This is a genomic window from Mesorhizobium sp. AR02 (genome assembly GCF_024746835.1).
Lineage (GTDB): Bacteria > Pseudomonadota > Alphaproteobacteria > Rhizobiales > Rhizobiaceae > Mesorhizobium.
On record NZ_CP080531.1, the window covers coordinates 4300019 to 4415361 of the forward strand.

General features: G+C 64.1%; 90 protein-coding genes and 3 pseudogenes (2 of these 93 running past the window's edge). 58 read left to right on the top strand and 35 right to left on the bottom strand.

The genetic code is table 11. From position 1 onward, the window contains the following. A protein-coding gene (locus DBIPINDM_RS25005; protein WP_258589334.1) for a DUF1217 domain-containing protein crosses the window boundary here: on the bottom strand, positions 1-414 show its 5' portion. 708 nt of this gene lie to the left of the window's left edge; the window shows 414 of its 1122 coding nt (coding positions 1-414); its start codon is at positions 412-414; the stop codon falls past the left edge of the window. 161 nt (positions 415-575) lie between these two features. Between DBIPINDM_RS25005 and motA the strand changes: the two genes are divergently transcribed. Genes motA through DBIPINDM_RS25035 form a run of 6 tightly spaced genes read left to right on the top strand, consistent with a single transcriptional unit; the run spans position 576 to position 5409 of the window. Then, a complete protein-coding gene (gene motA / locus DBIPINDM_RS25010) occupies positions 576-1451 on the top strand; it encodes a flagellar motor stator protein MotA (protein ID WP_258581712.1) in 876 nt (291 codons plus the stop codon). Positions 1452-1483: 32 nt separating this feature from the next. Beyond that, positions 1484-2431 (top strand): FliM/FliN family flagellar motor switch protein, encoded by a 948-nt coding sequence (locus tag DBIPINDM_RS25015; protein WP_318036953.1) that lies wholly within the window; start codon positions 1484-1486, stop codon positions 2429-2431. Positions 2432-2448: 17 nt separating this feature from the next. Beyond that, entirely contained in the window at positions 2449-2835 is a 387-nt protein-coding gene (fliN, locus tag DBIPINDM_RS25020; protein WP_019860938.1) for a flagellar motor switch protein FliN, read from the top strand. A gap of 46 nt (positions 2836-2881) precedes the next feature. Then, positions 2882-3892 carry a flagellar motor switch protein FliG gene (locus DBIPINDM_RS25025; protein WP_258581714.1) on the top strand — a complete coding sequence of 337 codons (1011 nt, stop codon included), beginning with the start codon at positions 2882-2884 and terminating at the stop codon, positions 3890-3892. A gap of 3 nt (positions 3893-3895) precedes the next feature. Beyond that, complete coding sequence (gene flhB / locus DBIPINDM_RS25030; RefSeq protein WP_258581715.1) at positions 3896-4978, top strand: flagellar biosynthesis protein FlhB; 1083 nt, start codon at positions 3896-3898, stop codon at positions 4976-4978. Then, on the top strand, positions 4975-5409 hold the full coding sequence (locus DBIPINDM_RS25035; protein ID WP_258581716.1) for a hypothetical protein: 435 nt from the start codon (positions 4975-4977) through the stop codon (positions 5407-5409). The genes flhB and DBIPINDM_RS25035 overlap by 4 nt, the downstream gene beginning before the upstream one ends. 15 nt (positions 5410-5424) lie before the next feature. Here DBIPINDM_RS25035 and DBIPINDM_RS25040 read toward each other — a convergent pair whose 3' ends face one another. Further along, positions 5425-6195 (bottom strand): helix-turn-helix transcriptional regulator, encoded by a 771-nt coding sequence (locus tag DBIPINDM_RS25040; protein ID WP_258581717.1) that lies wholly within the window; start codon positions 6193-6195, stop codon positions 5425-5427. Further along, a complete protein-coding gene (locus tag DBIPINDM_RS25045; protein WP_258581718.1) occupies positions 6192-6902 on the bottom strand; it encodes a helix-turn-helix transcriptional regulator in 711 nt (236 codons plus the stop codon). Before DBIPINDM_RS25045 ends, DBIPINDM_RS25040 begins: the two co-directional genes overlap by 4 nt. A gap of 509 nt (positions 6903-7411) precedes the next feature. Between DBIPINDM_RS25045 and DBIPINDM_RS25050 the strand changes: the two genes are divergently transcribed. Together DBIPINDM_RS25050 and DBIPINDM_RS25055 are read left to right on the top strand one after the other, a co-directional pair. After that, a complete protein-coding gene (locus DBIPINDM_RS25050; RefSeq protein ID WP_258581719.1) occupies positions 7412-10315 on the top strand; it encodes a M16 family metallopeptidase in 2904 nt (967 codons plus the stop codon). Between the two features lie 63 nt (positions 10316-10378). Then, positions 10379-11572: a TMEM43 family protein gene (locus DBIPINDM_RS25055; RefSeq protein WP_258581720.1), complete on the top strand. Its 1194-nt coding sequence runs from the start codon at positions 10379-10381 to the stop codon at positions 11570-11572. Between the two features lie 130 nt (positions 11573-11702). Here DBIPINDM_RS25055 and DBIPINDM_RS25060 read toward each other — a convergent pair whose 3' ends face one another. The 3 genes from DBIPINDM_RS25060 to DBIPINDM_RS25070 form a co-directional block, all read right to left on the bottom strand. Further along, on the bottom strand, positions 11703-13070 hold the full coding sequence (locus DBIPINDM_RS25060) for an IS1182 family transposase (RefSeq protein WP_258581702.1): 1368 nt from the start codon (positions 13068-13070) through the stop codon (positions 11703-11705). Between the two features lie 116 nt (positions 13071-13186). Continuing rightward, positions 13187-14218 carry a histone deacetylase family protein gene (locus tag DBIPINDM_RS25065; protein ID WP_258581721.1) on the bottom strand — a complete coding sequence of 344 codons (1032 nt, stop codon included), beginning with the start codon at positions 14216-14218 and terminating at the stop codon, positions 13187-13189. A gap of 23 nt (positions 14219-14241) precedes the next feature. Continuing rightward, a complete protein-coding gene (locus DBIPINDM_RS25070; protein ID WP_258581722.1) occupies positions 14242-14895 on the bottom strand; it encodes a TetR/AcrR family transcriptional regulator in 654 nt (217 codons plus the stop codon). A gap of 258 nt (positions 14896-15153) precedes the next feature. Between DBIPINDM_RS25070 and DBIPINDM_RS25075 the strand changes: the two genes are divergently transcribed. From DBIPINDM_RS25075 to DBIPINDM_RS25110, 8 genes are all read left to right on the top strand, one after another. Next, positions 15154-16833, top strand: a complete 1680-nt coding sequence (locus DBIPINDM_RS25075; protein ID WP_258581723.1) for an amidohydrolase — start codon at positions 15154-15156, stop codon at positions 16831-16833. Positions 16834-16974: 141 nt separating this feature from the next. Then, complete coding sequence (locus tag DBIPINDM_RS25080; RefSeq protein ID WP_258581724.1) at positions 16975-18069, top strand: ABC transporter ATP-binding protein; 1095 nt, start codon at positions 16975-16977, stop codon at positions 18067-18069. Continuing rightward, the gene (locus DBIPINDM_RS25085) at positions 18069-18989 is read left to right on the top strand and encodes an ABC transporter permease (RefSeq protein ID WP_258581725.1); all 921 of its coding nucleotides are present in this window, start codon (positions 18069-18071) and stop codon (positions 18987-18989) included. Before DBIPINDM_RS25080 ends, DBIPINDM_RS25085 begins: the two co-directional genes overlap by 1 nt. Continuing rightward, entirely contained in the window at positions 18982-19782 is an 801-nt protein-coding gene (locus DBIPINDM_RS25090) for an ABC transporter permease (protein ID WP_258581726.1), read from the top strand. Before DBIPINDM_RS25085 ends, DBIPINDM_RS25090 begins: the two co-directional genes overlap by 8 nt. A 22-nt stretch (positions 19783-19804) precedes the next feature. After that, positions 19805-20839: an extracellular solute-binding protein gene (locus DBIPINDM_RS25095; protein ID WP_258581727.1), complete on the top strand. Its 1035-nt coding sequence runs from the start codon at positions 19805-19807 to the stop codon at positions 20837-20839. Positions 20840-20903: 64 nt separating this feature from the next. Beyond that, positions 20904-22100 carry a serine hydrolase domain-containing protein gene (locus tag DBIPINDM_RS25100; protein ID WP_258581728.1) on the top strand — a complete coding sequence of 399 codons (1197 nt, stop codon included), beginning with the start codon at positions 20904-20906 and terminating at the stop codon, positions 22098-22100. Between the two features lie 33 nt (positions 22101-22133). Continuing rightward, positions 22134-23315 carry a serine hydrolase domain-containing protein gene (locus DBIPINDM_RS25105; RefSeq protein ID WP_258581729.1) on the top strand — a complete coding sequence of 394 codons (1182 nt, stop codon included), beginning with the start codon at positions 22134-22136 and terminating at the stop codon, positions 23313-23315. A 126-nt stretch (positions 23316-23441) separates the two neighbouring features. Further along, positions 23442-25766, top strand: a complete 2325-nt coding sequence (locus DBIPINDM_RS25110; protein ID WP_258581730.1) for a Tex family protein — start codon at positions 23442-23444, stop codon at positions 25764-25766. 1 nt (position 25767) lies between these two features. Here the strand turns inward: DBIPINDM_RS25110 and DBIPINDM_RS25115 are convergent, their stop codons facing one another. After that, positions 25768-26679 carry a LysR family transcriptional regulator gene (locus tag DBIPINDM_RS25115; protein ID WP_258581731.1) on the bottom strand — a complete coding sequence of 304 codons (912 nt, stop codon included), beginning with the start codon at positions 26677-26679 and terminating at the stop codon, positions 25768-25770. A 102-nt stretch (positions 26680-26781) separates the two neighbouring features. Between DBIPINDM_RS25115 and DBIPINDM_RS25120 the strand changes: the two genes are divergently transcribed. The 9 genes and pseudogenes from DBIPINDM_RS25120 to DBIPINDM_RS25160 all read left to right on the top strand — a co-directional run bounded on the left by DBIPINDM_RS25120 (position 26782) and on the right by DBIPINDM_RS25160 (position 40766). Beyond that, positions 26782-27978 (top strand): acyl-CoA dehydrogenase, encoded by a 1197-nt coding sequence (locus DBIPINDM_RS25120; RefSeq protein WP_258581732.1) that lies wholly within the window; start codon positions 26782-26784, stop codon positions 27976-27978. A gap of 256 nt (positions 27979-28234) precedes the next feature. Beyond that, positions 28235-31594, top strand: a complete 3360-nt coding sequence (locus DBIPINDM_RS25125) for a DUF2126 domain-containing protein (RefSeq protein WP_258581733.1) — start codon at positions 28235-28237, stop codon at positions 31592-31594. 6 nt (positions 31595-31600) lie between these two features. After that, positions 31601-34012 carry a circularly permuted type 2 ATP-grasp protein gene (locus DBIPINDM_RS25130; protein WP_258581734.1) on the top strand — a complete coding sequence of 804 codons (2412 nt, stop codon included), beginning with the start codon at positions 31601-31603 and terminating at the stop codon, positions 34010-34012. 128 nt (positions 34013-34140) lie between these two features. Further along, a pseudogene (locus DBIPINDM_RS25135) lies at positions 34141-35026 on the top strand (transglutaminase family protein). Positions 35027-35169: 143 nt separating this feature from the next. Next, the gene (locus DBIPINDM_RS25140) at positions 35170-36108 is read left to right on the top strand and encodes a glycosyltransferase family 2 protein (RefSeq protein ID WP_258581735.1); all 939 of its coding nucleotides are present in this window, start codon (positions 35170-35172) and stop codon (positions 36106-36108) included. Between the two features lie 106 nt (positions 36109-36214). Beyond that, a complete protein-coding gene (locus DBIPINDM_RS25145; RefSeq protein ID WP_258581736.1) occupies positions 36215-37306 on the top strand; it encodes a DNA topoisomerase IB in 1092 nt (363 codons plus the stop codon). 98 nt (positions 37307-37404) lie between these two features. Beyond that, a complete protein-coding gene (locus tag DBIPINDM_RS25150; RefSeq protein WP_095199302.1) occupies positions 37405-37779 on the top strand; it encodes a YciI family protein in 375 nt (124 codons plus the stop codon). Then, on the top strand, positions 37776-39050 hold the full coding sequence (locus tag DBIPINDM_RS25155) for an RNA polymerase sigma factor (RefSeq protein WP_258581737.1): 1275 nt from the start codon (positions 37776-37778) through the stop codon (positions 39048-39050). Before DBIPINDM_RS25150 ends, DBIPINDM_RS25155 begins: the two co-directional genes overlap by 4 nt. Before the next feature lie 201 nt (positions 39051-39251). Next, positions 39252-40766, top strand: coding sequence for an aldehyde dehydrogenase family protein (locus DBIPINDM_RS25160; RefSeq protein WP_258581738.1), 1515 nt, complete (start codon positions 39252-39254; stop codon positions 40764-40766). Positions 40767-41005: 239 nt separating this feature from the next. On the opposite strand, the gene DBIPINDM_RS25165 is transcribed toward DBIPINDM_RS25160, so the two are convergent. Further along, entirely contained in the window at positions 41006-41872 is an 867-nt protein-coding gene (locus DBIPINDM_RS25165; protein ID WP_258581739.1) for a hypothetical protein, read from the bottom strand. 264 nt (positions 41873-42136) lie between these two features. Next, positions 42137-43003, bottom strand: coding sequence for a hypothetical protein (locus DBIPINDM_RS25170; protein WP_258581740.1), 867 nt, complete (start codon positions 43001-43003; stop codon positions 42137-42139). A 358-nt stretch (positions 43004-43361) separates the two neighbouring features. Between DBIPINDM_RS25170 and DBIPINDM_RS25175 the strand changes: the two genes are divergently transcribed. Beyond that, positions 43362-45152, top strand: a complete 1791-nt coding sequence (locus DBIPINDM_RS25175; RefSeq protein WP_258581741.1) for a ShlB/FhaC/HecB family hemolysin secretion/activation protein — start codon at positions 43362-43364, stop codon at positions 45150-45152. Positions 45153-45161: 9 nt separating this feature from the next. Continuing rightward, positions 45162-51779: an MBG domain-containing protein gene (locus DBIPINDM_RS25180; protein ID WP_258581742.1), complete on the top strand. Its 6618-nt coding sequence runs from the start codon at positions 45162-45164 to the stop codon at positions 51777-51779. A 99-nt stretch (positions 51780-51878) separates the two neighbouring features. Here DBIPINDM_RS25180 and DBIPINDM_RS25185 read toward each other — a convergent pair whose 3' ends face one another. The 5 genes from DBIPINDM_RS25185 to DBIPINDM_RS25205 all read right to left on the bottom strand — a co-directional run bounded on the left by DBIPINDM_RS25185 (position 51879) and on the right by DBIPINDM_RS25205 (position 61191). Beyond that, positions 51879-52253: a hypothetical protein gene (locus tag DBIPINDM_RS25185; protein ID WP_258581743.1), complete on the bottom strand. Its 375-nt coding sequence runs from the start codon at positions 52251-52253 to the stop codon at positions 51879-51881. A 195-nt stretch (positions 52254-52448) separates the two neighbouring features. Next, a complete protein-coding gene (locus DBIPINDM_RS25190; protein WP_258581744.1) occupies positions 52449-55733 on the bottom strand; it encodes an efflux RND transporter permease subunit in 3285 nt (1094 codons plus the stop codon). Next, complete coding sequence (locus DBIPINDM_RS25195; protein ID WP_258581745.1) at positions 55730-58864, bottom strand: MdtB/MuxB family multidrug efflux RND transporter permease subunit; 3135 nt, start codon at positions 58862-58864, stop codon at positions 55730-55732. The genes DBIPINDM_RS25190 and DBIPINDM_RS25195 overlap by 4 nt, the downstream gene beginning before the upstream one ends. Beyond that, the gene (locus DBIPINDM_RS25200) at positions 58861-60291 is read right to left on the bottom strand and encodes an efflux RND transporter periplasmic adaptor subunit (RefSeq protein WP_258581746.1); all 1431 of its coding nucleotides are present in this window, start codon (positions 60289-60291) and stop codon (positions 58861-58863) included. The genes DBIPINDM_RS25195 and DBIPINDM_RS25200 overlap by 4 nt, the downstream gene beginning before the upstream one ends. Positions 60292-60432: 141 nt before the next feature. Beyond that, positions 60433-61191, bottom strand: a complete 759-nt coding sequence (locus tag DBIPINDM_RS25205; protein ID WP_258581747.1) for an SDR family NAD(P)-dependent oxidoreductase — start codon at positions 61189-61191, stop codon at positions 60433-60435. 152 nt (positions 61192-61343) lie between these two features. On the opposite strand from DBIPINDM_RS25205, the gene DBIPINDM_RS25210 reads away from it, so the two are divergent. The 9 genes from DBIPINDM_RS25210 to DBIPINDM_RS25250 all read left to right on the top strand — a co-directional run bounded on the left by DBIPINDM_RS25210 (position 61344) and on the right by DBIPINDM_RS25250 (position 70501). After that, positions 61344-62753 (top strand): aldehyde dehydrogenase family protein, encoded by a 1410-nt coding sequence (locus tag DBIPINDM_RS25210; RefSeq protein ID WP_258581748.1) that lies wholly within the window; start codon positions 61344-61346, stop codon positions 62751-62753. 15 nt (positions 62754-62768) lie between these two features. Beyond that, entirely contained in the window at positions 62769-63572 is an 804-nt protein-coding gene (locus DBIPINDM_RS25215) for an N-formylglutamate amidohydrolase (protein WP_258581749.1), read from the top strand. Positions 63573-63643: 71 nt separating this feature from the next. After that, positions 63644-64228: a helix-turn-helix domain-containing protein gene (locus DBIPINDM_RS25220; RefSeq protein ID WP_258581750.1), complete on the top strand. Its 585-nt coding sequence runs from the start codon at positions 63644-63646 to the stop codon at positions 64226-64228. Between the two features lie 157 nt (positions 64229-64385). After that, positions 64386-65111 (top strand): ABC transporter ATP-binding protein, encoded by a 726-nt coding sequence (locus tag DBIPINDM_RS25225; RefSeq protein WP_258581751.1) that lies wholly within the window; start codon positions 64386-64388, stop codon positions 65109-65111. Between the two features lie 42 nt (positions 65112-65153). Next, a complete protein-coding gene (locus DBIPINDM_RS25230; RefSeq protein WP_258581752.1) occupies positions 65154-66308 on the top strand; it encodes an ABC transporter substrate-binding protein in 1155 nt (384 codons plus the stop codon). 46 nt (positions 66309-66354) lie between these two features. Continuing rightward, complete coding sequence (locus DBIPINDM_RS25235) at positions 66355-67059, top strand: ABC transporter ATP-binding protein (RefSeq protein WP_258581753.1); 705 nt, start codon at positions 66355-66357, stop codon at positions 67057-67059. A gap of 8 nt (positions 67060-67067) precedes the next feature. Further along, positions 67068-67967: a branched-chain amino acid ABC transporter permease gene (locus tag DBIPINDM_RS25240; RefSeq protein ID WP_258581754.1), complete on the top strand. Its 900-nt coding sequence runs from the start codon at positions 67068-67070 to the stop codon at positions 67965-67967. A 17-nt stretch (positions 67968-67984) separates the two neighbouring features. Then, complete coding sequence (locus DBIPINDM_RS25245; RefSeq protein ID WP_258581755.1) at positions 67985-69073, top strand: branched-chain amino acid ABC transporter permease; 1089 nt, start codon at positions 67985-67987, stop codon at positions 69071-69073. A 33-nt stretch (positions 69074-69106) separates the two neighbouring features. Then, on the top strand, positions 69107-70501 hold the full coding sequence (locus DBIPINDM_RS25250; protein WP_258581756.1) for a glutamine synthetase family protein: 1395 nt from the start codon (positions 69107-69109) through the stop codon (positions 70499-70501). Between the two features lie 13 nt (positions 70502-70514). On the opposite strand, the gene DBIPINDM_RS25255 is transcribed toward DBIPINDM_RS25250, so the two are convergent. The 8 genes from DBIPINDM_RS25255 to DBIPINDM_RS25290 form a co-directional block, all read right to left on the bottom strand. Further along, positions 70515-73193, bottom strand: a complete 2679-nt coding sequence (locus DBIPINDM_RS25255) for a nitrate reductase (RefSeq protein ID WP_258581757.1) — start codon at positions 73191-73193, stop codon at positions 70515-70517. A 2-nt stretch (positions 73194-73195) separates the two neighbouring features. Beyond that, entirely contained in the window at positions 73196-73525 is a 330-nt protein-coding gene (gene nirD, locus DBIPINDM_RS25260) for a nitrite reductase small subunit NirD (protein ID WP_258581758.1), read from the bottom strand. Positions 73526-73530: 5 nt separating this feature from the next. Next, on the bottom strand, positions 73531-75981 hold the full coding sequence (gene nirB / locus DBIPINDM_RS25265; RefSeq protein WP_258581759.1) for a nitrite reductase large subunit NirB: 2451 nt from the start codon (positions 75979-75981) through the stop codon (positions 73531-73533). An 8-nt stretch (positions 75982-75989) separates the two neighbouring features. After that, positions 75990-77231 carry an MFS transporter gene (locus DBIPINDM_RS25270; protein ID WP_416361789.1) on the bottom strand — a complete coding sequence of 414 codons (1242 nt, stop codon included), beginning with the start codon at positions 77229-77231 and terminating at the stop codon, positions 75990-75992. Positions 77232-77347: 116 nt separating this feature from the next. Further along, positions 77348-77539 carry a twin-arginine translocation signal domain-containing protein gene (locus DBIPINDM_RS25275; RefSeq protein WP_258581760.1) on the bottom strand — a complete coding sequence of 64 codons (192 nt, stop codon included), beginning with the start codon at positions 77537-77539 and terminating at the stop codon, positions 77348-77350. A 398-nt stretch (positions 77540-77937) separates the two neighbouring features. Beyond that, the gene (locus DBIPINDM_RS25280) at positions 77938-78735 is read right to left on the bottom strand and encodes an ABC transporter ATP-binding protein (protein WP_258581761.1); all 798 of its coding nucleotides are present in this window, start codon (positions 78733-78735) and stop codon (positions 77938-77940) included. A 10-nt stretch (positions 78736-78745) separates the two neighbouring features. Next, the gene (ntrB, locus tag DBIPINDM_RS25285) at positions 78746-79636 is read right to left on the bottom strand and encodes a nitrate ABC transporter permease (RefSeq protein ID WP_258581762.1); all 891 of its coding nucleotides are present in this window, start codon (positions 79634-79636) and stop codon (positions 78746-78748) included. 51 nt (positions 79637-79687) lie between these two features. Continuing rightward, on the bottom strand, positions 79688-81004 hold the full coding sequence (locus DBIPINDM_RS25290) for a CmpA/NrtA family ABC transporter substrate-binding protein (protein ID WP_258581763.1): 1317 nt from the start codon (positions 81002-81004) through the stop codon (positions 79688-79690). On the opposite strand from DBIPINDM_RS25290, the gene DBIPINDM_RS25295 reads away from it, so the two are divergent. Next, a complete protein-coding gene (locus tag DBIPINDM_RS25295; RefSeq protein ID WP_258581764.1) occupies positions 80991-81119 on the top strand; it encodes a hypothetical protein in 129 nt (42 codons plus the stop codon). The genes DBIPINDM_RS25290 and DBIPINDM_RS25295 overlap by 14 nt on opposite strands. Positions 81120-81361: 242 nt before the next feature. On the opposite strand, the gene DBIPINDM_RS25300 is transcribed toward DBIPINDM_RS25295, so the two are convergent. The 5 genes from DBIPINDM_RS25300 to DBIPINDM_RS25320 form a co-directional block, all read right to left on the bottom strand. After that, positions 81362-82600 carry a CmpA/NrtA family ABC transporter substrate-binding protein gene (locus DBIPINDM_RS25300; protein WP_258581765.1) on the bottom strand — a complete coding sequence of 413 codons (1239 nt, stop codon included), beginning with the start codon at positions 82598-82600 and terminating at the stop codon, positions 81362-81364. Further along, positions 82597-83199 (bottom strand): ANTAR domain-containing response regulator, encoded by a 603-nt coding sequence (locus tag DBIPINDM_RS25305; protein WP_096449728.1) that lies wholly within the window; start codon positions 83197-83199, stop codon positions 82597-82599. Before DBIPINDM_RS25305 ends, DBIPINDM_RS25300 begins: the two co-directional genes overlap by 4 nt. A 153-nt stretch (positions 83200-83352) precedes the next feature. Further along, positions 83353-83679 (bottom strand): hypothetical protein, encoded by a 327-nt coding sequence (locus DBIPINDM_RS25310; protein ID WP_258581766.1) that lies wholly within the window; start codon positions 83677-83679, stop codon positions 83353-83355. A 118-nt stretch (positions 83680-83797) separates the two neighbouring features. After that, entirely contained in the window at positions 83798-84598 is an 801-nt protein-coding gene (locus DBIPINDM_RS25315) for an endonuclease/exonuclease/phosphatase family protein (protein ID WP_416361708.1), read from the bottom strand. A gap of 149 nt (positions 84599-84747) precedes the next feature. Beyond that, entirely contained in the window at positions 84748-86211 is a 1464-nt protein-coding gene (locus DBIPINDM_RS25320) for a phospholipase D-like domain-containing protein (RefSeq protein ID WP_258581768.1), read from the bottom strand. A 315-nt stretch (positions 86212-86526) separates the two neighbouring features. Here DBIPINDM_RS25320 and DBIPINDM_RS25325 point away from each other — a divergent pair, with 315 nt between their 5' ends. The 10 genes and pseudogenes from DBIPINDM_RS25325 (at position 86527) to DBIPINDM_RS25365 (ending at position 97509) form a co-directional block, all read left to right on the top strand. After that, complete coding sequence (locus tag DBIPINDM_RS25325) at positions 86527-86721, top strand: hypothetical protein (protein WP_258581769.1); 195 nt, start codon at positions 86527-86529, stop codon at positions 86719-86721. Between the two features lie 357 nt (positions 86722-87078). Next, positions 87079-87996 carry a helix-turn-helix transcriptional regulator gene (locus DBIPINDM_RS25330; RefSeq protein WP_258581770.1) on the top strand — a complete coding sequence of 306 codons (918 nt, stop codon included), beginning with the start codon at positions 87079-87081 and terminating at the stop codon, positions 87994-87996. 194 nt (positions 87997-88190) lie between these two features. Beyond that, positions 88191-88709 carry an AraC family transcriptional regulator gene (locus DBIPINDM_RS25335; protein ID WP_258581771.1) on the top strand — a complete coding sequence of 173 codons (519 nt, stop codon included), beginning with the start codon at positions 88191-88193 and terminating at the stop codon, positions 88707-88709. Between the two features lie 373 nt (positions 88710-89082). Then, positions 89083-90291, top strand: a pseudogene (locus DBIPINDM_RS43660) (calcium-binding protein); the annotation flags it as partial. 219 nt (positions 90292-90510) lie between these two features. Continuing rightward, positions 90511-95025, top strand: a complete 4515-nt coding sequence (locus tag DBIPINDM_RS25340) for a beta strand repeat-containing protein (RefSeq protein WP_416361790.1) — start codon at positions 90511-90513, stop codon at positions 95023-95025. A 7-nt stretch (positions 95026-95032) separates the two neighbouring features. Beyond that, positions 95033-95590: an invasion associated locus B family protein gene (locus DBIPINDM_RS25345; RefSeq protein ID WP_258581773.1), complete on the top strand. Its 558-nt coding sequence runs from the start codon at positions 95033-95035 to the stop codon at positions 95588-95590. A gap of 13 nt (positions 95591-95603) precedes the next feature. Beyond that, the gene (locus DBIPINDM_RS25350) at positions 95604-96272 is read left to right on the top strand and encodes a hypothetical protein (RefSeq protein WP_258581774.1); all 669 of its coding nucleotides are present in this window, start codon (positions 95604-95606) and stop codon (positions 96270-96272) included. A gap of 37 nt (positions 96273-96309) precedes the next feature. After that, the gene (locus DBIPINDM_RS25355) at positions 96310-96771 is read left to right on the top strand and encodes a DUF4189 domain-containing protein (protein WP_258581775.1); all 462 of its coding nucleotides are present in this window, start codon (positions 96310-96312) and stop codon (positions 96769-96771) included. Next, positions 96768-97304 carry an invasion associated locus B family protein gene (locus tag DBIPINDM_RS25360; RefSeq protein ID WP_258581776.1) on the top strand — a complete coding sequence of 179 codons (537 nt, stop codon included), beginning with the start codon at positions 96768-96770 and terminating at the stop codon, positions 97302-97304. The genes DBIPINDM_RS25355 and DBIPINDM_RS25360 overlap by 4 nt, the downstream gene beginning before the upstream one ends. A gap of 103 nt (positions 97305-97407) precedes the next feature. Beyond that, positions 97408-97509 (top strand): putative RiPP precursor, encoded by a 102-nt coding sequence (locus tag DBIPINDM_RS25365; RefSeq protein ID WP_258581777.1) that lies wholly within the window; start codon positions 97408-97410, stop codon positions 97507-97509. Positions 97510-97531: 22 nt separating this feature from the next. On the opposite strand, the pseudogene DBIPINDM_RS25370 reads toward DBIPINDM_RS25365, so the two are convergent. Then, positions 97532-97660 (bottom strand): annotated as a pseudogene (locus tag DBIPINDM_RS25370) (HlyD family type I secretion periplasmic adaptor subunit); the annotation flags it as partial. A 90-nt stretch (positions 97661-97750) separates the two neighbouring features. Beyond that, positions 97751-98395: a GntR family transcriptional regulator gene (locus DBIPINDM_RS25375; protein ID WP_258589335.1), complete on the bottom strand. Its 645-nt coding sequence runs from the start codon at positions 98393-98395 to the stop codon at positions 97751-97753. A gap of 340 nt (positions 98396-98735) precedes the next feature. On the opposite strand from DBIPINDM_RS25375, the gene DBIPINDM_RS25380 reads away from it, so the two are divergent. Genes DBIPINDM_RS25380 through atzF form a run of 8 tightly spaced genes read left to right on the top strand, consistent with a single transcriptional unit; the run spans position 98736 to position 107081 of the window. Further along, positions 98736-99863 carry a BMP family ABC transporter substrate-binding protein gene (locus tag DBIPINDM_RS25380; protein ID WP_258581778.1) on the top strand — a complete coding sequence of 376 codons (1128 nt, stop codon included), beginning with the start codon at positions 98736-98738 and terminating at the stop codon, positions 99861-99863. A gap of 18 nt (positions 99864-99881) precedes the next feature. Beyond that, positions 99882-101024 carry an ABC transporter permease gene (locus tag DBIPINDM_RS25385; RefSeq protein WP_258581779.1) on the top strand — a complete coding sequence of 381 codons (1143 nt, stop codon included), beginning with the start codon at positions 99882-99884 and terminating at the stop codon, positions 101022-101024. Further along, positions 101024-101950 carry an ABC transporter permease gene (locus DBIPINDM_RS25390; protein WP_258581780.1) on the top strand — a complete coding sequence of 309 codons (927 nt, stop codon included), beginning with the start codon at positions 101024-101026 and terminating at the stop codon, positions 101948-101950. Before DBIPINDM_RS25385 ends, DBIPINDM_RS25390 begins: the two co-directional genes overlap by 1 nt. A gap of 28 nt (positions 101951-101978) precedes the next feature. After that, positions 101979-102680 carry a cysteine hydrolase family protein gene (locus DBIPINDM_RS25395; protein ID WP_258581781.1) on the top strand — a complete coding sequence of 234 codons (702 nt, stop codon included), beginning with the start codon at positions 101979-101981 and terminating at the stop codon, positions 102678-102680. 10 nt (positions 102681-102690) lie between these two features. Then, on the top strand, positions 102691-104214 hold the full coding sequence (locus tag DBIPINDM_RS25400; protein ID WP_258581782.1) for an ABC transporter ATP-binding protein: 1524 nt from the start codon (positions 102691-102693) through the stop codon (positions 104212-104214). Continuing rightward, positions 104214-104882 carry a cysteine hydrolase family protein gene (locus tag DBIPINDM_RS25405; RefSeq protein ID WP_258581783.1) on the top strand — a complete coding sequence of 223 codons (669 nt, stop codon included), beginning with the start codon at positions 104214-104216 and terminating at the stop codon, positions 104880-104882. Before DBIPINDM_RS25400 ends, DBIPINDM_RS25405 begins: the two co-directional genes overlap by 1 nt. Continuing rightward, on the top strand, positions 104875-105225 hold the full coding sequence (locus tag DBIPINDM_RS25410) for a cupin domain-containing protein (protein WP_258581784.1): 351 nt from the start codon (positions 104875-104877) through the stop codon (positions 105223-105225). Before DBIPINDM_RS25405 ends, DBIPINDM_RS25410 begins: the two co-directional genes overlap by 8 nt. Next, on the top strand, positions 105222-107081 hold the full coding sequence (gene atzF, locus DBIPINDM_RS25415; protein WP_258581785.1) for an allophanate hydrolase: 1860 nt from the start codon (positions 105222-105224) through the stop codon (positions 107079-107081). Before DBIPINDM_RS25410 ends, atzF begins: the two co-directional genes overlap by 4 nt. Positions 107082-107180: 99 nt before the next feature. Here the strand turns inward: atzF and DBIPINDM_RS25420 are convergent, their stop codons facing one another. The 3 genes from DBIPINDM_RS25420 to DBIPINDM_RS25430 are packed head-to-tail and all read right to left on the bottom strand — an operon-like array spanning position 107181 to position 109302. Beyond that, the gene (locus tag DBIPINDM_RS25420) at positions 107181-107804 is read right to left on the bottom strand and encodes an HD domain-containing protein (protein ID WP_258581786.1); all 624 of its coding nucleotides are present in this window, start codon (positions 107802-107804) and stop codon (positions 107181-107183) included. Between the two features lie 5 nt (positions 107805-107809). After that, complete coding sequence (locus tag DBIPINDM_RS25425) at positions 107810-108217, bottom strand: Rieske (2Fe-2S) protein (protein WP_258581787.1); 408 nt, start codon at positions 108215-108217, stop codon at positions 107810-107812. After that, complete coding sequence (locus DBIPINDM_RS25430) at positions 108217-109302, bottom strand: amidohydrolase family protein (protein WP_258581788.1); 1086 nt, start codon at positions 109300-109302, stop codon at positions 108217-108219. The genes DBIPINDM_RS25425 and DBIPINDM_RS25430 overlap by 1 nt, the downstream gene beginning before the upstream one ends. A 173-nt stretch (positions 109303-109475) precedes the next feature. On the opposite strand from DBIPINDM_RS25430, the gene DBIPINDM_RS25435 reads away from it, so the two are divergent. Further along, positions 109476-110321, top strand: a complete 846-nt coding sequence (locus tag DBIPINDM_RS25435) for a LysR family transcriptional regulator (protein WP_258581789.1) — start codon at positions 109476-109478, stop codon at positions 110319-110321. Between the two features lie 412 nt (positions 110322-110733). Here DBIPINDM_RS25435 and DBIPINDM_RS25440 read toward each other — a convergent pair whose 3' ends face one another. From DBIPINDM_RS25440 to DBIPINDM_RS25450, 3 genes are all read right to left on the bottom strand, one after another. Next, a complete protein-coding gene (locus tag DBIPINDM_RS25440) occupies positions 110734-111549 on the bottom strand; it encodes an oxidoreductase (RefSeq protein ID WP_258581790.1) in 816 nt (271 codons plus the stop codon). A gap of 71 nt (positions 111550-111620) precedes the next feature. Further along, positions 111621-112922 carry a beta-ketoacyl-ACP synthase II gene (gene fabF / locus DBIPINDM_RS25445; protein ID WP_258581791.1) on the bottom strand — a complete coding sequence of 434 codons (1302 nt, stop codon included), beginning with the start codon at positions 112920-112922 and terminating at the stop codon, positions 111621-111623. A gap of 45 nt (positions 112923-112967) precedes the next feature. Then, entirely contained in the window at positions 112968-113546 is a 579-nt protein-coding gene (locus DBIPINDM_RS25450; protein ID WP_258581792.1) for a TetR/AcrR family transcriptional regulator, read from the bottom strand. A gap of 129 nt (positions 113547-113675) precedes the next feature. Between DBIPINDM_RS25450 and DBIPINDM_RS25455 the strand changes: the two genes are divergently transcribed. Beyond that, positions 113676-114740 (top strand): efflux RND transporter periplasmic adaptor subunit, encoded by a 1065-nt coding sequence (locus DBIPINDM_RS25455; protein WP_416361791.1) that lies wholly within the window; start codon positions 113676-113678, stop codon positions 114738-114740. Then, positions 114740-115343: the start of an efflux RND transporter permease subunit gene (locus DBIPINDM_RS25460; protein WP_258581794.1), read on the top strand. 2507 nt of this gene lie beyond the right edge of the window; the window shows 604 of its 3111 coding nt (coding positions 1-604); it begins with the start codon at positions 114740-114742; its stop codon lies beyond the right edge, outside the window. The genes DBIPINDM_RS25455 and DBIPINDM_RS25460 overlap by 1 nt, the downstream gene beginning before the upstream one ends.

Sequence of the window (115343 nt, forward strand, 5' to 3'; positions counted from 1 at the left end):
CGGATCGAGGCCGGCGATTTGCGCCTGCGTGGCATAGTTCTTCGTCACCAGCTGCTGCGCCTTGTTGTAGATGGTGGCATCGGCGCCGTTGGCGGCGAAGTTGAAGGCGCTGACGAACGCGGCGTAGCGCTTGTCGGTCAGCTTGTTGGCGAAACTGCTGGAGGTCGAAACGCCTTCCTTGAGCGCCTTGACCATGAAGGCCTTGGCGTAGTCCATATTCTCCAGCCCGTAGGCCTTCATGGCATATTTGAACAGCCGGTCATTGTTGACGAAATCGTCGATCGATTTCACCTTGGTGATGTTGGCGAGATAATATTTGGTATCGCGATCGACCGTCGGCTGTTGCTCGATGCGGTCGATCGACTTGCTGATGTCTTTGGTGATCAATTGGTAGCTGGTAAAGGTATCGAGCAACGTCATGCCTCCGGCCGAAGCTTAATATCGTGACAATAACCTCACTTCCTTGCGCGAAACTGAATCGGCAACATTCGGCGCCCTTGGCGGCTCGGATTCAAGCCTCACACAAGGCACGGGGACTATCCCTGCAGCTGACATGAAATGCGGAAGGAACTGCCGTGGGCATTCTCATTGGACTTGTGGTGACGCTCGGCTGCGTCCTTGGCGGTTTCATGGCCATGGGCGGGCATCTGCACGTGCTGGTCCAGCCCTGGGAAGCCGTGGTCATCTGCGGCGCTGCATTGGGTACCTTCCTGGTCGCCAACCCGATGAAGACGGTCAAGGATACCGGCAGGGGCATTCTTGAAGCCTTCAAGCAGGCGGTGCCGAAGGAACAGGATTACCTGGAAACGCTCGGCGTGCTGCACAGCCTGATGCGCGAACTGCGCTCGAAATCGCGCAGCGAAGTCGAGGCGCATATCGACAATCCGGAAGAATCAGCCATCTTCCAGGCCTTTCCGACGGTGCTCAAGAATCACGATCTGATGAATTTCATCTGCGACTACTGCCGCATCATCATCATCGGCAATGCCCGCTCGCACGAGATCGAGGCGCTGATGGACGAGGAGATCCAGACCATCCGGTCCGACAAGATGAAGGCCTATCACGCGCTGGTCGCGGTCGGCGACGGCCTGCCGGCGCTGGGCATCGTCGCCGCGGTGCTTGGCGTGGTCAAGGCGATGGGTGCACTCGACCAGTCGCCAGAAATCCTCGGCGGCCTGATCGGCGCCGCACTTGTCGGCACCTTCCTCGGCATCTTCCTGTCCTACGCTGTGGTCGGGCCCGTCGCCACCAAGATCAAGACGGTGCGCGAGAAGAAGAACCGCCTCTACATCATCGTCAAGCAGACGCTGCTCGCCTACATGAACGGTGCGCTGCCGCAGGTGGCGATCGAATTCGGCCGCAAGACCATCTCATCCTATGAACGGCCGACCATCGACGCCGTCGAGCAGAGCACGATGAACACCGGCAGCGCCGAGAAGAAGGCCGCTTGAGCGATGCACGACAGATCGGTGCCAACACGGCCATGACCAGTCCGGGCAGCCCAGCGCAAGCGCGCTCGTTGATCATCGAGCGCCTGGTCGGCGACAGTGGCGAGGCCGCCCAGGTCATCGGTACCGGCCGGGCCATGGCCGAGCGCGCCGCGCCGCTGTTGCAAAAGAGCCTGACCAGTGAGCTTGGCGTTCCGGTCACCGTCGATCTCAGGGCCGTCGAGGTCAGCCGCGTCGCGGAGGCGCGCTCGCGTGCCGGCGATACGTTTGCCATGACCATCGTGGCATCATCCACGTCTTCCGATGCCATGACCCTGGTGATCGATGCGCCGGCGATAGCGATCATGGTCTGCACGCTGTTCGGCGGCGACCCGGAGACGCCGGCATCGCCGATCGAGCGTGATCTGTCGCAGATCGAGGTTGATGTCTCGACCATGCTGTTTCAGCAGGTCGCGCAGGCACTGAACGGATCGGGGCGGCGCTCGCTCGACCTGCGTCTGCCCGTACCGCGCGCGATGTCGGGCGCCGAAGCCAAACGGCACGTTTTGCGTGATGGCGCGGCACTGCGCATCGTTCTTGGCATCTCGACGCCAGCCGACAGCGGCACAGTGACTGTGACGATGCCGCAGCGTATCGTGCTGGCCAGCCGCGACGGCGCTGCGAACGCCGGTGGGGATGACCACGGCCCGAGCTGGCGGGAGCGCTTTTCGGAAGAGGTGATGCGCTCGACGGTGGCGCTCGAAGCCACCATGCCGCTGGCGCGGCTGACGCTTGGCGACCTCGCCAGTCTCGAAGTGGGCCAGGTCATCGACTTCGAGGAAACGGCGCAATCAAGGGCTCGGCTCAGTGCGCGCGGCCAGACGCTGTTCGTATGCGAGTTCGGCAAACTGGGGCAGAATTACACCGTCCGAATCAGGCATCCTTTCGATGCCGGGCAGGATTTCATCGATGGGCTCATGCCGGCCGGTGCCGGGCGCGCCTGAGCTTTTGGAGAAGACGCATGGCCAAGACCAAAGTGGAAGCAGAACTCGACCAGCCGGACGAGCAGCTCGACCGCGCCATCGAGGAATTGCGCGGGGTCCTGCATGAGGAGGAGCAGCGTCCGGACGCGGCGTTCAGGGCGGCCGCGGGCGCCAATTCGAACGTCATCATGAACATCCCTGTCGATGTCCAGATCATCCTGGGCAGCACCGAGATGGCGGTTGCCGATCTGATGGCGCTGCAGAAGGGCTCGACCGTGGCGCTCAACCGCCGCATCGGCGAACCGGTCGACGTCGTGGTCAACGGCCGCAAGATCGCGCGCGGCGAGATCACGGTGCTTGAGAGCGACCCCTCGCGCTTCGGCATCAGGCTGACCGAAATCATCGCCGGCACGAAGGGCGCCTAAACATGGCTGGTGGGGCTTGCCGGTTGCAGCGGAGGCGAGAGGCAGCATGACGCCGCTGACGACCCTGACGCGCGCCCAGAAGGCGGCCGCCATATTGGTGGCAATGGGCAAGCCGTCCGCCAGCCGCCTCTTGAAATTCTTCAAGCAGGAAGAGCTGAAGGCGCTGATCGAGGGCGCCCGGCTGCTCAGGACCATTCCGCAGAGCGATCTCGAGCGCATCGTTGCCGAATTCGAGGCCGAGTTCACCGAGGGCGCCGGCCTGCTCGATTCCGCCGACAGGATGGACACCATCCTCAACGAATCGCTGTCGCCCGAAGAGATGAGCGCCATCATGGGCAACAAGAAACCGGAGGCGGCACCTGAAGGGCCGCCGCCGATCTGGCCCGATCTCGAAAAGCTCGAACCCTCGCGGCTGGGCACCTTCCTGGCCGGCGAACATCCGCAGACGGCGGCCATGGTGCTGTCGAAGCTGGCGCCGCAGGCGGCGGCGAGCGTGCTTTTGACGCTGACCAAGCCGATGCGCGGCGAAATCATCAAGCGCATGGTGACGATGGCCAATGTTCCCGACGCCGCCACCAGGATCGTCGAGAACCGGCTGCGCGCCAGCGTGCTGGCGGAAACCTCGACCAAGGACACTTCGGCCGGGCAGGCGCGCGTCGCCAGCGTGCTCAACGAGCTGGACAAGCCACTGCTCGAGGAGGTCATGCAGGACCTGGAAGCCGCCGGCACGCCAGACCTCGACGGTGTGCGGGCACGGCTTTTCGCTTTCGACGACTTGCCGCTGCTCACCCAGAAGGCGCGCGTGCTTTTGTTCGACGGGCTGTCGACCGAGCTCGTCACGCTGGCGCTGCGCGGCACGTCGGCGGCGCTCGCCGAAGCGGTGCTGTCGGCGATCGGCGCGCGGTCGCGGCGCATGATCGAAGCCGAACTCGGACAGGGGTCGGAAGGGATTCCCCTCGCCGACATCATGACGGCGCGCAAGACGATCGTGACGACGACGATCCGGCTGTCGCGTGAAGGCGCATTCGAACTTCCCGCGACACAGAACGCCGCCTAAGGCATGTCCGACACCACCGACAAGGACTCCAAAACCGAAGAGGCGACGGAAAAGAAGGTCCGCGACACCATCGAACAGGGCAAGCTGCCCCATTCGAAGGAAACCGCAATCCTCGCCTCCTTCGTCGCCATACTGGTTTTCACCGTCTTCTATGCCAAGGACGCGGTCATCGACCTCGGCATGTTCCTGTCGATGTTCCTCGAGAAGCCCGAGGCCTGGCCGATGGACACCGAAACCGATGTCATCGCGCTCTACAAGCTCGTCATGCTGGAAGTGGGCCGCGCCCTCATCAGCCTGCTGGTGCTTTTGACGGTTGCCGGCATCGGCGCCTCGGTGCTCCAGAACATGCCGCAATTCGTCGGCGAGCGGATCAGGCCGCAGCTTTCACGCATTTCGATCACCAAGGGCTGGACCCGGATGTTCGGCGCCCAGGGCTGGGTCGAGTTCCTGAAATCCCTGGCAAAGGTCGGCTTCGCCATCGCCGTGCTCACCTTCACGCTGTCGGAGGATCATCGCAAGCTGCTCGCCGGAATGATCACCAATCCCGTCGCTTTCGGCCTCGTCATCCGCGGCATCGCGGTCGACATCCTGGTGGCGATCGTCTTCGTCATGGGACTGATCGCGGCGATCGACATCGTCTGGTCACGCTTCCACTGGAAGCAGGACCTGCGCATGAGCAAGCAGGAGGTGAAGGACGAGTTCAAGCAGTCCGAGGGCGACCCGATCGTCAAGTCGCGGCTGCGCTCGCTGGCGCGCGACCGTGCGCGCAAGCGGATGATGACAGCGGTACCGCGCGCGACGCTGATCATCGCCAACCCGACCCACTTCTCGATCGCGCTCAAATATGTGCGCGACGAGGATTCGGCACCGCTGGTGGTGGCCAAGGGGCAGGATCTGGTGGCGCTGAAAATCCGCGAGATTGCGAAGGAGCACAACATCCCGATCTTCGAGGACGTGGCGCTTGCCCGCTCCATGTACAAGCAAGTTTCGGTCGATAATGTGATCCCGTCGCAATTCTACCAGGCCGTCGCCGAACTGGTGCGGATCGTCTACTCGAAAAAGGCTGAGCGCAGACAGATTTCATGAACCGCCAACCGCACGCAAAATCCCGCGAGATCATCGTCGCCAGCGCCATCGAGCAAGTGGTCGGCGAACTGAGGCTGATCGATGTCGCCGACTACATCGCCTTCATCCGGCTGGAGCATTTCGCCTGCCTGTCGGATCTGGTCGATTCAGCGGTGGAGCTGTTCTTCATGCCAGGCACGCTCAGGCTCGGCCATGGCGGCGAGGCGCATGTCGACTGGAGCGGCAGTCCGCGTATCGTGCTCGATCTGGAACTCAGGCCACCCGGGGTGACCGTCTATTTCCAGCTGACGCTGAGTGAGGCCGGCAACTCGGTCGCGGTCAATTACGTGTCGTTCGAAAAGCCCGGCGAGGATCCCGAGCGCAATACGGCGCTATTGGAAGCGGTGATCGAACAGGCGCGGATCCGCAAGGTCGAGCCGCTGGCTTTCTGAAGCACCTTTGTCAGGCTATTCGATCAGGCCTAGCCGCAGCGCCTTGGCGACCGCCTGGTTGCGGTTGACGGCGTTGAGCTTCTGCGTCGACTGCGTCAGATACTGGTTGGCGGTGTGCACCGACAGCTTCAGGAGCCGCGCGATCTCCTCGCTGGTGTTGCCGTTGGCGGTCAGCTTCAGGCATTCGAGTTCGCGCTTGGAGATGGCGCGCATCCTGCCGGTGTCACCGGGACGAATACGGGCGACGGCGGCGAACAGGGAAAAGCAGCGGGCGTGGATTTCGTAGAGCGCGTCCTGCGGCAACGCGATCTCGGATCCCAGGAAGACGACGAGGCCGCATTGGCCGCGATCGGCGTGGACGGGAAAGGCTATGCCGCTGGTGCCGGGCGCCAGTGGTGCCATCTGCGCGGTCCAGGCGAGGTTGCTGAACGTCTCGGCCATCGCGGCGACGCCGTCATCCGTCCACCAGCGTGGCTCCGTGGAATTGTGGGTGTGGCGCACGATCTCTTCGCCATTGGCGCCCGAGATGAACTTCGTCGCCACCGCAATGCCGGGATAGTCGGAATCGAAACACGGGACCAGCCGCGCCCGCTCCGGCGACGGGCTGACGAAGTACAGGCCGAAGGCCGAGGCGTTGATGTCGACTGATATCCAGCGGCAGCGGCGCACGGCATCGGGAATGGTGACGGCGTGATGGGTTTCGGAACTTAGCGAGAAGGCGCCGAACGGGCTGCGCTGCTCGTTGAAAAGGGCCTCCGCTGCATCCTTGATGTCGGCTTGTTTCAAATGATGCCACTCCTGATCGCCGTGGCGATGGCCATCGCGCGGTTGCTGGCCGCGAATTTCTGGATGGCGTGGGTGATGTAGCTGTTGACGGTGTTGGAGGACACGCCAAGGATGACCGCCACCTCATCGGTGGTCTTGCCTTCCGAGACCCAGAACAGGCATTCGCGCTCGCGGTCCGACAGCGGATCCTGCATGGCCGCGGCAGCGATCAGCTGCGGAATATGCGAGAGTGCGTAGCAGCATTTCAGCTGCGCCTTCATCAGCGCCGGCTGGTCGATCTGGCCGGCCGCCGCCGCCGAGAACAGGGCAAACAGGCGCTGTCGGCCGACATTCAGCCTGAGCGAATAGATCTCGGCATGGCCGAGCACGTCGAGGAGGCGGGCCTCTTCGCCGGAGACCAGCCCGTCGGCGTCGGGCGCCTCGGCGGCCACCAGCGGCCTTGGGCGGATGCCGGGCGCGACGGTGAGGGTCCCCTGGGCAAGGCTGGCGATCAGCCGCTTGCCGATCAGTTCGATGGCGTCGAAGATCCAGTTCGAGGAGACGATGCGCGCGTCGTTGCGGTCCTGGTCATGGACGATGGCAACCAGCATGTAGCTGTCGGCGCCGATCTCGGCGGTCAGCTCCATGAAGAAGCTGGTCAAATCACCGCGCGACGTCAGGCGCGAGCCCAATGTATCGGATTGAAGAAGCGCGGCGGGACTGCTCATTCTTGTTGCTTTTGGCCGGAATCGTTTCTGCTGCCCGGATGCTGGAGGCCAGCCGCCGAACCCTAAAAAACGCGTTACTTTCACGAGACGCACACGAGGCGCGGGGCCGCGCCCAACCAGACGGAATCCATTCAGGGAACGCGAAGCCGTCCGCGTCTGGCGCCGGAAAATTCCGGAACGTGAGACTTTGGGTGGTCGCCGCGCCCCCCGAGGACCGGCTGATTCGGGTCTAATCTACCCGCAGATGAATCCGACATCAAACGCGATTTGACAAAATCGAATCTGATGGACTCGCGTGCGACTCAGAGGGGCGTCAAAGGCTCCTTCGCGGCATCGGGGCCGCCTGAAACGTTGACACGAAAAAGCCAGAGGTTGTTGCGAAGCTGCCGTATCGAGGACCGATCGATTCCGATAGGTTTTCGCCGATCGGCAGGAGGGTGGGCTTCCCTTCGATCGGACTGGGCTAGGTTGGCCGCGCTTGTTTGCGGCCATCCGATTGGGGGGTGATCATGAAGCAGGTTTTCCTCGCGTTCACGGTGGTGCTTGTGGTTCTTGCCGGTGCGGCAGCGCCCGCCAAGGCCGAGCCAATCGTCACCTATGCGCTCGACAACGGGCTGCAGGTGGTGCTGGTGCCGGACCATCGTGCGCCGAAAGTGGTGATGAACCTGCGCTACCGCGTCGGGTCGATGAATGAACCGGCGGGCCGCTCGGGTTTTGCGCATCTGTTCGAGCACCTGATGTTTTCCGGCACGCCGGCCTGGCCGAACGTGTTCGGTGCGCACGCCGCATTGGGCAACGAGATCAATGCCTGGACCACCGAGGACGGCACCGTGTTCTATGTCGACGGGCTGTCGTCGTCGCTGCCGATGATCCTGTCGCTGGAAGCCGACCGCATGGCCAATCTCGGCCGCTCGGTGACACAGGCCAAGCTCGACCTGCAGCGCTCGGTGGTCAAGAACGAGATGCGCCAGAACGTGCTCGACAAGGCCGGCGCATCGGGCTGGGAAGCTTTCTGGTCCGGGCTGTTCCCAAAGCCGCATCCCTATAGCCGCATGGTCATCGGTTCGGTCGCCGACCTCGATGCGGCGACGCTGGACGATGTCAGAGGCTTCTTCAACACCTACTATCTGCCCAACAATGCGGTGCTGGTGCTGGTCGGCGACCTCAAGGTCGATGACACCAAGGCGCTGATTGCCGACACGTTCGGCCGGGTGCCACGCGGCGCCGACGTGGCACGCCCAGCCGTCCCGGAACCGACGCAGGCGCGGCTCAAGCTGGTGCTCGAGGATCGCGTGCCGAGCCCCGTTGTCGTGGTCGGCTTCAGTGGTCCGGCGGCGCAGTCACCGGACAATGGTGCGCTCAGCATTGCCGCCGAACTGCTCGGCAATGGCGACTACGGATTTCTGCGCAACCGGCTGGTCTCGGAACAGGGCGTCGCTACCTATGCCAGTGCAAGCTGGACGGCCGGCCTGCTCGGCGGGCGTTTCACCTTCGAGGCGGGTGCGGCGGCCGGTGTGACTCCGCAAGCGCTCGAAAGCGCGATGAAAGCGGCCTTCGTGGATTTCCAGAAGACGCCGCTCGATCCGGCTGATGTCGAACGCGCGCGCAACGGCATATTGCAGGCAGCGCGGCTGGGCAACGAGGCGCTGAAGGATCGTGCCGGCACCGTCTCCTACAACGCCGACATTCTCGGCGATGCGCAGAGCGCGCTGGTCGACGATCCGCGCGTCAGGAATGCCAGTGCTGTCGATGTCGAAGCGACGATCAAGCAGCACTTGAAACCGGAAGACGCCAGCGTGCTGGTGCTGAAGCCCGGGCCGCGCGGCGGCTATCCCGACGCGCTGATCGGTTCGTCCGGAACGCCACAGCCTTTTACGGCACCGGAGCGGGTGGCTATCGACATCCCGAAGCATCCAGCCGGGCAAGCGCCTTCGGCGGTATTGCCGGCCATGGAAACGGCGACGCTCTCCAACGGCATCAAGCTCGTCCACTACACCTTGCCGGAGGCGCCGATAGCCTATGTGGCGGCCAGTGCCGAAGGTGGCTGGAACAGCGTGCCGGAAGGCAAGGAGGGGCTGCTGGAGCTTGCCGCCAGCATGGCGACGCGTGGCGCCGGCGATCGCGGTGCGGCCGACTTCGCCAAGGCGACCAGCGATATCGGTGCGGGGATCGGCTATCAGGCCGGCGCATTGGCCACCACGATGACGCTTGGCGTGCCACCGGAAAAGCTCGACCAGGGTCTCGGCCTGCTTGCCGACGCGGTGCTGAAGCCGCGTTTCGACAAGACCGAATGGACGGTGCTGATGGCGCAGACGGTCGACTGGCTGAACGGCCGCGAGGCGGATCTGCCTGGCGTTGCCGGCCGCGCGGCAAAGGCGGCGCTTATTCCGCAAGTGCCGGGCAAAGCAGCGGTCGACTGGTCGGCAAAGGCGCTGGCCTCGATCTCGCTCGACGAGGCGAAAGCCGCGTTCAAGGCGGAGTTCACGCCCAAGGCGGTGACCTTCTACAGCGTCGGCCCGATGCCGATCGCAACCGTCGCTGCCGGCCTTGAAAAAGCATTCGGCACGTGGACAAGCGACGCCGCCGGTTATGCCGTCGAACCGTCGCCGGCAGCGCATTTCAGCGCTGGCCAGAAAGTGCTGCTGGTGCCCGAACCCGGCGCCAGCCAGTCGGCGCTGTTCGTGGCGCGGCCGGCACCCGGCACCGACGAAGGCGAGCGCGCTGAATCGACCGCCGTCGCCAACCTGCTTGGCGATGATTTCTCCAGCCGGTTGAATTCGGTGATCCGTGAGGAGAAAGGCTATTCCTATGGCGTGTCCAGCTATCTCATGAGCCCAATGAAGGTCGGCTCGGGACTGGTGGTGGCAACCACGGTCGAGCGGGCCAACACTGGTCCGGCGATCACCGAGATCCTGAAAGGTTTTGCCGGCCTGACCACCTTGCCGGTGGCGCAGGACGAGGTCGACCGCACGGTGACGGTCTATCGCCGGGCACTGGCCGGATCGGCCGAGACCTCTGCCGGTCTGTTCGGCTCGCTGATCAGCGCGGTCGGCAGTGGTTCGACCCTGGAGGACCAGCAAAACCGCATGACGGCGCGCACCCAACTGACGCTCGACGCGGTGCAAAAACAGGCGCTGGCATTGTCGTCGCTGGACCCATCGCTGATCGTCGTTGCTGGTGATCCTGACGTTGTCATGCCGCAGCTTGCCGCGATCGGTCTCAAGGACGTCGAGATCGTCAAGCGTGACGAGGCAGGCGAACAGACGGCCATGCGGGCGCTCGACCTTCTCGGCGCCAACAGCCAGGCGCCGCTCTCCGCTTCACCGTGGCGGGTCGGCGATGGCGGCACGACGCGAGCGGTGCACTCTTGCGCTGGCGCCAAGGACTGTGGCGCGCAAATCCACGCCGATTGATCGGCTCCATGCGCGGCCGGCGGCCGCGCTTAAATCTTGTTATCTTTGGTTTCGGGGGAAACGATGAGCGATTCATTTAGGGAAGTCACTTCAGTCTCGTGGTTCGGGCGGATCAAGCGCGCGGTCGGCGGGGTCATCTTCGGCCTGCTGCTTATCGTGCTGATGGTGATCGGGCTGTTCTGGAACGAGGGCCGCGCGGTGCAGACAGCGCGCTCGCTGGCTGAAGGCGCCGGTACCGTCATCTCGATCAACGCCGACAGCGTCGATGCAGCCAATGACGGCAAACTGGTGCATGTCAGCGGGCCGGTGACGGCCGATAGCGGCCTGTCGGATCCGGATTTCGGCATCGCCGCGCAAGGACTGCGCCTGTCGCGCAGCGTGGAGATGTACCAGTGGAAGGAAGAGTCCAAATCCGAAACCACCAAGAAACTTGGCGGCGGCGAGGAAACGGAGACCACCTACAGTTATTCGAAGGTGTGGGACGACAGCCAGATCGATTCATCCGATTTCAAGAAGCCGGACGGTCATCAAAATCCGCCAATGGCGATCCACAGCCGCGCTTTCCAGATCCCGCAGGGCAAGCTCGTCGCCTTCGATCTGGATACGCCGGTGCTCGACCGCATCGAGGGCGACAAGGACTACTCGCTGTCGTCCAGTCAGTCGGCGGCGATAAAGGCCGCCTATACCGGAACCAAGCCGCTCAGCATCGTCGATGGCAGAATCTATCTCGGCAGCGACAACACGACGCCCACATTGGGCGATTACCGTATCGGCTATGAGCTCGCGCCACTCGGCGTGGTCAGCATCGTCGCGCGCCAGGCCGGCAGCCGGTTCGAGCCTTACCAGACGCAAGCCGGCGATGCGTTGCTGATGGTCGATACCGGCCAGGTGTCGGCCGACAAGATGTTCGCCGAGGCGGTCAGCGCCAACACGCTGATCACCTGGCTGCTGCGCGGCGGCGGCCTTTTGCTGCTGACGATCGGCTTTGCCCTGTTCCTCAGCCCGATCGGCGTGATCTTCGACGTCATCCCGTTCCTCGGCAGCATGGCGCGGATGGGAACCGGCATCATCGCCTTCTTCCTGGCGATCCTGGTCGGTACGACGACGATCGCGATTGCCTGGTTCTGGTATCGGCCGGTTCTGGCGATCGCCATCTTGGCGGCCGGTGTCATCGCGGCGGCCGCGGTCTATTATCTCGGCCGCTCACGCAAGGCTGTCGCGCCAATGGCCATGCCAAGCGCTGGCACTGCGGTGTAGCTTGCAAAAAGGGCGGCCATGCCGCCCTCAGACCGCTGACAAACCCCGTCGATTTTCGGCGGGGTTTTTCTTATGGGGTTGGTGGGTCAGGATTTTCGGCCGTCAGCAGCGTTTGTCAGGGTTGCCTGCCTCATGCGAGGCGGGGTTTTGGCCTTGGGCTGAGGGCCAGGGCGATCTTCTTCATGTTCTGGGCTGCGGCGGCGATCAGACACTGGCAGGCTACCCTGGTGAGACTTCGGAACCGGGCATAGCGGTGGCCGTGCAGTTGCTTGGCGTCGGCGAAGGAGCGCTCGACAGTTTCCTTGCGGCGGCGGTAGACGGCCTTGCCCCACGCCGTCAGCCGGTTGGCGTCGGTGCGTTCCTTGGCATCGGCCCAGACGTGGCGGATGATGGTGCGCTGGGCCTTGGCATTGGTGGTGCAGGAAGCGAGCAGTGGACAGTCGCGGCAGATAGCGGGGGCGCTCTTGTAATGGCGGTAGCCATTGCGGTCGGTGGTCGCGTAGGCCAACAACTGGCCCTGTGGGCAGCGATAGCCATCGGTCTCGGGCTCATGGGTGAAGGATGACGGTCCCATCATGCCAGGCTTGGGCGGTGTTGGGCGGCGATAGCCGGTGACGCCGCGTATTGCGCGATCCTCCAGCCCTTTGGCGATGCCGGCCGTGGCATAGCCGGCGTCCAGCCCGACAGCGCCGACATCAAAGCCGAAGCGCTCCACCTGGCGGTCGAGCCGCGACAGGTAGACCGTAGAATCGTGGACGATCGCTGTCGTGTGCGTGTCGGTGATGATGGCGTGGGCCGCATCCACCGTGCGGTGGTCGAGATAGAAGAAGCCCTTCGGTTTGCCCTCGCGCACCATGTAGCCGCTGTCGGGATCGGTGCGCGATACCTTCGTCTCCTTCACCGCGGGCTGGCGTTGCTTCTCCTTCAGCGGCTTCTGGCCGTGCAGCCCTCGTTCGGCGTCGATCGCACGATCGAGGTCGGCCCAATAGTCGGCCCGCGACTTGGCGATCATGGCAAGATCGTATTTGCCCTTGTTGGCGTTGGCCTTCAGATGGGTGGAGTCGGTGTAAAGCACCGTGCCATCGACAAGGCCCGCTCGGATCGCCTGCTCGACGATACGGTCGAAGATCGCCTGCGACACGCTGGTGTCGTCGTAGCGTCGACGCCGGTTCTGCGACAGCGTCGAGGCGTCGAACACCTTGTCCGTCAGTTTCAGCCGCAAAAACCAACGATAGGCGACATTGACCTCGATCTCGCGCACCAACTGCCGTTCCGAGCGAACTCCAAACAGGTAGCCGATGAACAGCGCCTTGAACATCAAGGTCGGATCGAGCGGCGGCCGGCCATTGTCCGGGCAATAGAGTGGCGCCGTCAGATCGTGGATGAAGGAGAAATCGATCACACGGTCGATCTTGCGCAACAGGTGATCAGCCGGAACCAGCTGATCCAGCGTTACCATCTCAAGCGCGGTCTGTTCAGGGGCGGGTCGCTTCAACATGACCCAGTGAATCAAAAACCCCCGGCAAATGCCAGGGGTTTGTCAGCAGTCTGAGGGCGGCCATGCCGCCCTTTTTCTCGTGCCCGTCGTTTACCAGCCGCGTGCCGGCGGCAGCCTTACCGGTCCTCGAAACCGGTCAGAACGCCGACGGCGTTGATGCCGATCTCCTCGACGGCATAGCCGCCTTCCATGACGAACAGCGTCGGCAGGCCAAGCCTGGCGATGCGGCGGCCGATCTTGGGATAGTCGGGGCTTTTCAGCTTGAACTGGCTGATCGGATCCTTCTCGAAAGTGTCGACGCCGAGCGAGACGATGACGATGTCGGGTGCGTAGGCGGCGAGCCTGGCGCAGGCATCCTCCAGCGAGGCATTCCAGGCGTCCCAGCCGGTGCCGAAGGGCATGGGGTAGTTGATGTTGAAACCTTCGCCCGCGCCCGCTCCGCGTTCATCGGCATGGCCGAGGAAGAACGGATACTCGACCAGGGGATCACCATGCAGGTTGAGGACCTGGACGTCGGCGCGGTCATAGAAGATCTCCTGCGTGCCGTTGCCGTGGTGATAGTCGACGTCGAGGATGGAGACGCGTTTGGCGCCCTGGTCGCGGAACCATTGCGCGGCGACAGCGGCGTTGTTGATGTAGCAATAGCCGCCCATGAAGCCGGCGCCGGCATGGTGGCCAGGCGGGCGGCAGAGCGCAAAGGCCGAGCTCTCGCCGCCCTTGACCAGGCCGGCTGCGGTCAGCGCCACGTCATAGGACGATTTGATCGCGGCCCAGGTGCCTTCGACGAAAGTGGCGCCGGCATCGAAGGAATAGTAGCCGAGCAGCGCATCGACGCGCTTTGGCGGCACGTCGCCGCGCAGGCCGCGCGTCGGCCAGGTGAAGGGCATGGCGGTGCCCTCGTGACCGGAGGCCACCCATTGCGGCCAGACTGTCGGCAGGAAGTCGATATAGTCTGATTTGTGGATACGCTTGGCGGCGGCAAGATCATACTCGAGCGGCAGGACGATCGGACCGAGCTTCTCGCTCTCGACCCGCGCCTTGATGAACTCGGCCCGCGAGGGTTTTTCAAAACCCGGCACGATGGCTGATGTAACCAGTTCCATCTGGCCGGCATGGCCAGCATGAAGCGGCGAATAGACAGTCTTCATAAAGTTCCTCTCGAAATGCGAAATCAGTCAAGGTTGAGATAGGGGTTCACCAGAGCGAGCCACATGGCTTCGACATCGTCCTCGATGAGGTCGAATGTCCTGCGATCTCTCTTCAGTCCGACAAGCCGGCAGGCGTGCCCGACCTCCATCATCACCAGGCCGAGCCGTTTGGCGATCTTGTCTTCGAGAGCAGGATTCACATGCCGCAGCCAGGCGGCGTAAAGCGCGATGATCTGCTCGTCATATTCGTCCTGGATAGGCCTGAGATCGGCGTTGCCTGAAATGGCCTCGATCACCGGCATCAGGGTCGCGTTCTCGAGATAGATACTGGATGTGTCGATAAAGAGCTTGCGCACTTCCTGGCGAAACTCGTCGCGGTTGGTGGGCCGGGGAACCTTGATGCGCTTCTCGATCACCTCGGGGAAGGAGGACAGCCAGCGCCGGGCGAGGTCCAGAAGAATGGCTTCCTTGTTGGGAAAATATTGATAGATCGATCCGACCGACAGGCCCGCGCGCTGCGCAATGGCGAGCGTCGTCGGTGTCCTGGTTCCTTGCTCCCGCGTCAAGATCAGCGCGGCGTCGAGAATCCGGTCGACCACCTTGCTCGACCGCTGTTGCCGCGGCTGCTTGCGCGGCTCGAGCGCTATCCTGGTTTTGCGATCGAGACTGCGCTTCACTGCTTGATGTCCTCGTTCCCCGCTTGGTCTCAACACAAGCGCAGGGGGCTGTCCACAATACATTCTAAATTCCGCATGTTGACAAACGCGAATAATCAGTCGCATTCTTTATCCACGCTGTCCCCAGGGATAACAAGGGGAATTTCGAAGGCAGCGGACTGGCATCGTTTTTGTTCCGTGGCGCCGCTCCGGTGGAGTGGCAGGTCGTTGAGCGCAGGATTGTCGGTCTCAATCGGTCATCAAAAGCGCGGAGTCGCGATGTCTGTCACGGGTGCGGGTCGTAGTGCGGATCTGATCGTCATCAATGGTCGTGTGCTGACCATGGACGATGACAATCCCGCCGCCGAGGCCGTTGCCGTCAAGGACGGCGCCATCGTCGCCATCGGCAGCCGCGCTGCAATCGAAGAGCTCAAGGGGACGGCCACACAGGTGATCGACGCCAAGGGCGGTTCGGTCCTGCCCGGTTTCATCGAAGCTCATATGCATCTGTTCTCGGGAGGGGCCGAACTCGCGCATCTTCAGCTTGGCGGTGTCCATGGCTTCGAGGCGCTGCAAAAGGCGATCCGCGACTATGCATCGACAAAGCTCGACGCAAAAATGCTGGTCGGGCAGGGCGTCGACTATACCGTGCTCGGCAACGAGCGGGTGACGCGGCATCACCTTGACGCCATCCTGCCGGATCGCCCCTTCTGCATGGCGGCACCCGATCATCACACGATGTGGGCCAACACCAAGGCGCTTGACATGGCCGGTATCCTGCAGGGCCGCACGCTTGGTCCCGGCAACGAGATCGTCATGGGCGACGATGGGCTGGCAGCCGGCGAACTGCGCGAAGGCGAGGCGTTCGGCCCTGTGCTCGATCTTGCCGGCGAGGGCAGGGTGCGGCTGGGGCTGGCGACCGGCGGCGAGCCGGATCCGATGCCGTCCGCCGCCGAACGCGCCGCCGACCGCGACATCATGCGGCGCGGGCTCGCCTGGTGCGCGCGCCACGGCATCACCTCGATCCAGAACATGGACGGCAATTTCTACCAGCTCGAGCTGCTGGCCGAGATCGAGGCCGAGGAAGGCTTGCCCTGCCGCGTGCAGATACCCTTCCACTACAAGAATTTCATGACGCTCGACATACTCGACAAGGCGTCTGTCATGGCCGAGCGCTACAACAGCGAGTGGCTGTCTTCGGGCATGGTCAAGGTGTTCTACGACGGCGTGCTCGATTCCTGGACGGCGGTGATGATCGAGCCCTATGCCGATCGACCCGACTGGGTCGGCGAGCCGCTGTTCACGCCGCAGCAGTTCATCGATCTGGCGGTCGCCATCGACAGGCGCGGACTGCAGATCGCGGTCCACTCGATTGGCGATGGCGCCGTGCGTGCCGTGCTCGACGGCTACGAGGCGGCGCAAAAGGCCAATGGCAAGCGCGACAGCCGCCATCGCATCGAACATATTGAGGTCACCACCACATCGGACGTGCCGCGCTTTGCCGAACTCGGCGTCATCGCTTCGATGCAGCCGCCGCATCCGCCCGGCGCCATGGATTTCCCGCTGGAGCCGACCGTGTCGCGCATCGGACCGGCCCGTTGGCCGCTGAGCTATGCCTGGCGCACCTTGAAGAATGCCGGCGCGCATGTCGTCTTCGCTTCGGACTGGCCGGTGTCACCGATCGACCCGATCCTGGGCATTCAGGTGGCAGTGATGCGCAAACCATGGGCAGAAAGCGACCCGGACCAGAGTTTCTCGCTGCATGAATCGCTCGCCGCCTACACGGTCGAGGGCGCCTATGCCGAATTCGCCGAGCACAGCAAGGGCACGCTGAAATCAGGCTATATGGCCGATCTGGTGGTCCTGTCGGCCGATATCGAGAAGACAGCGCCGGCCGACCTGCACAAGCTGCGCCCGGTGACGACCATCTGCGGTGGCAAGGTCACCTATCAGGCCTGACAATGGCATGCGGCTTGCTAAGCCGAGTGACTGACTGAACTGTGATTCAATGCCGGGCTTGCCAACCTACCGGGCGTGTGGTCACATCGAACAGGGGAACAGCTCCGCCAGCAAGAGCGGGGTCAACAGTGAGGCGTAATCGTGCCGGACAAACCGGATCGGAATGCGATTGAAGTAGTAAACGTCAGCAAAATTTTCGGATCGGGTGAGGGGCAGGTCGCGGCCCTCGACACGGTCTCGGTATCGATCCGCGAAAACGAGTTCTTCACCCTGTTGGGGCCGTCCGGCTGCGGCAAGACCACCCTTTTGCGGCTGATCGCCGGCTTCGACTTTCCAACCGCCGGTGAAATCCTGCTCTACGGCCAGGACATCGCGCCATTGCCGCCCTTCAAGCGGCCGGTCAACACCGTCTTCCAATCCTACGCGCTGTTCCCGCATATGACCGTGGCCGACAATATCGGCTTCGGCCTGGAGATGCTCGGCAAGCCCAAGGCCGAGATCAAGGCGCGCGTCGCCGAGATGCTCAAGCTGGTCAAGATGGAAGCGCTGGCGGGCCGCCGCACGGCGCAGATTTCCGGTGGCCAGCAGCAGCGCGTGGCGCTGGCCCGGGCGCTCGCGCCGCAGCCGAAAGTGCTGTTGCTCGACGAACCGCTCTCCGCACTCGACTACAAGCTGCGCAAGGAGATGCAGATCGAGTTGAAGCGGCTGCAGCATGAGACCGGCATCACCTTCATCTTCGTCACCCACGACCAGGAAGAAGCGCTGACCATGTCGGACCGCATCGCTGTGATGTCGTCGGGCAAGATCCTGCAGGTCGGCTCGCCCTGGGATATTTACGACAAGCCGGCGGAACGCTTCGTCGCCGACTTCATCGGCGAAACCAACTTCCTCACCGCCGCCATATCGGGCACCGGCAACGGCAAGACGCGCGCGACGCTCAAATCCGGCACGACCATCGAGGCGACCGTTGCCGAAGGCTTCCAGCCGAAGGACAACGCCACCGTGGTGGTGCGGCCCGAGCATGCCAAGCTGACCAAGGACAAGGGCGATCTGTCGGGCACAGTCGAAAACATCGTCTATTTCGGCACCGACACGCATATCCATGTCCAGCTCGACAGCGGCGAGGCCTTCACCGTGCGCCAGCAGAACACGCGCAGCGCAGGCTGCGGTTTCGAGCGCGGCGACAAGGTCGGCATCCTGATCGGCAACGATGCCGCGCAAGTGCTGAGGGACTGATGGCCACCGCGGAAGAAGTCGCCAAGGCAGCGGAGCGGCGTGATGTCCGTGACCGCTGGCTTCTGTCAGCACCAGCGCTGCTGGTCATTCTGCTCGCCGCGACCGGCCCGTTGCTGATCGTGCTCGTCTACTCGTTCCTGACGCCGGGCGCCTATGGCGACGTCAAATGGCAGTTCTCGTCCGACGCCTGGACATCGGTGTTCCTGGAACGCGACATTTTCGACGACACGCTTTCGCTCGCGGCGGCGCATGTCACCATCTTCTGGCGCTCGATCAAGCTTGCTGTGGTGACGACGCTGGCCACCTTGGCGCTCGGCTTTCCGACCGCCTATTTCATGGCAACGCGCAGCGAAAAGACCAGGGATCTCTGGCTGTTCCTGATCACCATCCCGTTCTGGACCAACCTACTGATCCGCACCTTCGCCGTGCTGCAGATCATCCGCAACGAGGGCATCATCAACACCATCCTTTTGAAGCTCGGCGTCATCTCGGCGCCGATCCAGATCCTCTACACCGACACGGCGATCCTGATCGGCATGGCCTATGTCTACCTGCCGCTGATGGTGCTGCCGATCTACGCCAGCATGGAGAAGCTCGATTTCCGCCTCGTCGAGGCGGGCTATGATCTCTACGCGACGCGCTTCAAGGTGCTGCGGAAGATCATTTTCCCGCTGGTCAAACCGGGCGTCATCGCCGGCTCCATCCTTGTCTTCATTCCAGCCCTCGGTGCCTATGTGACGCCAAGCGTGCTTGGCGGCGGCAAGAACATGATGCTGTCCAACCTCATCGAATTGCAGTTCGGGCAGGGTCGCAACTGGCCGCTCGGCTCGGCGCTTTCAATCACGGTGATGATCATCGTCATGGTGGCGCTGCTTGCCTATGTGCGCAATGCCGGCAAGTCGGGGGTGCGTCATGGCTAGCAACTTCTCCATCAAGCATCAGCCCGGCTTTACGACGATCGCGGCGACCTGCTTCGTCGTGCTTTATCTGCCGATCATCGTGCTGGTCATCTACGCCTTCAACGCAGCGAGCTCGACATCCGAATGGGGCGGCTTTTCGCTGCGATGGTTCCAGTCGGCATACCAGAACACGCAGGTCATCGATGCGACGCTGCGCTCGTTCCAGATCGGCTCGATCGCGGCGGTGCTGTCGACAATCTTCGCCACCATGGCGGCGCTCGCCACAACGCGCACCGCCTCCTATCCCGGCCTCACCTTCAAATATGCGGCGATCAACCAGCCGCTGATGGTGCCCGAGATCGTCACTGGCGTGGCGCTGCTGATCTTCTTCTCGCGCATCAAGATCTTCACCGGCTATTCCGGCATCGGCTACCTGGTCGCCGCGCACACGGCGTTCTGCATTCCCTTTGCCTATCTGCCGATACGGGCGCGGCTGGAGAATATGGACCTGACGCTGGAACGCGCCGCAGCCGATCTCTACGCGACGCCATGGAAGACCTTCCGCCGCATCACGCTGCCGCTTCTGTGGCCGGGTATCCTCGCCGGCCTGATGCTGGCCTTCGTCATCTCGCTCGATGACGTCGTCATCACCGAGTTCGTCAAATCGGGCGGCCAGGACACGCTGCCCACCTACATGCTCGGCCAGATCCGCCGCGGCATAACACCCGAGATCAACGCGATATCGACCGCTTTCCTGCTGCTTTCGGTCGCGATCGTCACGTTGTTTTTCTTCGTCAGCAGGAAACGAGACTGAACCTGAAATGGGAGTTAGAACGATGAACTGGAAGACAACAGCGACCGCCATGGGGTTGGCGTTGCTCGCTTCGACCGGCCTTGCCCGCGCCGACGGCGTGCTCAACATCTACAATTGGGGCAACTACACCAGCCCCGATGTGATCAAGAAGTTCGAGGACAAATACAACATCAAGGTGACCATCACCGACTACGATTCCAACGACACCGCGCTCGCCAAGGTCCGGCAGGGCGGCACCGGCTTCGACATCGCCGTGCCTTCGCAGACCTACGTGCCGATCTGGATCAAGGAAGGTCTCGTGCTCGAGACCGATCCCGGCAAGATGGAGAACTTCAAGAACGTCGCGCCGGAATGGGCCAATCCTGACTTCGACCCCGGCCGCAAATATTCCGTTCCGTGGGCGCTGGGCACGGTTGGCGTCGTCGTCAACACCGATACCTACAAGGGGCCGGCTGACAGCTGGGGCATCATCTTCAACACGCCGGACGAGCTGAAGGGCAAGGTCAACGTCGTTCCCGAGATGAATGACGTCATCTTCGCGGCTATCAAATATGTCGGCGGCCAGCAATGCACCGACGACAAGGCGGTGCTGAAGAAGGTGCGTGACACGCTCGTAGCCGCCAAGCCGAACTGGATCGCGATGGAATACAACACCATCGAGAAGATGGGCGCCGGCGACTTCAAGGCGACCAGCGACTGGAACGGTTCGGCGCTGCGCCAGCGGCTGGCCAATCCGGCTATCCACTACAATTATCCGAAGGAAGGCTACGGCCTGTGGAGCGACAACGTCGTCGTTCTGAAGGAAGCCAAGAACGTCGACAACGCCAAGCTGTTCCAGAACTTCATCATGGATCCGGAAAACGCGGCCGGCCTCTCGGCCTTCCACCGCTATGCCAACGCCATCACCGGCTCGGACAAGTACATGCCGGCCGACATGAAGGATGCGCCGGAAGTCGTCATTCCGGCAGACGCCAAGCCGAAAGGCGAATTCCAGAAGATGTGCGCACCGGAAATCCAGGACATCTACACCAAGATCTGGACCGAACTGCAGAAGTAATCGCTGCATGACGGACCCGGCGGCACACGCCGCCGGGTCTTTTCTTTTCCGGGAATGGCCTTTCATGGACTCCTATCGCAACAGCGATCCGCGGCCGCCGATCATGCAGGGCTCGCCGCCCGCCCTGGTGCCGCCAAGGCTCGACTGGGACCGGCCGCCATGGAACCGCTGGGCGTTCCAGCACATCAGGGAAATCCTGCCGACCACCGAAGTCTGGCGCGGCAACGGCCATCGCCGTCGTCTCGAACGCGCCGAGGCCGATCTCGACGGGCTGGCGGTCGAGGACAGCGAGGGCAGGCCTTCGACGCTCGCCGGGCTGCTCGACCAGACCTATACGGATGGGTTTCTGGTGCTCAAGAACGGCAAGATTGCCTATGAGCGCTATTTCAACGGCATGGATGAGCGCACGCTGCATCTGTCGCAGTCGATGGCCAAGTCCATCACTGGCTCGGTGTTCGGCATACTGGCCGGACGCGGCGTGATTGATCCGGCCAGGCCGGTCACCGACTATTTGCCGGAGCTCGGCGCCACCGGCTGGGCCGGCGCCAGCGTCCAGCATGTGCTCGACATGACGACGGGCGTGCGGTTCTCCGAGGAATACACCGACCGCTATTCCGACATCGGCCAGGTCGATGTCGCCACCGGCTGGAAGCCGGTGCCGCCGGGCAGCGATCCGGACTTTCGCTGGCCCTCGCACATGTATGAGCTGATCCTGGGCTTGAAGGACACGGTCCGCCCGCATGGTGCGGCGTTCGAATACCGCTCGATCGAGACCGACGTGCTCGCCTTCCTTATGGAGCGGGTGACCGGCAAGCGGCTGGCGCAACTGGTTTCCGAGGAACTCTGGCAAAAGCTCGGGGCTGACGAAAGCGCCTGCTTCACTGTCGACAGCGCCGGCTATGCGCTGGCCGATGGCGGCTTCAACGCGACGCTGCGCGACTATGGCCGCTTCGGCCAGATGATCCTCGACAATGGCGGCGGTATCGTGCCGGCCGACTGGATCGAGGCGACGCGCAATGGCAGGCACGGGCCGGATTTCTCCACCAGCCTGCCCGAGGGCAGCTACCGCAACCAGTTCTGGATCGAGAATCCCAGTTCGCGCGCGCTGATGTGCCGGGGCGTGTTCGGGCAGATGATCCACATCGACTGGAACACAGGAATGGTCGTGGTGAAGCTTTCGACCTGGCCGGATTTCAGCAATCTCGCCTATTCCGCGGCGACGCTGAAGGCCGTGCACGCCATCGCCGCCGCACTGAGTTGAGCCCCCACAAGAAACGACCTGGAAGGAAACGCCATGACCGGCAAGACCGCGTTCGAGACTCGCTACGGCTTCCGCCGCAATGAGGTGTTGCTCGGCAACTGGCGGGAAAACCCGTTCAATCGATCGTCGTTCCAGAACCTTGGCGAATTGGTGCCAACGGCGCGCGTGGCCGCGGCTTCGGGTGGTATCGAAGCACCCGTGCGGGATATGGGCGGCCTGCTCAGCGAAAAGGTTTCGGTGGCCAGCGCGCCGGAGACGGTGGCCGAATTCCTCACGCGCTCCAGCACCGACGCGCTGACGATGATGAAGGGTGGCAAGATCATTGGCGACTGGTTCGCGCCGCACATGGATTTCGGCGCCCGCCACATCATCTTTTCGGTCAGCAAGTCGGTGACCGCGATCATCGCCGGCATATTGGAAGGCGAGGGGACGTTCGATCCGGAAGCGCCGGTGACGCAGTATATTCCCGAAGCTGCCGGCTCGGCCTATGGCGATGCGAGTTGCCGGCATGTGCTCGACATGAGCGTCAGCCTCGATTTCGAGGAAGCCTATCTCGACCCTGAAAGCGCCTTTGCCCGCTACCGCCGCGCCACGCTGTGGAACCCGGGCGGCGGCACCGAAAGCCTGCGCGAATTCATCCTGAGCCTGCAGCGGCTTGCCGAGCCGCATGGCCAGACGTTCCGCTACCGCTCGCCCAATTCCGACCTGCTCGGCCTGCTGCTGGAGCGCGCGTCCGGCCAGCGCTTCACCGATCTGATGCGCGAGAAATTGTGGCTGCCACTGGGTGCCATCAGCGAAGCCTCGATCGGCGTCGACATGGAAGGCACGGCACGCACCGCCGGCGGCATTTCGGTGACGCCGCGCGACCTGGCGCGCATCGGCGAGATGATGCGGCAAGGCGGGACAGTCAATGGCCGCCGCATCGTGCCGGAAGCCTGGGTGCGCGACACGGTCAGCACCGGCGGCAGCTCGGAAGCCTGGCAGCGCGGCGCCATGCTGCCGCTGTTCCCAAAAGGCCGTTACCGCAACAAATGGTACCAGACCGGACACGAGAACGGCGCCTATTGCGGCATCGGCATTCATGGCCAATGGCTCTATGTCGATCCCAGGACCGAAGTGGTGATCGCCAAAATGTCATCGCAGCCGGAGCCGGTGGATGATCCGCTGGATCTCGAAATCGTGGCTTTCTTCGAGGTGCTGACCCAACTGGTCTGAACCGCGGCGGTTTCCGTTGCCGCATGCTTTCTTGTGGACCGCCTGCGCCGGTTGAAAACGTCGCGGTTGGCGGCGCAGGCATCTGCGCCTATGGTCGCCGCTCTTTTCGACAAGAGTGGGAATGACATGGCATCCGACATCAAGCGCATCGCAGCCATCATCGCCGCCGAGATCGCAGCGCGGCCCGAACAGGCGGCCGCGGCGATTGAACTGCTCGACGAGGGCGCGACGGTGCCGTTCGTGGCGCGCTACCGCAAGGAAGTCACCGGCGGGTTGGACGACACGCAACTGCGCGACCTTGCCGAGCGGCTTGCCTATCTGCGCGAACTCGATGCGCGCCGTGACACCATCCTGGGTTCGATCCGTGAGCAGGGCAAGCTGACCACCGAGCTTGAGGGCAAGATCGCCGCCGCTGTCACCAAGGCGGAACTCGAAGACATCTACCTACCCTACAAGCCCAAGCGCCGCACCAAGGCCGAGATCGCCAGGGAGCGCGGGCTGGGGCCGCTGGCAGAAGCTATTCTCAACGACCGTTCACTGGTGCCCGCCGAACTGGCGCTGGCCTATGTCACCGAGGAGGTGGCCGATGGCAAGGCGGCACTTGAAGGCGCGCGCGACATCCTGTCGGAACAGTTCGCCGAGAATGCCGATCTGGTCGGCAAATTGCGCACCTACATGAAGGAACGCGCCTTCATGCGCGCCCGGGTGGTCGACGGCAAGCAGGAGGCCGGCGCGAAATTTTCCGACTATTTCGACCATGTCGAGCGCTGGGCAAATGTGCCGAGCCATCGCGCGCTGGCGATGCTGCGCGGCCGCAATGAGGAGGTGCTGTCGCTCGACATCGAGGTCGACGCTGATGACGCGTCGCCGGTGAAGCCGGTTGAGCGAATGATCGCCAATGCCTATGCCATCGGTGGCAGCCTGCCGGGCGACCGCTGGCTGATGGACGTCGCCGGCTGGACCTGGCGTATCAAGCTTTCGCTGCACCTGACGCTCGATTTGATGCGCGACCTGCGCGAGCGGGCCGAGGAAGAGGCGATCCATGTCTTTGCCCGTAATTTGAAGGATCTGCTACTGGCCGCTCCCGCTGGTTCGCGGCCGACGATGGGGCTCGACCCCGGCATCCGCACCGGTGTCAAGGTGGCGGTGGTCGACGGCACCGGCAAGGTGCTGACAACGACGACGGTCTATCCGTTCCCGCCGAAGAACGATGTGCGCGGCACGCAAGCGGAACTCGCCAAGCTCATCCGCCTGCACAAGGTCGAGCTGATCTCGATCGGCAACGGCACAGGCAGCCGCGAGACGGAGAAGCTGGTGGCGGACATGCTATCCGACATGCCTTCCGATGGCGGGCCGAAGCCGCTCAAGGTCATTGTCAGTGAAGCCGGCGCCTCGGTCTATTCCGCGTCGGCAACGGCGGCGGCCGAATTCCCCGGTCTCGACGTATCGCTGCGCGGTGCAGTCTCGATCGCGCGGCGCCTGCAGGACCCGCTTGCCGAGCTGGTCAAGATCGAACCGAAATCGATCGGCGTCGGCCAGTATCAGCACGATGTCGACCAGTATCGGCTCGGCCGCTCACTGGAAGCGGTGGTCGAGGATGCCGTCAACGCGGTCGGCGTCGATCTCAACACTGCCTCGGCGCCGCTGCTGGCCCGCGTATCAGGCCTTGGCGCCTCGCTCGCCGACGCCATCGTCGCGCATCGCGATGCGACCGGCCCCTTCGCCAGCCGGAAGGACCTGCTCAAGGTGCCACGGCTTGGACCACGCGCGTTCGAACAGTCCGCCGGCTTCCTGCGCATTGCCAATGGCAGCGAGCCGCTCGATGCCTCGTCGGTGCATCCGGAGGCCTATGGTGTGGCCAAGAAGATCGTCGCCGCCTGCGGCCGCGATGTGCGGTCGCTGATGGGCGACAGCGCGGCGCTCAAGGCACTCGACCCGCGCGTTTTTGTCGACGAGCGTTTCGGTCTGCCGACGGTGCGCGACATCCTGGCCGAACTGGAAAAGCCCGGCCGCGATCCGCGCCCCGGCTTCAAGACGGCGACCTTCGCCGACGGCGTCGATGACATCAAGGATCTGAAGCCCGGCATGCTGCTCGAAGGTACCGTCACCAATGTCGCCGCCTTCGGCGCCTTCGTCGATATCGGCGTCCACCAGGACGGGCTGGTGCATGTCTCGCAACTCGCCGACCGTTTCATCAAGGACGCGCATGAGGTGGTCAAGGCCGGCGACGTGGTGAACGTGCGCGTCGTCGACGTCGACATCAAGCGCAAGCGCATCGCGCTTTCCATGCGAAAGGATGGCGGCGAGGGTGGCGCATCGAAAGGCGGGCCGCGCGACAATGGTGGCGGCAGACCGGCGCCGCGCTCGCCAACACCGCAGCGCCAGCCGGAGCGGCCCGCACAGCAAGGCGCGTTCGGCGCGGCGCTGGCGGATGCGCTGAAGCGGAAGTAGCCTACCAAGCCAGAACAGCCGGCTCCTTCTCGACCTGGCCCAGCAGCCAGTCGCGAAAACTGGCGACGGGCGGATGGCCGCGCTTGTCGTGCGGGACGACGAGGTAATAGGCGCTGCGGCTTTGCATCGGCTGGCCGGGTGCCGGCACGAGTTGGCCGCGCTGTAGTTCGCCCGCGATGAGGAGCAGCGGCAGCAGCGCCACGCCAAGCCCAGCCATGCAGGCCTGGGCGGCGGTGCCGAACTGTTCGAACTGCATGCCCGGTCCGGTCGGCGCGCTCAGGCCCTGGTGCTCGAACCATTCCGTCCAGGCGCCGGGGCGCGTTGCCATGTGCAGCAGCGGCAGGCGGCCGATGTCGGCCGCCGCAGCGATGGCGCGGCCAGCGAGGAATGCGGGCGACACCACCGGCGCCACGGTTTCGCGCACCAGCAGTGTGGAGTCCGCCTCCGGCCAGTCCGGCAGGCCGTAATGGATGGCGGCATCCAGCCTCTCCCTGGCGAAGTCGAAGCGGCCGACGCGGGTGACGAAGTTGATGGTGATGTCGGGGTTGTTTTCGACAAAGTCCGGGATCATCGGCATCAGCCAGCGTGTGCCGAAGGTCGGCAAAATGGCGAGGTTCAGGATGCCACTATGCCGATTGCTCATCAATCCGAGGGCCGCGTCGCGCAACTGGCCAAGGGCTGAACGCACCGCCTCGGCATAGATTTCGCCCGCCGTCGACAGCCTGACATTGCGGCTGTCGCGCTCGAACAATCGGCGGCCGAACTGGTCTTCGAGCAGTCTGATCTGCCGGCTGACGGCGCCCTGGGTCAAATCCAGTTCTTGGGCGGCGGCGGTAAAACTGCCAAGACGGGCCACCGCTTCGAAGGCGGCGAGGGCACTGATGTTGGGCAGGAGGCGGCGCTGAACACTCATGACCCATTACTAACGCTCATTGATCCGTGAAGCAATTTCGTTTGATTTTTTCAGGCCACGGGCCGATAAGCCGGGCTTCACCCGTTTGAGGACCGAAAAGCCATGGCCGCCGACAAGAATGCATTCGTCTGGGAAGACCCGTTCCTGATCGAGGACCAGCTCTCGGAAGAAGAGCGCATGGTGCGCGACGGCGCGGCGGCCTTTGCCGCCGACAAGCTCGCGCCGCGCATCGAGGACGCCTATCTCAACGAGACTTTCGACACCGCGATCTTCCGCGAAATGGGCGATGCCGGCCTGCTCGGCATCAACATCCCCGAGGAGTTTGGTGGGCTTGGCGCCAACTACGTGACCTACGGGCTGGTCGCGCGCGAAGTCGAACGTGTCGACTCGGGCTATCGCTCGATGATGTCGGTGCAGTCGTCGCTGGTGATGTATCCGATCTACGCCTATGGCTCGGATGAGCAGCGCAAGAAGTATCTGCCCAAGCTCGCCAGCGGTGAGTGGATCGGCTGTTTCGGCCTGACCGAGCCGGATGCCGGCTCCGATCCGGGCGGCATGAAGACGCGCGCCGAAAAGACCGCCAATGGCTACAAGCTCTCCGGCTCCAAGATGTGGATTTCCAATGCGCCGGTCGCCGACGTGTTCGTCGTCTGGGCGAAGTTGAAGGGCGAGAACGGCAAGGACGAGATCCGCGGTTTCGTGCTGGAAAAGGGCATGAAGGGCCTTTCGGCGCCGAAGATCGGTGGCAAGCTGTCGCTGCGGGCTTCGATCACCGGCGAGGTGGTGATGGAAGGCGTCGAGGTCGGCGAGGACGCGCTGCTGCCCAATGCCAAGGGCCTTGGCGGCCCGTTCGGCTGCCTCAACCGGGCCCGTTACGGCATTTCCTGGGGCTCGATGGGAGCCGCCGAAGATTGCTGGCATCGCGCCCGCCAGTATGGTCTCGACCGCAAGCAGTTCGGCAAGCCGCTGGCCGGCACGCAGCTTTATCAGAAGAAGCTCGCCGACATGCAGACCGAGATCGCGCTCGGGCTGCAGGCATCGTTGCGCGTCGGGCGGCTGCTCGACGAAGGCAAGATGGCGCCGGAAATGATCTCGATCGTCAAGCGCAACAATTGCGGCAAGGCGCTCGACATCGCCCGCCAGGCCCGTGACATGCATGGCGGCAACGGCATCCAGATCGGCTACCACGTCATGCGCCACGCGCAGAATCTGGAGACCGTCAACACCTATGAGGGCACGCATGACGTGCACGCGCTGATCCTGGGACGGGCGCAGACGGGCATTCAGGCCTTCTTCTAAAGCTGCGCCGATATTCAGGTGAGGCCGGCCTGCAAACGACCGATACCTCCGCTTCCGGGGCTCACGTACCCAAAAGTACGCTCCGCTCCGGTTCTCGGTATCAGCCGTTTTCGACTCGGCCTGACCTGAATCTCGACACAGCTTAGCCGGCAACGCTGCTTAAATTAGGTGCACCGCAACATCTGTGCTTGGAGAATGGCCGGCAGATGTGTCAGGGTTCGGCGAATTTGTTTGAAACGCCGATCTTCGGGGCCCCATGGCAATTCTGGCAGCCGTCTACCACCTGACCCACTACAGATATGACCGGCCGGTGGTTCTCGGGCCCCAGATCATCAGGCTGCAGCCAGCACCGCATTCCCGTACCAAGGTGCTCAGCCACTCCTTGAAGGTCGAGCCGGCGAACCACTTCGTCAATTTGCAGCAGGATCCTTACGGCAACTTCCTTGCCCGCTTCGTCTTCCCGGAGCCGGTAAGCGAGCTGAAGATCGAGGTCGACCTCGTTGCCGATATGACGGTCTACAATCCGTTCGATTTCTTCGTCGAGCCGTCGGCCGAGACGTTTCCGTTCGAGTATCCGGAAGAGATACGCGATGATCTCGCTATCTACCGGACACCGGAACCGGCAGGGCCGCTGCTCTCGGCCTTCCTGAGAACCGTCGACACCAGCGCGAAAAACACCGTCAATTTCCTTGTCGATCTCAATGCAAGGCTGCAGCGCGAGATCGCCTACATCGTGCGCATGGAGACCGGCGTGTTCTCGCCGGAAGAAACGCTGGCCGCACGCAAGGGCTCGTGCCGGGATTCGAGCTGGCTGCTGGTACAGATCCTGCGCAATCTCGGCATCGCCGCCCGCTTCGTCTCCGGCTATCTGATCCAGCTCAAGCCCGACCTCGTCGCGCTCGATGGCCCGGCCGGCACATCAGTCGATTTCACCGATCTGCATGCCTGGTGCGAGGTCTATCTTCCCGGCGCCGGCTGGATCGGCTTCGATCCGACCTCGGGCCTGCTCACTGGCGAAAGCCATGTGCCGCTTGCCGCGACACCGCATTTCCGCAATGCGGCACCGATTTCCGGCATGGCGAGCTTCGCCAATGTCGAGTTCGGCTTCGAGATGCGGGTCGACCGCATCGCCGAGCATCCGCGCATCACCAAGCCATTCTCGGATGAAAGCTGGCAGGCGCTCGACGCACTCGGCAACAAGGTCGATGCCGCACTTGCGGCCGGCGACGTGCGGCTGACGATGGGTGGCGAGCCCACCTTCGTGTCGATCGATGATTTCGAGTCCGCCGAGTGGAACACCGCTGCCGTCGGGCCGACCAAGCGCGAAAAGGCCGACGCGCTGATCCGCAAGCTGCGCGAGCGCTTCGCGCCGGGCGGTTTCCTGCACTACGGCCAGGGCAAATGGTATCCCGGTGAGAGCCTGCCGCGATGGACCTTCTCGCTCTACTGGCGTGCCGATGGCCAGCCGGTGTGGAGGGATCCGTCGCTGATCGCGCGCGAAAAGAGTTCGGCCGATATCGGCCCGAAACAGGCCGAAAGCCTGCTGACAGCTATCGCTGGCGAGCTCGGCATCGACAAGACCATGGTCAGCGAAGCCTATGAGGATCCGGCCGAGTGGCTGCTCAAGGAAGGCAAGCTGCCGGAAAATGTCGATCCGTCCAATTCCAAGCTGGAAGACCCGGAAGAGCGCAGCCGCATGGCGCGCGTGTTCGAACGCGGGCTGACCAAGCCGTCGGGCTACGTGTTGCCGGTGCAGCGCTGGAACAGCCAGGCGTCGGGACCGCGCTGGCGTTCGGAAAAATGGAAGACGCGGCGCGGCCGGCTGTTCCTGGTGCCCGGCGATTCACCGGTCGGTTATCGCTTGCCGCTGGGCACGCTGCCCTATGTGCCGCCGGCGCAGTTCCCCTACATCGTGCCGGTCGACCCGTCGCTGCCGCGTGGCCCGCTGCCGGCGCGTGAGGCGATCCTCCCCACCGCCGCGCCAGCCGAGTTGGAAGGCGCCGATGAAATGGCGCGCCGCCAGCAGGCGGCGTCCTTTACCGCGGCGACTGGTCAGCAGGATCGGGTCGAACAGGAGATCACCGAGATCGGTGGCGCGGTGCGGACCGCGCTTTCGGTCGAGCCCCGCGATGGGCGCCTCTGCGTGTTCATGCCGCCGGTCGAGGCGCTGGAAGACTATCTCGAACTGGTCGCCGCCGCCGAGAATGCAGCGCGTGCCATCGGCCTACCCGTGCATATCGAGGGCTATGGCCCGCCGCATGATCCGCGCCTCAACGTCATCCGCGTCGCGCCCGATCCCGGCGTCATCGAGGTCAACATCCATCCGGCTGCCAACTGGCAGGATTGTGTGGCGACAACCACGGCGATCTATGAGGAAGCGCGGCTGACGCGGCTTGGCGCTGACAAGTTCATGATCGATGGCCGCCACACCGGAACAGGCGGCGGCAATCATGTCGTGGTGGGGGGTGCTACGCCCAATGACAGCCCGTTCCTGCGCCGGCCCGATCTGCTGAAGAGCCTGGTGCTGCAGTGGCAGCGGCATCCCTCGCTGTCCTATCTGTTCTCCGGCCTGTTCATCGGCCCGACCAGCCAGGCGCCGCGCTTCGACGAGGCGCGGCACGATTCGCTCTATGAGCTTGAAATCGCCATGGCGCAGGTGCCGCATCCGGACCAGGGCGCGGCACCCTTGCCGTGGCTGGTCGACCGGCTGTTCCGCAACCTGTTGACCGACGTCACCGGGAATACGCATCGCTCGGAAATCTGCATCGACAAGCTGTTTTCGCCGGATGGGCCGACCGGGCGGCTCGGCCTGGTCGAGTTCCGCGGCTTCGAGATGCCGCCCAATGCGCGCATGTCGCTGGCGCAGCAATTGCTTGTCAGGGCGATCGTTGCCCGCACGTGGAAGAACCCGCTCGACGGCCGCTTCGTGCGCTGGGGCACGTCGCTGCACGACCGTTTCATGCTGCCGCATCATGTCTGGGCGGATTTTCTCGACGTGCTCGACGACCTCAAGCTCAACGGTTTCGAGTTCCGCCCCGAATGGTTCGACGCGCAGCTCGAATTCCGCTTTCCCTTCTGCGGCGAAGTCCAGCACGCCGGCATCAAGCTGGAACTGCGTCAGGCGCTGGAGCCATGGCATGTCATGGGCGAGCAAGGTGCGATCGGCGGCACGGTGCGCTTCGTCGATTCCTCGGTCGAACGGCTGCAGGTCAAGACCGAAGGCCTGAACCCGGAGCGCCACGCCATCGTCTGCAATGGCCGCATCGTGCCGATGAAGGTGACGGACAACCGCGAGGTGGCGGTGGCGGGCGTGCGTTTCAAGGCCTGGCAGCCTGCTTCGGGCCTGCATCCGGCGCTGCCGGTCAACACGCCGCTGGTGTTCGATATCTATGACCGCTGGTCGGGGCGGGCGGTCGGCGGCTGCGTCTACCATGTCGCGCATCCCGGTGGGCGCAACTACGACACCTTTCCGGTCAACGGCAACGAGGCGGAGGCACGGCGGCTTGCACGCTTCGAACCGCGTGGTCACACGCCATCAGGCTATGTGCTGCGCGAGGAACAACCGGCGGAAGATTTCCCGATGACCCTTGACCTCAGGCGGCCGGCAAGACTCTGATCAGCGATGGCAAAGGGGAATCACAAGAGGATACGCGGCAAGCCGCAGATCCACAGCCTGCTGGAGCACTACCAGCCGATCGACGGCGTCGTCGACGAGATGGTCGACGCTGCAGGCAATCCCCGTCCGGTGTGGAAGCATTTCATCGAGGCGCTCGACGATCTCGGTGCCGAAAAGCTCGGCCAGCGTTTCGCCCGCGCCGACCAGTATCTACGCGATGCCGGCGTCTACTACCGCGTCTATGACAAGGCCGGCGCGAATGAGCGCGAATGGCCGCTGGCGCATGTGCCCCTGCTCATCGAAGACGCCGAATGGGCCGCGATCAGCGCCGGGCTCGTGCAGCGCGCCGAGCTGTTCGAGGAAACCATCGCCGATATCTATGGGCCAAACCGGCTGATCGAAAAAGGCATCCTGCCGGCGAGATTGATTGCCGCCAGCCCTGAATATTTGCGGCCTGTCGTGGGCACCACGCCGGCCGGCGGCCATTATCTGCATTTCTGTGCCTTCGAGCTTGGCCGCGGGCCAGACGGCCAGTGGTGGGTGCTGGGCGACCGTACGCAGGCGCCATCAGGCGCCGGCTTTGCCCTGGAGAACCGCGTCGCCACCACGCGCGCCCTGTCCGATATCTATGGCGAGATGCATGTGCACCGGCTTGCCGGTTTCTTCCGCCGCTTCCGCGATGCGCTGATCGGCATGGCCAGGGAAAGCGACGGCCGCGTCGCCATACTGACGCCGGGGCCGCTCAACGAAACCTACTACGAACACGCCTATATCGCCCGCTATCTCGGCATCATGCTGCTCGAGGGCGAGGATTTGACCGTTTCCGGCGGCAGGCTGATGGTGCGCACGGTTTCCGGCCTGATGCCGATCAGCGTGCTGTGGCGGCGGCTCGACGCCGCCTTCGCCGATCCGCTCGAATTGCGTTCGGATTCGCAAATCGGCACGCCGGGGCTGGTCGAGGCGATCCGCCAGAGGGCGGTTTCCACCGTCAATGCGCTGGGCTCCGGCCTGATGGAAACGCGCGCGCTGCTCGCCTTCCTGCCCAAGATTTCACGCGCTTTGCGGGGTGAGGAGTTGTTGCTGCCGAGTGTCGCGACGTGGTGGTGCGGGCAAGCGACCGAACGCGCCCATGTGCTGGCCAATATCGACCGCATGGTGGTCGGCCCTGCGCTGTCGACAAGGCTTGCCTTCGAGGATGATGGCCAGACCACGCTCGGCTCGGCACTGTCGGCCGGGGAGCGGGCCGAGCTAGTGGCGCGCATCGAAAGCGATGGCGGCGCCTTCGTCGGCCAGGAAGCGGTGACGCTGTCGACGACGCCGGTCTTTGTCGGCGGCTGGCTGGAGCCGCGGCCGGCGAGCCTGCGCGTCTATCTGGCGCGCACGCCCGAGGGCTGGACGGTGATGCCGGGCGGGTTTGCCCGTGTCGGCCTGTCGCTCGACCCGACCGCGATCGCCATGCAGCGCGGCGGTCAGGCGGCCGATGTCTGGGTGGTCAGCGACCGACCGGTGGAGCGCGAGACGCTGCTGCCGCAAGAGGGCGACAGTTTTACGCGCACCAGGCCGGGTAGCCTGCCCAGCCGCGCAGCGGAAAACCTGACCTGGCTCGGCCGCTACATCGAACGCTCGGAAGACACGGTGCGCATCCTGCGCGCCTACCATGTGCGGCTGGCCGAGACCTCCGATCCCGATATGCCGTTGCTCGCCGACATCAGGGACTATCTCGAACCGTTCGGCATCGACGTCGAGACGGCGATCCCGTCAGGGCTGATCGGCACGCTCGACAGCGCCGTCTACAGCGCGGGCCAGATCCGCGATCGCTTCTCGCCCGACGGCTGGCTGGCGCTGAAGGACCTGTCGAAGACCATTCATCAGTTCGCCACGACCGTGGCGCCGGGCGACGATGCGACACGGGCCATGACGGTGATCCTGCGCAAGCTCGCCGGCTTTTCCGGCCTGCTGCACGAGAACATGTACCGCTTCGCCGGCTGGCGCTTCCTCGAGATCGGCCGGCGGCTCGAACGCGGCATCCAGATCGCCCGTACGCTGTCCCAGCTGACCCGCGCCAAGGCGCCGGACGGCGCGCTCGACATGATGCTGGAGATCGGCGACAGCGTCATGACCCATCGCCGGCAATATCCGGTGCAGGCCGGCCGGCGCACGGTGATCGATCTTCTGGCACTCGATCCGCTCAATCCGCGCTCCATCCTGTTCCAGTTGGAAAGGCTGAAGGCCGAGATCGGCCTGTTGCCGTCGGTCGGCGGCGAGGGGCACATGTCACCGGCGGCGAAGGAGATTCTGCAGCTTAACACCCAGATCGCCATCAAGGAGCCTTCGGACATGACGGCAAAGGCGCTGGACGACCTCGCTTATGAAATCGGCGGTCTCTACAACAGCCTCGCCAAGGCCTATTTCGGCTAGAGCAATTCCAGGAAAAGTGTGAAACGATTTTCCGTCCGGAATTGCGTCAAAACAAAGAGTTAGGCAGGTTCCCCAAAAGTGTCGCGCGGTTTTGCGACAAGAACCTGCGGCAAACAAGAAAAGTAGGCATGCTTTACGACATCAGGCTTCATCTCCATTACGATTATGCAGCGGCGGCCGGCGGCGGCCGCCATCAGATTCGCGTGCTGCCATCGACGATATCAGGCGTGCAGCGCGTCATTGCGGCATCCCTGTCTTTCACCCCGGCGCCCAATGAACGGTCGGATTTTTCGGATTTTTTCGGCAACAGCGTCACCTCGATCGCCTTTCGCGATGCGCATGACGCGCTCGACATCCGTATGAGCGCCCGCGTTTCGGTGTCGCGGCCCGAGCCCGGGCTCGATGTGTCACCAGATATCGGCCGGCTCAGGCAGGAACTGGCCGCTGTGCGGTCGTTGGCGTCAGCGTCACCGCATCATTTTCTGGCGGGAAGCGCTCACTCTGGCATCGATGCGGCGATCACCGCCTACGCACGAGACAGCATCGCCGGCTCGGCCGCCCGGTACGGCAATGAACCTGTGCAACCGCATTCACCGAGATTTCACCTATGATGGTGACGCAACCACGGTGCGAACCCGGGCCAGCGACGCGTTCAAGCTGAAGCGCGGTGTCTGCCAGGACTTTTCACACATCATGATCGCAGGGCTGCGCGGGCTCGGCATTCCGGCCGGCTACGTCAGCGGCTTCCTGCGCACCATCCCGCCCAAGGGTAAGCCCCGGCTGGAGGGCGCCGACGCCATGCATGCATGGGTGAAGGTGTGGTGCGGACGCGACGCCGGCTGGCAGGAGTTCGATCCGACCAACGGCATGCGGGCCAGCAACGACCACATCACCGTCGGCTATGGCCGTGATTATTCCGACGTGGCGCCGATCGTCGGCGTCCTGAAAACCACTGGCGGTCAGGTCGGCGAGCAGGCTGTCGACGTCATTCCGGTCGCGCTCGAAAAGGCATGAAAACGGACCGGTCCGCACAAGGTGGCCCATAGGTATTATTCGGCACGAACAAAGGTGACTTCTCAAATGGTGAAGTGGCAGGTACCTTTGGTCGGTTTCGAGGGGCCCAATAATTGCAGTATTGATGCGCGCGGGGTTTGGTATTGAAAGCGGTCAGCGTCGTCATCCCTGCCCACAATGCGGCGAAAACCATCGCTACAACGCTGGCGTCTCTCGCCAGCGAGGCCGGGGTTATCGGCGAGATTCTGCTCGTCGATGACGCATCATCAGACGGTACGGCTGCCGCGGCACTGCAGGCCGCCGCGAAATTGTCTCTGCCGCTGCGCGTGCTGCCGGCCAATTGCCGCGATGCCGGTGGCGCGCGCAACATTGCACTGGCGCAGGTGCTCTGCCCCTGGGTGTACCTGATCGACGCTGACGACCTGCATCTTGAGGGCGGTTTGCGTGCGCTACTCCAGCAGGCCGAACGCCAGGCAAAAGCCGACATGATCGTTGGCGCTTACCGGCGTCGGGTGAACGGGCAGGACCGGCAGATCAAGGTGCCGAATGGATATCAGGCTGGCTGTCTGGCAAACGCTGCGGCCTATGTGAAAGGCGACATTCGCTCGGTCGCGGTGGGCAGCGTGCTGGCATCCCGACACCTGATCGGCGAGACGCGGTTTCCTGTCGGGCTGGCATATGATGAGGACACATTGTTTTGGGCGCGGCTGATGAGTACGGCGTCGCTGGCCATGATTCAGCAGCCTGTGATGGTCTATGAGGTCTCGCCGATGCGCTCCGACGATCGTTTTGCGATCAAGCCGGTGAAGCGTTTTCTTGATTGGCGCCGCGAGCTGCGCACGCTCACCGATTGCAGCATCCCGGTCTCCGCGCTCAAAACCAGGGAGGGGCTTGTCGCCCTCAAGATCGCCCGCGTCCACTATGCGCGCGGCGACCTGGACACCGCGGCGCGCTTCCTGGCGCTGGCTGCGGCCGCGCCGAAACGACGGTCCGAGGCCTGGCGTTGCCTGCGCTACCGGTTCAAGCTCGCGGTGCGACGCCGGATGTCGGCTCCGGGGATAGAACTGCAGGACGCCTTGTAGTCGTCAAGTTCAGTCATTCGCCGATGACGGCATAGCCGACTTTCGCACGGGCGTGGAACCAGCAGCCGGCCAACAGCTTATCTACGCATATTTGTGTGGAGCTTACATGCTGCAGACACCCGGATTGTCGCACAGCAGGTCAACCGACGGGGACGCTGCGCCGAAGAATGGGGCGCAGATCTCGGCCAGGGACGCCGCACTGACCTATGTCAGCGATGCCGAGCCCGGCATCCGGCGGCTGAAGACAGCAAAGGGATTTTCCTACAAGGGACCGAACGGGAAGCCCGTCTCGGATGCCGCCAGGGCGCGTATCGAGGCGATCGTCATTCCGCCGGCCTGGACGGATGTCTGGATCTCGGCCGATGCCAACGGGCATATCCAGGCGACCGGCAGGGACCAGCGGGGGCGCAAGCAGTATCGCTATCATCCGCAATGGGCCGAAGAACGCGACGGTGCCAAATATTCGAGCCTCGTCGCTTTCGCCGAAAGCTTGGCCAACCTGCGGCGCACGATAGACAGCGATTTGCGCCGCCATGGCCTGCCGTTCGAGCGCGTCGTCGCTGCGGTCGTCTGGCTGCTCGACAACACGATGATCCGCGTCGGCAATGCCGCCTATGCGCGCGACAACAAGAGCTTCGGCCTGACGACGTTGCGGGACCGCCATGTCGACATCAAGGGATCGAGGCTGCGCTTCGCCTTCAAGGGGAAATCCGGCAAGGAGTGGAAACTGAAGCTGGTCGATCGCCGCATTGCCGGGATCGTGCGGGGTGCGCAGGACCTGCCGGGCCAGAAGCTGTTCCAGTATCTCGACGAGGACGGCAACAGGCGCCCGGTCCACTCCGACGACGTCAACCGTTACATCAGGGACGCCGCCGGCGATGCGTTCAGTTCCAAGCATTTCCGCACCTGGGGCGGCACCATCCATGCCGCATCGCTGTTTGCGCAGACGGAGCTGCCCGAAAGCCAGGCCCAGCAAAAGCGGGTGATGAACAGTGTCATCGACAGAGTGGCCGAGCGGCTGGGCAACACCCGCGCTGTCTGCCGCAAATGCTACATCCATCCGCGGGTTTTCGAGGCCTGGTCGCAGGGGCGATTGCTTGATGAAATGGCGCAAGCCAACAAGCGCAAGCGGTCGATAGACGGTCTCGATGACGAGGAAGCGCTTGTGCTGAGATGGTTGAAGACGCACGAAAGGTGACTGGCGGCAATTGCCGTCGTTATGTCAGGATTTTTTTATCGACGTCGTGTCGGGATCGGTCCTACTGTTTCGTCCTTTGATACAGAAAAGGACCAACCATGCTCTACGCCATCCTCTGCTATGCCTCCGAAGACGTCGTCAGCTCCTGGAGCAAGGCGCAGGACGATGAAGTCATGGCCAATCTCCTCAACGTTCAGGACAAGTACGCCAAGGCCGGCCGGCTCGGCCCGGTAGCGCGGCTTTTGCCGACGACGGCGGCGACGACGCTGCGGAAGGTCAAGGGCGAATCGGTGGTCATCGACGGACCATTCGCCGAGACCAAAGAGCAGTTCCTCGGTTTCTATACGCTGGAATGCGCCGATCTCGACGAGGCCGTCGAATTCGCCCGTGAGCTCTCCGAGGTCAATCCGAGTGGAGGATCCTATGAGATCCGGCCGGTCTCGGTGTTCAATCCCACCAAGGTTGCCGTATGACCGAACTTGCCTGGATCAGCTCCGCGATCAGCTCTGCCCGCCCGCAGGCGATGGGCGCGCTGCTGCGCTATTTCCGCGATCTCGATACGGCGGAGGAGGCTTTCCAGGACGCGTGCCTCAGGGCACTGAAGAACTGGCCGCAGAACGGGCCGCCGCGCGATCCGGCGGCCTGGCTGATCTTTGTCGGCCGCAACAGCGGCATCGATGCGGTGCGCAAGCGCGCCAAGCAGGCGCCGATGCCGGAAGAGGACCAGATCTCCGATCTGGAAGATGCCGAGAGCGACGTCGCCGAGCGGCTGGATGGGGCGCACTACCGCGACGACATATTGCGGCTGCTGTTCATCTGCTGTCACCCCGATCTGCCGGCAACGCAGCAGATCGCGGTCGCGCTGCGCATTGTCTCCGGTCTCACCGTCAAGCAGATCGCGCGGGCCTTCCTGGTCGGCGAGAGCGCCATGGAGCAGCGCATCACCCGCGCCAAGGCGCGCATTGCCGATGCCGGCGTACCGTTCGAGACGCCGGGCGCGGTCGAGCGCTCCGAGCGGCTCGCCGCGGTGGCGGCGATGGTCTACCTGATCTTCAACGAAGGCTATTCGACCAACAGTGGCGAGGCACCGGCCCGCGCGCCGCTGTGCGAGGAGGCGATCCGGCTCGCCCGGCTGCTGCTGCGGCTGTTCCAGACCGAGCCGGAGATCATGGGGCTGACGGCGCTGCTTTTGCTGCAGCATGCACGCGCGCCAGCTCGTTTCGACGGCGACGGCGAGATCGTTCTGCTCGAGGACCAGGATCGCGGCCTGTGGAGCCGCAAGATGATCGACGAGGGGCTGGCCCTTGTCGACAAGGCATTGCGCCATCGCAAACCCGGTCCCTACCAGGTGCAGGCGGCAATCGCCGCCCTGCATGCGCGGGCAGAGAAGGCCGAGGACACCGACTGGGTGGAGATCGACCTGCTCTACGGCCTGCTCGAACAGATGCAGCCGTCGCCGGTCATCACGCTCAACCGCGCGGTGGCGGTCTCCAAGGTACGCGGCCCGGAAGCCGCGCTTGCCATGATCGAGCCGCTGGAAGAAAGGCTTTCCGGCTATTTCCACTTCTTCGGCCTCAAGGGCGGGCTGCTGATGCAGCTCGATCGGGGCGAAGAGGCGCGTGTCGCCTTCGACCGCGCCATCGCTCTTGCCAACACGGCGGCGGAAGCGGCCCATATCCGCATGCATATTGACCGCTTGATGAAGGACGGCGCCGTGCGCACGCCGGCAAAAAAGGCCAACTGAGCCGCGTCCGCCCGTCTGGCTCAATCGTCTCTGGCTCAATCGTGTAATTTGGCCTTGGACCATGCCGGGGTGGCGATTTTCCCCTGAAACGAGTAAGGCCACGCCATGACTGTGCCTGGAGTGCCTTTGGCACGCGGGCGAAATGGCGCGAGGCTTTGACCCGACGCCATATGATGACGACGGGATCTGAAAGGAACAAAAATGACCATAGCGAAGGAAACGGCTGAGCTTCTGGCGAAACTGGGTGTGGCCAAGGACGCGCTTGTCGGTGGCGACCTGATCGTGCGCAGCCCGGTCACGGGCGAAGAGATTGCCGCGCTGAAGACGATTTCGCCGGCCGATGCGGCCAAGACCATCGATGCCGCGCACAAGGCGTTCCAGTCCTGGCGGCTGGTGCCGGGGCCGAAGCGCGGCGAACTGGTGCGCCTGCTTGGCGAGGAATTGCGTGCACACAAGGCCGAGCTTGGCCGGCTGGTGTCGATCGAGGTCGGCAAGATCCCGTCCGAGGGCCTCGGCGAAGTGCAGGAGATGATCGATATCTGCGATTTCGCTGTCGGTCTGTCCCGGCAATTGTACGGCCTGACCATCGCCACCGAGCGTCCGGGCCATCGCATGATGGAAACCTGGCATCCGCTCGGCGTTGTCGGTGTCATTTCGGCCTTCAACTTCCCGGTCGCGGTGTGGTCGTGGAATGCGGCACTGGCGCTGGTCTGCGGCGACGCGGTGGTGTGGAAGCCGTCGGAGAAGACGCCGCTGACCGCACTTGCCTGCGAGGCGATCTTCAAGCGCGCGGTGAAGCGTTTCGGCGCCGACGCGCCGCAGGGGCTGGCGCCGGTGTTGATCGGCGACCGCGCCGTCGGCGAAATCCTGGTCGACCATCCCAAGGTGCCGCTGGTTTCGGCCACCGGCTCGACGCGCATGGGCCGGGATGTCGGCCCACGCCTGGCCAAGCGTTTTGCACGCGCCGTGCTGGAATTGGGTGGCAACAATGCCGGCATCGTCTGCCCAACCGCCGATCTCGACATGGCGCTGCGCGCCATCGCCTTCGGCGCCATGGGCACGGCAGGCCAGCGCTGCACGACGTTGCGGCGCCTGTTCGTGCATGAGAGCGTCTATGACGCGCTGGTTCCGCGCCTGAAGAAGGCGTACGAGAGTGTTTCGGTCGGCAATCCGCTGGAGACGTCCTCGCTGGTCGGACCGCTGATCGACAAGGCGGCGTTCGATGCCATGCAGAAGGCGTTGAAGGAAGCGGCCGCCCATGGCGGCAAGGTGACCGGCGGTACGCGGGTCGAGAACGGCCACCCCGATGCCTATTATGTGCATCCGGCGCTGGTCGAAATGCAAAGCCAAGTCTCGCCGGTGACCGAAGAAACCTTCGCGCCGATCCTCTATGTGATGAAATATTCGGATTTCGACGCCGTGCTCGACGAGCACAATGCGGTCGGCGCCGGCCTGTCGTCGTCGATCTTCACCCGCGACCTGCAGGAATCCGAACGCTTCCTCGGTGTCGACGGTTCGGACTGCGGCATCGCCAATGTCAACATCGGCACGTCAGGGGCCGAGATCGGCGGTGCTTTCGGCGGTGAAAAGGAAACCGGCGGCGGCCGCGAGAGCGGCTCCGATGCGTGGAAGGCCTATATGCGGCGCGCCACCAACACGGTGAATTATTCGAAGGCGCTGCCGCTTGCCCAGGGCGTCTCGTTCGACATCGATTGAGAACGCCGAGTCTGCTCAAGGTCAGTGTCGGCGAAGCCCGCGAGCATCAATCGACACAGGTTGAGGGCGTACATGCCGCAGTGACGCTGGACAGCTTCTGACGCTTGTCCAGCGTCGGCTTTTCGTAACGCTTTTTCATGCAGGTCCCTCTCCAATCGTAATGCCGCGCATGGCGACAACTGAAGTGCTAGCGGCCATCGCGGATTCGTGCATCCCCCGCACGGGAGATGCCGCACCGGTCAGCGGCCTGTCGTCGAACCAAAGGCTTCGGTGAAGGCGGCATCCATGATGGCCAGCTTCACCGCCTGGGCGATCATGTATTCCTGATAGAAATCGGGCGACACCCACATCACCGAATTGCCGCGTTGGCCGAGCCAGCCGACGCTGCCGAGGTCCTCGGCATCGCGCAGCTTGCGCGCCAAATGGGTTCGCGACAGCTTGAGCCATCTGGCGAAATCGCCGATCGACACGATACCCGTCGGAATCCGGTCGAGATGGGCATGGTCGGGGTCGACGCCCGAAATCAGCCAGTCCATGACGACGCCGCCATTGTTGAGCCAGGTGAACAGGGAAAACGTCCGCTTGGGCTCACGCACCGGATTGGACGAGAGCAAGCCATCGGCGATCCGCGGTTGCACCATGGCGAGTGCGTCCGGCCGGGCCAGGAACAGGGCCACGCGGTTCGCACCGTCGAGACTGTCCAGCGTGTGCAGATGCGCCATCAGCCAGAGGGTAACCGGCTCCAGCGAGGCCACCGACGGCTGCAGGGGGCGGATGCGGCGGTCCTGGGTCGCGGGCACATATTCGATGAAACCGTAATGCAGCATTTCCTTGACGAAGGCGTCGGCGGTGTTGCGGCTGGCCACGGCATTCTGCCGGATCACGTCGATGAAGCGCGCAGCCGTCAGTTGCTTGCGATAGTCGTCGGGCTCCCGCCTGAAATGCAGCGCGAGACCGATATGCGCCATCAGCCAGCGTTGCTGCGTGGCGAACACCGAGGAAAGCCGCGGGTTCGTCTCGTAGGTTTGGTTCATCGCCTGCGCCTGGACGCGAATACAGCGATGCAGCGCCGGATGACCGGCAATTTCTTCCAACGTCAGCGCCATTCTCCCCCGCTGCGATAAGCCCCCTTGCCGCGAAGACGCAAAGACACATTTTCAGCCTTCGCGGCTCGTGTCCAGACGCCGGCCGCCAATAGTGGGTGAATGTGTACAGTGGGCGTAAAATCGTGGCAGCGCTTCACTGCCTCGGGAAACGCAGAACCGACCTATCTACTTGTGCCGACGCAATTCCAAAGGGAAAGCGCTATGCGCATTCCCGGGAAAACCGTTTCACACCTTTCCTGGAATTGCTCTCGTGCGCGGCGCTGCTCAGCCACTGCCTTGCGATGGCGGAAAGCAGGCCTCAAAGGCGCTGTCGACGACCGCCAGCTTGGCGGCCTGCACGGTCATGTATTCCTCATAGAACCCGTGTGACACCCACATCACCGAATGGCCACGCTGGCCAAGCCAGCCGATGCTGCCGAGTTCCTCGGCGGTGCGCAGTTTGCGGCCGAGATGGGTCCGCGACAGTTTGAGCCATTTTGCGAAGTCGCCGATCGAAACCACGCTGGTCGGGATCCGCTCCAGGCCGGCATGGTCGGGATCAATGCCCGACATCAGCCAATCCATGACGATGCCGCCATTGTTGAGCCAGATGAACAGGGAAAAGGTCTGGTTGGGTTCGCGGACCGGCTTTGAGGCAAGCAGTCCGTCAGCGATCAGCGGCTGCAGCGTGGCAAGCATGTCGGGCCGGTCCAGGTATCTGGCCAGCCGGTCGCCGCCATCGATATGGTCAAGCGTGCGCAGATGAGCGATTACCCAGCCGGTGAATCTCTCGATCGTGGCCGCCGTCGGTTGCAGGGGATGCGTGCGGCCGTCGCCGCCCGCGACATATTCGGCGATGTTGTAGTGCAGCATCTCCTTGATGAAAGCGTCCGCCGTGTTGCGGCTGGCCACGGCATTCTTGTGCACGACCTCGATGAAACGCGATACCGTCAACTCCTTGCGGCGGTCGTTCGGATCGCGCCTGAAGTGCATGGCAAGGCCGACATGGCCCATCAGCCAGCGCTGCTGCGTGGCAAAGATGGAAGCCAGCCTGGGGCTCTCTTCATAGATCTGGATCAGCGCCAGCGATTGCTCCTGAACGAAGCGATGCAACGCCGGATTGCCGGCAATATCTTCCAAATTCAGCGCCATCCTCCAGCTCTTTCGAGTCAACTCCAACAGCGGAGTTTCGTTGCCCATTTTCCAGCCTTCAACAGTTGTGTCCAGAGGTACCAAATGCCAAGAACTGGGCCGGTCAAAGTGCGACAGGTTGGCGGCGCAACTTGCTAACTAATTGCTATAGCTTGGAAAACCCCTCCCAATAATAGTCAGCCGAACGGCCGCAGGTTGAATTGACCTTCATCAGGGCCAGGCATAGTTTCCGCGTCATCCGAGGGGCGGGGGCATGCCTTTCGGACATGAATTCGAGAAACGGCTGCAAAGACGAGCGATCAGAGATCGCCCGGCGGCGAAGCCTTGCCCGCATGTACCTCGAATTACGAGTGGCTGGGTGAAGTATAGAAGCAAGATCGCGATTGGCAAACAAGCCGAAGGCCTGCCTGTTTCCTGCAGGCCCGGCGCGCGCGGTGTGTGGTCCGCCATGCTCGCCGCTTCGATTTGTCTATGGCTCCCCACCAGTGCGTTCGCCGAGACCGCCAGCCAGATCACGCCGCCAAGTTTCCGGCCGCCACCGCAGGCCAACATGGCGGGCGTTACGATCCCGGAAGGATCGGGTCTCGAGGCGCCGGCGGGTGCCGAGAAGCTGAAGGTCAAGCTCAGGGATGTCAGCGTCGAGGGCGGCCTGCCCGATATGGCCGAGGCAACGCGCAAGATCGTTGCGGGCCTCGCCCATCGCACGGTGACGGCGGCGGAAATCTTTGCCGCGGCGCGGGCGCTGGAGACCGAATATGGCCGCGCCGGCTATGCGCTGGTCCGGGTCGTGCTGCCGGCGCAGAAGCTCAACGACGGTGCAAGGCTCAGGCTCGTCGTTATCGACGGCTACCTCGAACGGATCGACATCAGCAACCTGCCCGAGCGCATACGCGGACGGGTCGAGGCAACGCTGGCGCCGCTGGTCGGGCAGAAAAGCATCAAGCTGTCGGCGATCGAGCGCAAGCTGCTCTTGGCCGGCGACACGCCGGGCGCCAGGCTGCGCTCGACCTTGCAGGCCGGTATCGCCAAGGGCGCCAGCGTGCTGGTCATCGACGGCAAGTACCGCCCGCTTGGCGGCCAGGTCACGGTGGACAACTCGCTGTCGCCATCGCTGCAGCGCTGGTCGACGGGCGTCGGCGTCGATTTCAACTCGCTGCTTGGCCTCGGCGAACTCGTCTATGTGCGCATCGGCGGCTATCCCGATGGCGGCGAGAGCGGCCTGTTCACCGATGCTCCGCGCAACCGCAACTATGCCGCCGGCATCGTCGTGCCGATTGGCTATGACGGGCTGACGCTCAACCTGGAAGCCACCCGCACACGCGCCAATCCGACCGCCGAGCCCGGCACGCTCGGCTTCGGCAGCGAGTTCGAGCGTTATTCGGCCAGGCTTCGCTATCCCTGGATACGCAGCCGCGAACTGACCGTCAGCAGCGAACTCTCATTCGATGCGCAGAACGATTTTCTCAATGCGGTGACGCCGATCTCGCTGCCGATCGCCGAGGATCGGCTTCGCATCATCAGGTTCGGCACGGACGCCACCTGGTTCACGCCGCTCGGCGGCGTCTTCACCGGCAATGTCGTGGCCTCGTTCGGCATTGACGGGCTCGGCGCGCGCTCGGCCGCCGACGCCACGCCGCTGCTGCCGCTGTCGCGCCAGGGGGCCGATGCCGCCTTCCAGAAGCTCGAGGTCTCGGCCAGCTACAGCCAGCCGCTGGCCACCCATCTCGGCCTTGATCTCTACGCCCGCGCGCAGACCTCGTTCGGCAAGCCGTTGCTGCAGTCGGAGCAGATCGGGCTCACCGGCGCCAACGGCCTGTCGAGCTTCGACGCCGGCGCGCTGCAGGGCGATTCCGGCTATGTGCTGCGCGGCGAGCTGTCCTCGCCCTGGTATATGCCGTTCACCGGCGGCATCGTTTCGCTATCGCCCTATGTCTTCGGCGCTGTCGGGCAGGTCCATCTCGAAATGCCGACCGTGCTCGAGACGGCTGACATCGTCGGCGCGTCATACGGGCTTGGCCTGAAGCTCGGCACGGCGCTTGCGGGCGATGTGACCAACGCCAGCCTGACGCTGGAATGGGGCCGCCAGCATCGCGACGACCATGTGCCGACCAGCGATCGCTTTTCGCTCGCTGGCGCCATCCAGTTCTGAGGCGTGAGCATGCGAAGCCACTCACCACACCGCCGCAACCGCGCCAGTGCGCCGCTGATGGCGCTGCTGCTGGCATCAACGGCGCTGGTCGGTTTCACATCGGCGCGGGCGCAGGAACTGCCGACCGGGGGCAGTGTTGCCTCCGGCGGCGTCACCATCTCGAACCCGTCATCCTCGCAACTGAGCATCAAGCAGTCGACCAATTCGGCCATCGTCAACTGGCAGAGTTTTTCGATCGGCGCGGGTGCGACCGTCAACATCGACCAGCCATCATCGTCGGCCACGATGCTCAACCGCGTCACCGGCGGCACGAAATCGACCATATCAGGCCAGCTCAACGCCAATGGCCAGGTGTTTCTCGTCAACCCCAACGGCATCGCCATCTCCAAGACCGGCAAGGTCAGCGCCGCCGGCTTTGTCGCGTCTTCGCTCGACATCAGCGACGATGACTTCAAGGCGGGTAAGCTGACGTTCCAGGGGAAGGGGGCTTCAGCTGCTGTCTCCAATCAGGGCTCGATCAGTATCGGCCGTGGCGGCTATGCCGCGCTGATCGGCGGCAGCGTCGACAATGCTGGCTCGATCAGCGTGCCGCTGGGCAAGGTCGGTCTGGGTTCGGGCGAGAAGGCAACGCTCGACCTTTCCGGCGACGGATTTCTCCAGGTCTCGGTGCCGACCAAGGCGGATGGCGGCAACGCACTGGTCAGCAATTCCGGCACCATCAGCGCCGATGGCGGGACAGTCGAGCTCAAGGCGGCGGCGGTGCGCGATGCGGCACGCCAGGCGGTCAACATGTCCGGTGTTGTCGAGGCGCGGACCGTCTCCGGCAAGTCCGGGGCCATTGTGCTGGGTGGCGGCGACGGTTCGGTCGAAATCTCCGGCAAGCTCGACGCTTCAGCCAAGGCAGGCGGCAAGGGCGGCAAGGTCACGGTCACCGGCCGCAAGCTGAAGCTCAAGGCAGCCAAGGTCGATGCGTCGGGCAAGGACTGCGGCGGCACGGTCAAGATCGGCGGCGACAAGCAGGGCTCCGGCACGTTGCAGCGCGCGGCGACGACCGAGATCGATGCAGCCACGACAATCAACGCCGATGCGACCGGCACCGGCGATGGCGGCACGGTGATCGTCTGGTCGGACGAGCAGACGAAATTCGCCGGCAAGATCTCGGCACAAGGTGGGGCTGACGGCGGCAATGGCGGCTTCACGGAAGTCTCCGGCAAGCAGCGCCTCGACTTCACCGGTTCCGTCGACCTGCGCGCCCGCTTCGGCGACACCGGCGATCTTCTGCTCGACCCCTACAACGTCACCATCTCGAATGGTTCCGATACCGGGGGTTTCACCGCCAGTTCCAATGACAGCGTCATCAATGTCGCCACGCTGCAGAACCAGCTGGCGCTGGCCAATGTCACCATCTCGACGGGCAGCGGCGGCGCGCAGGCCGGCGACATCACCATCGCCGCGCCGATCAGTTGGAGTGCCAACACGCTGACGCTCAGCGCCTATCACTCGATCGTCTTCAACGCCGGCGCTACGATCGGCGGTGTCGGCGGCCTGTCGCTGATCACCAACAATGGCGGCAGCGGCGGCACCATCTCCTATGCGCTTGGTGCCGCCGTGACGTTTACCGGCACGCAAGGCGCGCAGGCGCTGTCGATCAACGGCCAGAGCTACACGCTGATCTACGACGTCAACGGCCTGCAGAACATCAACACCGGTCTCACCGGCCGCTATGCACTCGCCAACACCATCGACGCGACCGTCACCTACAACTGGAACGGCCCCAAGGGCTTCATACCGATTGGCACGGACGGCAACACCAACATCCTCAACGGCGGCAACGGCTTCAACGGCACCTTCGACGGTCTCGGCAACACCATCAACTACCTATGGTCTACGCCTGGTGGAGCGAACTACGCCGGCCTGTTCGGCTATATCGGCGGTGGGGGCGCGGTACGCAATGTCGGGTTGGTCGATGCGGTCGTCATGGCGTCCTACGAGACGGGCGCCATCGCCGGTTGGAACAAAGGCTCCATCTCTGGTGTCTGGGCAAGCGGCCAGATCCACGGCGCCAGTGCGACGGGTGGATTGGTCGGTCAGAATGACGGCTCGATCACCCTGTCGTTTTCGACAGTCGGCGTGAACGCGCGCGACTACAATTCCGCCGGCGGACTGGTCGGCGCCAACACGGCGTCGGGAACCATCAGCCAGTCCTATTCAACAGGCTGGGTCCTCGGTTCGTCCTTTGTAGGCGGATTTGCCGGACTGAATCAGGGATCGATCAGCGACTCGTATTCAACCGGCCCGGCAAGTGGCATCAATGGCGGCACGCAGGTGGGCGGGTTTGTCGGGGTCAATTTTGGCACCGTCGCCAATGGCGCCTTCGATACGATGACATCCGGTCTCACCAATGCCTTCGGCAGCGGCAGCAGCCTAGGCAGTGTCATCGGTCTCGCCACCAGCGACTTCCAGAACGGCGCCGCGAATGGATTGAGTGCGGCCTTCGGCGGCGGCTCGGGGGGTCTGTATCCTTATCTGAAAAGCTTTTACCCGAACGGCGTGCAGGCAATCTCCGGCATCGCCTACAAGGACAGCGGCGTCACCCCGCTGTCGTCGGACACGCGCCAACCCTACTATGTGAAGAATCCCGGGTTGGTTACGGCTGTCGCCAACGGCATCGACCTCGGCACCGTGTCCACCGGCGTCAACGGCTACTACTATATCGCGACGCCGAACGGCACGATCGGCAGCGCCGTGCTGGTTTATACGGTGCAGGACGGCGGCCCGGATGCCTCAGGTGCTCAGAACGGCGTGACGTTCCGCACGGGCCTGTCGGGCGGCAATGTCTCCAACCTCAACGTCTATGGCAACTGGCGTCTCGACGAGGCGGACAGCTCGATCACGTCCCTTTCGGCGCTGCAAGACGCCGCTACGGCGACGGTCGGCTCGACCTATGTCGGCAGCCTGACTTTCGCCAACTGGCAGATCGAGACGGCTGCGACGACCTTCGCGATCGACCAGCTGGTGTCGATCGGCGCCGGCACGCTGGCGCTGTCGTCGAACGGCACGGTCACGCAGACGTACGGGCTGGCGGCGGCATCACTTGTTCTCGGCGGCTCTGGCGACTTCGCCCTAGGCAATGGCGGCAATCAGATCGGCACGATCGCCGGCAATGCGGGGTCGATCAGTCTGTACGACCAAGGCGGCCTTGCCGTCGGCACCGTCTCCGGCGCGCGCGGCGTGACCACGGCCGGCGTTACCGCGACCGGCCAGGTCCAGCTGCAGACGACGGGCGACCTGACGATCGCCGCTGGCGCCAAGGTCAGTGGAACGGATCCGGTGCTGGCGGCAGGCGGCAAGTTCATCAACAGCCGCGGCAGCGATGCCGTCACCGCGACCAGCGGGCGTTGGCTGGTCTACGCCGCAGCACCCACCGGCAACACATTCGGCAACCTCAACAGCGGCAACACGGCGGTCTGGAATACGGCGGCCGGCGCAACGGTGGGCGTGAGCGGCAACCGCTACGTCTTCGCCTACCAGCCGACGCTGACCTTCACCTCCGAAAATGCTTCGAAGATCTATGGCGACACCGCCATGCCGACATTGACCTACACGGTGTCGGGCTATCAGGCAGGGGTGACCAACGCCTATCTCGGCGACAGCGCCAACACCGCCTTCACCGGCGCACCGTCGCTCTCGACCCCCAATACGCTTGCCACCATGCAGCTCGGAGCCGGAACTTATACGATTACTGTCGGCGCCGGCGATATCGCTGCTTTGACCGGCTACGGGCTCGCCTTCAACAGCGCCGGATTGTTCACCGTCGCCAAGCGCGCGGTTACGGTGACGGCCGATCCTGGCCAGCAAAAGACATACGGCGACGCCGATCCAGCTGCCTACACCTATACGGTTTCGGACCTCGGCAATGGCGTCGCTCTGGCGGGCTCACTCAACCGTGACGCCGGCGAGAATGCCGGCACCTATGCCATCGGCCAGGGCACGTTGACCAACGCCAACAACACCAACTACGACATCGCCTATGTCGGCGCCAATTTCACCATCGACAAAAGGGCGATCACCGTCACCGCCGATCAGGGGCAAAGCAAGGTCTATGGCGACAGCGATCCTGCAGCCTATACCTACTCCGTTTCCAATCTCGGCGGCTTGTCGCTGACGGGCAGCCTCGACCGTGTAGCGGGCGAAAATGCCGGAACCTACGCCATAGGCCAGGGCACGCTCAACGTCGCGAACTCCAACTACGACATAACGTTCGTCGGCGCCGATTTCAGCATCGGCAAGCGGGCGGTCACCGTCACGGCCAATTCGGGCCTGGGCAAGTTTTACGGCGATGCCGATCCGTCGTCCTATGGCTACACCTACTCGGATCTCGGCACGGGTGTCGCTCTCGTCGGGGCGCTCGACCGCGATTCTGGTGAGAATGTCGGTAGCTACGCCATCGGCCAGGGCACGCTGACGAATGCCGACAATTCGAACTACGACATCAGCTTCGTCAGCAAGGATTTCAGCATCGGCAAGCGCGCCGTCACCGTCACGGCCAATTCCGGGCAGGGCAAGACCTACGGCGATGCCGATCCGTCATCCTATGGTTACACTTACTCGGATCTAGGCACGGGTGTCGCTCTAGTCGGGGCGCTCGACCGCGCTTCTGGTGAGAATGTCGGTAGCTACGCCATCGGCCAGGGCACGCTGACGAATGCCGACAACTCGAACTACGACATCACCTTCGTCAGCAAGGATTTCAGCATCGGCAAGCGCGCCGTCACGGTCACGGCCAATTCCGGCCAGGGCAAGACCTACGGCAATGCCAATCCGACCCTTGGCTACAGCTATACCGATCTTGGCAGTGGCGCCGCGCTGGTCGGCGCCCTTGATCGCGCTTCGGGCGAGGATGTCGGCACCTACGCCATCGGCCAGGGTTCGCTGACCACCGCAGACAATGCGAACTACGACATCACCTTTGTCGGCTCGACCTTCAGCATCGGCAAGCGCGCGGTCATCGTCACGGCAACCTCCGGACAAGGCAAGACCTACGGCAACGCCGACCCATCGTCATACGCCTACAGTTACTCCGACCTCGGCAGTGGTGCGGCCCTTGTCGGCGCGCTCGACCGCGCTTCGGGCGAGGATGTCGGCAGCTATGCCCTTGGCCAGGGTTCGCTGACCAACGCCAACAATTCGAATTACGACATCACCTATGTCGGTTCGAACTTCAGCATCGGCAAGCGCGCGGTCACCGTCACCGCGACCTCCGGACAGGGCAAGACCTATGGCAATGCCGATCCGTCGGCTTACGGCTATAGCTATTCGAACCTCGGCACGGGTGTTGCGCTGGTCGGTGCATTGGATCGCGCCGGTGGCGAGAATGCCGGTACCTATGCGATCGGTCAGGGCACGCTGAGCGATGCCAACAATGCGAACTACGACATCAGCTTCGTCAGCAACGATTTCACCATTGCCAGGCGGGCGGTCACGGTCACGGCCAATTCCGGCCAGGGCAAGACCTACGGCGATGCTGACCCGTCATCCTATGGCTATACCTACTTGGATCTCGGCACGGGCGTCGCTCTCGTCGGAACACTTGACCGCGCTGCTGGCGAGAATGTCGGAGCTTACGCCATCGGCCAGGGCTCGCTGACCAACGCCAACAACGCGAACTATGACATCACCTTCGCCAGCGCTGATTTCGCGATCGGCAAGCGCGCCGTCACCGTCACGGCCAATGCCGGCCAGGGCAAGACCTATGGCGATGCCGATCCCTCGCTCGGCTACACCTTCTCCGACCTTGGCAGCGGCACGGCGCTTGTCGGCGCGCTCGACCGTGGCGCGGGCGAGAACGTCGGCATCTATGCGATCGGGCAAGGCACGATCACCAATGCCGCCAACGCGAACTACGACATCACCTATGTCGGCGCCAATTTCGCCATCGGCAAGCGGGCGGTCACGGTGACCGCCAATACCGGTCAGGGCAAGATCTACGGCAATGCCGATCCGACGCTTGGCTATACCTTCTCCGACCTTGGCAGCGGCACGGCTCTTGTCGGCGCGCTCGATCGCGCTTCCGGTGAGAATGTCGGGATCTATGCGGTCAGTCAGGGCACGATCACCAATACCGCCAACGCGAACTACGACATCACCTATGCCGGCGCCGATTTCACAATCGGCAAGCGGTCGATCACCGTCGTCGCCGACGCGCAAAGCCGGCTGCAGGGCTCAACCAATCCGCCGCTCACCTACACGATCGGTGGGCTCGGACTGGTCGGCAGCGACACGCTCGCCGGCTCGCTCTCGACCGATGCGACCACGGCGAGTGCGCCGGGCACCTACGCCATCGAACAGGGCAGTCTAGCCGCCTCGGCCAACTACGACCTGACCTATGTCGGCGCCGATCTGGTGGTGCAGCCAAGCAGTGCTGCGCCATCGGCCGACACCGCCAGCGTCGTCGCCTACAGTGCGGCCAGCCATGGTGGCGGGCAACCTGTCCCGGTTTTCTTCACCGGCCAGCCAGCCGCCGGCGAAACACAAGCGCTGGTCGAGGATCCTCGCTTCGGCGGTCCGGCCGTCTGCCAGGGTCTTGGCGACACCGCTTCGATCTGCGCCATCGCCTCGGTCCAGTAGGCTCTAACCTTGCTTCCGCCAGTGTGCGCGAGGGTCGAGCAGAAAAACCGGCGCCCCCGAAATCTGTCTGGGGCGCCGAGCGGTCATTGTCGGCCCGCGTCAGCCGTTCGGGTAATAGCCGCCATCGGAGCCGTCACCGATGTAGAAGCCGCCGCCCGAATCGTCTTGCAGTTGCTGATCCAGGTTCTCGATCTGGCCGAGCAAGCTTTGGTATGCGCCGCCACCCGTGGCCGAGCGATGGATGCTGTCGGCCTGCATCATCAGATCGTGCTCCTGCTCAGGGGTGATCGCCTTCGCATCCATTGCCTCGACAATCCCCTGCTTGACACCCTGCAACTGATCCAGGACCGCCCTTGCCTCGACGGACATGCCGCCGGGCTCGACCCTGTGGCGATGCACCGCGTAAGCACTCGATAAGGGCACCGCAGCCAGGAGCGATGCGATTGCTATGATCTTCGGTGTAAAACTGCGCATGGTTGCGCCTCCCTTCAACGGGAAAAGCGGTAAGGCTATCGCTTTCCGATCGCGGGCAATCTGCTCCCGTCGCGTCGCGATGATCCTCTCATCGCCGGCGGTTCGTGGCCCGCACTGTCGATATAGGGATGTATCGAGCCCGGACACGGCAAGGAACGCAAAGTTGACAGTTTGTGATCGGCAGAGAGAGCCGGCTCACTGTCCAGCTTGCACGCCTGGCTGCCAGGGGTACCGTGCCCGCGAACGCAATTGCCGGCACCAGCGACCGAAACGGTCGACATAGATGTAGATCACCGGCGTCGTGTAGAGGGTCAGGATCTGGCTCAGGATCAGGCCGCCGACGATGGCGATGCCGAGCGGCTGGCGCAGTTCCGCGCCTTCGCCAAGGCCGATCGCCAGCGGCACGGCGCCGAACAGCGCGGCCATGGTCGTCATCATGATCGGGCGGAAGCGCAGCAGGCATGCCTGGTAGATGGCGTCATGCGCCGATCTATTCTCGTTGCGCTCCGCGGCCAGCGCGAAGTCGATCATCATGATCGCGTTCTTCTTGACGATGCCGATCAGGAGGATGATGCCGATCAGCGCCATGATGGAGAACTCGATGTTGAACAGGGTCAGCGCCAGCAAGGCGCCGACGCCGGCCGACGGCAAGGTCGACAGAATGGTCAGCGGGTGCGCGTAGCTTTCGTAGAGAATGCCGAGCACGACATAGACGGCGATCAGCGCGGCAAGGATCAGCAGCGGCTGGTCGGACAGCGAATCCTGGAAGACGCGCGCCGTGCCCTGGAAACTGCCATGGATGGTGGCCGGCATGCCGATGCGGTCGGCGGCCGCGTTGATGGCCGCGACGCCTTCACTGAGGGCGACGCCCGGCGCCAGATTGAACGACAGCGTGGTGGCGACGAACAGGCCCTGGTGGTTGACCGACAGCGGCGTGCTGCCGGGGCCATAGTGCGCGACGGCCGACAGCGGCACCATGGTCTCGGCTCCGGTGCTGACCGCTGAACCGGTCGAGGCCGCCGTCCTGCCGGTGCTGGTAATGGAATTGTTGGCCTGGTTGCGTGCGGCGTCGGCGGCGACCGACTGGGCGCTGCTGGACTTGCCTGATACAACGAATGTGCCGGCAACCGCATTGCTCGACTGCGATCCACCAACCGATCCGCCCGATGTGCTGACATAGACTTTTTTCAACGCATCGGGGGTCTGCCAGTATTGCGGCGCCACCTCCATGATGACGTGGTACTGGTTGCGCTGGACATAGATGGTGGACACCTGGCGCTGGCCGAAAGCGTCGTAAAGCGTGTTGTCGATCTCGCTGGCTGATATGCCGAGGCGTGTTGCGGTGTCGCGGTCGATGGTGACGTCGGCTTCCAGGCCCTTGTTCTGCTGGTCGCTGTTGACATCGGTGAGCTTGGGTTCCGTTTGCAGCGCGGCCGCGAGCTTCGGCGCCCATTCCGCCAGTTCGTCGAAACTGTCACCTTGCAAGGTGTACTGGTACTGCGCGTTCGACTGCCGCCCGCCGACGCGTATATCCTGCACCGCCTGCAGGAAGAGCGTGGCGCCTGGCACCACAGCCAGTTCGGGCCGCAGCCTGGCGATGACCTGGTCGGCGGAGATCTTGCGCTCGGCCAGCGGCTTCAGCGACACGAACATGTAGCCGGAATTGGTCTGGCCGCCGCCGGTGACGCCGACCGCGGTGTCGACGGCGGGATCCTTGCTGACGATGCCGGCGAACTGGCTGAGCTTCTGCGACATCAGTTGGAAGGAGGTCGCCTGGTCGGCCTGGATCGAGCCGGTCAGCCGTCCCGTGTCCTGCTGCGGGAAGAAGCCTTTTGGGATGGTGACATAGAGGTAGCCATTGAGGCAGAGCGTTGCCGCCAGAACCGCCATGATCAGCAGCGGATTGTCGAGTGCCCAGGACAGCGATCGGCGGTAGCCGCTCAGCATGCCCTCGAAGATACGCTCGCTGAAACGGTAGAGCCGGCTATGTTCGCGTTCTCGCTCGGGGCGCAGCAGGATCGAGCACATCATCGGCGTGGTGGTCAGCGAGATGGCGAGCGAGACCAGGATCGCCGCCGACAGCGTGATGGCAAATTCGCGGAACAGTCGTCCGACGATGCCGCCCATCAGCAGGATCGGGATGAAGACGGCGATCAGCGACAGGCTCATCGACAGCACGGTGAAGCCGACCTCCTGGGAGCCCTTGATGGCCGCCTCCATGCGGTCCATGCCGGAAGCGGTGTGGCGGGCGATGTTCTCCAGCACCACGATGGCGTCATCGACGACGAAGCCAGTGGCCACCGTCATCGCCATCAGCGACAGATTGTCGATGCTGAAGCCGAGCAGGTACATGACGCCCAGCGTGCCGACCAGGGATACTGGCACGGCCACGATCGGCACCAGCGCCGAGCGCACGTCGCGCAGGAAGGCGAAGACGACGAGGATCACCAGGCCGATGGCGATCATCAGCGTCTGTGCGACCTCGCTCAGTGAAGCGCGGATGGTGGTCGAACGGCCGACCGCCAGCGACAGGTCGATGGCTGGCGAGATCGAGGCCCGCAACGTCGGCAGCAGCGCCTTCACCCGGTCGACCGTCGCGATGATGTTGGCGTTGGGCGAGCGGTTGAGGATGATCAGGACGCCCGGCTTGCCGTTGGCTAGACCGGCATTGCGGATGTTCTCGACGGAATCATTGACCTGGCCGACATCGGAGAGCCTGACCGGCGCGCCGTTGCGGTAGGCAACGACCAGCGAGCGATAGGCGTCGGCCTGGTTGGCCTGGTCGTTGGCGTAGATCTGGTAGCGCTGGTCGCCGACGTCGATGGCGCCCTTGGGGCTGTGGGCGTTGGCCGAGGCGAGTGCTGCGCGCACATCCTCCAGCCCGATGCCGTAATCGTAGAGCACCTGCGGGTTGAGCTCGACGCGCACCGCCGGCAGCGAGCTGCCGCCCACCGACACCTCGCCGATGCCGTCGACCTGCGAGAGTTTCTGCGCCAGCACGGTGCTGGCGGCATCGAAGAGCTGGCCCTTGGACAGAGTGTCCGATGTCATCGACAGAACGAGGATCGGGGCGTCGGCGGGATTGACCTTACGATAGGTGGGGTTGGAGCGCAGGCTGGACGGCAGGTCGGCGCGGGCGGCGTTGATCGCCGCCTGGACGTCACGCGCGGCACCGTCAATGTCGCGGTCCAGCCCGAACTGCAAGGTGATGCGGGCGCTGCCGACGCTGCTCGACGAGGTCATTTCGTTGACATCGGCGATCTCGCCGAGATGCCGCTCGAGCGGACTGGCGACGGTGTTCGCCACCACCTGGGGGCTGGCGCCTGGCAGCGAGGCCGTCACCGATATTACGGGGTAGTCGACCGCCGGCAGTGGCGCCACCGGCAATTGCGGAAATGCCACCAGCCCGGCCGCCAGCAGGCCGAAGGTCAGCAGCGTCGTCGCCACCGGCCGCCGGATGAAGGGAACCGACAGGTTCATGGCGCGGCGTCCGCACCATGGGCACGGGGAAGATCGGGGGCACGGGGAAGGTTGGGTTCGATGCCGCGCAGGCGGGCGGCGAGGCGATCGAACCAGAGATAAATCACCGGCGTGGTGAACAGCGTCAGCAACTGGCTGAGCAGCAGGCCGCCGACGATGGAGACGCCCAAGGGATGGCGCAGTTCCGAGCCGACGCCGGTGCCGAGCATCAGCGGCAAGGCGCCGAGCATCGCCGCCAGCGTCGTCATCAGGATCGGGCGGAAGCGCAGCAGGCAGGCCTGGTAGATCGCCTCGCGCGGCGCCTTGCCTTCATTGCGCTGCGCGTCGAGTGCGAAGTCGATCATCATGATGGCGTTCTTCTTGACCACGCCGATCAAGAGGATGATGCCGATGATCGAAATGATGGTCAGGTCCTGGCCGGCGATCATCAGCGCCAGCAACGCGCCGATGCCGGCCGAAGGCAGCGTCGACAAGATGGTGATGGGGTGGATGAAGCTTTCATAGAGCACGCCCAGCACGATGTAGACCGTCACCACCGCCGCCAAGATCAGGAACAGCGTGTTGTCGAGCGAAGCCTGGAAGGCACGCGCCGCGCCCTGGAAGCTGGTGATGATGCTGAGCGGCATGCCGATATCGGTCTGCGCCTTCTCGATCGCCGTGACCGCCTCGCCAAGCGACGCGCCTGGCGCCAGGTTGAACGACACGGTGGTGGCCGGGAATTGCCCCATATGGGTGATCTGCAGCGGCGTGGTGGCGATATGGGTGGTTGCCACCACCGACAGCGGCACGGGCGCGCCGCCCGTCGACGAGGGCAGATAGACGGAAGAGAGCGCCTTGAGCGAATCCTGCTCCGAAGGGGCGGCCTCGAGAATGACGCGGGACTGGCTTGACGTGGTGTAGATGGTCGAGACCATGCGCTGGCCGAAAGCGTCGTAGAGCGCGTTGTCGACCGTTGCCGGCGTGATGCCGAAGCGGGCGGCCTGGTCGCGGTCGATGTCGACAAAGACGGCAAGGCCGCTGTTCGACAGGTCGCTGGCGACATCGGCGAGCTGCGGCAGCGTGTTCAGTTTTGTGAGCAGCTTCGGCGTCCATTCTCCCAGTTCGTCGGCATTGGCGTCCTGGAGCACGAATTGATACTGGGTGCGGCTGACCTGGCCGTCGATGGTCAAGTCCTGAACCGGCTGCATGTAGAGCGTCACGCCCGCCACCGAAGCGGCTTCCTGTTTCAGGCGCGCGATGACCTGCGTGATATCAGCGGTGCGCTGTTCATGCGGCTTGAGGTTGATCAGGATGCGGCCGACATTCATCGTGGTGTTGGTGCCGTCGACGCCGATGAAGGACGACAGGCTGTCGACATCGGGGTCTTTGAGAATGATGGTGGCCAGCTGCTGCTGGCGGTCGGCCATGGCGGCATAGGAGATCGACTGCGGCGCCTCGGTGATGGCCTGGATGACGCCAGTGTCCTGCACCGGGAAGAACCCCTTGGGGATGATCACGTAGAGCGCGGCCGTCAGCACCAGGGTCGCCGCCGCCACCACGAGCATCAGCGTCTGCCGGTCGAGCACCCAGGTCAGCGCCCGACCATAGCCACGGATGACCCAGTCGAAGAAGTCGCGGCTGGCGCGCTGCAGGGCATTCTCCCGCACCGCCGCCACCGGCTTGAGCAGCTTGGCGCAGGCCATCGGCACCAGCGTCAGCGACACCACGGCCGAGATCAGGATGGTGGTGGCCAGCGTGATCGAGAATTCGCGGAACAGCCTGCCGACGACATCGCCCATGAACAGAAGCGGGATCAGCACCGCGATCAGCGACACGGTCAGCGAGATGATGGTGAAGCCGATCTGCTGCGACCCTTTCAGCGCCGCCTGCAGCGGGGTCGCGCCTTCCTCGACATAGCGCGCGACGTTCTCGATGACGACGATGGCGTCGTCGACGACGAAGCCGGTGGCAATGGTCAGCGCCATCAGCGAAAGATTGTCGAGGCTGAAGCCGAACAGGTACATGACACCCAGCGTGCCGACGAGCGACAGGGGAACCGAAAGGCTCGGAATCAGCGTGGCGCGCGCGCTGCGCAGGAAGACGAAAATGACCAGCACGACGAGGATGATCGACAGCGTCAGCTCGTATTCGACGTCGCGAACGGAAGCCCGGATGGTCGTGGTGCGGTCGGTCAGCACCTTGATGTCGACGGCATTCGGCAGCGAGGCCTGCAGCTGCGGCAGTAGCGCCTTGATGCGGTCGACTACGTCAATGACGTTGGCGCCGGGCTGGCGCTGGATGTTGAGGATGATCGCCGGCGTGCTGTTCATCCAGGCGGCGAGCCGGTTGTTCTCGGTGGCGTCGACCACGTCGGCCACATCGCTCAGCCGCACCGGCGCGCCGTCCTTGTAGGCGACGATCAGCGAGCGGTATTCGTCGGCGCTCTTCAACTGGTCGTTGGCGTTGATCGTGTAGGCGCGCGACGGTCCGTCGAAATTGCCTTTCGCCGTGTTGACGTTGGCGCTGCCGAGCGTGGTGCGCAGGTCGTCGAGGTTGAGGCCGTAGGCGGCGAGCTTGCGCGGGTCGGCCTGGACGCGCACGGCGGGGCGCTGGCCGCCGCTGAGGCTGACCAGGCCGACGCCCGGCAGCTGCGATATCTTCTGCGCTAGCCTGGTGTCGGCAAGCTGCTGCACATCGCGCAGCGGCATGGTCGCCGAGGTCAGGCCGAGCGTCAGCACCGGCGCGTCGGCCGGGTTGACCTTGGCATAGATCGGCGGCGCCGGCAGGTCGGCCGGCAGCAGGTTGCCGGCGGCGTTGATGGCGGCCTGCACCTCCTGCTCGGCGACATCGAGCGAGATCGCCAGGCTGAACTGCATCGTGATGACGGAGGAACCGGCCGAACTCACCGAGTTCATCTGGTTGAGGTTGGCGATCTGGCCGAGCTGGACTTCCAGGGGTGCTGTGACCGAGGATGTCATGACGTCAGGGCTGGCGCCGGGATAGAAGGTCTGCACCTGGATGGTGGGATAGTCGACCTCGGGCAGGGCCGAGACGGGCAAATAGCGATAGGCCAGCAGGCCGGACAGCATGATGGCGACCATGAACAGCGATGTCGCCACCGGCCGCAGGATGAAGGCTCGCGACGGGCTCATTGCTGCTGCCCGGACTCCGCGTGACGGTGCTTGTGGCCCTGATGCTTGTGGGTCGTGCCATCCGCCGTCTGTCCGCCGGCTGTCTCCCCATTTGACGTCTCCCCATTTGGCGTCTGCCCATCCGACGTCTGTCCGTCCGACGGCGCCGCTGCTTGTGGGGTCTGGGCGGGCGTCTGTGCCGGCTCGGGGGGCTGGCCCGCCGCCGGGGTTGGCGCTGTCGCCCGAGGCTGTGCCGGCGCCGGGGCCGGCGCCTGGCCGTCCTGCTGAAGGTTGATATGGGCGCCGTCGCGGAGCTTGTCGGCGCCGTCGACGACGACGCGGTCGCCGGGGTTCAGGCCAGCGAGGATCTCGACGCGTTCGCCATTGGTGACGCCAAGCGTGACCTTGCGCACGGCAACGGTGCTGTCGGGGTTGACCAGATAGACGAAGGTGCCGGGCAGGCCGCGCTGGATCGCCGCGATCGGGGCGATCGCCACGTCCTTGTGCTCGTCGACGAGAAGCCCGACGTTGACGAACTGGTTCGGGTAGAGGACACGCGCTTCGTTGGCGAAGCCCGCCCGCAGCTTGATGGTGCCGGTGCTCGGGTCGATCTGGCTGTCGAAGGTCTCGAGCTGGCCGTCGGCGAGCTTCTTGGCTCCGGCGCGATCGAAGGCAGTGGTGGGCAGCGTGGCGCCCTGTTGCATGCGTTGCGCGATGGCGGGCAGTTCGTCCTCGGGCACCGTGAACAACACACTGATCGGCTGGACTTGAGTGATGATGACGATGCCGTTGGCATCGGTTGGGGTGACGTAGTTGCCCTGATCGACCTGGCGCAGGCCGGCCCGTCCATCGACCGGAGAGAGGATGCGGCAATAGTCGAGATTGAGGGTGGCGGTCTGTATCATCGCCTGGTCGACCTGGACGGAGCCCTGGTCCTGCGCGACAAGGGCGACTTGCGCGTCGAGGGTCTGGGGTGTCGCCGTCCCCTGCGCCACCAGCTTCTGGTCGCGAACGAGGTCGAGCTGGGCATCCTTGAGCATGGCCTGGTCGCGCACCAGCTGGCCCTGGGCCTGGGCGAGTGCTGCCTGGAAGGGGCGGGGATCGATTTCAGCCAGCAGGTCGCCCTTCTTGACGTCCTGGCCCTCCTTGAAATTTACCTGGATGAGCGGGCCGGTGACCTGCGACTTGACGGTGACGGTGGAGAGCGAGGTCACCGTGCCGAGTGCGTTGAGCGTGACGTCTATGGTGCCCTTTTCGACGGCGGCGGCGCCGATCGTCGTCGGCGCGCCGCGTCTGCCGCCGGGTTGCCTGGCCTCGACATGCGGGCGTTGATAGAGATAGGCGCCGGTGGCGGCGACAATGGCAATGAAGATCAGCCACTGAATCCAGCCACGCGAACGGCGTGGCGCGACGACCGTCTGCAGGGGCATTTCCAATTGCTGGTCCATGGCGGCATCTTTCACCCCCATCGACCAATATGACCGAAACGACCCCAAGTCGAATTAACAGTTGGACAGGTTTGGCGCGGCCCTGCCGGCCGCTCAATCGCCCCGAATTGCTGCCGGGTTGGCCAGCCGCGACCTCGCCTTCTACATGCGCATCAACAGGCCGCCGTCGACGGCAAGCTCGATGCCGGTGATGTAGCTCGCGGCGTCTGAGAGCAGGAAGAGCGCCGCGTTGGCCATGTCCTGCGGCGTGCCGATGCGGCCAAGCGGCGCGTAGCTCGCCACCGCCGAACGCTTTTCCTCGGTGTCCCAGCGCGCCTGCAGCGGGGTCAGCGCCATGCCAGGGCAGATGGCGTTGGAGCGGATGCGCTCACCGGCGAGCTGCATGGCCAGCGATTTGGAAAGCGCGCACACACCTGCCTTCGAGGCCTGGTAGGCGTCCTGCGGGTTGGCGTCGCCGCGATACCACTGGATGGTCGAGAAATGCACCATGGCGCCGCCGCGCCCGCCCGAGCGCATATGCGGAACGACGGAGCGTGCGGTGTGCACGAAGGATTTCAGATTGATGTTGAAGACCTCGTCCCAGACGTCGAGGTCCATCTCCAGCGCCGACTTGTCGCGGCCGAACCAAAGCACGCCGGCGACATTGGCGAGATAGTCGATGCCGCCGCGCTCACGGCCCGCCGTGCCGACGACCTGTTCGACGAAAGCGGCGTCGGTGAGATCACCCTGGGCGAAGGTGAGCCTGTCGTCATAGGCGGCCAGCGATGCCGGGCCGGCCTTGACGTCGATGGCGGTGACGGAGGCGCCGGCGTCGAGGAGTGCCAGCGTGATCGCTTCGCCCATGCCGCCGCCCGCGCCGGCGACGACCGCATGCCTGCCGGTGAAATCATAGACGATCATCTCAACCCCTCATGTGCTGCCGCCAATGCGTGATGGTAGGACAATAGGGGCGGATAAAAATTCCATCAAGCGGTATTAGAAAAAATTTGCCAAAATAGAAAATCGCGATATCGTGCCCGCATGACCTCTCCTCTTGGATGGATCTCAAGACCATGAACCTGCATTCCGCCGCGCGGACCTTTTCCGTGACCTCTCCCGTCGACGGCTCGATCTACACGACGCGCGTCTATGCCGATGGCAGGACAATCGAGGCGGCACTCACCCGGGCTCGCGTGGCCTTGCCGTCGTGGCGGCGGACGCCGTTGGCCGAGCGGCTGGCGATCCTGCTGCGCTTCGGCGAGGAGATGAAGGCGCGGGCGACGCAGCTGGCTGAAATGGTGGCGTGGCAGATCGGCCGGCCGCTGTGGCAGGCCGATGAGACGCCGCGCTTGGCGCTGGTGGGGCAACTGCTCGCAGACGTCGCGCCGGAGACGCTGGCCGACGTGCCTTATCCTTCGGACGAAAACATCCGCCGCTACGCCAAGCCGGTGGCGGGCGGCCTGCATCTGTCGATCTGTGCCTGGAACTATCCGACCGCCATGCTCGGCTATCTCGTCACCGCGCCACTCGCGGCCGGCAATGTCGTGATCTTCAAGCATTCGCCGCAGACGCCGCTGATTGCCGAGCTGGCCGAGGAAGCTTTTCGTGCTGCCGGCGGCCCGGAAGGCGTGTTCCAGAGCCTGCATCTCGACCATGCCGATGCCGAGAAGCTAATCGCGTCCGGCGCCGTCAACGCGGTGAATTTCATTGGCTCGGTCAATGGCGGCCGCCGCGTCCACGCCGCCGCTGCCGGCACCTTTACCCAGGTTCATCTCGAGCTCGGCGGCAAGGATCCAACCTATGTCAGGGCCGATGCCGATCTCGAGGCGACGATCCCGCAGATCGCCGAGGGCAGCTATTCCAATGCTGGCCAGTCCTGCTGCTCGGTCGAGCGCATCTATGTCGACAAGGCGATCCACGACCGCTTTGTCGAAGCGCTGGTCGCCGAGACGGCAAAATGGACCGTCGGCCATCCCTTCGACGAGAAGCCGATGCTCGGTCCGGTGGTGCGGGCGAGTGCTGCCGACACCATCCGTGGTCTCACCGAAAGCGCAGTGCGGGCAGGGGCCAGGCGCGTGATGCCAACGGATGGCGCGCTCAAAGCCTCCGGTCTCGGCGCCGCCTATGTCGCGCCGGAGGTGCTGGTCGGCGTCGACCACGGCATGCCGATTATGCGCGATGAGCTGTTCGGGCCGGTGGCCTGCATCCAGTCGGTCGGCGACGACGACGAGGCGATCGCCCTGATGAACGACAGCGATTTCGGCCTCAGCGCCTCGATCTGGACCCGGGATATCGAGCGCGGCGTGGCGTTGCTCGACGAGGTCGAGGCCGGCACTGTCTATCTCAACCGCTGCGACCATGCCGACCTGCATCTGCCCTGGGGCGGCATCAAGAATTCCGGTCTCGGCCGCACCAATGGCCGCGCCGGACTGGCGGAGGCGACAGCAGCGAAGTCCTACCATGTCCGCTCCGTCATCGGCTGATCGGAGGGCGGCGCGGTGAACGCTGCAACCCTTGCAGAGCTTGACGATGCGGCCATCGCCGCACTGGCCGCCGCCAGCGTCGAGCGGCTGCACATCGACGCTGCCAGCCCCTATCTGCTGATCGCCGAGCATGCCGGCAATGCCGTGCCTGCGCCGTGGCATGACCTTGGTCTGGCGGCCCCCTATCTCGACACGCATTTCGCCGTCGATATCGGTATCGACGCCTTGACACGACGGCTGTCGCGGGCGCTGCGGGCACCGGCCGTGATCGCGCATTATTCGCGGCTGTTCCTCGACTACAACAGGCCGGCTGGCGAATGGGATTTCATGCGTCCGGATCTCGGCGGCATCCCGGTGCCCGGCAATCTGGCGCCGGACGCGGCCGATGTCAGGCTGCGCAAGTCCATCGCCTGGGCACCGCTCGAACAGGCGATCGTTGAGGCCGCCGCTGGCCGGCAGGCGCTGGTCTCGGTGCACTCCTTCACCCCGGTGATGGGCGGCGTCAGGCGTAACGTCGACATCGGCGTGTTGTGGCGGGAGCCTTCGCCTTTCGTCACCTCGGTGCTGAAAACGCTTGGTGCGCAGGGGGCGGAAGCCGGGTTGAAGATCGGCGACAACGAGCCTTACGACTGGCGCCAGGCGATCGGCTACACGCTGAACCGGCACGGGCTGGAGCAGGGCATGCCCTGCCTTTATCTCGAAGTGCGCAACGACCTGCTTTCCGATCCGGAAACATTCGAGCGCGTCAGCCGCACGCTCGAGACTGTCTTTGCCACCGTCGCGATGTCGCTATGGCCGAAACCAGCCGTAGCCGTCTAAAGGCTGGACGCCCCAGAGCGGCCCCGCTAGAGCTTGTCGAATTGGAAACACGGCAGCCAAGGGCGTGGGCGATGCAGGGCAATGTCGGCAGCAAGATCCGCGATGCGCGCAAGGAGCAGAACATCACGCTGCGCGATCTCAGCGAACGCTCCGGCCTGTCTGTCTCGCAGCTGTCGAAGCTCGAGAACGGCAAGGCCCGGCTGACGGTCGACGTGGCGCTGATGATCGCCGGCGTGCTGCATGTGCCGGTGGCGTCGTTCCTGTTCAGCCCGAAGCCCGGCATGCAGGCACGGCGCTCGATCACACGCGCCGGCAGCGGCATCCTGCACCAGGGCAATGCGATGGAATTCGAGGTCTTGTGCAGTGATTTTCGCGACAAGACCAACATTTTCTGGCGGGTGACGCTGCGCGCGAAGAGCTTTGAGGAGAATGGCGGCTGGCGCAGCCATTCAGGCGAAGAGTTCATCCATGTGCTGAGCGGCAGCCTGGAACTGCACACGATCCACTATGATCCGACGGTGCTGCAGCCTGGCGACAGCATCCTGTTCGACGGCGAAATGCAGCACGCCTATATCGCGCTCGGCGACGAGCCGGTGGTGATGCTGATGTCCAACACCGTGCCGCGTGATGGGCTTCCGGCCGGCGCCGGCTTGTGACCTAGCCCTGGCCGGAATTCGACCCTGAAATCCCGTCGCCTTAAGAATATTTTCTAAAATGGAAAAAAATACTTGTTATGGAAAAGTCGGAGGTCTAGCATCCCTTTGACCGGCCGACAGGAGAAATAGCCATCGGCCGGGATGGGAGATGTGACCGATGCTGTCGGTTGAGGCAGTCAGCAAGACCTTTGGCGGCGTGCAGGCATTGCGTAGTGCCTCGCTGTCCTGCGAGGCCGGCGAAATCCTCGGCCTGATCGGCCCCAATGGGGCCGGCAAATCGACGCTGGTCAATGCCATCTCCGGCGTGCTCAAGCCCGATACCGGCAGCGTCCGGCTAGCGGGCAAGGAAATCACCGGCCATGGTCCTGAGCATTGTGCGCGGGCAGGGGTCGCGCGCACTTTCCAGACCATCCGCCTGTTCAAAGATTTGACCGTCCGGCAGAATGTTGAGGTCGCCCACATCACCTGTCAGGCGGTTCGGCCCGCTGCCGCGGCGCGCATCGGCATCGACCAGCTGCTCGCCCAGTATCAGCTTGATGGTTGTGCCGATGTTCCGGCCGGCACGCTGTCCTATGGCAGCCAGCGCCGGCTCGAAATCGCCCGCGCGCTGGCGCTGGGGCCGTCGCTGCTTCTGCTCGACGAACCGGCGGCGGGCCTCAACGAAGGCGAGTCCGAGACACTGGCGGTCGCGATCGAAGGCATTCGCCGCGATGTCGGCTGCGCCACCATCGTCATCGACCATGATCTGCGTTTCATCAACCGGCTGTGCGACCGGCTCTGCGTCATGGACCAGGGCCAGGTGATCGCCTCCGGGCAGACCGAAGCGGTGTGGCGCGATCCGCGCGTCATCGAGGTTTATGTCGGGCAGTCCGCCACATCGTGACGGCGCCCTGAACGGGAACAACAAGGGAGAAGGAGGGGTTCGATGGAAAAGATGATCTTGGGGGCCGCGGTCGTCGCGGCAGGACTTTTGCAGGTGTCGCATGCGGGCGCCGCCGATCTGAAGATCGGGCTCGCGGTGGCGATGACCGGCACCTATGCGCCCTACAGCGAAGCCGAGGGCGCGCGCTGCATGGCCGACAAATTGAACAAGGCGGCTGCGACAGGCGATCCCAAGGTCGAGTTGATGATCGAGGATAACAGGTCCGATCCGCAGCTCTCGGTTTCGCTCGGCCAGAAATTCCTCGATGCCGGCGCGCAGATCATCACCGGCGTGCCGTTCCCTGATGCACTGATCCCCACCGCGCAGATCGCGGCACCCTATGGCGCCACGGTATTCTCGGCGCCGAACACGCAGCTCGAAATGCAGCAGGCCGGCCTCGACAATTTCATCGCCGGCGCGGTGCCCGATCCGATCAATGCGGCGGCGACCGCCAATGCGCTTTACGGCAAGGGCGCACGCAACGTGGCGCTGATGGTTTCGCCCGATGCGGGCTCCTATTCCGAAAAACTGCCGGAGTGGTTCGGCGAGGTGTTCGAGCATCTCGGCGGCAAGGTCGTCGGCAAGTTCAACTATTCCTGGGGCACCACGGACTGGTCGCCGCAGATCGCCAGCATCAAGGCGTTGCCGCAGAAGCCGGACGCCATCCACATTTGCGGCGTGCTGCCCGATGTCGGCATCTTCATCCGCCAGCTGCGCGCCAATGGCTATGATGGCTGGGTGGCCGGCTGCGATGCCTTCGACGACAAATCTCTGGAAGGCACTGTCGGCGATCCGGCCTCACTGGAGAAGGTGATGTTTGCCACCCATGGCGCCACCGGCGTCGACGGGCCGATCGACAAGTTCCTCGCCCAGTGCAAGGCCGATGGCTACAAGATCAACGGCATCTTCGACGCGCTCGGCGCCGACATGGTGCAGATCAGCTACGAGGCGGCGAAGAAGTCCGGCACCGTCGAGCCGGCCGCCTTGCGCGAGGCGATCCGCGCACCGGGCGGCTATCCCGGCACCACCGCGCCGGTCATCTCCTTCGCCGAGAAGAAGGGCTATCCGGTGAAAGTCGTGCCGGTGATGGGTTTTTCGAACGGCAAGCGGGTGCTGATCACCGATGCGCCGCCGACCTTCGTTCCGGCGCTGAACTGAAGCAGGCAGGTCAAGTGATGATGGATCGAGCCTGGCAGACCCCGTCGTGCTGACGGTCGATAATCTGGTCGTCCGCTACGGCGCGGTGAGCGCGGTGCGCGACCTCAGCCTCAAGGTCGGGCGGGGTGAACTCGTCGCCCTGCTTGGCCCCAACGGCGCCGGCAAGAGCTCGACCATCAATGCGCTGACCGGGCTGGTCACGCCGGTCTCGGGCCGCATCGTTCTCGACGGCCAGGACATTTCGCGTGTCCGCACCGAGGACCGCATTCGCGCAGGCCTGACTTCCACACCGGAGGGCCGGCATATCTTCGCCAATCTGACGGTTGGCGAAAACCTGCGGCTGGGGGCGGCGACACGGCGCGATCCCAAGGGCGTGCGCGGCGATATCGAACGCTTCCTCGCTTTGTTTCCGGTGCTTGGCGAACGCTACGGGCAAGCGGCCGGCACGCTGTCGGGCGGCGAGCAGCAGATGCTCGCCATCGCCCGGTCGCTGATGTCGCGGCCGAAGCTCTTGCTGCTCGACGAGCCGTCGCTCGGGCTGGCGCCGAAGATCGTCGTGCAGATCTTCGACTTCATCGGCGAGCTCAAGCGGGAAGGGCTGACGCTGCTGGTGGTCGAGCAGAACGCCAAGCAGGCACTGCGCTTTGCCGACCGCGTCTATGTCGTCAGCGCTGGCACGCTCCGCTATGAGGGTCCGCCGGCCGAGCTGGCCGACGAGCATGGCCTCTTCAACCTTTATATCGGCGGATAGACGGCAACATGGATTATGCCTTGCAGCAGCTTCTCAACGCGCTCGCCTTCGGCGCGGAATATTCGCTGGTCGCGCTCGGCCTGGCGGTGGTGTTCTCGATCATGGGCCTGGTCAATTTCGCGCATGGCGAAATCATCGGCGTCTCGGCCTACAGCGTGTTCCTGGCGGCGGCTCTCGGGCTGACCTCGCCGATCGTCGCCGTGCTGCTCGCAGTCGCTGCTGCCGCACTTGCGGCTGTTGCCTTCGAGCGGGTGGCGTTCCGGCCGGTGCGCTATGCGCCGACGACGACCGGGCTGCTCACCGCCTTCGGCGTTTCGATCGTGGTGCAGAATCTTTTCATGCTGTTGATCTCGCCCAAGCCGCAGTCGGTCTCGATCCTCAATGGGCTGAACCAGATGTGGTTCTTCGGCCCGTTCGCAGTATCGTCGCTGCAGGTGATGGAACTGATCGTCTCCGGCCTGACCATTCTTGCGCTCGTGTTCTTTCTTAACCGCTCGACTTTGGGTCTGGCGATCCGCGCGGCGTCGCGCGATTTCGCCACGGTGCGGCTGATGGGCATCAGGGCCAACCGGGTGATCGCCACCGCATTCGCCATCTCCGGCGCGCTGGCCGGCATCGCCGCCGTCTTCATCATCGCGCGCCGCGGCAGCGTCTCGCCCGATCTCGGTTTCAGCCTGGTGCTGAAGGCCTTCGTCGCTTGCGTCATCGGCGGCTTCGGCTCGCTGGCGGGTGCCGCGGCCGGCGGCATGCTGCTGGGCTTCATCGAGGTTGGTCTGCTGGTTGCCCTGCCGCAGGAATATGGGGGCTTCAAGGATGCGCTCACCTACGTGATCATCGTCGCGCTGCTGGTCTACCGGCCGGAAGGCCTGCTCGGCCAGCGGGTCGAACTCGGCGACAAGGAGATTTGAAGTGGGGGAGATTTGAGGTGTCGCAGGCAATCGAAAACACCGCGCCTCCGGTTACTGCAGCCACGCGGCCCAGCAGCAGCGCCCTGACGCGGTCGCTGATTGGCGGGCTGGTGACGTCGCTGCCGGTGCTGGTGATCGGGCTGGCGATCCTGAATTTCGCGCCGACCTACTACACCTATCTGGCGCTCGGCGCCTTCGTGAACCTGATCGTCGTCGTCGGCCTGCAAGTGTTCATGGGCAACAGCAACATTGCTAATCTCGGCCACAGCGCCTTTGTCGGCCTCGGCGCGTATGGCGTTGCCATTCTCTCCACGCCGCTGGCGATGAAGAAACTGTCGATCCCCAATGCGCCGTTCGGCTTCGCCGCGCTGCAACTTGATCCGGTGTCATCGGCGCTGATCGCGCTCGTTGTGGTCGGCATCATCGCCGCCGTCAGCGGCAAGGTGATCAGCCGGCTGTCGGGCGTCGCCGCGACCATCGTCAGCCTGGCGCTGCTGATCATCGTCCATTCGGTGTTTCTCAACTGGACCGATCTGTTCAAGGGCAACCAGGCTTTCTTCGGCATTCCGAAGGTGGTCGGCCTACCATGGATGCTGGTGTTCTCGGTGGTGGTGATCGTGCTGGCCCGCCTGTTCAAGGATAGCCGCTGGGGCCTGCAGCTGAGGGCCAGCGCCCAGAGCCCGCAGGCGGCCGCCGCGCTCGGCATCGACGCGAAGAAACTGCGGCTGATGTCCTGGGTGCTGTCGGCGCTGATCTGCGGCCTGGCGGGCGTGCTCTACGCCTATTTCGCCGGCACGATCAGCCCGAAACTGTTCTACTTCCAGATGATCTTCAACACGCTGGCGATGCTGATCCTGGGCGGCATGGCGACGGTGACGGGTGCGGTGACCGGCGTGATCGTGCTTTCGGTCGGGCTCGAATTCATCCGCAGCATCGAATCCGGTGTGACCATCGGCAGCATCCAGCTGCCGCAATTGCTCGGCCTGTCCGGCGTGGCGCTCGGCGTGGTCATCGTGCTGTGCATGGCCTTCCGGCCAAGCGGCATCAGCGGCCGCTGCGAGCTCGACGAACTGTTGTCGCGATTTTTGCGGCGCAACGCGAAATAGCGGCGCCCGGCATTCTTTGGTGGAGGACTGAAAGTGGAATTTGAGGACAAGGCCGCGGCTTACGCGCCCCAGCTCGAAGCGTTGCAGAAGAAACTTGCGGCCGACGGGGTCGAGTTCATCGAGGTGCATACGGTCGACACGTCGGGTGCGTTCCGCTCCAAGATCGCGCCGCTGAAGCTGTCGGCCTATGGCGAATCGATCAACGCCATTCTCTATTGCGTCACCCATGGCGATGGCCAGCCGATGGGCGATGTCGCCTTCGCTTCGCCAAGCGCCAATGAGGAGAACGGCTTTCCCAACATCAAGGGCATCATCGATCCGGCGACCGTGGTCCAGCATGGCTGGAAGCCGAAATTCGCCTCCGGCATCACCCGCTCCTACATGCTCGAGGGCGCGGTCTGCCCGTTCGATCCGCGCGGTGTGCTGGCTCGCGTCGAGGAGCGCGCCAGGGCTCTCGGCTACGAGCCGATGTTCGCGCTTGAGTACGAGTTCGGCATCTTCCATGCCGACCACGATCTGATGCGCGCCGGGCGCTACCGCGAACTGAAGCCTTGGGGCCATTCGCTGATCAACTATGATCTGGTGCGCAGCGGCGAGTATCAGGATTTTGCCGCCGAGTTCATCACCCGCATGAAGAGCATCGGCATCGGCGTCGCTTCGCTGGTCACCGAATATGGTTACGGCATGTACGAATATGCGCTGACGCCGAAATCGGCGCTGCAGGCGGCGGACGATGCCATGCGCGCCAAGCTGCATCTGCGCGAACTCTGCGCCGAGCGTGGCCTGGTCGCCACCTTCATGACCCGCTTCCAACCGCCGGGCAAGGAAAGCGCCTGCGGCGCGCATCACCATGTCAGCCTGTGGCGCGACGGCAAGCCGGCCTTCGCCGCGGGACCGAACAAGCTGACGCCGGTGGCGGAAAAATTCCTCGCCGGTGTGCTCAACCGTATGCAGGAAACGCATCTCCTGTTCCGGCCGACGGTCAATTCCTATCGCCGCTTCGACCGTGGCGCCTGGTCGCCGGAAGATGTCGCCTGGGGTTTCGAGAACCGCACCGCGCCGATCCGCGCCATCACGACGCCGAATGACGGCGCCTGCCGGTTGGAGCATCGTGCGCCCGGCGCCGACATCAATCCCTATCTGTCGATCGCGGCGATCCTGGCTGCGGGTTGCGAGGGCATCGAAAAGGACCTGCCGCTCGAGGCGCCGGTGACCTCGAACCTCGCCAATCTCGACAAGCCGAAACTGCCGCGCACGCTCAATGCGTCGATCGAGGCGTTCGCTGCGTCGGACTTCTGCGCCGAGGCCTTTGGCGAGGCCTTCCGCGACAATTACGCCGAAAGCCGGCGGGCCGAGCAGGCTGCGTTCGACGCCTGGCAGGCGTCGCACATCACCGACTTCGAATGGCAGCGCTATTTCGTCAGCTGACGAGAGTTGTTGCTTACTCGGCCGCCTGAACGCGGTTGGCCAGGATGAGGGCGCGGATCTCGGACCGGCAGGAGCCGCAATTGGTGCCGGCCTTCAGGGCGCCGCCGATGGCCTCGACGGTGGTGCAGCCGGCCGCCACCGCGGCCACGATCTGGTTGGCTCCGACGTTGAAACAGGAGCACACGGTCGCGCCCGCGTCGGGCCGTTCGGCACCGGCGCGGCCGGCGACGATGCGGAAGCGCTCGCGCTGGCTGGCGTGGACCGCTTCGAGCTGTTCGGTCGCCCAGCCGCGCGACACCGCGACCGGGCCGGGCGCGACGAACAAGGCGCCGACAAGGCGCTCGCCATCGAAGGCGGCGATGCGGTGCTGGCCGGCGTCGCGGTCGTGATAGGCGAGTATTTCGGCCGGGGAGGCATCGAAGAGCGAGCCGGCAAGGGCTGTCCAGTCGGCGGCGTCGTCGGCAAAGGCAAGTTCGACGCGCCATCCGCCCTTGCAGCGGGCTGCTGCCCAATAGTCGGCGGTGATCGCTTCGGGACGTTGCCGCGTCACGGCAAAACCAAAGACCTTGGCGGCAAATTTCTCGATGCGGGCCGCGACATGTTTTAGCGCCGGCTGGCCTGAGATTGGGTCAGTGAGCGGCGCGGTGAGCACGTCGAGTCGCCCCCTGGCGGCGAACTGATCGGTCCAGTGCATCGGCGCGAAGACGCTGCCCCGGCGCTGGCGGGGCGTGATCAGGGCGCGGACCAGCACGTCACCGCGCGGTGTGGAGATGCGCACGATGTCGGCATCGCCGATGCCGTGGTGCTGTGCATCCGCCGGGTGGATTTCGACGAAGGGCTCGGCGATGTGCTGGGACAGCCGCGGGCTTTTGCCGGTGCGCGTCATGGTGTGCCAGTGGTCGCGGATCCGGCCGGTGTTCAGGATGAGCGGGAAGTCGGGGCTGGTGCGGTTTTCCGTGGTGGCGCGGATGGCGATGAAGCGCGCCTTGCGGTCGGGGGTGTAGAAATTGCCGTTGGCGAAGAAGCGGGTGGGTTGGTGCTCCGCCGCGCCTCCTCCTGGGCTCGGCGCTGGCCATTGGAATGGAGCCAGCGCGTCGTATTCCTCCCCATCGACCCCACCATAAATCCCAATATCGAAATCGCGCGCACCATCATTTTCAAACCCGGACAGTGTCGCGTGCTCGCCAAAAACTTCCGCCGGCGTCTCATGCCCAAACGCCTCGCCAAAACCCATCCGCCGCGCCACTTCGGCGACAATCCACCAGTCGGGCCGCGCCTCACCGGGCAGGCCCAGGAAGGCACGTTGGCGCGAGATGCGGCGCTCGGAATTGGTGACGGTGCCGTCCTTCTCGCCCCAGGCAGCGGCGGGCAGCCGGACATGGGCGTGACGGACGGTGTCGGTGTTGGCCAGCACGTCCGAGACCACGACGAACGGACAGGCCTTGATCGCCGCTTCGACGGCGTCGGCATCCGGCATCGAATCGACCGGGTTGGTGGCCATGATCCACAGCGCCTTGATGCGCCCGTCGGCCACGGCCTGAAACATCTCGACCGCCTTCAGGCCGGGCTTCTGCGTGACATCAGGCGCATTCCAGAAGCGCTGCACGCGGTCGCGATGGTCGGGGTTTTCGATCTCCATATGGGCGGCGAGCATGTTGGCCATGCCGCCGACCTCGCGGCCGCCCATGGCGTTGGGCTGGCCGGTCACCGAGAACGGGCCGGCTCCCGGCTTGCCGATCCGGCCGGTGGCAAGATGGCAGTTGATGATGGCGTTGACCTTGTCTGTGCCGGAAGACGACTGGTTCACGCCCTGGCTGTAGACGGTCACGGTCTTCGCGGTCGCGGCAAACAGGCTGTAGAAGCGGCCAAGTTCGTCCTCGCTGAGGCCCGTGGCCGCGGCAACGCCGGCAAGATCGAGCGCCGAGGCGGCGAAAAGCGCTTGCCCGAAGCCGGTCGTGTGCGCCGTGATATAGGCGCGGTCGAGCGCGTTGTGCTGGCCGAGCCAGGCGAGCAGGCCGGTGAACAGAGCGACATCGCCATCCGGCGCGATCGCCAGGTGCATGTCGGCGATATCAGCGGTCATGGTGCGGCGCGGGTCGATCAGCACGATCTTCATCTCAGGCCGCTTTTCCCGGGCCGCCGCGATGCGCTGATAGAGCACGGGGTGGCACCAGGCGAGGTTGGAGCCGACCAGCACGATGAGATCGGCGCGTTCCAGATCCTCGTAGGTTCCCGGCACCGTGTCGGAGCCGAAGGCGCGGCGGTGGCCGGCGACGGACGAGGCCATGCAAAGGCGAGAATTGGTGTCGATGTTGCCCGAGCCGATGAAGCCCTTCATCAGCTTGTTGGCGAGATAATAATCCTCGGTCAGCAACTGGCCCGAGACATAGAAGGCGACCGCATCCGGTCCGTGCTCGGCGATGGTTTGCGAAAAGGTCGAGGCGACAAGGTCGAGCGCTTCGTCCCAGCCTGTCCGGCGGCCGTGGATTTCGGGATAGAGCAGCCTGCCGTCGAGATCGATGGTCTCGGCCAGTGCCGAGCCCTTGGAGCAGAGCCGGCCGAAATTCGCGGGATGATCGGGGTCGCCGCGGACGGACACTTGCCCGTCCGCGGCGACCTTCGCCAGCACGCCGCAGCCCACCCCGCAATAGGGGCAGGTGGTCCTCACCTCGCGTGCTGCGTCGATCTCCATGGTCAGGCAGCGCGGCTGGCCAGCGCTTCCAGCGCCAGGAACAAGCGCTCGCCTTCGACCTTGACCGGGATGGTGCGCGCCACGCCCTCGTCGGCGCCGAGCGCCTTGCCTGTCTCGAGCGAGATCACCCAATTGTGCAGGGGACAGGTCACCGCCGTGCCGTGGACGATGCCCTGGCTTAGCGGCCCACCCTTGTGCGGACAGTGGTCGTCGATGGCGTAGACCTGGTCGTCCTGGGTGCGGAAGACGGCGACCTTGCCTTGCGGTGTGGCGACACAGCGCGCGCCACGGCGGGGGATGTCGGTGAGGGCGCCGATTGCGATCCAGTTCATCTCCATCACTCCGCCGCCTCTGCAAACCCGACCGAAGCCATCGGCCGGAATTCGTGCTTGTCCTTGCCGGAGACGCGCTCCGACCATGGGTCGACCTGGGCGAATTTCTGAGAAAAGACGAAGCGGTCGTAGTAGGCCTTGCGCTTGCTCGTATCGTCCATGATCTGGCGCTTGATCTCCGGTATGCCGATGCGCTTGGCCCATTTGTAGATGCGCTCGAGATAGCGGCCCTGCTCGCGGTACATCTGCGTCAGCGCCACGATATGTTCGAGCGCCTCGTCTTCCGTCTTCACAAGGCCGAGCACTTCGGTGCCCTTGATGTCGAGGCCGGCGGCACCGGCGAAATGGATCTCGTAGCCGCTATCGACGCAGATGACGCCGACATCCTTGCAGGTCGCCTCGGCGCAGTTCCTCGGACAGCCCGACACCGCCATCTTGACCTTGGCCGGGGTCCACGAGCCCCACATGAATTTTTCGATGCGGATGCCCAGCCCCGTCGAATCCTGTGTGCCGAAGCGGCACCAGTCGGAGCCGACGCAGGTCTTCACCGTGCGCAAGCCTTTGGCATAGGCATGGCCGGAGACGAAGCCGGCCTGGCCGAGATCGGCCCACACCGCCGGCAGGTCTTCCTTGCGGATGCCCAGCATGTCGATGCGCTGGCCGCCGGTGACCTTGACCATCGGGATCTCGAACTTGTCGACGACATCGGCGATGGCGCGCAGTTCGGCGGCATTGGTCACCCCGCCCCACATGCGCGGCACCACCGAATAGGTGCCGTCCTTCTGGATGTTGGCGTGGACGCGCTCGTTGATGAAGCGCGACTGGTAGTCGTCGGCGTAGTCGTCCGGCCAGTCGCAGACGAGATAGTAGTTGAGCGCCGGCCGGCATTTGGCGCAGCCGCAGGAGGTCGTCCATTCCAGCTCCTGCATGACGGCGGGAATGGTCTTCAGACGCTTGGCGATGATCAGCCGGCGCACTTCGTCATGGCCGAGCGTCGTGCAGCCGCACATCGGCTGGACCGCGGCTGGGTTGTATTTGTCGCCGATGGTCAGGACCATCAGTTTTTCGACCAGTCCGGTGCAGGAACCGCAGGAGGCTGACGCCTTGGTGTGGGCGCGCACATCGTCGAGCGAGGTCAGGCCCTTGGCCGTGATCGCGCCTGTGATCTTGCCCTTGCAGACGCCGTTGCAGCCGCAGATTTCCGCATCATCCGGCAAGGCTGCAACGGCCGCCATAGGGTCCAGCGGGGCACCCCCCTGGTAGGACTGGCCGAAGATGAGCGTGTCGCGCATTTCGGATATGTCGGTCTGCTTTTTCTTCAGGTCGTTGAACCAGGCGCCATCCGCCGTCTCGCCATAGAGCACGGTGCCGATGATGCGGTCGTCCTTGAGCACCAGGCGCTTGTAGACGCCGGCCGCCGCATCGCGCAGCACGATCTCCTGGCGGTCCTCGCCCTCGGCGAAGTCGCCGAGCGAAAACAGGTCGATGCCGGTGACCTTGAGCTTGGTCGGCGTGTCCATATGGACGAAGGCGGCAGCCTCGCTGCCGGCGAGCTGGTGGGCGGCGACCCGTGCCATCTCGTAGAGCGGCGCGACGAGCCCGTAGACCATGCCGTTGACCTCGGCGCATTCGCCGAGCGCGTAGATGTCGGGATCGTTGCTGCGCATGCCGGCGTCGACGACGATGCCTCTGTTGACGGCGATGCCCGCTTCTTTCGCCAGTGCCGAATTCGGCCTGATGCCGACGGCCATGACCACCAGCGTCGCCGGAATGATGGTGCCGTCGGCGAGTTCTACCTGCTCGACCTTGCCGTTGCCCGTGATCGCCTGCGTGTTGGCCTTGGTGATGACCTTGATGCCGCGTTGTTCGACGGCGCGCTGCAAGAGATAGCCGGCGGCCGGATCGAGCTGGCGCTCCATCAGCGTCGGCATGACATGCAGCACGGTGACGTCCATGCCTTGCGCGTTGAGGCCGGCTGCCGCCTCCAGTCCAAGCAGGCCGCCGCCGATCACCACGGCCTTGGCGCGCGACTGGGCCGCCAGCATCATGGCCTGGACATCGTCGAGATCGCGATAGGTCAGCACGCCCGGCAGAGCATGGCCGGGCACTGGAATGATGAACGGCACCGAGCCGGTGGCGATGACGAGCTTGTCGTAAGGCTCGGTGACGCCGTGGTCGGAGGTGACGGTCTTCGCCTGCCGGTCGATGGCAACGATCTTGTGGCCCTTGTAGAGGGTGATGCCGTGCTTGATGTACCAGCCGTCACCATGGATGATGATCTCCTCATAATCCTTTTCGCCCGACAGCACCGGCGACAGCATGATGCGGTCGTAGTTCACACGCGGCTCGGCGTTGAAGATGGTGACCTGGTAGCGGCCGGGCGCCTTTTCCAGCAGATGCTCGAGCATGCGCCCTGGCGCCATGCCGTTGCCGATGATGACGAGTTTCTCTGTCATGTCCGGTCTCATTCAGCCGCGTAGGAAAGGGGTGAAGGTTCGGCGGATGCCGCGCGCTCCATGCGCCGGATGGAGACATGCATCCAGGCAAGGCAGGTGACGACGATGACGAAGAGCAGCATGAAGCAACTCGACCACACGCCGGTGAGGTCGTTGAGGGCGCCGAAGGCGATCGGCAGGATGAAGCCGCCGAGCCCGCCGATCATGCCCACCACACCACCGACGGCGCCGACGCTCTGCGGATAGTAGGCCGGGATGTGCTTGTAGACGGCGGCCTTGCCGAGGCTCATGAAAAAGCCGAGCACGCAGGCGACGGCGATGAAGGCGAGCGGGCCGATCTCGAAATGAAAGGCGATCGGCCCGCTAATGCCGCGCACGACGTAGTCTGCCGAGGGGAGAGACAGAACGAGAGTCGCGACGGCACTGACGGCGAACGTCGAATAGAGCACGGTCCGGGCGCCGATCCGGTCGGCAAGCACGCCGCCATAGGCGCGGAACACACTTGCGGGAATTGAATAGGCCGCGCCGATCATGCCGGCGGTCGCAAGTCCGAAGCCGTAGACGCCGATCAGGTAGCGCGGCAGCCACAGCGACAGCGCCACGAACGCGCCAAAGGCGAAGAAGTAGTAGAAGGCGAAGCGCCAGACCTGCACATTCTTGAGCGGCGCGAATTCCTGCCAGAAGCTTCTCGTGGGGGCTGCCTTGCCGGCGCGGCGCTCGCGGATGACCGGATCATCGCCGGTGGTGAACCAGAAGATGGCGGCCATGACGACGAGTGCCGCCGCCCAGATCAGAGCCACCGACTGCCAGCCCCAGGAGAGAAGCACGAAGGGCGCCAGGAATTTGGTGACCGCGGCCCCGACATTGCCGGCACCGAAGATACCGAGGGCCGTGCCCTGCTTGTCCGCCGGGAAGAAGCGCGAGACATAGGACACGCCGACAGCGAAGGAGCCGCCGGCGAGCCCGACGCCGAGCGCGGCAACCAGCATCTGTCCGTAGGTGTGCGCGAAAGCCAGCAGGAAGGTCGCAACCGCCGCCGCAAGCATGGTCGCGGTGTAGACCAGCCGTCCGCCAAAGCGGTCGGTCCAGACGCCGAGCACCATGCGTACGAGCGAACCGGTGAGGATCGGCGTGCCGACGAGCAGGCCGAACTGCGTCTCGTTCAGCCCGAGCTCCTGCTTTATGCGCACGCCGATGATTGAAAAGATCGTCCACACCGCGAAGCATACGGTGAAGGCGATGGTGGACATTACAAGCGCCTGCCGGGGAGCACTGTCCTGGCTGGGCGCGGCTGGGAGATTTGCGGTCAATGTCTGGCTCCGGTTTGCGGCGTGGGAGGCGCCGCGGATATTTTGTGGGTGAATGGTCAGCGGCGCGGCATCGATGGGTGCAACGAGACCGGGTTCGCGACCGTCAGGTCCTTGCTTTGGGTCTTGGCGCCGATCGGAAACAGCAGGAGCGCGGCGGTGAACAGTGCCGCCGTCAGCGCGCTGCTGGCCAGAAAATCGCGGCGCGTGAAGTCCGCGAGGGACGCGCCAGTTCCGATCCGTTTCGTCATCGTCGTCTCCGGTTGGGCGCCGCTTGGGCCAGCGCCGTCGATCGCGCAAAAAACAAAAAAGCCGCCGGCCAGGTCTTCGCGCGTCCGTCCATCCGGGATCGCGCATTGACCTGAGCGGCAGCTTTGCCTGTGGCGCCCGCCATTGGACGCCGTGTCACTTGGCCCTTGCGGACCTACATTCTGCAAAGCAGGAAGCGTGCCAATTCGCCAGCGCCCTAGATTATCGAATGAAATCAATGTGAACCGCAGCTGGGCGACTTTTGACCGAGCCCGGCAGCGGATCAAAGATTAGTCAGACTGCCTTGCACGGCAGCATAATATTTGTGCAGTGCGGTAGACTGCCTATTGCCGATGCAGCTTGCCAATTGCCGATGATTGCGCGTTTTTCGGTCATGATCTTACTCTGCGGCCGCGACGAAGCGGTGGCGCTCGTAGAGGAACTTCAGCACCGCCTCGCGGCAGCGCAGGAAGGTGCGGTCGGAGGAAAGCTCGACACGCCGGCGCGGTCGGGCCAGCGGCACGGCAAGCACCTCGCCGATGGTCGCGGCCGGGCCGTTGGTCATCATCACGATGCGGTCGGACAAGAGCACGGCCTCATCGACATCGTGGGTGATCATGATGGTCGTCGAGTCCAGCCTCGAATGGATGTCCATCACCGCGTCCTGCAGATGGGCGCGCGTCAGCGCGTCGAGCGCGCCGAACGGCTCGTCGAGCAGCAGGATCTTCGGCTCCATGGCCAGCGCGCGTGCGATGCCGACGCGCTGCTTCATGCCGCCGGAAATCTCGGCCGGGCGCTTGTCCCTGGCATGCGCCATCTGCACGAGGTCGAGATTGCGCATGATCCAGTCGTGCCGCTCCGCTCGGCTCTTGCTGCGGCCGAAGACCTTGGATACCGCGAGGTTGATGTTCTCGTAGACGGTGAGCCAAGGCAGCAGCGAGTGGTTCTGGAACACTACCGCGCGTTCGGGTCCGGGGCTGTCGACCTCCTTGTTTTCGAGCAGCACGGCGCCGGCGGATACATTGGTCAGGCCGGCGATCAGGTTGAGCAAGGTCGACTTGCCGCAGCCGGAATGGCCGATGATGGAGACGAATTCGCCCTTGTCGATGGTCAGCCTGATATCCCTCAGCACCTCGCTGACCTGGCCGCCACGAGCGAAGGATTTGTCGATATGATCGAGCTTCAGATAGGCCGTCATGGCGCTGTCCTCACTTTGCCGTTGTGCCGCGGGTGACGAAGGCGCCGACCGCCGCGACCAGACGGTCGAGGCAGAAGCCGGTGACGCCGATATAGGCGAGCGCGACGATGATGTCGGGCAGCCGCGACGAGTTCCACGCGTCCCAGATGAAGAAGCCGATGCCGACACCGCCGGTCAGCATCTCGGCGGCGACGATGGCGAGCCAGGACAGGCCGATGCCGATGCGCAGACCGGTGAAGATGTAGGGCGCGGCGGCCGGCACCATGATCTTGACGAAGAATTCGAGCTGGTTGAGCCGCAGGATGCGCGCGACGTTGCGGTAGTCCTGCGGAATGTTGCGCACGCCGACGGCGGTGTTGATGATGATCGGCCAGATCGAGGTGATGAAGATCACGAACAGCGCCGACGGGCTGGAATCGCGGAAAGCCGCCAGCGACAGCGGCAGCCAGGCCAGCGGCGGCACCGTGCGCAGGATCTGGAACACCGGATCGAGGCCGCGCATCGCCCAGACCGACTGGCCGACCAGCGCGCCGAGGGCTACCCCGACCACCGCCGCCATGCCGAAGCCGATGGCGACGCGCTGCAGCGAGATAAGTACCCGCCACGCCAGCCCGATATCCTGCGGGCCGTTGTCGAAGAACGGATGCGCGATCAGGTCATAGGCCTCGTTCCACACCTGGCTCGGCGGCGGCAGGCTGGCGGTCGGTGACGAGCAGGCGACCTGCCAGACGACGAGCAGGACGAGGATGACGACGGCCGGCGGCACCAGCGCCGTCGCCAGTTTGCCGGCAATGGCGAGCGGGTCGATGCGGCGCCGGGCCTTGGCTGTGAAGGTGACCAGTTCGGCGGGCTTTGCCGGAAACGCCTTCACCTTGGTGTCCTCGATGGTTTGGATGGACATGTCTTGGAAAACTCCTGGGCGTTGGGCGACAACGCGCGAGCGCCGTTGCGCCTAAGCCGATGCCTTGATCTTGAGGCTGTCGAGGTAGGCGGACGGGTTGGCCGGATCGAAGACCTTGCCGTCGAAGAAGGTCTCGACGCCCCGCGACGAGGATGCCGGAATGTCGGTGGCCGCCACGCCGAGATCCTTGGCTGCCTCGCGCCACAGATCCTCGCGGTTGACCTGATCGACCAGCGCCTTGACGTCGGTGGTCGGTGCGAATTTGCCCCAGCGGATGTTCTCGGCGAGGAACCACGAATCATGGCTCTTGAACGGATAGGAGACGCCGCCCTTCCAGAACTTCATGTAGAGGTCGGTGCCCTTGGCGACGCGGCCATTGCCGTAGTTGATATCGCCCTTGAGGCGACCGATGATGTCAGCGACGGGCACGTTCATCCACTGCCGCTTGCCGATGATAGCGGCCATCTCGTCCTTGTTCTCCATGGTCTCGCACCACTGCTGGGCTTCCATGACGGCCATCAGGATCGCCTTGGTGGCGTTCGGGTTCTTCTCGATGAAGGCGGCGCGCAGGCCGAGCGCCTTTTCCGGATGGCCCTTCCACAATTCGCCCGTGGTGGCGGCGGTGAAGCCGACGCCCTGATGGACGAGTTGCTCGTTCCACGGCTCGCCGACGCAGAACACGTCCATGTTGCCGACCTTCATGTTGGCCACCATCTGCGGCGGTGGCACGACGATGGTCGAGACGTCCTTGTCGGGATCGATGCCGCCGGCGGCCAGCCAGTAGCGTATCCACAGGTCATGTGTGCCGCCCGGGAAGGTCATGGCGGCCTTCACTTCCTTGCCGGCGGCCTTCTTGGCGGCGAAGGCTTCCTTCAGCTTGGAGGCGTCGAGGCCGACGCCGGTGGCGGCGTATTCCTGAGCGACGGAAATTCCCTGGCAGTCGTAGTTCAGCCGCGCCACGATCGCCATCGGCATCGGCTGGTTGTTCTGCGTCACCTTACCTGTGTGCATGAGGTAGGGCAGCGGCGTCAGGATGTGGGCGCCGTCAATGCCGTTGGCCTCTCCGCCAAGCATCAGATTGTCGCGCGTGGCGCCCCAGGAGGCCTGCTTCAGCACCTCGACATCGGGCATGCCGTATTTGGCGAACAGGCCTTTCTCCTTGGCGATCATCAGGGGTGCGGCATCGGTCAGCGCGATGAAGCCGAGCTTGGCGCCGGTGACTTCCGGGGCGGCGGTCGCGGCATAGGCGCCAGAGGGGAGCAGCGCACGCGCGGCCGCCAGGGTTGCCGCGGTGGCAGCACTTGCCATCAGAAAATTGCGACGGGTCATGCCCTCAAGAGGGGCTTCAGTCTTGATGCGTTTCGTCATCGTCATCTCCCGTTGGGCACTGCTCGGGATCAGCGCCGTCGATTGCGTGTTCGGTCAAAACAAAAAAGCCGCCGGCCAGGCCGCGCGCGTCCGTCTATCCGGGATCGCGTGTTGACCTGAGCGGCAGCTTTGCCTGTAGCGCCCGCCATTGGACGCCTGTTACGTGACCCGAGAAGAGTCTGCCTATTGCAACGCAGGAACCGTGCCAGTTTCGGAATGGATGATAAATACCAATAAAATCAACGATATGGCACAGTATCGGCGCACAAGCCCGCAGGGCGGGCAAGCCAAAGATTGTTCATCAACGCAAGTGCACGCACAATTTTTGTGCAATGCACAAGAATGGCGCGGAAATGATCAGGCTTCCGCGCGGGCCGATTTCTGGGCGGCAATGTAGGCGTCGATCTCGTCGGGATCGAAGATCTGGCCGTCGAAGAAACCGTCGGGACCAAGCACCAGGCCGGCCCCGGTCGCGCCGACCGCGGTGGCGACCTTGAGCGCGCCCTCGACCTTCGCATTGGCGCCGGGAAGCGCGACACCCAGCGGCTTCAGTGCCGAACGGTAGAGGTCGGGCCGGTAGCATTCGCGTGCAATGGCGAGGTTTTCAGGCGTGTGCGCCACATGCCCCCAGCGGACCATCTGCGTGTAGAACCACAGCGCATGGCTCTTCCAGGGAAAGTTCGCCGCCTTGTCGAAGGGCAGGAAGAAGTCGTCGATATCTCGTTCCGCTCCGCCGCCCAATTGGAGATGGCCGGTCAGTATCGGCATCTGCACCGCGGGCGGCAGACCGAGGAAGCCGGGCCGCGCCATCACCGCTGCCAATTCGCCGTGGTTGGCCGGATCCTGGCACCAGCGTGCCGAGTGATGCAGCGCGCGCAGCAGTGCCGCCAGAGCCTCGGGATTCTCGTCCGCCCAGGCCTTGCGCACGCCGATCACCTTCTCCGGACTGTTCTTCCACAACAGTGCCTTGACGGTGACGATATGGCCGGTGCCGGCGGCGACCGCAGCGCTGTTCCAGGGTTCGCCGACGCAGTAGCCGTCGATGCGCCCAGCGGCCAATGCGTCGGCCATGAAGGGAGGTGGTACGATGACGATCTCGATTTCGCGCGACGGATCGATGCCGCAAGCGGCAAGCCAGTAGCGCAGTTCGTAATTGTGCCCGGAATGCGGATGCACGACGGCAAAGCGGAGCGGCTCGCGGCCAGCGGCCGCCCGTTCGCGGATGAATGCGCCAAGTGCCGTCCCGGCGCGTGCTGGATCGAGATCGGGTTCAGCGCCATGCGCCGCCATGCCGGCCCAGACGGCGTTGGAGATGGTGACGCAATTGCCGCCGAGCCCAAGCGAGAACGGCACGATGGTTTCGGAAGCGAGCGGCGTCAGCCCGAGATTGCAGGCGAGCGGCATGGGTCCCAGCATATGCGCAAGATCGAAGTGGCCGATGGCAATACGGTCGCGGATGTTGGCCCAGGATGTCTCGCGGTGCAGCGTGAGCTCGATGCCTTCGCGCGCGGCGAAGCCAAGCTCGCTTGCGGCGACCAGCACGGCGCTGTCGAAAAGCGGCATGAAGCCGGCGGTGATCTGGTGCTTCATGCTCATTCGTCCTCCGCCGGCCCCAGCAGTCCGGCGGCAGTCACCAGGCTCTGGGCGATATCGCTGATCTTGCGGTTCTGGTTCATCGCCGTCTTGCGCAGCAGCGTATAGGCGGCCTCTTCGGAGAGGCCGCGCGACTTCATCAATATGCCCTTGGCGCGGTCGATAACCTTGCGGCTCTCGAGCTCGCTGCGCGCCTCTTCCAGCTCGCGCGCCATGCGCGAGAAGGCATTGAAGCGGCTGACCGCCATGTCGAGGATCGGCTTGACGCGCTCTTGCCTGAGCCCATCGACGACATAGGCCGACACGCCGGCATCGACCGCGGCCTCGATCGAGGCCTGGTCCGAGCGGTCGACGAACATGGCGATCGGGCGCTTCACCGCACGCGACAGCTGGAACATGTTTTCGAGCATGTCGCGGTTGGGATTTTCGAGGTCGATGACGATGACGTCCGGCTCGATCTCGGCGATCCGCCGGGCAATACCGGTCACGTCATGGATGACGGTAACCTGTTGATGGCCAGCCTCGCGCAGGCCGGCCTCGATGATCGAGGCGCGGATGCGATTTTCATCGATCACCAGGACGGCTAGGGAGGATCGGACCATGCCGGCATTGTGGGCAAGGCCGCGAAATTGTGCAATGCGGCATAGCCACACCCGTTTGAAGGGGCGTGGCTATGCGCATCATCGCTTACCGCTGTGGATTGCGTCCTGTCGGAAGCGGATCATGTCGTCTTGCTGCAAAGACAGGATGCGGGTTCAGCCGCAGACGCGGACCTGCTCGATCACCCTGTGATGGTGGCGCCAGTGCTTGATGATCTCGATGTGGCAGTTGTGGTGCCGGTGGTGACGTCGATACTCGCCATTGTTGTTGTCGTATTGCACGTTCTGGTCGTCGCCATACTGGTTGTCGTAATTATGCCGGTGATGGCGGCGAACGACGATCTGGCCATTGTCGGATTGGTCGTCCGGTGAATACTGGTTGTTGTCGTCGGATTGGATGATCACGCTTGCGGCTTGTGTGGGCGCAATGACTGCGGCTGTGGCGGCCAATGCCACCATGGAAGCCAAGAATAACTTCTTCATGTTTTCGTCCTCCTTGAGTTACATCAACTCGCGGAATGGGTTAGCGTTCCAATACGCTTCGGTAAGCTTTTCACGGCCGTCGTGTTTGATCCGGCCATCAGCGGCCGGGGCGATGGCGCTACAAGCGAACGAAGGCCGTCAGCGGCAGATGGTCGGAGGCAACGCGCGAAAGCGGCGTATCATGCGCTTCCACCGCTGCAATCATGCCGTGGCGATTGGTCATGATCCGGTCGAGCGCCAAAAGCGGCAGGTTCGAGGGGAAGGTAGGGACTGCCGGTGGCTGCGGGCCGAACGTCGCATGCAGCGTGTTGAGTGTGGAGCGGTTGCCGAGCCGCCATTCGTTGAGGTCGCCAAGCAGGAGCGTCGGCTTCTCGTCGGCGCTGCTCATGATGTCCAGCACGACGCGGGCCTGCTGCGAGCGCGAGTGGCGCAGCAGGCCGAGATGGGCGGCGATGATGCGCAAGGTCCGGTTTCCGTCGAGGTCGATCTCCGCCACCACCGCGCCGCGCGGTTCCAGGCCCGGAAGCCTGATCTGATGCACGTCACGGACGACGCCCTTCTTGAACAGCAGGACATTGCCGTGCCAGCCATGGCCCTTGCCGGTGGCTGAAATCGGCACCGGCACCAGGCCGGTTTCGCGCTCGAGGCGGGGCAGGTCGAGAAGCCCGTCACGGTCGCCGAAACGGTTGTCCGCTTCCTGCAGGGCGATGACGTCGGGATCGATTTCGCGGATGACGCGGCTGGTGCGCTCTGGATCGAACTTGCGATCGACGCCGACGCATTTGTGGACGTTGTAGGAGGCAACCAGCGTTCCGGTGGTGGCGGTCGCCTTGTGCGCAGCCGCGTTTGCCTTCTGCATCCGCCTGTCGCGAATGGACAAAAGCATGGTTGCTGGGAGGCTGCGTCCGTTCATCCGCACAGTGTGCCTGCCATGCCTGCTGCTTCCACCATGCACCTCAAATAGAGTCTTTGCGCTTATGTTCCATGGCTGACACCAAACTATCCGTCAAACACGTCGTTTTGTTAAAGATGAGGGGCCTCTCTAAAGATTAAAGATGAGGGGCCTCTCTAAAGATAGGGCGAACCCAGCCACAGGATACGGTCGAACAGCCGGATGATAAACGGCCGGGCCCGCAAGGAGTCCAGCGTGACGGGGATAGCCGTTTCGATTGCCGAGCCAATGCGGGCTTCGATCTCGCGGGCAAAGCCTGCGTCGAGGACCTCCAGATCGATCTCGAAGTTCAACCGCAGCGACCGGGCGTCGAGGTTGGACGAGCCGACATAGGCCCAGACGCCGTCGATCGAAAGCAGCTTGGAATGGTCGAATGGGCCCTCCGTTCGCCATATGCGGCAATAATTCTTCAGGATCTGGTCGAATTGCGCGGTCATGGCGCGGTCGACAAGGAAGAGATTGTTGACTGCGGGCACCACGACATCGATCTCGACGCCGCGTCGGGCGGCGGTGATCAAGGCGCTGATCAGTTCCCGGTCCGGCAGGAAATAGGGCGACATCAGGCGGATCGACTTGCGCGCGACCGAGAAGGCGCCGATCAGCAGCTTGTGGTTGGTCTCGTTGCTGGCATCCGGCCCGGATGCGACCGCCCGCACCAGCATCGGCTGGCCGGCTGCCGGCGACAGCGGGGCAATTCGCCAGGCATCGCCTTTCAGCGCCTCGTTGGTGGCGAAACGCCAGTCTTCGGCGGCAACCGAGAACAGGTCGGCGACGATCGGGCCGGTGACCTTGAAATGCGTGTCCCTGGCGCTGACGGAGCCTGCGAACTCGGCGGAAAAACCCTTGCGGATGTTCATACCGCCGGTGAAGGCAACCGTGCCGTCGACCACCAGGATCTTCCGGTGGGTCCTGAGGTTGGCGTAGGGCAGGCGCAGGCCCATGACGATGTTGCCGTTGAAGACATCGGCGGTGATGTTGGCGCGGCGCAGATGGCCGAGGATGCTGGGGACGGAGTAACGGGCGCCGACGGCGTCGATCAGCACGCGAACGGTGACGCCGCGCCCGACAGCGCTGGCCAGCGATTCGACGAAAAGCAGGCCGACGGCGTCATTGTCGAAAATATAGGTCTCGAGCAGGACGCTGCGTTCGGCGCCATCGATCGCCGCGCACATGGCGGTATAGGCCTCGTCGCCGGTCTCCAGCACGTCGATGGCATTCCCCGGGTTGAGCGCGCGCCGCGCCACCCTGTCGCCCAACGTCCGCAGACCGGTGAAGCGTTGACCGTAGCGCTCGACGATCAGCGCCTCCTCGGCGGCGATGTCACGCTCATGCTTGGTGGCGGCCGCGTCGCCGGCAAGCGGGCGCTGTGCGGTGATGGTGGCGCGGCGAATGCGGTTGATGCCGGCCACGGCATAGATCAGCACGCCGAGGATCGGTGACAACACCATCACGCCGACCCAGCCGGTGGCGGCGCGCACATCCTCCTTGGTCATGACGGCGTGGGCGATGCCGACGGTCGCCATCACCACCGAGATGATCGCCAGGATTTGGGTCCAGTGAATCGCAATGGTCTCGAACATTGCCGGGACTATCGAGCGGGCGGTTGCAGAAGGCAATGCGGACGCGCCTTCGGCGGAAGGCGGTCGTGGTCGGGTCAGCGCTTCGGCTGAAGGTACCTATTCCAGAGCAGGATTGAGCCGATGTAATTTCCCTTGGATCCCGCCTGGAAAAGCCAACATGACCCTTAGGTAAAGCATAGAACCGGTGTGATCCGTCATCATTCGGTGCTGCTTTGATCCCCAGGGCTTCCTGTACTTTGGTGCCACATCTATTGTATATCAGGAGGAATGAAATTAGCGATGTAACACTTTGATCGCAGGCGAGGGGAGCGCCGAATGATGACATTCAACTTCGAGGGACCTCCTCTGGAGGGCGGCGATATATCGGCTCGATGCCAGGGCCAGTTGCGGCCTCTCGTCCGTGAAATCGTGCAGGCTGCGGTCGCTGCGGGCTGGAACCAGGACGACGTTCTCCTGGCTTTTGTGGAACTCACTTGGGATCTCTACGAAAAACGTCGCGGCGATTTGTAAGCCCGCCGCGATCCCTGCCGATTCCGTGCTGTGGCGGATTCAACGCGGAAACCAGGTCATAGACATGCCGAGCCGGACAGGTGCCGCTGCATCAGCACTCGATAAATAGTGCGAAAGCGCGTGACCGGTTTACACCGAATCCGACGAACCAAACGCTCGGATGGAGATGACCTCACCATTCGTGCAAAAAAGAATGCTCACGACCTTGCTTCGTTGGCGATATTTTTTCATTTTGTCCGAACACAAGTTTTTGTGTGAGTACGGATGTTCTTTCCTATTCGCGGCATGTGCGTTACTCTCGTTTTGGGCAGCGTGGGGCTATGGGGGATTTTCAGGCGGCGGCTTGAGGCGAGGCGAATGAAAAATGCGGACGAGGCTCGGGAAAGCGGCGTTTCCCGGGGCGTCGATCGGACAGCCCGATACGTCTTGGACATCATTCCAGAAAGTGCCGGCCCCAGACGCGCTACGGCGCGCGGCAGCGTCATCCATTCCGTCCGCGGTCCTGGGTCGCAGAAATTCCTGGCCAGGGAGCATTCCGCGGGAATTGTGCTGAGGCCAGGACGCAAGTTCAGAGCCTCGCTCGGCAGCGACAGGATCACCGAATACGATGCGCCGGTCGGATGCCTGGTCATCAATCCCGCGGGCGTCGACAGCACGCTTGCCTGGTCGCAGACCAGGGAAAACGCCGTCATTTCCATATCGCCAGAAGCGCTGTCGGAGTTGGCGGCTCATGAGTTCGATGTCACCGAGACAGAGCTCGAACCGCCTGCGTTCGGCACAGTCGATCTGAGGGCTCTCAACATAGCCCGGATGATCACTGCCGAACTGACCGGGAAGCTGCCTCCGAACGAACTTTATCTGGACTCGCTGCTGACGGTGTTCGGCGTGCATTTGCTGCGCACCTACACCAGCCGCAGCAGGCAGGCCGTGTCGCCCAAAGGCGGGCTCTCCGCCGTTGGCGCTCGACGCGTGCGCGAATATCTCGACGAGAACTTCGTGCGAAAAGTCATGGTCGCCGAACTCGCGTCGGTCGCAGGGGTTTCCCCCAATCATTTCATCGCAAGGTTCGCCAGGACGTTCGGGATGCCGCCGCATCGCTACCTTATCAATCTGCGCCTGGACTTGGCAGAAAAGCTGCTCGCCGATGGCGAGTTCGCGATCGCCGAAGTCGCCTACCTCGCCGGTTTTTCAGACCAAAGCCATCTGGCGGCCACCATGAAGAAGTACAGGGGACGAACGCCGACCAGGGCCGGCTCTGCTTCGGTCAAAACCTGAGAACTCAAGGTATGGCAAAGAGACCACACCCGCTGCTCAATGATCAAAGACCGGAATTTCCTACGAAGCTTCCGGAATTTTTCAAAATACGTCCGTCACGTACATGCCCAAACCTGCGTGGGAGTCATTCAGAATGCATGCGGCCTCGACATTGTCGCCATCTGGCCGGATCGATGAAATGAACGGGGCTGGCAATGCGGGCGTTCGATCAATCACGAATTGTTTTTCAGGGGAACAGGGAGAGCAGCCTCGGGTTGACTTCCGTCTGGGAAGCATCAGGAGGCCGAAACATGCGGCAGCGTGATGGTGGTTCCGCGGGATCGGCTTCCGAGGCGAATTCCGCGCAGCAGCCGGCGCTGAACGTAAAAGGCGGGCTTTCCGCCCGCAGCGCCCGCCGCGTGCAGGACTTCCTCGATGAGAACTTCACACGCAAGATAGCGCTTGCCGAGATGGCTGCGGTTTGCGGGCTTTCACCCTATCACTTCATGCGGGCCTTCTCCAGGACGTTTGGGGTGCCGCCGCATCAGTATGTCCTCGATCTGCGGCTGGACTTCGCCGAAAGGCTGCTTGCCGACAGCCGCATGGCGATCGCCGATATCGCCAATCTGGCCGGTTTTTCAAGCCAGAGCCATTTTACCACCGTCATGAAGAAATACCGGCAGGTGACGCCACTGCAGGCGCGGGTGGGCAAGCTTAACTCGAAGATTAGATGAGGCGGCGCTTGCGGCATTGTTTGATTACTTGGTTCTAAAGCGCTGGCTAAGGTAACGAGCCGTTAACCTCCGTCCAGTTGCTCCGTTTTTTTCTCACGACACAGCAATTTCGTGAAATACTGCAAGCAGGAATCATGTCTTCCTGCTGGGGATTGGAATTGTCAGACGATTCCATGCCGGCCAGCGGAGAGGGACCATGACCGACAATCGCATTTCGAGTGGCTCGCTTGTTCAGCGTAGCACGGCGCATTTCGCCGGACACTGGATTGCTGGAGCTGATCACGGCTCCCGCTCGTTGCGCCGCCGCTTGATGGCGGTCCTGCGCATGGCTCACCGCGTGCTTGGCATGCGCCGCAAGGGACATGGGCTCGGCATGCTCGGCACCGGCAGGATTTTGGCAGCGGCGCTGGGTGCGATCGCATTGGGCGGCATCGCCACGCCGGCATTAGCACAGGTTTTCGGCGGCGGCGGCACGGCAAACGGAGTGCGCGGTATCGCGTTTGGATCCGGAGCCGTGCAAAACGGAGCCGATTCAATAGCCGAGGGCACCAACGCCAGCGCGGGCAGCCAGAATGCCGTCGCAATCGGCTTTCAGTCGATCGCCTCCCAGATCAACTCCATCTATCTTGGCTCACGAACCGTTGCGGGAACAGGTGCCACTGCCACGAGCGCCATCGGCATCGGCACGGATGTTACGGCATCGCAGGCCGACGCCATCGGGATAGGACGTTCATCCGTTGCGTCGGCACAATACTCGGTGGCTCTCGGCCTGAACGCGAAAGCCACAGGCACCGGCGGCGCGATGGCGCTGGGTCAAGGCACGATCTCGAGCGGCGTCAATTCGGTAGCGCTCGGCGTTCAGGCCAGTGCCACCGGAGCCGGCGCCAACGCCTTGGGCACTTTCTCCGTTGCTTCCGGAGGGAACTCCACCGCCCTCGGCACCAGCTCCACAGCCAGCGGCAACTATGCCACGGCCGCTGGCTGGGGATCTGTCGCCAGCAAGGATAGTGCCGTTGCCATGGGCAAGTCGGCCAGCGCGACAGGGCTGAACTCGACAGCACTCGGCTCCAGCACCAATGCCTCGGCCGATTTCGCATTGGCGCTGGGCAACCAGGCTGTGTCGAGTGGGGTCGGTTCGGTCGCGGCAGGCTCGGGCGCCCAGGCCACGGACGTCTCCGCCACGGCGCTAGGCAATAACTCCGCGGCCACCGCCGCAAGCGCAACCGCGCTGGGGCTGGGCGCAACGGCGAGCGCTATAAATAGCACCGCGATCGGCAAGCAGGCCAATGCGAGCGCGCAGGACGCGATCGCCATGGGCACCAGCGCCAAGGCCAGTTCGGCCCAGGCCATTGCCGTGGGCATCAATGCGGTGGCGACCGGCGGCAAGGCTGTCTCCATCGGCTCCGGCAACACCGCCTATGGCGACGGCGCGGTTTCGATCGGCGATCCGAGCTATGCCAGCGGCACCGGTGCCTTCACCGGCGGCGCCAACAACATCGCCAACAGCGACGGCACGGCAACCGCCACCGCCGCCAACCAGGCCGCGGGTGCTGTCGCCATCGGCAACAACAACAAGGCGATCGGGCAAGGCTCGGTGGCGCTGGGCAACGGCTCCACCGCGGGCGCCGCCGGCCTTGCGGGCAATGTCGCGCTCGGCAATGGCGCGACGGCGGCGGCAAGCTCCGGCGACGTGGCGCTGGGCTCTGGTTCGGTGACCACGGCGGCGGTCGGCACGCCCAATGCCGTGACCAACGGCACCACCTATGCTTTCCAGGGCACCAATCCGACCTCGACGGTCAGCATCGGCGCGCCCGGTGCGGAACGCACGCTCACCAATCTGGCGGCGGGGCGGATCAGCGGATCCTCGACCGACGCGGTCAACGGTTCGCAGCTCTTTGCCACCAACCAGGCGGTCAACGCCATCGGCACCACGCTCAACACCATCAACACCGGCGGCGGCATCAAGTATTTCCATGCCAACTCGACGCTGGCTGACTCGTCTGCGACGGGTACGGACTCGGTCGCGATCGGACCCGTCGCGACCGCGACGGGAACGAGCGCCATCGCGGCTGGCACCAATGCGAGCGCCTCCGGTATCAGCGCCTCGGCCATCGGCAACGGCGCCGTCGCATCGGGCCTCAACGCGGCGGCATTTGGATACATATCCCAGGCCACGGGCCAATACAGCACCGCCGTCGGACCCAATGCCAATGCTACAGCCACGTCCAGCACGGCGATCGGCCAGAACGCGTTTGCAACCAACGTTCAAGCAACCGCTCTTGGCAAACAAGCGAATGCCAGCGCCTCGGATGCGCTCGCGCTGGGCGCCAACGCCGCCGCCAGCAACGCCGGCGCCGTGGCGCTCGGCTCGGGCTCGGTGACCGCCGCGGCGGTCGGCACGCCCAATGCCGTGATCAACGGCACGACCTACGCCTTCCAGGGCACCACGCCGACCTCGACGGTCAGCATCGGCGCGGTCGGTGCGGAGCGCACGCTCACCAATCTGGCGGCGGGGCGGATCAGCTTGACGTCGACCGACGCGGTCAACGGTTCGCAGCTCTTTGCCACCAACCAGGCGGTCAACGCCATCGGCACCACGCTCAACAACATAAATGTCGGCGGCGGCATCAAGTATTTCCATGCCAACTCGACGCTGGCTGACTCGTCTGCGACGGGTACGGACTCGGTCGCGATCGGACCCACCTCGACCGCGTCGGGGACGAGCGCCATCGCGGCCGGTACCAATGCAAGCGCCTCCGGCATCAGCGCCTCGGCGATCGGCAACGGCGCCGTTGCCAGCGGCGCAAACGCCTCCTCGTTCGGGTCCGGAGCGAACGCGATAGGAGACAATTCTCTCGCCGCCGGCGTCAGCGCCAACGCCGGCGGAAGCGCCAGCACCGCTCTCGGCATCGGCACCGTAGCCAGCGCCGACAATTCCACTGCCGTCGGACGTGAATCCCGCGCCACCGGACTCAACAGTACCGCGCTCGGTCGCGGCGCCCAAAGCAGCGCCCTGAACTCCATCTCTCTCGGCGCTGGGACGAGGGCGTCCGGGATAGGCGCCGTTTATGTCGGCTCAAGCACTTTTGCAACGAGCGCCAGTGGAGACAACGCCATCGGCATCGGCACGGACGTGACGGCATCTGAGAACGACGCCATTGCAATGGGGCGCGACAGCCAGGCGACGGCAACCAACGCCGTCGCTGTCGGTCTACAGTCCGCTGCGCTCTCCGCCGACTCCGTCGCCATCGGCACGGGCGCGACTGCCGATGGCGGCAAGGCCGTGGCCATCGGCGCCGGCAACACCGCCTATGGCGACGGCGCGGTGGCCATCGGCGACCCCAGCTTTGCCAGCGGCACCGGCGCCTTCACCGGCGGCGCCAACAACATCGCCAACAGCGACGGCACGGCGAGCGCCACCGCCGCCAATATGGCGGCGGGCGCTGTCGCCATCGGCAACAACAACAAGGCGATCGGACAGGGCTCCGTGGCGCTGGGCAACGGCTCCACCGCCGGCGCCGCTGGCCTTGCGGGCAACGTCGCACTCGGCAATGGCGCGACCGCGGCGGCGAGCTCCGGCGACGTGGCGCTGGGCTCGGGCTCGGTGACCGCCGCAGCGGTCGGCACGCCCAATGCGGTGATCAACGGCACGACCTATGCCTTCCAAGGCACCAATCCGACCTCGACGGTCAGCATCGGCGCGGTCGGTGCGGAACGCACGCTCACCAATCTGGCGGCGGGGCGGATCAGCTTGACGTCGACCGACGCGGTCAATGGCTCGCAGCTCTTCGCTACCAACCAGGCGGTCGACGCCATCGGCGCCGTCGTCAACAACATCAATGTCGGCGGCGGCATCAAGTATTTCCACGCCAATTCGACGCTGGCGGATTCCCAGGCCCTTGGAACGAATTCCGTCGCTGTCGGACCCAACGCCGTGGCCAACAATGCCGGCGATGTGGCGATCGGCCTGAATTCGACGTCTGGAGCAACGGCCAATGTTGGCGGAGCCACGATCGGTGGCACCGCCTACACCTTCGCCGGCACCACGCCGGCCGGTGCGTTCTCGGTCGGGTCGGCTGGAGCCGAGCGCCAGATCCAGAACGTCGCGGCCGGACAGTTGAATGGCGGCTCGACCGACGCGGTCAACGGCTCGCAGCTCTTCGCTACCAACCAGCAGGTCACGCAGAACACGACCGATATTGCCAACATCGGCAGTGGTGTCACCAATCTTGGCAACACCATCAGCAACATCGCCGGCGACACCTCGACCGCCTATACCGACGCCAATGGCGTGGGCATCCGCTACGCCCGCACCAACGAGACGGGATTGGCGCAAACCGATTCCTTCGCGCAAGGGGTCGGCTCCACCGCCGTCGGCTACCAGGCGACCGCGACCGGCGTCAGCGGGCTCGCGCTCGGTCGTGGCACACAGGCCAGCATCGATGGCAGCGTCGCCCTTGGTTCCGACTCGGTTTCCGATCGCGCCCTGGCGCCGGCCACCGGCCAGATCGCTGCCGGTCCGTCCAACTTCATCCAGTACAACACGACCGACAAGACGCTGCTCGGCGCCGTGTCGGTCGGCACAGCCACGTCCTACCGCCAGATCACCAATGTGGCTGACGGCACGCAGGCGCAGGATGCGGTGACGGTGCGCCAGCTCGCCGGCGCCATCGCCTCGGTCTCGTCGACGTCGACCAAATATTTCCATGCCAATTCGACGGCCGGCGACTCGCTCGCGGTCGGCGCGGAATCGGTTGCGGTCGGTCCGACGACGGTCGTCAACGGTGACAATGGCATCGGCATCGGCAATGGCGCGATCGTCGACCAGACAGCACCCGGCGGAACCGCCATCGGCCAGAACGCCCATGTCATGCTGGCCGACGGCCTTGCGCTCGGCACCAATTCGCTGGCGTCCGGCATCCAGTCGGTGGCGCTCGGCGCCGGCGCCCAGAGCACCTTCATCAACAGCGTCGCGCTCGGCGCGCAGTCGATCACCTCGGTCGGCGCTCAGACCGGCTATACGGCCTTTGGCCTGACCGCCCCGCAGACCTCGGTCGGCGAGGTGTCGATCGGCGCCGCCGGGGCCGAACGCAAGCTCACCAATGTCGCGGCGGGTTCGGCCAATACCGACGCCGTCAACGTGTCCCAGCTGCGCGGCGTGTCGCAAAACGTCGCCAACCTGTTCGGCGGCAGCACCACGGTCAATCCCGACGGGTCGGTCACCGGCCCGACCTACACCATCCAGGGCAACAACTATACGACCGTCTATGACGGCTTCACGGCCGTCAACAATGCCCTGACCAACATCTCGAATGGCGGCGGCATCAAGTATTTCCACGCCAATTCGACGCTGGCCGACTCCACCGCCAGCGGCACCGACAGCGTCGCGATCGGACCGGCGAGCGTGGCGAGCGGCACCAACAGCCTTGCCGCCGGCAATGGCTCGACAGCCACGGGGCAAGGCGCGGTGGCGCTTGGCCAGGGCGCCAAGGCCAACAACGCCAACGACGTGGCGCTGGGTTCCGGCGCGGCGACGCAGGCCGCGGTCGGCACCTCCAGCACCGTTATCAACGGCAAGACCTACACCTTCGCCGGCACCGCTCCGATCGGCACCGTCAGCGTCGGCAGTGCTGGCGCCGAGCGGACGATCACCAATGTCGCCGCCGGACAGATCAACGCCAACAGCACCGATGCGATAAATGGTTCGCAACTCTATGCCACCAACACGGCTGTCGAGGATTTGAAATCGGGCCTCGGATCGCTCAGCCAGAATGCCGTCGTCTATGACACCAATCCTGACGGCAGCAAGAAGAACAGCATCACTCTGCAGGGCGGCGACGTCAACGCGCCGGTTATCATCTCCAATGTCGGGCCTGGCGTTGCCGGCACCGATGCGGTCAACGTCAACCAGCTGAACCAGGGCCTGACCGCGGGCAAGACCTATACGGACAACCAGGTGAACTACGCCATCAGCACGTCCAACACCTATACCGACAAGGTGGCCGCCACGACGTTGCAGCAGGCCAACAACTATACCGACCAGAAGCTCAGCCAGCTCAATTCGGACATCGGCGGCATCCGCGACGAAGCCCGCCAGGCGGCGGCGATCGGGCTCGCCGCAGCCTCGCTGCGCTATGACGACCGGCCCGGAAAGCTGAGCGTTGCGGCGGGTGGCGGCTTCTGGCGGGACGCCGGCGCCTTCGCCTTCGGTGCGGGCTACACCAGCGAGGACGGCCGCATCCGTGGCAATGTGTCGGGCACGGCGGCGGGTGGAAACGTCGGCGTCGGCGCTGGCATCAGCTTCACCTTGAACTGAGGCAGGAATGAAGGGACTTGCCGTACTGACTTGCCTGGCGCTCTGCGGCGGCCTTGCACCGGCTGCCGGGCAGGTCGCCTCGCCCTACAGGATCAAGCCTTCGGATGTGGTGCTGCCGCCTGACGTGAAACTGGGCGATTATCAGCGCACCATCCGTCCGTTCGAGAACTGGACGCTGATCTGCGATGAGAACCTCAAGGCTCGCAAGAAGGTCTGCAATGTCTCGCAGGTGATCGAGGACGCGTCGGGCAAGATGGCCTTCAGCTGGTCGCTTGCCGCCACACAGGACGGCAAGCCCTACATGATCTTGCGCACCGCGCCGAATGCCAAGAGCGACGGCCTGGTGTCGCTGAAGTTCGATGGGCGGGGCCAGGCGATCGACGTCCACCTGAATGGCTGCAACGAGGTGGTCTGCGTCGGCATGTTGCCGGTCGGGCCTGTCATGCGCCAGCAGATTTCGCAGAATGCGACGCCGGCGGTCTCCTATTCGACCGTCGACGGCAAGACGATCACCGTAACCGCAACACTCAAGGGGCTGTCGGAGGCCCTTTCGCCACTCAAATGACCGGGGCAATACCATGAGCCAGCAGGACCAGTTCATGTCCGCAAAACGCAGCGGCCCGACCGTCGAGGCGGATCGGCAGAGGCTCGTCGAACCCAGGCGGCGGCGATGGCCGCGCGTCGTCGGGTTTTCACTGCTGGGGCTGGTGGTGGCGGGCCTTGGCTTCGCCGCCGGCAACTATGCCGCGATCGCCAATCTGGTCGGCAGCGCGACGGCCGCACAGCCTGAGGCAGCCAACCCGGCACTTCCGGACACGCCTTTCCTCGAGCATGTCAAGCAGGCCGGGGTGCAGGCCTGTTCGACCGTCTATCCGGTGCTCGGACAGATTTTGACGACCGGTACCAAATACAGCGTCAAATCCCTGTGGAACGACCAGGCCGCCGACAAACATGCCCTCCAGGCCTTTGTCGGCATGGACTATGCGACGGAACACTATAGCGGGCCTGCCGCCGGCATCGTCTTCGCATCGCCCACCGCTTCGGGTTGCGAGGGGGCGATGGTGCGGGTGGCGCCATTCGCCAGCCCGTGCGCCGACATCCCGTCCATTCTTCCGCAGGGCAGCAAGATCACCGACCATCTTGGGCAGGTCGAGGTGTACGAGCTCGGCGGCAATGCCGGTGAAGCTCTTCTCCTGCCGACGGGCAAAAGCTGCGTGGTGATCTCCGTCGCTTCGGCGGCGAAGTAAGACGAAGCGAGTGGGATCAAGGAAAGGGGTGCCGACCATGAGATTGCGGGCTTTGGCAGTTTTGGGCTTGACCTTGTTGTGGAGCGGACAAGTCGTCTCGGCCGACCTGGTGGCGCCGTCGGAGCCGCAGCAGGAGGAAAAAGGCATCTGGGCGGCCATCGCATATTCGCAAGCCGATAGCAAATACGGCTTCTTCTGGGGCGCCGACAAGCGGCAGGAGGCGAAGGACATCGCACAGAAATATTGCGAGAACGCGGGCGGAAAGGCCTGCAACGTCGTCGCCGTCTTCCGCAACCATCGCCATTGGAATGATGACGACGAAACGGGCTTTCCCTACAAGCACTGCGGTGCGCTCGCCATGGCCGACAAGGTCGAGAACCGTTTCACGCCCTGGGGCGTGAACTCGGCCGAGACCCGCCGGGAAGCCGAAGACCTCGCTTTGCAGGCCTGCCAGGCGTCGGGAGAGAAATGCAAGGTCCGCGAGTGGGTCTGCACATGAAGCGTAGCCTCAAGGCCGCCTGCGCCAGCGGGTTAATCGCATTCTCGTTGATGTCGCCGGCAGCGGCGCAGCAACAGGTGGCGGCTGTTCCAGACGGGCCGTCATCGCTGCGTGAAGTCTATCAGGACTGGAGCGTGGCTTGCTCTGTCCAGGAGAATGCGAGGGTCTGCTCGCTTTCGCAGGACCAGGTCCAGAAGAATGGCCAAAGGCTCCTCGCCGTGGAGATACAGAGACGCGCGGACGGGTCGACGACGGCTACCTTGCTGCTGCCCTTCGGCATCTTGCTTGATTCCGGCGTGACGCTTCAGATCGACGATCAGCCGCCCTTGTCCCCGCAGCGCTTCCGGACCTGCCTGCCAACGGGTTGCATCGCGGTGTTTGCCATTGACCGGTCGGCGCTTGGAAAGCTGAGGGGAGGCGAGGTGCTGAAGCTCAATGTCACGACCGACGCAGAGACGCCGCTGACATTCCCGGTGTCGCTGCACGGCCTGACCGCGGCGCTCGACCGCATGGTCGCGTTGAGCGCACGGTGAAGGGAAGGGCGGCTGCCTTCGATGCCAGCCGCCGCCGGGTGCCGTGGAACGTTGGCGTGCCGAGGTCGTTTAGTCCCGGTGCCATTGCCAGCGGATCGTGATGATGATGAAGAAGACCTACGTCAAACCCACGCTTGTGAAACGCGGAAAACTGACCGAGCGCACGGCACAGATCGTGGCGTCCGGGGTCGTGTTGAGCGAGTGATCCTAGCTCCTGCCGCCCATGGCTATTTTTCCCGCATCGCGCGGCGGAAGTCCTGCGTGATCGGCTCGGCGAGGTGGAAAGCACGGTGCGAGCGCCGGTCCGGATCATCGCTTCGCGACATGCCGGGCAGCAGCTTGCGACCCTCCAACCGGCGCGGACACCTCGCATGACAGCACGCCGCACAAGGGGTCATGGCAGCCCTTTCGTCGGGGCTTCGGCCCTGAATGTGAGCTGGAGGTCTTTACGGGTGTTGTGGTTCGGCTCTCGATTGGTCGCCAACGATAAACGACGCGCTCGCTTCGCTGACGATTGACACGTGATCCTTGGCAGCCTTGCCTGCGGCAGCACCGTCACCGCGCAGGATCGCGGTGACGATGGCGTCATGCTCCTGCCAGGACTTGGCCAGCCGACCGGCCAGCCTGAACTGGGCGCGGCGGAAGGGGGCGAGGCGACTGCGGGTCGTCGCGGTCAGCTCTTGGATGTGCGTGCTGTGAGCGCCGCGATAGAGCCTGCTGTGGAACTCGGTGTTGAAATATTCATAGTCTTCCTCGGCGCCCAGCTGCACCAGCCGCGCCGAGGCCTGATGCTCAACCTCGAGCGCGCGGCGCTCGCTGCCGGTCATGCGCTCGGCGCAGAAGCGCGCGCATATGCCTTCCAGCTCGGCCATGCTCTCGAACATCGAGGCGAGGTGCTCCTGCGTGACGACGGCGACTATGGCGCCCCTGTTGGGCCGCCGCTCGACGAGGCCCATGGCGCTGAGCTGGCCGAGCGCCTCGCGCACCGGCGTGCGTGACACCTCGAAGCGGGCGGCAAGCGAAACCTCGTCGAGTTTTTCGCCCGGACGCAGCACACCGGTGACGATGCGGTCGCCGATCGCCCGCACCATCTGATCGACAGTCGTGCCCGACCGGATCAACCCGCGCTTTGCCGACAAATCCGCTTCGCCTCCCGTGCTTTGCCGTCCCAAGTCCTGAAATCCTGCCGCCAGACGGCACGATCCCGACTCAGGCCACACCTTCTATGCCTATGTTTTAATCTGCATGTCAAATTGGCTGTTTTCAAGGCAAAAAGTGTATGCAATTGCCTCTCACTTGTGCATGACCCATTGCGCCTATCATTGATTTTATTGGTTAAATTTCTTCTTATGAATTGGCACAGCGATTGCATGCACTTTCTTGAGAAGGCGTTAACCGACCCGGAAAGGGTCCTAAAGGGGAGCATAAGAGATGACCAACCGATTCATGCTTAGCCGCCGCCAGCTGCTCAAGACCTCGGCCGCCGGGGCCGCACTCGGGCTTGCCTCCGCGGCCTTTCCCGTCGGTAGGGCCTTTGCCGCCGCTGCCACCGTCGGCTTCATCTATGTCGGGCCGAAGGACGACTATGGCTACAACCAGGCGCATGCCGAAGGGGCGGCGACGCTGAAGGGCATCGAGGGCATTACCGTCGTCGAGGAGGAGAACGTGCCGGAGACGGTCGATGTCCAGAAGACGATGGAATCGATGATCAATCTCGACGGCGCCTCGCTGATCTTCCCGACCTCATTCGGCTATTTCGACCCGCACATGCTGGCCATGTGCGCGAAATTCCCCGACGTGCAGTTCCGCCACTGTGGCGGCATGTGGGACAAGGCCAAGCACCCGATGAATGCCGGCTCCTATTTCGGCTATATCGGCATGGGCCAGTATCTCAACGGCGTCGTCGCCGGCCACACCTCGAAGACCAAGAAGCTCGGCTTCGTCGCCGCCAAGCCGATCCCGCAGGTGCTGCTCAACATCAACTCCTTCCTGCTCGGCGCGCGCTCGGTCGATCCGACCATCACTTGCCAGGTCATCTTCACCGGCGAATGGTCGCTGGCGGTCAAGGAAGCGGAAGCCGCCAACGCGCTGGTCGACCAGGGCGCCGACGTCATCACCTGCCATGTCGACAGCCCGAAAGTGGTGGTCGAGACGGCCGCCGGCCGCGGCGCCTTCGTCTGCGGCTACCACGCCAACCAGAGCCCGCTGGCGCCGGAAAAATACTTGACCGGCGCCGAATGGAACTGGGCCAAGGTCTACAAGATGTTCGTCGACGATCTCGTCGCCGGCACACCGCTGCCCAACTTCACCCGCGGCGGCCTGGCCGACGGCTTCGTCAAGATGAGCCCGCTCGGCCCCGCCGTTGGCGAGCCGGCGCGCAAGCAGTTCGACGCCACGCTGGCCGAAATGATGAAGGGCGGCTTCGCCGTCATCAAGGGTCCGCTGAAGAGCAACAAGGGCGCTGTCGTCGCGACAGCAGGCCAGGCCTTCCCGGAAACCGCCATCGAACTCGAGAGCATGGACTATCTGGTCGAGGGCGTCGTCGGCTCGACCGCGTGATCTGAGGGGAGCGGGGCGATGACGGATACGGTGACAGGGGCCGGCGTGCCGGCACTCTTCGGCGCCAGGGTCTATCCGGCGGCGCTCGAATGGATCGCGCGGCGGGCGGAGGCTTTCGTCATTCCGCTGGTGGCGCTGATCGTCGGCATGGCGCTGTTCAGCCTGTTCATCGCGCTTGTCGGCAAGTCACCGATCCTGCTCTACGAGACCATGTGGCGGGGCGGCTTCGGTTCCTGGTTCTCCATCCAGAACTCGCTGTCGCGGGCCGCACCGCTGCTTCTGGCGGCGCTGTGCGTCGCGCTGCCGGCGCGGCTTGGCCTCGTCGTCATCGGCGGCGAGGGCGCCATCGTGCTCGGCGGCGTCGCCGCCGCTGCCATCGGCGTCGCGTTGAGCGGCGCGCCTTCCCCAATCGTCATTCTTGCCATGGGCGTGGCGGGCATGGCCGCCGGCGGCATCTGGATCGGTGCCGTCGGCGCGCTGCGCCACTATCGGGCCGTCAACGAAACCATTTCCAGCCTGCTGATGGCCTACATCGCCATCGCGCTGATGAACCAGCTGGTGGAGGGGCCGTTGCGCGATCCGGCCTCGCTCAACAAGCCGTCGACGCAGCCGCTGGCGGATATCTACCGCATCGGCAACATTCCAGGCATGGACGTGCATTGGGGGCTGGTCGTCGGTGTTGTCGCCTGCATCCTCTCGTGGGTGCTCATCGAAAAGACCCGCTGGGGTTTCGCCGCGCGCATCGCCGGCGGCAATGTGCGGGCCGCACAGGTGCAGGGACTGGCCGTCGGGCCGCTTATCGTCGGCTTCACCGCGCTGGCCGGCGGCTTTGCCGGGCTGGCCGGCATGCTGGAGGTCGCCGCCGTGCAAGGCAGCGCCAATGCCTCGCTCGCCGCCGGCTACGGCTACACCGGCATCCTCGTCGCCTTCCTGGCCCGCCACAACCCGCTGGCCATCATTCCGGTCGCCATCCTGCTCGGCGGCATCGACGCCTCCGGCGGGCTGATCCAGCGCCGCCTGGACCTGCCCGACGCCACCGTGCTGGTGCTGCAAGGCATGATCTTCATCGTCATCCTGTTCAGCGAAACCTTCTACGGCCGCTTCAAGGCCTTCAATCCCGATCTTTGGAAGCGGCCCGATCTCGTGCGGGGGACTGCCTGATGGATGCGACCGAGATCGGCCTCTGGGGCGTGCCGCTTGCCATACTGGGCGGCGCCATCCGCGTGTCGACGCCCTTCATCTTCGTCTCGCTGGGCGAGGCGATCACCGAGCGTTCCGGCCGCATCAATCTGGGGCTCGAAGGCACGCTCGTCTTCGGCGCCATGACTGCCTATGCGGTGGCGGTGATGACCAACTCGCCCTGGCTCGGCCTACTTGCCGCCGCCTTCGCCGGCCTGTGCTTTGGCCTGTTCCATGGCTGGATCTGCAAATTCCCGAAGGTGAACGACATCGCCATCGGCATCGCGCTGATGCTGTTCGGCTCGGGCCTCGCCTTCTTCTTCGGCAAGCCGTTCATCAAGCCGAAGGCGCCCAATCTGCCGGCCATTCCTTTCGGCGGCTGGTCCGATATTCCACAGGTGCAAGCGGCGCTCGACGTCAATGTGCTGTTCCTGATCGGTGCCGTTCTGTCGGTCATCCTGTGGTGGGCCTTCCGAAACACACGCGCCGGCCTCATCGTGCGCGTCGTCGGCGACAGTTCTGATGCGGCACGCGCCATGGGCCTCAACCCCGATACGGTGCGGCTGCTCGCCACCGGCGTTGGCGGTGCGCTGGCCGGCATCGGCGGCGCCTACCTGTCGCTCTACTATCCCGGCAGCTGGACCGAGCGCATCTCGTCGGGCCAGGGCCTGATGGCGGTGGCGCTGGTTATCTTCGCGCGCTGGAACCCGCTCGGCTGCTTTGCCGCAGCCCTTTTGTTCGGTGGGGCAGGGGCGCTCGGACCAGCGCTGCAATCGGTCGGCGTCACGCAGGGCTACTACCTGTTCTACGCCGCGCCCTACATCCTCACCCTCATCATCATGATCGCCACCTCGTCGCCGACACGCTCGCTTGCGGGCGCGCCGGGCGAATTGTCGATCACCAAATGACTGGCACCAAATGACTGGAGTTTTGCCTATGAACGCCAGAGCCGAATTCACCCAGCACACGATCGACGCCGAGCCTTATCCGTGGCCCTACAATGGCGACCTGCGGCCCGACAACACGGCGCTGATCATCATCGACATGCAGACCGATTTCTGCGGGCCGGGCGGCTATGTCGACCATATGGGTTACGATCTGTCGCTGGTGCGCGCGCCGATCGAGCCGATCAAGGCGGTGCTCTCGACGATGCGGGCCAAGGGCTACACCATCATCCACACGCGCGAGGGGCACCGGCCCGACCTTGCCGACCTGCCGGCCAACAAGCGCTGGCGCTCGCGCCGCATCAATGCCGGCATCGGCGACCCCGGTCCGTGCGGGCGCATCCTGGTGCGCGGCGAGCCGGGCTGGGACATCATCCCCGACCTCTACCCGATCGAGGGCGAGCCGATCATCGACAAGCCCGGCAAGGGCTCGTTCTGCGCCACCGACCTGGAGCTGATCCTCAACCAGCGCGGCATACAGAATATCGTGCTGACCGGCATCACCACGGATGTCTGCGTGCACACCACCATGCGCGAGGCCAATGACCGCGGCTATGAATGCATGATGCTGGAGGATTGCTGCGGGGCGACCGACCACGGCAACCATCTTGCGGCGATCAAGATGATCAAGATGCAGGGCGGCGTCTTCGGCACGGTGTCGAATTCGAAGGCGCTCGTCGCGCAGCTGCCGTGAGGAGGGCGGGATGAGTGACAGGAAAGCGGTCGGCGTCGAGACCATCGGCATGACCATGCGCTTCGGCGCCTTCACGGCGCTGGACGCCGTGTCGGTGAAAGTGCCGGCGGGCTCCTTCCACGCGCTGCTCGGCGAGAACGGCGCCGGCAAGTCGACGCTGGTCAAGTGCATGATGGGTTTTTATCACCCGACCTCCGGCGACATCCTCGTCGATGGCCGCGAGGTGGCGATCGCCAGTCCGCGCGACGCCTCGGCGCTCGGGCTCGGTATGGTCTACCAGCACTTTACCCTCGTCCCCTCGCTGACCGGTGCGGAAAACCTCGTCATCTCGCGCGAAAAGGTTCCCGGCATCATCGATTGGCGCAAGGAGCGCGGCGAGCTTGCCGTGTTCATGGAGCGCATGCCGTTCAAGCTGCCGCTCGACGTCAAGGTGGCGGAGCTTGCGGCGGGTGAGAAGCAGAAGCTCGAAATCATCAAGCAGCTCTATCTCGGCCGCTCCTTCCTGGTGCTGGACGAGCCGACCTCGGTGCTGACGCCCGGCGAAGCGCAGGAGGTGCTGGGGCTGGTGCGCGACATTACCAAGGCGGGCGACCTCACCGTGCTGATGATCTCGCACAAATTCCATGAGGTCACTGCCTTCGCCGACGATGTCAGCGTGCTGCGCAAGGGCAAGCTGACGGGAACCGGCCGCGTCGCCGATCTCGACCACAAGGCGATGGCGGCGATGATGATCGGCGACCAGCCGATCGCGACTCTCGACAGCCGTGCGGCGCCGAAGCCGGATGCCGAGATCGTGCTCAGGGTCAAATCGCTGAAGGCGCCGGACAGGACCGGGCTGAAGTCGATCCGCATCGAGGACCTCGGCGTGCGTTCGGGTGAGATCGTCGGCATCGCCGGCATTTCCGGCAATGGCCAGAAGGAATTCCTCGAAGTTCTGGCCGGCCAGCGGCCGCGTGACGGAGGCGAGGTGCTGGTGCGCGGTTCCGCTTATGCGGCAACGCGCGCCGAGGCGCGCGCGCTCAATGTGCGGCTCATTCCCGAGGAGCCGTTGAAGAATGCCTGCGCACCGAAAATGACGGTGGCCGAGAACATCTCCTTCCGCACCTTCGACATGGACGGCAACGGTCGGCCGGTGAGTTGGATCAGCACCAGCGCCATCCGTGCCTTCAGCGCCAGGCTGGTCGAGCAGTTCAAGGTCAAGGCCGCCTCGCTGTCCTCGCCCATCGCCTCGCTGTCGGGCGGCAATGTGCAGCGCGCGGTGCTGGCGCGCGAACTGACCGGCGAGGTCGACCTGCTGATCGTCTCCAACCCATGCTTCGGCCTCGATTTCTCGGCCGTCGCCGAAATCCGCGCCCGCATCATGAAGGCGCGCAATGCGGGTGCGGCCGTGCTGTTGATGTCGGAAGACCTCGACGAGCTGCTGGAACTGTCGGACCGTATCTTCGTCATGTCGGACGGGGCGCTGGTCTACGAAACGCCGATCGCGCAAGCGAGCGTGCAAACCATCGGCGAGCATATGGCGGGACATCACTGATGGCGGAGATCGACGCGCAGCCTTTTGCCTTTGCGTTCAAGCCGGATTCCCTGGCTCTGGTCGTCATCGACATGCAGCGCGATTTCGCCGAGCCCGGCGGTTTTGGCGCGAGCCTCGGCAACGATGTCAGCCGGATCACGGCCATCGTGCCGACGGTGAAGCGGCTGATCGAAGGGTTCCGCACCGCCGGCCTGCCGGTGATCCACACGATGGAGTGCCACAAAGCCGACCTTTCCGACCTGCCGCCGGCCAAGCGCAATCGCGGCAATCCGTCGATCCGCATCGGCGATGTCGGACCGATGGGCCGGGTGCTGATCGTCGGCGAGCCGGGTACGGCAATCCTCGACGAGCTCAAGCCGCTGCCCGGCGAGATCGTCATCGAGAAGCCCGGCAAGGGCGCCTTCTACGCGACCAGGCTCAGTGATGAGCTGAAGCGGCTCGGCGCACAGCAACTGATTTTCGCCGGCGTCACCACCGAGGTCTGCGTGCAGACGACGATGCGCGAGGCCAATGATCGCGGCTATGAGTGCCTGCTGGCCGAGGACGCCACGGAAAGTTATTTCCCCGAGTTCAAGGCGGCGGCCATCGCCATGATCCGCGCGCAGGGCGCCATCGTCGGCTGGACGGCAACGACCGACCAGGTGCTGCAGGGACTTGCCCATGGCTAATCTCAGTTTTGCCGGTCTCGTCGATGGCGGTTGGCGCGAGCTGGCGTTCGAGCCTTTTCGCGACGGCATCACCGTGCACTGGCTGCTCAAGGGCGGACCGGTCGAACCGTCGGTGGCGATCCTCGACTACCGGGCGGGCGCCAGCGTGCCGCGCCACCGCCATGTCGGGCTGGAAACCATCGTCGTGCTCGAGGGCACGCAGAGCGACGAGAATGGCTGTTATCCCGCGGGCAGCGTCATCCTGAACCCGGTCGGGACCGAGCATTCGGTGTGGACGAAGGACGGCTGCGTCGTGCTGATCCAGTGGGACCTGCCGGTGATTATTCTGGGAGAGGCCACATGAGCGAAATCCGCTTCGACATCGGCAGTCTGCACGCGGCCTATGCCAGCGGAGTCGCTGTCGCTGCCATGATCGATGTCGTGCATGCCCGCATCGCGGCGGCCGACGATCCAGGCATCTTCATTCATCTTGCGGGCAAGGCGGAGATGCTGGCGCAGGCGCAAACGCTCGGACCGTTCGATCCGGTGGCCAAGCCGCTGTGGGGCGTGCCGTTCGCGGTCAAGGACAACATCGATGTCGCCGGCATGCCGACGACCGCCGCCTGCGCCGAATATGCCTATATGCCCGACAAGGACGCCACCGTGGTGGCGCGGCTGAAGGCCGCCGGCGCACTGGTGGTGGGCAAGACCAATCTCGACCAGTTCGCCACCGGCCTTGTTGGCGTGCGCACGCCGTATCCGATCCCGAGAAACGCTGTCGATGCCAGCCTGGTGCCGGGCGGCTCCTCGTCGGGGTCCGCTGTCGCGACGGCGCGCGGCATCGTCTCCTTCGCGCTCGGCACCGACACGGCCGGCTCCGGTCGCATCCCCGCCGGCCTCAACAACATCGTCGGGCTGAAACCGACGGTCGGCGCACTTTCGGCCGCCGGTGTGGTGCCGGCCTGCCGCACGCTCGACTGCGTCTCGGTGTTCGCGCTCACCGTCGACGACGCCTATGCGGTGTTCGGCGTCGCGGCGGCCAAGGACGCGGCCGATGCCTATTCGCGTGCGATCAAGGTGCCGGCGCTTGCCGCGCGCCCGCCGGTGCTGAGCGTCGGCGTGCCGGCGAAGGCGGACCTGCAATTCTTCGGCGATGCCGCGATGCAGGCCGGCTTCGAGGCGGCTCTTGGCATGCTGGAAAAGCTCGGCTGCCGGCTGGTGGAAATCCCGTTCAGCGATTTCTACGCCACCGCCAACCTGCTCTATGAAGGCGCCTGGGTGGCCGAACGCTATGCGGCGATCCGCGATTTCATGGATGCCAACGAAGCGGCGATGCATCCGGTGACGCGCAAGATCATCGGCGGCGCACGCGGCCTGTCGGCGGCCGACGCCTTCAAGGGCCTCTATGCGCTGCAGGCCTACAAGGCCAGGCTCGCCCCGGTCATCGCTTCGGTCGACCTGTTCTGCGTGCCGACCGCGCCGACGCATTATGCCCTCGACGCGGTGCTCGCCGATCCGATCGCCACCAACAGCCGGCTCGGCACCTACACCAATTTCGTCAATCTGCTCGATATGTGCGGCATCGCCGTGCCGACCGGCAAGCGCGACGACGGGCTGCCGATGAGCGTGACGTTGCTGGCCATGGCGGGGAAGGACTGGCTGACCGCTGCTCTTGCCCGTGATATCCATGCGGCGAGCGGCCTTGTCCTCGGCGCCACAGGCTGGCCGCGGCCCAGCCCGCAGCCGGCGGCCGTCGCGCCCCACGACGATTTGATTGACCTGGTGGTGGTTGGCGCGCATCTGTCTGGCATGCCGCTCAACAACCAGCTCAACCAGCTCGGTGCACAGTTCCTGCGCGCGACCAGGACAGCCGCCGCCTACAAGCTTTATGCGCTGGCTGGCCAGTCTGTGCCCAAGCCCGGTTTGATCCGTGTTGCCGATGGCGGCACGCGGATCGACGTCGAGATCTGGCGGTTCGAGCCGGAGGCCTTCGGCCGTTTCGTCGCCGCTATTCCAGCACCGCTCGGCATCGGCACGATCGAACTCGACGACGGCACCCCGGCCAAGGGTTTTCTGGTCGAAACCGCTGGCTTGGACGGTGCTCTCGACATCTCCTCATTCGGCGGCTGGCGCCGCTTTGTTGCACGCGGCAAAGACATGGCCGACCAAAGCGATCAGCGGCGGAACTGGCCCGCTGGCGTCCCGATCACCGCCGCCTAGCGCGCCTTCTGGCTTCGCCGCTATGGCGGAGCGATTTGAGCCCAACAATAGCTGCATCGGTTGGACTTCGGTGCCGGGCAAGACAACCGCCAATGTGTCCTACATTGCCAATCGCGCTGTCGCGACATGGTCGTCCGACATCGGAACACGGACACCGGTCCTGATGACTGCGGAACCATAGCTCTTGCGCGCGAACACCTCTTTCACCAGGGGCGCAAAGAATTCCAGCGGCTTGGTTGGATAATCGGGATCGAAGCTGGACTGGTCCCATTTCTCGCAGAATTCGGCGCAATCGTCGAAATAGGCGCTGTCCCGGAAGGCGTCGCGTTTGTGCGGATTGGCGCCGACATGCTCGCCGTAATAGAGCAGCTGGAAATCACCGTGGTTCTCGACCACCCAGGCACATTGCTCGCGCACGAACGGCCGGATGATGGCGGCGGCATATTCATCATGGTTGTAAGGCGCGTAGATGTCGCCGATGTCGTGCAGCAGCGCCGACACCACCCAGTCGATGTCGGCGCCGGCATTCCAGGCCCGCGTCGCGGCCTGCAGCGAATGGCCAAGCCGCGTCACCTTGTAGCCGGACAGGGATTTGTCGAGTTCGACCATGGCCGCCAGCAGCCGGTCGGCCGTGCCGGCGGCGTATTCGATCTCATGATCGGTCAGGAAAGCGTAATCCTCGCGGTCGCCATCCTTCATCTGCGTGAATTTTACCGTTTCCATTGTCGTCACCTTCTGCAACCAGAAGCCTGGCGGCCGAGTTCAAGATAGAGGTCTTCGCCGACGACCTCGACCGGAAATGTCCGCGCCTTGAGCCTGTCGTCGACGAGGCATTTTCCTGACCTGATCTCGAACTCCCAGCCGTGCCAGGCACAGCGAACGATTTCGCCTGCGCGCTCATAGACGAATTCCGCCCGGTCGGTCGGCCTGGTGGTTCCGCATACCGGTCCCTCACAAAGCCGGCCAGCCCGGTGCGGGCAAATGTTGAGCAAGGCGGCATAGCCGTCGTCGAGCTGGAATATGCCGATGCTCGTGCGGCCGAAGGCGACGATCCTGGGTTGCCCGATCGCGACCTCGTCGACCTTGCAGGCAAAGGTGCGGCCTCGGGCTGGTGCGGTTGCTGCCGTGGGCGTCATCACGCGACCCTCGCGCTGGCGGCGGGCGCCTCGATGCGCTTGTAGACCTCGAGCGCATTCAGCCCCATCACCTTGTCGCGCCAGGCCGGCGGGATGTGGATATTGGTCGGCGCGTCAAAGTCCCAGTGCGGATAGTCGGAGGCGAAAAGCAGCGTGTTCTGGCCATCCATGTGCTCCAGCGTTTCCCAGAGATGCCGGACGTTTTGCGGCTGTTCGAGCGGCTGGGTGCTGAAGCGGATGTTGCGGCGGCAATATTCCGACGGCAGCATCTTCAGCCACGGCGTCTCCTTGCGCAGCGCCTTGAAGTTGGCATCGAGCCGCCACATCAGCGACGGCACCCAGGACACGCCGCACTCGATGACGACGAAATAGAGGTCGGGATATTTCTCGAACACGCCGTTGGAAATCATGCTCACGACATGGGTCATAGCCGGCTGGCTGAGCAGCGCATGTGTTTCCCAGTAATAGGTCGTCGGGCCGCTGGCGATGGCATTGTGGTTGACGCCGCCCTGGCCGCCGAAATGGATGGCGAAGGGTAACCCGACTTCGGCGCAGGCCTCGAAGATCGGATGATAGAACGGATCGCCATAAGGGCGTTGCGAGCCGTGGCTCGCCAGCACCTGGACGATGTCCTTGTGGGCGCCAAGACGACGGATCTCGGCAGCGGCGCCGTGCGGATCGGTCGGCGAAATGATGATCGATCCCTTGAAGCGCCGGTCCTTGGGCAGCCACCAGTCGATCATGTAGTCGTTATAGGCTTTCACCAGCGCGTTGGCGTAGTGGTAGTTGGCCAGCGTCGAGGCTTCCAGCGGCTCGTCGGCGGTGAGGATTGCCACGTCGATGTCGTAGAGATCGAGGTGTTTCTCCTTCATGATCAGATAGTTGTCCTCCTCGGTCTGCGGCCGGATGTCATGCCGCGAAAATCCCTCGGGATGCAGCCATGGGCGGTGGCCGTGCGGAAAGCTTCCCGCCGGGCCCGGCTTTTCGCCACGAACCAGGAAGTCGCGCCAATAGGGTTCGAGATAGGGAAGCAGGACCTCGGCGCTGGACCAGTAATTGTGGACGTCGGTGTCGACGATGAACATGGATGGATGACCTGCCGCGGCGGATGTTTGAAAGATGCTGGAAATCTGCGCCTGAAGGCGATATCCGGCAACGCAATCCGGCATGGGATGTTAATCGAGGATTCCGATTAGCCATTGTCGGGCCGGGCCAAAAAGCTGTAGCCATTGCGAAGCTTTTGCGCTGGGTGGCCAAGATGCAGATCGAACTGCTCGACACGTTCCTGGACCTGATCGAGACTCGCAACTTCAACCGCACGGCGGAGCGGCTGGGCATCACCCAGTCGACCGTTTCGAGCCGCATCCGTTCGCTGGAAACGCTGCTCGACAAGCAGCTGTTCATCCGTGGCAAGAGCGGCACCGAGCCGACCGTCGCCGGCATCCGCTTCGAGGACCATGCGCGTGCCGTCAAGCTCAGATGGCTCGATGCCCGCCGCGAGATCCAGTCCGTCGGCAAGTTCGACCAGCTCATCCGCATCGGCATCCAGTTCGAACTCTACGAGCGCGTACTGGAGGGGTGGCTGGAGTGGGTGCGGACGACGCTGCCCAAACTGGCGATCTATGTCGAGATCGACTATTCGAACCAGATGATCCTGGATCTGACGACCGGGAGCCTCGACCTGGCGGTGCTCTACTCGCCGCAGCATCTTCCCGACATGCATTACGAGCAGATCGCCGAAGAGAATTTCGTCATGGTGTCGACGCGCGGTGTCGCGTTCGACGCGGTCACGCCGGCGGACTATATCCGCGCCAACTATTCCGCCTTTTTCAATCGCGCCCACAGGCAGATGCTGCCGGAACTGGAAAACGTCCCGGTGTCGACAGGAAATGGCGGCGCCGTCGCCTACCTGCTGCGAAGCCGGGGCGGCACAGCCTTCGTCACCGAAACGGTGGCGACGAAATTGCGGCAGGAGGGCGTGGCGCAGCTGGTTGCCGATGCGCCGAAGATCTCACATCCGATCTATTCGGCCGTGCATGTCAGGCACCACCATTCCCACACGCATCTGCGCCTGCTCAAGGCGCTCAAGCAGATGACGGCATAGTTCAATCGTCGCCAGGACGCCGCTTAGCGTGATATCGAGAATCGATGCGCTCCGCGTGGTCCTGGCTTTTCAGGTCCGGAATGTCGGATCAATCGAATCGAGCATGCGAAAGTGTGCTGCCCACTCCAGCTCAAGCCCACCGTCATCGAGCGCCATCTGATCGTTTTGCGAACCCACTCGCTGTGCGATGGACCTTGGGATCGCAACGACGTCCCTGCCCATTGACAGCGTTGCTCCTTCTGGGGCGCTGCCGCCGGGCAAATTTCTTATTCAGTGAGTTAGAACAGATTTTGGTAGCGGGAGAGCTATCGCCTTTTCCCACACTCATCAGATCGGCGCTTCCGGCTCCGTTGTCTTGGATGAGGATTCATTGTGAATTGCGCCCTCTACTCAATGTACACGTTGTTTATCGTCAAGCCGGCAGCCCCAGCTGTTTTCTTAGGCTCTTGTCGAAGGCGGACGCGGGGACGAAGCGTCGCAGGAAACTGACTTGGCGCGCCATTTTTCCCGCCGCATAGCGTTTCTTTGGAGTGGGATCGATCGCAGCGGCCAAAACGGTCTCGGCTACCACTTCGGGCGCGTCGCCTTTTTCCATCGATTTCCGAACGGATATAGTCATGCCAGCGCGCGCGGAGTCATAGATATCAAGCAACTGATCGGGGGCGGCGAGATTGTCCTCGAATGATGTACGGGTATAGGCGGGCTCCACCAACGACACGCGAATGCCGAACGGGCGCAATTCGTGATCGAGAGATTCGGAATAACCCTCGATGGCATGTTTGGTCGACGAGTAAAGCGCGAAATAGGGGGCGGGGATAAACCCCTGTACCGAACTCAAATTAACGATCCTGCCCTTCCCTTGGCGTCGCATTGTCGGCAACACCGCGTTGGTCACGCGGAACACGCCGAAGACGTTCACGTCGAACAGCGCCTGAGCCTGTGCGATCGAGGACTCTTCCGCGCCGCCAAAGAGACCCATGCCGGCATTGTTGACAAGCAGGTCGATGCGCCCGGCCTTGGCCAGAACGTCATCGACCATTTTCGCAACGGACGCGTCGTCGGTCACGTCACAGGCGAGCATGGTAATGCCACCGGAGTTTTCGGCGGCTCCGCGACGGCTGGTTCCGAATACGCGATAGCCGGCGCTTAGCAAGGCGTCGGCCGTAGCCCGCCCGATGCCGGAAGATGCCCCTGTCACCAGGGCGACGCCAGGATTGGTCTTGTTCATGGAAATCATTTCTTTCTTTGTGTTGGATCGAAGTTGGAGAAGCGTGAACGGTTGGCGTAAAGGGGTGCCAATCATGAGCGCTCCTGGCGCTCGCGTCGGGCCGCCGGGCCGGTCCAACGCCTGAACAAGGCGGTGGCATTCACGCCGCCAAAGCCGAAGCCATTGGAGATCGCGTATTCCATCTCCATTGGCCGGGGCTCGTTTGCGACGAAGTCGATGCCGTCCGCGGCCGGATCGGGAGCGCTCAAATTGAGTGTCGGCGGTGCCACCTGGTCCCTGATCGCCAGGATCGAGAAGATGGCAGCAAGGCCGCCGGCCGCTCCCAGCAGGTGTCCGGTCGCCGATTTCGTTGCGCTGACCGCTATCGCGAAATCGCGCCCAAACACGCTCTTGATCGCTTCGATCTCACCCAGGTCGCCGACTGGCGTGGAGGTCGCATGCGCATTGAGATGACGAACCTCGCGCGCCGAAATCCCTGCTTGCGCGATTGCGATCTCCATGGCCCGGCGCGCACCGCTGCCGTCCTCGGGACCAGAAGTGACGTGATGAGCATCCGCCGTCGTGCCGTAGCCGACGAGCTCGGCGAGCGGTTTTGCGCCGCGCGCCAGCGCGTGGCTCAACGCCTCGATGACCAGCACGCCGGCGCCTTCGCCCATGACGAAGCCGTCCCTCGATGTGTCGAAGGGACGCGAGGCTTGAGCCGGCGCCCAATTGAAGCCGGTTGAAAGGGAGCGTGCGGCAGCAAACCCACCGAGACTGACAGTATTCATGCAAGCTTCCGTGCCCCCGCACACGGCAATATCAGCTTCGTTCGCGCGGATGAGACGGGCCGCGTCGCCGATCGCCTGGATGCCGGCCGCGCACGCTGTCACTGGCGCGCCCAATGGACCTTTGAAGCCATGACGGATTGAGATCTGGCCTGCTGCGAGGTTCACCAGGAAGGACGGCACCGTAAAGGGCGACAGGCGGCGGGCGCCACGCAGGTCGACCGTGCGCACGGCTTCTGTGATGGCAGGGAAGCCGCCGACCCCCGAAGCGATGACCGTTGCCGTGCGCAGGCGATCCGTTTCCAAGGCAGGCTTCCATTTCGCCTGTGCAAGCGCCTCTTCCGCCGCCGCCAGCGCAAAGAGAATGAACCGATCTACCTTGCGCTGATCTTTCGCGGACAGGACGCCATCAGGATCGAAGCCAGCGTCGGGGTCTTCCTTCAACGAGGGAACCACGCCGCCAATCTTCGCCGGCAGATCTCCCACGACATCGTCCGGAAGCCTACGGATGCCCGAACGACCGGCCAGCAGGCGCGACCATGACGCTTCGACATTGGCAGCTAGGGGCGTGACCGCTCCCATGCCTGTAACAACAATCCGTCGCATCTATTCTCCTATCACCTGGTGCGCCGACAGCGCTGCCCACGCCGTTCAAGCGGCGGCTGCTTCGCGCACCTGACCGGTCGCCGCATCCAGAAAAGCCTGCGCAAGGTCGGGGTCGTTGACGACCCGCGAGAGGAGCACCGCGCCGACCATTGTCGAGAGAATGGTCATGGCCTTGACGCCGGCCTCATCATTGTCGGCCCCGCCAACCCAACTGCCGAGCATTTCAAGGTATTCCCTGATCCCGGCCTCGAATGACGCCTTCACCTCGGCGCCCTGTCTGGCAGCATCCGAGCCGAGCGCAACGACCGGGCAGCCGTCCATCCTCTCTCCGCGATGGTCCATGCTGAGATAGAATGACATCACTGCGTCGAGCGGACTCTCAGGGTTCGCCGCGGTTGCGGCCGACCACCGGTGGGTGGCGCTCTCCATCGCCCGCCTGGACGCCTGCGCTGCCAAGTCCTCCTTTGACGCGAATTGCTTGTAAAAGGCGCCCTGTGTCAGCCCTGCACCCTTCATCAGATCCTTGACGCCGATGCCGTCAAAGCCGCGCTCGCGAAAAAGGCGGCTTGCCACATTGATGACGGTCTCGCGGTTTTCCGCGGCTTGAATTCGGCTCACGCGCATCATTGCTCTCCTTTTTGATTGCGTTCGTAATCTATAATCGATATAGAAATCGAACGCAATCTAATTTGAGATGAGGCGACGAGCGTGAAAAAGAGAACCGTTATCGTGTTGGGATCGACCCTGACGGCGATGTCATGGGCGGCGGCATTCGCCACGTTTGCTACTCCTGCTCAGGAGGCTCCTTTGGTGACCGACCCAAGGCAGGAAGCCCCTTTCGTCAGACTTGTGTCGGCAGCGCCAGTGATCGGATCAGAGCGCGGCTTCACTGGTGTCATCGCGGCGAGGGTGCAGAGCAATCTCGGCTTTCGGGTTCCGGGCAAGATCGTGGAACGATTGGTAGATGTCGGTCAGGAGGTCAAAGCCGGTCAGCCGCTGATGCGGATTGACGATACCGATCTGCGCCTTGCGCTTTCGGCGAAACGCAATGCCGTTGACGCAGCGCACGCAACAGTCGTTCAGACAAAGCCGGATGAACGGCGTTACGCCAGCTTGCTCCGCGCCGGTTGGGTTACACCGCAGCGCTACGAGCAGGCGAAGGCTGCGATGGATACAGCCCAAGCGCAACTTGCCGCCGCCGAAGCCGACGCACGGGTCGCCGAGAACGAGGCTGCTTATGCAGTCCTGTTGGCGGACGCTGATGGAACGGTGGTTGAAACGCTTGGCGAGCCGGGGCAGGTCGTCGCTGCCGGCCAGCCAGTGGTCCGGACCGCCAAGGCGGGCCCGCGCGAAGCGGTTGTCGCGCTTCCCGAAACGATCCGGCCGGCGATCGGTTCGGCGGCCGAGGCCAGCGTGTATGGTGGCGATGAGCGTCGTTATTCGGCGCATCTACGGCAGCTGTCGGACTCCGCCGATGCCCAGACCCGCACTTATGAGGCCCGCTATGTGCTCGACGGCGAGGCTGCCACGGCACCGCTTGGCGCGACGGTAACCATTCGACTCGCAAGCCAGGTGAAACAGCCGGAGGTCCAGGTGCCGCTGGGAGCCGTGCTCGATGACGGCCGGAAGACCGGCGTTTGGGTGTTGGACAGCGCCACCTCGACCGTACACTTTCAGGCTGTCCAGCTTATTCGTGTAACCAGCGAAACCGCCGTGATCTCCGGTTTGAACTCCAACGTGCCCATTGTGTCGCTCGGCGCCCACCTCCTTCAGGAAGGCGCTCTCGTTCGGACTGGGTCCGAAAGCGGGAGCAACTGATGAGCTTCAATCTTTCCGCGATCGCCGTTCGCGAACGCGCCGTCACCCTGTTCTTCATCCTCCTGCTGGTGGCTGCCGGTGCCTACGCCTTCCTCATGCTCGGCCGGGCGGAGGACCCGAACTTCACCATCAAGACCATGACGGTCACGACGGCGTGGCCGGGCGCGACGGCGCGAGAGATGCAGGACCTCGTCGCCGAACCGTTGGAGAAGCGGCTTCAGGAACTGACCTGGTACGACCGGGTGGAGACGACCACACGGCCAGGTTATGCGTATATGACAGTCACGCTCAAGGACAGCACACCGTCATCAGCCGTGCAGGAGGAGTTCTACCAGGCACGCAAGAAGCTCGGGGATGAAGCCGGCAACCTGCCGCCCGGCGTCTTCGGCCCCTTCGTGAACGATGAGTATTCGGATGTGAGCTTCGCCCTTTATGCGCTGAAGGCCAAAGGCATGCCGATGCGGGAACTGGCGAGGCAGGCGGAGGTGATCCGCCAGGACCTCTTGCACGTGCCCGGCGTCAAGAAGATCAACATCCTTGGTGAACGTCCTGAACAGATATTCGTGGAGTTTTCTTATGCCAAGCTGTCAACCCTCGGCGTGT

Coding starts and splice junctions, on each gene's coding strand:
- DBIPINDM_RS25015 (WP_318036953.1), top strand. CDS start 1,484: ATGACCAGTCCGGGCAGCCCAGCGCAAGCGCGCTCGTTGATCATCGAG.
- fliN (WP_019860938.1), top strand. CDS start 2,449: ATGGCCAAGACCAAAGTGGAAGCAGAACTCGACCAGCCGGACGAGCAG.
- DBIPINDM_RS25025 (WP_258581714.1), top strand. CDS start 2,882: ATGACGCCGCTGACGACCCTGACGCGCGCCCAGAAGGCGGCCGCCATA.
- flhB (WP_258581715.1), top strand. CDS start 3,896: ATGTCCGACACCACCGACAAGGACTCCAAAACCGAAGAGGCGACGGAA.
- DBIPINDM_RS25035 (WP_258581716.1), top strand. CDS start 4,975: ATGAACCGCCAACCGCACGCAAAATCCCGCGAGATCATCGTCGCCAGC.
- DBIPINDM_RS25045 (WP_258581718.1), bottom strand. CDS start 6,902: ATGAGCAGTCCCGCCGCGCTTCTTCAATCCGATACATTGGGCTCGCGC.
- DBIPINDM_RS25050 (WP_258581719.1), top strand. CDS start 7,412: ATGAAGCAGGTTTTCCTCGCGTTCACGGTGGTGCTTGTGGTTCTTGCC.
- DBIPINDM_RS25055 (WP_258581720.1), top strand. CDS start 10,379: ATGAGCGATTCATTTAGGGAAGTCACTTCAGTCTCGTGGTTCGGGCGG.
- DBIPINDM_RS25060 (WP_258581702.1), bottom strand. CDS start 13,070: ATGTTGAAGCGACCCGCCCCTGAACAGACCGCGCTTGAGATGGTAACG.
- DBIPINDM_RS25065 (WP_258581721.1), bottom strand. CDS start 14,218: ATGAAGACTGTCTATTCGCCGCTTCATGCTGGCCATGCCGGCCAGATG.
- DBIPINDM_RS25075 (WP_258581723.1), top strand. CDS start 15,154: ATGTCTGTCACGGGTGCGGGTCGTAGTGCGGATCTGATCGTCATCAAT.
- DBIPINDM_RS25085 (WP_258581725.1), top strand. CDS start 18,069: ATGGCCACCGCGGAAGAAGTCGCCAAGGCAGCGGAGCGGCGTGATGTC.
- DBIPINDM_RS25090 (WP_258581726.1), top strand. CDS start 18,982: ATGGCTAGCAACTTCTCCATCAAGCATCAGCCCGGCTTTACGACGATC.
- DBIPINDM_RS25095 (WP_258581727.1), top strand. CDS start 19,805: ATGAACTGGAAGACAACAGCGACCGCCATGGGGTTGGCGTTGCTCGCT.
- DBIPINDM_RS25100 (WP_258581728.1), top strand. CDS start 20,904: ATGGACTCCTATCGCAACAGCGATCCGCGGCCGCCGATCATGCAGGGC.
- DBIPINDM_RS25105 (WP_258581729.1), top strand. CDS start 22,134: ATGACCGGCAAGACCGCGTTCGAGACTCGCTACGGCTTCCGCCGCAAT.
- DBIPINDM_RS25110 (WP_258581730.1), top strand. CDS start 23,442: ATGGCATCCGACATCAAGCGCATCGCAGCCATCATCGCCGCCGAGATC.
- DBIPINDM_RS25115 (WP_258581731.1), bottom strand. CDS start 26,679: ATGAGTGTTCAGCGCCGCCTCCTGCCCAACATCAGTGCCCTCGCCGCC.
- DBIPINDM_RS25120 (WP_258581732.1), top strand. CDS start 26,782: ATGGCCGCCGACAAGAATGCATTCGTCTGGGAAGACCCGTTCCTGATC.
- DBIPINDM_RS25125 (WP_258581733.1), top strand. CDS start 28,235: ATGGCAATTCTGGCAGCCGTCTACCACCTGACCCACTACAGATATGAC.
- DBIPINDM_RS25130 (WP_258581734.1), top strand. CDS start 31,601: ATGGCAAAGGGGAATCACAAGAGGATACGCGGCAAGCCGCAGATCCAC.
- DBIPINDM_RS25145 (WP_258581736.1), top strand. CDS start 36,215: ATGCTGCAGACACCCGGATTGTCGCACAGCAGGTCAACCGACGGGGAC.
- DBIPINDM_RS25150 (WP_095199302.1), top strand. CDS start 37,405: ATGCTCTACGCCATCCTCTGCTATGCCTCCGAAGACGTCGTCAGCTCC.
- DBIPINDM_RS25155 (WP_258581737.1), top strand. CDS start 37,776: ATGACCGAACTTGCCTGGATCAGCTCCGCGATCAGCTCTGCCCGCCCG.
- DBIPINDM_RS25160 (WP_258581738.1), top strand. CDS start 39,252: ATGACCATAGCGAAGGAAACGGCTGAGCTTCTGGCGAAACTGGGTGTG.
- DBIPINDM_RS25165 (WP_258581739.1), bottom strand. CDS start 41,872: ATGGCGCTGACGTTGGAAGAAATTGCCGGTCATCCGGCGCTGCATCGC.
- DBIPINDM_RS25170 (WP_258581740.1), bottom strand. CDS start 43,003: ATGGCGCTGAATTTGGAAGATATTGCCGGCAATCCGGCGTTGCATCGC.
- DBIPINDM_RS25180 (WP_258581742.1), top strand. CDS start 45,162: ATGCGAAGCCACTCACCACACCGCCGCAACCGCGCCAGTGCGCCGCTG.
- DBIPINDM_RS25185 (WP_258581743.1), bottom strand. CDS start 52,253: ATGCGCAGTTTTACACCGAAGATCATAGCAATCGCATCGCTCCTGGCT.
- DBIPINDM_RS25190 (WP_258581744.1), bottom strand. CDS start 55,733: ATGAACCTGTCGGTTCCCTTCATCCGGCGGCCGGTGGCGACGACGCTG.
- DBIPINDM_RS25195 (WP_258581745.1), bottom strand. CDS start 58,864: ATGAGCCCGTCGCGAGCCTTCATCCTGCGGCCGGTGGCGACATCGCTG.
- DBIPINDM_RS25200 (WP_258581746.1), bottom strand. CDS start 60,291: ATGGACCAGCAATTGGAAATGCCCCTGCAGACGGTCGTCGCGCCACGC.
- DBIPINDM_RS25205 (WP_258581747.1), bottom strand. CDS start 61,191: ATGATCGTCTATGATTTCACCGGCAGGCATGCGGTCGTCGCCGGCGCG.
- DBIPINDM_RS25210 (WP_258581748.1), top strand. CDS start 61,344: ATGAACCTGCATTCCGCCGCGCGGACCTTTTCCGTGACCTCTCCCGTC.
- DBIPINDM_RS25220 (WP_258581750.1), top strand. CDS start 63,644: ATGCAGGGCAATGTCGGCAGCAAGATCCGCGATGCGCGCAAGGAGCAG.
- DBIPINDM_RS25225 (WP_258581751.1), top strand. CDS start 64,386: ATGCTGTCGGTTGAGGCAGTCAGCAAGACCTTTGGCGGCGTGCAGGCA.
- DBIPINDM_RS25230 (WP_258581752.1), top strand. CDS start 65,154: ATGGAAAAGATGATCTTGGGGGCCGCGGTCGTCGCGGCAGGACTTTTG.
- DBIPINDM_RS25240 (WP_258581754.1), top strand. CDS start 67,068: ATGGATTATGCCTTGCAGCAGCTTCTCAACGCGCTCGCCTTCGGCGCG.
- DBIPINDM_RS25255 (WP_258581757.1), bottom strand. CDS start 73,193: ATGGAGATCGACGCAGCACGCGAGGTGAGGACCACCTGCCCCTATTGC.
- nirD (WP_258581758.1), bottom strand. CDS start 73,525: ATGAACTGGATCGCAATCGGCGCCCTCACCGACATCCCCCGCCGTGGC.
- nirB (WP_258581759.1), bottom strand. CDS start 75,981: ATGACAGAGAAACTCGTCATCATCGGCAACGGCATGGCGCCAGGGCGC.
- DBIPINDM_RS25270 (WP_416361789.1), bottom strand. CDS start 77,231: ATGTCCACCATCGCCTTCACCGTATGCTTCGCGGTGTGGACGATCTTT.
- DBIPINDM_RS25275 (WP_258581760.1), bottom strand. CDS start 77,539: ATGACGAAACGGATCGGAACTGGCGCGTCCCTCGCGGACTTCACGCGC.
- DBIPINDM_RS25280 (WP_258581761.1), bottom strand. CDS start 78,735: ATGACGGCCTATCTGAAGCTCGATCATATCGACAAATCCTTCGCTCGT.
- ntrB (WP_258581762.1), bottom strand. CDS start 79,636: ATGTCCATCCAAACCATCGAGGACACCAAGGTGAAGGCGTTTCCGGCA.
- DBIPINDM_RS25295 (WP_258581764.1), top strand. CDS start 80,991: ATGCGTTTCGTCATCGTCATCTCCCGTTGGGCACTGCTCGGGATCAGC.
- DBIPINDM_RS25290 (WP_258581763.1), bottom strand. CDS start 81,004: ATGACGAAACGCATCAAGACTGAAGCCCCTCTTGAGGGCATGACCCGT.
- DBIPINDM_RS25300 (WP_258581765.1), bottom strand. CDS start 82,600: ATGAGCATGAAGCACCAGATCACCGCCGGCTTCATGCCGCTTTTCGAC.
- DBIPINDM_RS25305 (WP_096449728.1), bottom strand. CDS start 83,199: ATGGTCCGATCCTCCCTAGCCGTCCTGGTGATCGATGAAAATCGCATC.
- DBIPINDM_RS25310 (WP_258581766.1), bottom strand. CDS start 83,679: ATGAAGAAGTTATTCTTGGCTTCCATGGTGGCATTGGCCGCCACAGCC.
- DBIPINDM_RS25320 (WP_258581768.1), bottom strand. CDS start 86,211: ATGTTCGAGACCATTGCGATTCACTGGACCCAAATCCTGGCGATCATC.
- DBIPINDM_RS25325 (WP_258581769.1), top strand. CDS start 86,527: ATGATGACATTCAACTTCGAGGGACCTCCTCTGGAGGGCGGCGATATA.
- DBIPINDM_RS25330 (WP_258581770.1), top strand. CDS start 87,079: ATGAAAAATGCGGACGAGGCTCGGGAAAGCGGCGTTTCCCGGGGCGTC.
- DBIPINDM_RS25335 (WP_258581771.1), top strand. CDS start 88,191: ATGCGGGCGTTCGATCAATCACGAATTGTTTTTCAGGGGAACAGGGAG.
- DBIPINDM_RS25345 (WP_258581773.1), top strand. CDS start 95,033: ATGAAGGGACTTGCCGTACTGACTTGCCTGGCGCTCTGCGGCGGCCTT.
- DBIPINDM_RS25350 (WP_258581774.1), top strand. CDS start 95,604: ATGAGCCAGCAGGACCAGTTCATGTCCGCAAAACGCAGCGGCCCGACC.
- DBIPINDM_RS25355 (WP_258581775.1), top strand. CDS start 96,310: ATGAGATTGCGGGCTTTGGCAGTTTTGGGCTTGACCTTGTTGTGGAGC.
- DBIPINDM_RS25360 (WP_258581776.1), top strand. CDS start 96,768: ATGAAGCGTAGCCTCAAGGCCGCCTGCGCCAGCGGGTTAATCGCATTC.
- DBIPINDM_RS25365 (WP_258581777.1), top strand. CDS start 97,408: ATGATGAAGAAGACCTACGTCAAACCCACGCTTGTGAAACGCGGAAAA.
- DBIPINDM_RS25375 (WP_258589335.1), bottom strand. CDS start 98,395: ATGGTGCGGGCGATCGGCGACCGCATCGTCACCGGTGTGCTGCGTCCG.
- DBIPINDM_RS25380 (WP_258581778.1), top strand. CDS start 98,736: ATGACCAACCGATTCATGCTTAGCCGCCGCCAGCTGCTCAAGACCTCG.
- DBIPINDM_RS25385 (WP_258581779.1), top strand. CDS start 99,882: ATGACGGATACGGTGACAGGGGCCGGCGTGCCGGCACTCTTCGGCGCC.
- DBIPINDM_RS25390 (WP_258581780.1), top strand. CDS start 101,024: ATGGATGCGACCGAGATCGGCCTCTGGGGCGTGCCGCTTGCCATACTG.
- DBIPINDM_RS25395 (WP_258581781.1), top strand. CDS start 101,979: ATGAACGCCAGAGCCGAATTCACCCAGCACACGATCGACGCCGAGCCT.
- DBIPINDM_RS25400 (WP_258581782.1), top strand. CDS start 102,691: ATGAGTGACAGGAAAGCGGTCGGCGTCGAGACCATCGGCATGACCATG.
- DBIPINDM_RS25405 (WP_258581783.1), top strand. CDS start 104,214: ATGGCGGAGATCGACGCGCAGCCTTTTGCCTTTGCGTTCAAGCCGGAT.
- DBIPINDM_RS25410 (WP_258581784.1), top strand. CDS start 104,875: ATGGCTAATCTCAGTTTTGCCGGTCTCGTCGATGGCGGTTGGCGCGAG.
- atzF (WP_258581785.1), top strand. CDS start 105,222: ATGAGCGAAATCCGCTTCGACATCGGCAGTCTGCACGCGGCCTATGCC.
- DBIPINDM_RS25420 (WP_258581786.1), bottom strand. CDS start 107,804: ATGGAAACGGTAAAATTCACGCAGATGAAGGATGGCGACCGCGAGGAT.
- DBIPINDM_RS25425 (WP_258581787.1), bottom strand. CDS start 108,217: ATGACGCCCACGGCAGCAACCGCACCAGCCCGAGGCCGCACCTTTGCC.
- DBIPINDM_RS25430 (WP_258581788.1), bottom strand. CDS start 109,302: ATGTTCATCGTCGACACCGACGTCCACAATTACTGGTCCAGCGCCGAG.
- DBIPINDM_RS25435 (WP_258581789.1), top strand. CDS start 109,476: ATGCAGATCGAACTGCTCGACACGTTCCTGGACCTGATCGAGACTCGC.
- DBIPINDM_RS25440 (WP_258581790.1), bottom strand. CDS start 111,549: ATGAACAAGACCAATCCTGGCGTCGCCCTGGTGACAGGGGCATCTTCC.
- fabF (WP_258581791.1), bottom strand. CDS start 112,922: ATGCGACGGATTGTTGTTACAGGCATGGGAGCGGTCACGCCCCTAGCT.
- DBIPINDM_RS25450 (WP_258581792.1), bottom strand. CDS start 113,546: ATGCGCGTGAGCCGAATTCAAGCCGCGGAAAACCGCGAGACCGTCATC.
- DBIPINDM_RS25455 (WP_416361791.1), top strand. CDS start 113,676: ATGTCATGGGCGGCGGCATTCGCCACGTTTGCTACTCCTGCTCAGGAG.